We start from the raw sequence: 113,924 nt of genomic DNA on the forward strand, positions 1-113,924 counted from the left end.
CGATGACTTTCCCGGCGCCCGGCGGTCCTACCCGGATGACCACCTTCACGATCCGCTTCGCCGTCGGTGCCACGGTGACCCGCGCGGACCTGCCCGTCCTCTGCACCGACCTGGCCGACGAGCTGCGCGGGCGTGAGCGTGGCGTGGTGGTCTGCGACGTGACCGGCCTGACCGGCCCCGACCTGGTAGCGATCGAGGCGCTGGCCCGGCTGCGGCTGACCGCGCGACGGCACGGTTGGCGGCTCGTGGTCAGCGGCGCCGGCCCCGGCCTGCGCGAGCTCGCCGGCCTGCTCGGCCTGAGCGACGTGCTATTCGAGCCGGTCGGGCAGGCCGAACAGCGGGAACAGGCGGGCGGTGTCGAGGAAGTTGTTGACCGCGGCGATCCGGCCGGCTGACAACTCGAGCACGATCAGCGCCCAGGGGTCGTGCCCCGCGCCGTCCAGGCTGGGCCGGTACTGCCCGAACGCCGGCATGCCGTTGGCCACCACCGGCACCAGGCGGGACCCGCGGCAGCCGCACCCGGTGCCGGCCATCCAGGCGAGGATGTCGGCGTGGCCGCGCAGCCACAGCGGCAGCGGCGGCATCGACAGCGTCGCGTCCTCGTGCAGCAGCGTGGTGAGGGCTTCCAGGTCGTAGGCCTCGAAGGCGCGCACGTACCGGGCGAGCAGCGCCCGCTGCTCGCCGTCCATCGGCCGGTAGACCTCGGCGGTGACGTCGGCGGCCGCGAGCGTGGCCCGGGCCCGTTGCAGGGCGCTGTTGACACTCGCCACCGAGGTGTCGAGCAGGGTGGCCACCTCCTGGGCCGACCAGGCCAGCACCTCGCGCAGGATCAGCACGGCCCGCTGCCGCGGCGGCAGGTGCTGCAACGCCGCGACGAACGCCAACCGGACCGACTCGCGCCCGGCGACCACCTCGGCCGGGTCGCTGCCCTCCGGCAGGACCCGGCTGTCCGGCACCGGGCCCACCCAGATCTCCTCGGGGCGCGGCTCCCCGGGATGGGTGGCGTCGCCGGACCCGGCGGGGCCGAGATCCATCGGCCGGACCCGGCGCTGGGCGCTGGAGAGCATGTTCAGGCAGACGTTCGTCGCGATGCGGTACAGCCAGGTGCGCAGGGCCGCCCGCCCCTCGAAGCGGTCGAAACCGCGCCAGGCCCGCACGAACGTGTCCTGCACGGCATCCTCGGCCTCGAAGGCGGAGCCCAGCATCCGGTAGCAGTAGCCGGTCAGCTCCGACCGGTACGCCTCCAGGTGCGACTCGATCGGTGCGCTCGTCGCCACATCACCCACTCCGACAACGTAGCCGCCCGGTGGAAAATTCGTCGCCCCCGCGCCGATGAGTCCGTGCTCCCGGCCCGGTCTACCGGTTGTCAGCACACGACACCAGACGAGGAGCACGTCATGACCACCACCCAGTGGAGCGCCGAGACCACGACCGCCGGGCAGTACGCCGACGTCAACGGCATCAACCTGTACTACGAGACGCACGGGACGGGCCGCCCGATGATCCTGCTGCACGGCGGCCTCGGCTCGGGTGAGATGTTCGGGCCCGTCCTGCCCACGCTGGCCGAGCAGCACCAGGTCATCGCCGTCGACCTCCAGGGGCACGGCCGCACCGCCGACATCGACCGGCCGATCGACGTGGCCCTGATGGCCGACGACGTGGCCGCCCTGATCGACCACCTCGGGCTGGAGAAGCCGGACGTCGTCGGCTACTCGCTCGGCGGCGGCGTGGCGCTCCAGGTCGCGATCCGGCACCCGGAGAAGGTGGGCCGCCTGGTCGCGGCGTCGGCGAACATCCGCCGCAACGCCATCTACCCGGAAATGCTCCAGCAGCAGGGCCAGGTCACCGGGGCGGCCGCCGAGTTCATGAAGGACACCCCGATGTACGAGCTCTACCAGCGGGTCGCGCCGCGCCCCGAGGACTTCCCCCGCCTGCTGGACAAGATCGGCGAGGCGATGGCGAAGGACTTCGACCTCACCGAGGAGGTGCGCGGCCTGCGGGTGCCGACCCTGGTGGTCGCCGCCGACGCCGATATGGCGCCGCCGAGCCACTACGTCGAGGTCTTCAACCTGCTCGACGGCGGGCTGCGCGACGGCGGCTGGGCGGGCGAGGGCCGGCCGGCGGGCGGCCACGCCCTGGCCATCCTGCCCGGGCTGACGCACTACGACATCTTCCGCTCCCCGCTCTTCGCCGCTGTCACGCTCGCCTTCCTGGACCAGGCGAACTGAGGCACCGACGCAGTCGCCCCTCCCGGCGGTCGCCTGGTCGACCGCCGGGGCCGTCGGCGTCACCGAGGAGTCAGGGGTCGGGAAAGGACCCGTCGCCGAAGAGGATGCGGCTGGCCGCGGCCCGCCCGGGGGGCGTGCGCAGCAGCGTGAACGCCGCCGCCGCGAGGGCGGGCGTCCGCACCTGGGCAAGCCCTCGGCGCAGCATCAGCCGGCCACGGAAGCGGGCCCGCAGCGCGGCCCCGTCGTAGCGGGTCAACACGTCCGGCCGGCCGGTGCGCAGGGCCTCGTCGAGGACGGCGGCCGCGAGTTCGGACAGCCGCAGGCACGGATCCAGACCGCCGGCGGTGAGTGGCGAGACGGCACCCGCGGCGTCCCCCACGAGCAGCCCGTCCGGGCAGCTGATCCGGCGCAGCACGCCGCCGACCGGGATCGGGCCGCCGCGCCGCTCGACCTGCTCGGGGCGGTCGACGCCGGGCAGTCCGGGCGCCACGGCCCGGAACCGCTGCAGGGCCCCCCGGAGACCGTCCGGGAAGCGGTCGGGGTAGCCGGCCACGCCGGCGTGGGCGTGCCGGCCGTCGTTGACGACCCACGCCAGGTAGCCGGGCGCGAGCGACGGGTCGAGCACGCAGTGGAACGCCGGTGGCTCCGCCCCGGCGGGGATCGGGAACACCTCCTCGGCGCCGACCAGCAGGTGGCGGTTGCGGTCCAGGGCGAGCTCCCGGGCGACCCGGGAGCGGGCGCCGTCGGCGCCGACGACGAACCGGGCCCGGACCCGGGTCGGCCCGTCATCCCCGGCCAGCAGGTGGGAGCCGGCTCGCCGCCCGGCGTAGCGGGTGCCGAGCGCGATCCGTACGCCGGCCTCGGCAGCGGTGCGGGCGGCCGCCACGTACAGCGCGGCCATGTCGCCCACCCGGTACTCGTCACGCGCGCTGACCAGGGTGACCTGCCGGCGCAGCCCCGGCGGGTAGAGCACCACCCGCCGGATGGGTGGCCCGAGGCACCCGGGCGGCAGCGCGAAGTCGTCGAGCGTACGCCGGACGAAGATCCCCGTGGTGCGGATCGCGCCGGTGAGCGTGGGCCGCCGTTCGACCAGCAGCACCTGGTGACCGGCCCGGGCGAGCAGCGTGGCGGTATGCAGGCCGGCCAGCCCGGCCCCGACCACCAGCACGTCCACGCTCATCGGTTCGCGTCGTCGCGGATCAGGCGCAGCCCGCCGAGCAGCAGCGCGCCGGCGGCCCAGGCCAGCAGGACGAGCACCGACGACGCCGTCGTCATCCCCGGCACCTCGCCGAGCAGGAGGAACGCGGCCCCCGTCCCGGGCAGGACGTCGGCCAGCGCGGACATCCACCGGTAGCCGAACTGCGGCAGCAGCAGCGGCAGCACCAGCATCAGCAGGAACACCGCGACCAGGGCGCCGGCCGTGTTGCGCAGCAGGAAGCCGAGCCCCACGGCGAGGACGGTGCCGGCCGCGAGCACGAACGCGACGGTGGCCAGCACCTCGACGCCTTCGCCCACCGGCAGGCGCAGTCCCGGCCGGGCCGCGGCGAAGGCGGCCAGCGCGGAGGCGAGCCCGAGCAGCACCCCGGCGACCGTGGCGGCGCCGGCCGTGACCACGGTCCGGGCGAGGAAGAGGACGCCGCGGCGTGGCGTCCACTGCAGGGTCGGCACGATCCCGCCGGTGGCGTACTCGGAGGTGACAGCGGTCAGGGTGAGCGCGAGCAGGGCGAACTGCGCCGGCATGGCGGTGATCGCCGAGATGGCCCAGGCCGGTTCCCCCTGTGGCGGGTCGGGGCTCGCGGCGGCCTCGAAGCCGGCGACAGCGCCGATCCCCACCATCGCCGCGGCGGCCGCGGCCAGGAACCACCAGGTGGCCTTGACCGTCCAGAGCCGGGTCCACTCGGCGGCGCAGGTACGCGCGAACAGGCGTCCGGTGGCGGGCTCGGCGGCCGCACCGCGCTGGACCGGAATGGTCGACGAAGCGGTCACCGCTCCCCCTCCGGGCTCACCCGGGCCGCCGTCGGCTGGCGGCCGTGGTACTCGACGTGGTTGCTGGTCAGTTCGAGGTACGCGTGCTCCAGCGACTGCTGGACCTCGGAGAGGTGGTGCAGCGGGATGTGGCAGGAGTTGGCGACCTCACCGACCTGCACGGCGGTGCCGCCCTCGACCCGCAACTCGTCCGGGTCGACCCGCCGGACGGTGAGGCCGCGTTCCCGGAGCCGGGCGAGCAGCGCGTCCGCCTGCGTGCTGAGGACGCGTACCTCGACGTGTCCCAGCCCCCGCAGGATGTCTTCGGTCGTCGCGTCGGCGATCAGCCGGCCCCGACCGATGACGATCAGGCGGTCGGCGGTCTGCTGCATCTCGCTGAGCAGGTGGCTGGAGACCAGCACGGTGCGCTGCTGGTCGGCGAGTTCGCGCAGCAGCCCGCGGACCCAGCGGATGCCGTCCAGGTCCAGCCCGTTCATCGGCTCGTCGAACAGCAGCACCCGGGGGTCGGCGAGGAGTGCCGCGGCGATCCCGAGGCGCTGGCGCATGCCCAGCGAGTAGCCCTTGATCCGGCGGCGGGCCGCGCCGCCGAGGCCGACCTGCTCGATCACCTCCGCCACCCGGCGTTCCGGGATGCCGTTGGCTCGCGCGGCGACCCGCAGGTGGCTGCGTCCGGTGCGGCCGGGGTGCACGGCGCCGGGATCCAGCAGCGCACCGACCTCCCGGAGCGGTTCGCCGAGGGTGGCGAACGCCCGGCCGTTCACCAGGGCCCGGCCGGCGGTGGGCCGGTCGAGGCCGAGCACCATCCGCATCGTCGTGGACTTCCCCGCCCCGTTCGGCCCGAGGAACCCGGTGACCTTTCCCGGCTCGACGACGAAGCTCAGGTCGTCGACGGCCAGGACGTCCCCGTAGCGCTTCGTGAGCCCGCGCACTTCGATCATGCATCGACTATCACTCGGTTCCTATCGAAAGTCAATCGATTCGCCGTGCCGACACCCCGGCGGCGGCCTCCCGCACGGCCGGTACCCGCTGCTGGACCAGGCGGCCACGACCCGCCGCCGCGCCGCGCGTCGGCTGCCGGAGTTCCGGCGCGTCCGGGCGGCGGGCGACGAGGGGTTCCGGTGCGGTGGCTCCGGTCAGCGGGATTCCGCGGTCAGGGCCGCGAGGAGCGCGGTCGGCTCGACCGTGACCGGCCGGTCACTGACCTGCCCGTCCCCGACCTCGACGACCCGCCACACCCCGTCGGCGCGCAGCGCCAGGTCCACCGTGACGAACGGCAGCCGCAATCCGGCGACCAGCGGCGCGAGCCACCCGAGGTCGACCTCGCCCGCCGGGTGGTCGTGCGGGGTGTCCGGGTGCGGCCCGACCAGGGCGCACCGGCCCCGCACCCACCAGGTCCGCACCTCGGCCGAGCCGAGCGGCTCGAACGCGCGCAGCACGAACCCGCCGACGAAGTCGTCCGCCCGCAGTTGCCGCAGCCGGCGGGCGACCGCCCACGCGGCGTCCCGATCGCCGAGGTCCGGGATGAAGGTGGCCTCGTGCCAGTGGTGCTTCATGGACTTGACGTGGTCGCGCACGATCGCCGGGCCCGCACCGAGCGCCCGCCGGGCCCGGTCGAAGTCGGCCCGTTCCGCGCCGGTGGTCCACGCCGAGCGGGGCGTGACAGCGGCCAGCGCCGGATACCAGCCCGGTAGCTCGTGCGCGCGCCGGTACTGCTCGGCGGTCGTGCGGACGCTCACCCCACGCCGGGCCAGCGCCTCGGTCAGCTCGGCGTACCGTTCGCCGCGCAGCATCCAGCCGCGGTAGACGGCCGGGCCGCCGGCGGGTACGGACGCCACCGCCCGATCCGGGTCGTCGCCGCGCGCCAGCGCGTCGTGGTCGACCACCGCGACGGTCAGGCCCGCCTCCCGGGCCGCCCGCGCCTCCGGCGCAAAGTGCTCGTCGGGGCGGCGCGGCCGCAGCGGGTCGGCGGGAACGAGGAGCATCACCCGCGCGATGCTGCCCGATCCGGCCGCACGAACTCCGACCCTTTCGGGACCGCTCCGTCACCGCCTTTAGCACCAGTCCGAGCCCGAAGTGTGGACGCCAAAAAGTTTTGTTCGGTTCCTACAAACGGTGCCGCACAGGGTTCGGTGGTTACGACATGGCGCGGCCCGCCGGCAGGCGGAAAGGTGACCAATGCCGGGGGGCGGAATCTCGCGGCGCGTACATCGTGGGTCAACCGGAGGGGTCGGTCGGGTGTTCAGCCGTGTCGCCATCGTCAACCGTGGTGAGGCCGCCATGCGGCTCATCCACGCGGTCCGGGAGCTGGCTGCGGAGACCGGGGTCCGGATCGAGACCGTCGCCCTGTACACCGACGTCGACCGCACCGCCACGTTCGTGCGCGAGGCGGACGCGGCCTACGACCTCGGTCCCGCGTCCGCCCGTCCGTACCTGGACCTGACGGCGCTGGAACGCGCGCTGGTGGAGACCGGGGCCGACGCCGCCTGGGTCGGTTGGGGCTTCGTCGCCGAGGACCCGGCGTTCGCGGAGCTGTGCGAGAAGATCGGGGTCACCTTCGTCGGGCCGAGCCCGGAGGCGATGCGCAAGCTCGGCGACAAGATCGGCGCGAAGCTGATCGCCGAGGAGGTCGGCGTGCCGGTCGCGCCGTGGAGCCGCGGCGCGGTCGAGACCCTGGACGCCGCGCTGGCGGCGGCCGACGAGATCGGCTACCCGCTGATGCTGAAGGCGACCGCCGGCGGCGGCGGGCGCGGCATCCGCGTGGTCACCAACTCCGCCGAGCTCGCCGACGCGTACGAGCGCACCAGCCAGGAGGCGGCGCGGGCGTTCGGCAGCGGCGTCGTGTTCCTGGAGCGCCTGGTCACCGGGGCCCGGCACGTCGAGGTGCAGATCATCGCCGACGGCCAGGGCACGGCGTGGGCGCTCGGGGTCCGCGACTGTTCGGTGCAGCGGCGCAACCAGAAGGTCATCGAGGAGTCGGCGTCGCCGGTGCTCAGCCCGGCGCAGGCGGCCGAGCTCAAGGCGTCGGCCGAGCGGCTGGCCGTCGCGGTCGGCTACCGGGGCGCGGCGACCGTCGAGTTCCTCTACCACCCGGGCGACCGGCTGTTCGCGTTCCTCGAGGTCAACACCCGGCTCCAGGTCGAGCACCCGATCACCGAGGCGACCACCGGGTTCGACCTGGTCAAGGCGCAGCTGCACGTCGCCGCGGGCGGGCGGCTCGACGGCGAGCCGCCGGTGGAGGGCGGGCACGCCATCGAGGCCCGGCTGAACGCCGAGGACCCGGACCGCGACTTCGCGCCCGCCCCCGGCCGGATCGCCCGGCTGGACCTGCCCGCCGGGCCGGGCATCCGGGTGGACACCGGCGTCAGCGAGGGCGACACCATCCCCGCCGACTTCGACTCGATGATCGCGAAGATCATCGCCTACGGGCGGAACCGCGACGAGGCGCTCGGCCGGCTGCGCCGGGCGATGGCGAACACCACGGTGGTCATCGAGGGCGGCGCGACCAACAAGAGCTTCGTGCTCGACCTGCTGGACCAGCCCGAGGTCATCGACGCGAGCGCGGACACCGGCTGGATCGACCGGGTCCGTGGCGCGGGCCGGCTCGTCGCGCACCGGCACTCCGCCGTCGCGCTGGCGGCCGCCGCCATCGAGGCGTACGAGGAGGAGGAGCGCGTCGAGCGGCAGCGGCTGCTCGCCACGGCGGCCGGCGGGCGCCCGCAGGTGCGGCACGCCAGTGGCCGACCGCTGGACCTCAAGCTGCGCGGCGTCAGCTACCGGATGCGGGTGGCGCGGGTCGGCGCGCACCGGTTCCGGGTCGGCATCGAGGTGGGCACGGCGGTGCGCACCGCCGACGTCGAGCTGGACCGCTTCGACCGGCACACCGGGCAGATCGCCGTCAACGGCGCGCGGTACCGCCTGCTCACCGGGACGCACGGGCCGATCCACCTGGTCGAGGTGGACGGCGTGACGCACCGGATCAGCCGCGACGAGGGCGGGGTGGTCCGCTCGCCCATGCCGGCGCTGGTGGTGGCCACGCCGCTGGAGGTGGGCGCGGAGGTCGAGGCCGGCGCACCGGTACTGGTGCTGGAGGCCATGAAGATGGAGACGGTGCTGCGGGCGCCGTTCCGGGCGCGGCTGAAGGAGTGCGCCGTCTCCGTGGGCAGCCAGGTGGCGGCCGGCGCGCCGTTGCTGCGGCTGGAGCCGCTGGCCGAGGCGGCCGAGGAGGTGGCGGACGGTCCGGCCGCCGTGGCCGTCGAGCTGGACCTGCCCGCCGCGAACGGCGGGGCGCCGGCGCGGCAGCGCGCCGCCCGCGGCCGGGAGGACCTGCGCGGGCTGCTGCTCGGCTTCGACGTCGACCCGCACGACGACCGCCGGGTGATCGACGACTACCTCGCCGCGCGGCGGGCGATGATCGAGGACGGCCACCGGCCGCTGGCCGAGGAACTCGACCTGGTCACCGTCTTCGTCGACCTCGCCGAGCTGAGCCGCAACCGGCCCACCGGCGAGGACGGCGGCGGCGAGGCCCACGTGCACAGCGCCCGCGAGTACTTCCACACCTACCTGCAGAGCCTCGACGTCGAGCGGGCCGGACTGCCCACCTCGTTCCAGGCCAAGCTCGCCAAGGCGCTCGGGCACTACGGCGTCACGGAGCTGGAGCGCTCCCCCGAGCTGGAAGCCGCCGTGTTCCGGATCTTCCTCGCCCAGCAGCGCGCCGCCGCCGACGCCACTGTCGTCGCGACGCTGCTGCGCGCGTGGCTGCGGGAGTCACCGCCGGACGAGTCGTTGCGCGAACCGGCGGGCCTCGCGCTGGAGCGGCTGGTGGCCGCGACGCAGGTCCGCTTCCCCGTGGTCGCCGACCTCGCCCGCGGCGTGGTGTTCGCCTGGTTCGCCCAGCCGCTGCTGCGCCGCAACCGGGCCCGGGTCTACGCCGAGGTGCGCCGGCACCTGCGCCACCTGGACGCGCACCCGGACGCGCCGGACCGGGCCGAGCGGGTCGCCGAGATGGTCCGCAGCACCGAGCCGCTGGTGCGGCTGCTCGGCCAGCGGCTCGTGCGCGACCACCTCGACAACGCGGTGATGCTGGAGGTGCTGACCCGGCGCTACTACGGCAACAAGGGGCTGACCGCCGTCGGCACCCGTCGGGTCGCCGGCTGCACGTTCGTGGTCGCCGAGCGCGCCGACTCGTGCGTGGTCTCCGCCGCGGTCCGCTTCGACGCGCTGGACGGCGCCCTGCGCGGGCTGGCCGAGCTGGCCAGCGGCGAGGACGCCGTGGACGCCGACATCTACCTCGCCTGGGAGAGCCAGCCGGAGGATTTCGACGCGACGGTGGCTGCGCTGCTCGAGGTCATCAACGCCCACCCGCTGCCGCCGCGGGTCCGCCGGGTCACCACCACCGTCGCGGGCCGGGCCGGAGCGGTGATGCACCACCACTTCACCTTCCGCCCGTCCGGCGCCGGGATGGCCGAGGAGCGGCTGATCCGCGGCCTGCACCCCTACATCGCGCAGCGGATGCAGCTGGAGCGGCTGCACAAGTTCGACCTGACCCGGTTGCCGTCGGCGGACGAGGAGGTCTACCTCTTCCGCTGCGTGGCGCGACAGAACCCGTCGGACGAGCGACTGATCGCGTTCGCTCAGGTGCGCGACCTGACCGAGCTGCGCGATCACGACGGCCGGCTGGTCGCGCTGCCGACGACCGAGGACACCGTGGCCGCCTGCCTCGACTCGATCCGCCGCGCCCAGGCGCGGCGCTCGTCGAAGGCGCGGTTCAACACCAACCGGATCGTGATCTACGTCTGGCCGCCGAGCGAGCTCACCCGGGAGGAGATGGAGATGATCGCCGGGCGCGTGCGCCCGACGACCGGCGGTGCCCGCCTGGAGGAGATCCTGTTCATCGCGCGCCAGCGCGACCGGACGACCGGCGAGCTGACCAAGATGGCGGTACGGATCTCCTTCGACGCCACCGGCGGCGCCAAGCTGACCATCGGCGAGCCGCCGGTCGACCCGGTCGAGCCGCTCGACGACTACCGACTGAAGGTGCTGCGGGCGGCCAGCCGCAACACGGTGTACCCGTACGAGCTGACCGGCCTGCTCGGCGACTTCGTCGAGCACGACCTCGACGACGACCACGCGCTGGTGCCGGTCGACCGGCCCAGGGGACGCAACACCGCGGCGATCGTCGCCGGCGTGGTGACCACGCCGACCGTACGGCACCCGGAGGGGGTCACCCGGGTGGTGCTGCTCGGCGACCCGACGAAGTCGCTGGGTGCGCTGTCGGAGCCGGAGTGCCGGCGGGTGATCGCCGCGCTGGACCTGGCTGAGCGGATGCGGGTGCCGCTGGAGTGGTACGCGCTCTCCGCCGGCGCCCGCATCTCGATGACCTCGGGCACCGAGAACATGGACTGGGTGGCCGCGGCGCTCAAGCGGATCGTCGAGTTCACCCAGGGCGGCGGTGAGATCAACATCGTGGTCGCGGGCATCAACGTCGGCGCGCAGCCGTACTGGAACGCCGAGGCGACGATGCTGATGCACACCAAGGGCGTCCTGGTGATGACGCCGGACTCGGCGATGGTGCTCACCGGCAAGCAGTCGCTGGACTTCTCCGGTGGCGTGTCCGCCGAGGACAACTTCGGCATCGGCGGCTACGACCGGGTGATGGGCCCCAACGGGCAGGCGCAGTACTGGGCGCCGAGCCTGCCCGCCGCGCGGGACGTGCTGATGGCGCACTACGACCACACGTACGTCGCGCCGGGCGAGGACGCGCCGCGGCGGGCGACCACCACCGACCCCACCGACCGGGACATCTCCGACTTCCCGCACGTGGTGGCCGGCAGCGACTTCACCACCGTGGGCGAGATCTTCTCCGCCACGGCCAACCCGGACCGCAAGAAGCCGTTCGACATCCGGACCGTGATGCGGGCGCTCGCCGACCAGGACCACCCGGTGCTGGAACGCTGGGCCGGCATGGCCGACGCGGAGACCGCCGTGGTGCAGGACGTCCACCTCGGCGGCATCCCGGTGTGCCTGCTCGGCATCGAGTCGCGCTCGGTGCCCCGGCGCGGCTTCCCGCCCACCGACGGCCCGGACACCTACACCGCCGGCACGCTCTTCCCACGCTCGTCGAAGAAGGCCGCGCGGGCGATCAACGCGGCCAGCGGCAACCGGCCGCTGGTGGTGCTGGCCAACCTGTCGGGCTTCGACGGCTCGCCCGAGTCGATGCGCAAGCTGCAACTGGAGTACGGCGCCGAGATCGGCCGGGCGATCGTGAACTTCCGCGGGCCCATCGTGTTCTGCGTGATCTCGCGGTACCACGGCGGCGCGTTCGTGGTGTTCTCGAAGGCGCTGAACCCGAACATGACCGTGCTGGCGCTGGAGGGCTCGTTCGCGTCGGTGCTCGGTGGCGCGCCCGCCGCCGCTGTGGTGTTCTCCGGCGACGTCGACGCCCGTACCGCTGCCGACCCCCGGGTGCGGGACCTGGAGGCCCGCGTCGCGGCCGCCGCCGGCGCGGACCGGGCCGCGCTGACCGCGGAACTCGACGAGCTGCGCGCGTCGGTCCGCGCCGAGAAGCTCGGCGAGGTGGCCACCGAGTTCGACCGGGTGCACAGCATCCAGCGAGCGGTCGAGGTCGGCTCGGTCGACGCGGTCATCCGGGCGGCCGAACTCCGTCCGCGGGTCATCGAGGCCATCGAGGCGCACCTGCGGTAACCCGCCGGGCGGGGGTCATCGGGCCCGCTCCCCCGGCCTCCGGCGGAGCGGGCCGGGCCGCTGGACGACGGTTGGGCCCGGCCGGGTGGGGTAGACCGCCGCGACTGTGCGGGGCGGTCCCCGGCCGGGTTCGCCCGGTTCCGGACCGCCAGGACGGCTCGGGGGGCCGATGTCGGATGCGTCAGCGCGGTGGGGCGGGCCGGGGCTGCCCGACGAGGTGGTGGAGCTGCGGGTGCACGGGGCCGCCAGCGCGAGCGCCGGCCAGGTGCTGGACCTGCCGCGGATCGAGCAGGTCGCGGGCGACCGCAGCGGGGGCTTCTACCGGGCCCGCACGCCGTCGGGCACGGACGACGGCGGCCGGGTGACGCTGGAGGCGTACCGCTGGGGTGACCTGCCCGCGGGGACCATGGCCCGCACCCTGTCGCTGGTGTTCCTGCTGCCGTTCATGCTGGTCAACGTGGCGATCTGGATGCGCCCGGCGCGTCCCGGCTCCGACCCGGTGGTCCGGTCGCTGTGCCGGCTGCTGGCGCTCTCCCTCACCGCGCTGTACGTGCTGGCCGTCGCCGGCGTCGCGCTGGACCTGATCGCGTGGAAGTGCCTGGCCTCGGCGCCCTGCGTGGCCGGGCGCGGGTGGCTGTCCTGGCTGGGTGGGCGGCCGGCCGGGTTGCGGCTGGCGGTGTCCGCGCTGGTGCCGGCCGCCGCCATCGGCCTGCTCTGGCGGGCCAGCACCCGCCCGGGTCGGGTGTTCGAGGCGTTCCGCGCTCCCGAGGCGCAGGTCTCCCGGCACCGGCTCAGCGCGGTCGGCCAGTGGGACGCCGAGCCGCTGGTGGGTCGGCTGCGCGCCATCCACGTCGCGGCGGCGTTCGCGACGCTGGACCTCACCCTGCTCGCCGCCCGGCTCTCCGCCAGCGCCTCGGCCGGCACCATCACGCTGGCGGTCGCCGCCGGGGCCGTGCTGGCCGCGTGTACGGTGCTGCTCTGCACGCCCGCGCTGATCGACCGGGCCGCCACGCACCGGCGGCGGGACCGGATCACCCGCACGCTGCGCACGACCGCACTCGTCCTCACCGCCGTGGTGACGGCGCACGTCCTGACCAGCCCGGCGCCCTGGCCCGCGGGGGGCGGCCTGCCCGGCTACGACCCGATCCTCACCGGGCTGTTCGTCACCCAGACGGCCCTGCTGGTCGCGCTGGGCGCCGTACTGCTCTGGGGCCGGGACCGCCGGCCGGACGCCATGCCGCTGTTCGGGCTGGGGTCGCTGGTGATCGTGGCCGTGGCGATCAGCCTGGCGGTGGCGTACTCCGCCGAACTGGTCTACCGGGTGGCGGACTTCCTGGACCGCGACACCCCGACCGGGGTGGGCATCGCCAGCGGCCCGCCGCGGGCGTACAGCTGGGCGATCTACGGCTTCTTCCGGGCGGTGCTGATCACGGCGGTGGTCGCGGCCCTGGTCGCGCTGCTCTCCCGGCGCGGCCGGGGCCGCGCCGCCGCGGCGATCGTCGCGCACGACTACCCGGACCCGCCACCGGAGGCGGCGACCCGCCTGCGCCAGGTGCGGAAGGCGATAGCCCAGGCCCGGTTCACCGAGAAACTGATCCCGCTGGCCGTGGTCTACGCCTGCCTCGCCGGAATCGGCACGGCCACCACCACCATCGGCCTGCTCGACCTGTTGCCGGGCGACGCCCTGGAACGGTACGCGGGGGTCCCCGGCGACCTGGTCACCTTCGCCATCGCGTTCGGCAGCTGGGTGACCGCCGCGGCCATCCTGGCCCTGGTCGCCGGCGGGATCTTCGCCTACCGGACCGCCGAGTTCCGGCGCCATGTCGGCGTGCTGTGGGACCTGGGCACGTTCTGGCCCCGGGCCGCCCATCCGTTCGCGCCGCCCTGCTACGCCGAGCGGGCCGTGCCGGAGCTGACCCGGCGGATCACGTACCTGGTCGGACGCGGCAACGCGGTGCTGCTCACCGGGCACAGCTACGGTTCGGTCCTGGCCGCCGCGACGGTGCTCCAACTGCCGCCCCGGGTCAGCAGCCGGGTCGCCCTGCTCACCCACGCGTCACCCCTGCGCCGGGTCTACGGCCGGATCTTCCCGGCCTACATCGACGACGACGTGCTGCACGAGGTCGGCGCCCGGGTCGGCTGGCGGTGGGTGAACCTGTGGCGCGACACCGACCCGATCGGCGGCTGGATCTTCTCCGCCCACCGGCCGGCCGCGCAGGTCACCGTCGACCGCCCCGCCGCGACGGTGGACCGCCGGCTCCGGGATCCCACCGGCGTGGTGACCCCGCCCGGCGACAGCGTCCCGCCGCCGATCCAGGGGCACCGGGCCTGCGAGTCGGACCAGCGGTTCGTCGAGGCGGCGCGCGAGCTGGTCGAGCGGCTCCGCACGCCCACGGATCCGCGGCGGCCCCCGGCCGCCTGAAACCAGGCGCGCGCAGATCGAGCGGGCCGCCATGGCTGCCGGTCCCACCATCGCCTGAGGCCGCCGCAAGCCGACACGAGCAAGACCGCGGCAGCGCGTCCTGCCGGCGGAGAGCCGGCGCGACGCAGGGGGATACCCTCGCCGTCGTGACGCACGAGAAGGAGATCACCGAGCCGGTCGACCTGTGCCTGCCGAACGGGCGGCTGCACCCGGCGGCGGTGGGTTGGAGCCGCCGGCCGGTGCACCGGGCGAACCTGCGTGGCTGGGGCCGCACCAAGCGCTGGGAGTACTGGGGCATCGTCACCCCGGGCCACATCGTCGGCCTGGTCGCCTCGTCGCTGGACTACGCGGGCGTGCACGGTCTCTACGTGCTCGACCGGGCGACGAAGGTGGAGATCGACCGCAACGCGGTGGTCCCCTTCGCCCGGGGCACGCACTTCCCGCCGGTCAGCGGGGCCGGCGCGGTGCGGGCCCGCGGCGGCGGGCTGGCCATCGACATCGACCAGGATCCGTCGGGCACCACGATCCGCGCCACCGCCCCGGGTCTGGAGGTCGACCTGGTGGTGCCGCTGCCGGCGGGGCACGAGTCGCTCGCCGTGGTGGTGCCCTGGAGCACCCGCCGGTTCCAGTACACCGTCAAGGACGTCGGCCGCCCGGTGCGCGGCACGCTGCGGGTGAACGGGGTGGAGCACCCGGTCGCCGAGACGGACTCCTTCGCCGTGCTCGACCACGGTCGCGGCCGGTGGCCGTACGCGATCCGCTGGAACTGGGCCGCCGGCAGCGGCCCGGGCCGGGCGATCCAGCTCGGTGGCACGTGGACCGACGGCACCGGCTCGACCGAGAACGCCCTCTTTGTCGACGGCCGGCTGCACAAGATCGGCGACGAGCTGCGCTGGGAGTACGACCGCACCGACTGGCTGCGGCCGTGGCGGATCAGCGGCGAGCGGGTGGCGGTGGAGTTCCACCCCTTCCACGAGAAGATCGCCCGGACCAACTTCGGGGTGCTCGCCAACGAGACCCACCAGTGTTTCGGGCACTTCACCGGCTGGGCGGCGACCGACGACGGCGAGCGGGTCGACCTGGCCGGCCTGGTCGGGTGGGCCGAGGAGGCGCGCAACCGCTGGTAGCGCCGGCGTGGCCGGCGGTGGCGGCTCAGGGCCGGGGCAGGCGCAGCCGGTCGTTGACCCGCCGGATGACCTCCTCGGGCAGTTTGAGCACCCGCCGGTCGTAGCTGAGCAGGCCGTTCAGCTCGTCCTCCACGTCGGAGAGCTGGGTGTAGACGGTGGCCGCGAGCCCGTCCGGGATGGCCGGCACGATCTGCTCGTCGTGCAGCCGGGTGAACGCCTCGGCCAGCCCGTCCGCGCCCCGGTACCGCTTGTAGCCGAACTCGGCCGGCCCGAAGCTGTGCCCGTCGACCCGCAGCGTGTAACCCCCGTACTCGGAGAGCACCAGGGCCCGGGCGTCGCGTCCCGGTCGCCGCCGGGGCACCCGGAAGCGGCGGAAGTAGACGTGCAGGCTGCGCAGGTCGCCGCCGCCCTGGTCGTGCCAGCCGCTGGCGTGGTCGACGATCCGGGTCGGGTCGAGGGCGGCCACCTCCCGGGCCACCTCGGCGGCGTCGAACTGCCCCCAGCCCTCGTTGAACGGCACCCAGACGGCGACGCTCACCACGTTGCGCAGGTGCTCGACGGTCTCCCGCAGCTCGGCGCGGAACTCCGCGCGCCCGGCCGCGTCGGCCCGGCCGAACCAGCGCCGCCACCGGCCCCGGTCGGGCAGCCGCAGCGGGGTCAGCACCGGCGCGGTGACCACCAGCGGGCGGTACCCGGTGCCGCCGTTGACCATGTCCTGCCAGACCAGCATGCCGAGCCGGTCGCAGTGGTGGTACCAGCGCAGTGGCTCGATCTTGATGTGTTTGCGCAGCATGGTGAAGCCGAGCCGCTTCATCGCGACGATGTCGGCGACCAGCGCGGCGTCGGACGGCGCGGTGTAGAGGCCGTCCGGCCAGTAGCCCTGGTCGAGCACCCCGGCGTGGAAGTACGGCTCGCCGTTGAGCAGCAGCCGCGGCACCCCGTCGGCGTCCGGCCCGACGCCGAACGAGCGCATCCCGACGTAGCCGCGGACCCGGTCGTCGCCGTAGTCGACGGTCACGTCGTACAGGAAGGGGTCCTCGGGGGTCCAGGGCCGCACCGCGGGCAGCGGCAACCGCACGGCGGTCCCGGCGACCGCGCTCGCCTCGGCCACCACCGCGCCGTCGGCCAGGATCCGGATTTCGGCGGCACCGGCCTCCGCGCTGGCGTGCACTGTCACCTCGACGCAGCCCTGCGCCAGGTGCGGCGTGAGGGTGAGCCGCTCGACGTGGGCCGCCGGGACGCACTCGGCCCAGACGGTCTGCCAGATCCCGGACTGCGCGGTGTACCAGATGCCACCCCGGCGCAGCTTCTGCTTGCCGCGCGCGTGCCAGCTCGTGTCGCTGTCGTCGCGCACCTCGACGACCAGCACGTTCTCGCCCTCGCACAGCGCGTCGGTGACGTCGCAGCGCACCGGCAGGTAGCCGCCGGTGCGCCCGCCCACCGGCACCCCGTTGAGCCGGACCGCGCAGGTCTGGTCCACCGCGCCGAAGTGCAGCAGCACCCGGTGGCCGGGCCGGTGGAAACCGTCGGGCAGGCGCACCGTGCGGCGGTACCAGAGGGTCTGGCCGGGCAGCAGCTGCCGCCCCACGCCGGACAGCGGCGCCTCCGGGGAGAACGGCACCAGGATCTCGCCGTCGTAGCGCTGCGGCTCCCGCGCGTCGTCGGTGATGGCGTACGCCCACCGGCCGTTGAGGTTGAGGTAGCTGTCCCGGACCAGTTGCGGGCGCGGGTACTCGGGCAGCACCTGGTCGGGGTCGAGGGCCTCGCCCCACCGGGTCGTCAGCGTCACGCGTCGGCCCTCCCGTCCCGCCGGCGCAGCGCCAGCACCGGTACGACGATGAACGCCAGCACGGCCAGCGCCATCAGGAAGATGCCCGGCGTCGGCACCTGCCGGACCACGCCGAGGTCCTGGTACGTCTCGCCGGCGTTGCTGATCACCGCCGCGCCCAGGTACGGGCCGACCAGCATCGGCACCAGGATGGCGAAGACCATCCGCAGTCCCTGCACGTGACCGGCCCGGCCCGGCGGCGTGTGGTCGCGCACCAGCGCGCCCAGCGGCGCCAGCACCAGCATGAAACCGGACATCATCACGATCCCGGCGCCGATCACCGGCAGCGTGCCCCGGGCCAGGAACATCAGCAGCAGGCCGGTGCCGTAGACCGCCGCGGCCGGGAGCACGAACCGGACCTTGCCCACCCGGTCGATCACCCGGCCGCAGGCCACGCTGACCACCGAGGCGGTCACCAGCACGGTGGCGAGCACCAGGGCGTACCCCTCGACCTCCAGGTAGCGCTGGAGGTAGATGACCAGGTACGGCAGGAAGACCTGGGTCGAGACGCCCCACACCGACCAGGCGGCCAGGGCCAGGTAGAGGCGCGGGTTGGCGCGCATCGCGGACGGCAGCAGGCCGTGGACCACCGCGCGCAGGTAACCGGCGTCGTTGCGGACCAGGGCGGGGCTCTCCCGCACCAGGAACCAGGCGGCGACGCCGGCCACTGCCATCACCGCGCCGATGACCAGGAAGAAGGTCCGCCAGTCACCGGCACGGGCCAGCCCGTCGAAGCCGCCGAAGATCACCAGCATGGCGAGCAGCGGCATGATCGCCAGCACCGCCTCGACCCGGCCACGGTTGGCCGGCCGGGTCACGTCGGTGACCCACGCCTGGAACGCCGCGTCGTTGGCGCCCGAGCCGAGGAACGACATCAGGCAGTCCAGCGCGATCACCGCGATCACGGTGAGCAGGACGGCGTTCGCCACCGGCGCGACGCCGTCCAGCGCGCCCACGGTGAGGAACCCGAACGCGGCGGTGCAGACACCCCAGAGCAGATAGCCGCCGGCGATGAACGCCCGGCGCCGCCCGAGGCGGTCGGAGAGCGCGCCCAGCAGCAGGGTGGCCAGCGTCGCGGTGGCGGCGCTGGCGGCCACCATCGTGGCGATCACCGTCGGGTCGTCGGTGACGGTGTCGTAGACGAAGAGGTTCAGGTAGATGTTCTCGACCGTCCAGGCCATCTGGCCGACCAGGCCGAGCAGCACCACCGCGACCCAGGCCCGCGCGCGCAGCCGGGCGGGATCGCCGGTGGGCGCGGGCCCGGCGCGGCGGACCTCGGCGCTCGGCGGAGCCGGGGGCGGCACCCGGTGCGGGACGGACATGGCGACCTCCTCGGCGGTCAGCACATGATGGACCACCCCGCGCCGGCCGCGAGCACGCGGTCCACCGATCACGGCGGGCCCGGACCGGGGTCGTGCCCGCCCCGGTCCCGGCCGCCCACCGGCCGCCGCCGGGCATCCTCAGGCGTTGTCGGGCGGACCGGAGACCACCCCGGCCGCGGAGACACCCGACCCGGTCGGTGCGGCAGGCGCCCCACCCGCGTCGTACGCCACGCGGGCCGCCAGCAGGTCGGGCAGGTGTTCCCTGGTCCACACCCGGGCCGCCTCGATGAGCGTCAACAGGCTCCGGCCGAGCGGGGTGAGCGCGTACTCGACCCGCGGCGGGTTCTCCTCGTAGGCGGTGCGGGTGACCAGACCGTCGCGTTCCATCGCCCGCAGCGTCTCGGTCAGCACCTTGGGCGTGACCGTCCGCAGCGGCGCCCGCAGCTCGCCGAACCGGCGCGGTCCGTGCTCCAGGCACCGCACCACCATCCCGGTCCACTTGTCGCCGACCTGGAACGGCAGCGCACTCGACGGGCACATCGGATCGAACATGTCCGCGTCCAGCCGCATCGTCACCGCCCGAACCTCCCCCAGTTCCGTTGCGGTAACCGGCCCCCCGCCGGTTAGCGTCCCGCCATGTCCAGCATCGCAATCTTCGGAGCGGGCGGCCGGGCGGGTCGCGCCGTGGCCGCCGAGGCACGCCGGCGGGGGCACCGTGTCACCTCGGTGGTCCGGGACCCGGACCGGCACCCCGACCTCACCGGCGCGGTCCGCGGCGACGTCACCGACCCACGCTCGGTCTCCGCGATCGTGCCCGACCACGACGCCGTGGTCCACGCGGTCAGTCCGGCCTCCGGGCCGGCCGCGCTCGCCACCCTCGACCTCGACCCGGACTTCTTCGCCAAGGCCGCCGATGCCCTCCTGCACGGCCTCGCCCGGGGCGGAGTGCCCCGACTGGTCGTGATCGGCCTGTTCGCCAACCTCACCGACGCGCACGGCCGGCTCCTGCTCGACGACCCCGCCGTCTTCCCCGTCGAGCTGCGACCCTTCGCCCTCGCCCACACCGCCGGCCTGGACCGGCTCCGGGCGGCGGGCACCACTGTCGACTGGCTCATGCTCACCCCACCGGTGCAGTTGCGGGTGGACGGTCCGCGTACCGGCCGCTACCGGATCGGTGGGGAGGTGGCTCCCGACCCGGAGTCCGGGCAGCTGTCGTACGCCGACCTGGCGGTGGCGGTGGTCGACGAGATCGAGACCCCGCGCCACCATCGGTCCCGTGTCTCCGTCTTCGGCGACGGGCGGTCGGCCGGGGGCGACGGGTCATGAATTCGATCACGCCCGGGCAGCGGCGGCGCGCCACGGCCTAGGGTTGGCGGCATGGCAGGCCCCACCGCCGACGGCTCCCCGGCACAGAATCCGCTCACCCTGCTGACGCTGGACGACCTCCGGCAGCGCACCAGCGTGAAGTGGCGGATGCACCCGCCCGACGTCCTCCCGCTCTGGGTGGCGGAGATGGACGTACCGCTGGCTCCCGCGGTGGCCGGCGCGCTGCGCCGGGCGATCGACCTCGGCGACACCGGCTACCCGCACGGGACCGCGTACGCCGAGGCGCTCGGCGGGTTCGCCGCCGAGCGCTGGGGCTGGCACGACTTCCGGGTCGACCGCACCACCGTCGTCCCGGACGTGATGATGGGCGTGGTCGAGGTGCTCCGGCTGGTGACCGACCCCGGCGACGCGGTGGTGGTCTGCTCCCCCGTCTACCCGCCCTTCTACGCGTTCGTCAGCCACGCCGACCGGCGGGTGATCGAGGCCCCGCTCGGCGGTGACCTGCGCATCGACCTCGCCGCCCTCGACGAGGCGTTCCGCCGCGCCCGGCAGTACGGTCGCCGGCCGGCGTTCCTGCTCTGCAACCCGCACAACCCGACCGGTGTGGTGCACCGCCGGGACGAACTCGAGGCGGTCGCCGAACTCGCCGACCGGCACGGCGTACGGGTGGTCTCCGACGAGATCCACGCTCCCCTGGCGCTGCCCGGGGCGCGGTTCACCCCGTACCTGACGGTGCCCGGCGCCGAGAACGCGTTCGCCCTGACCTCCGCGTCGAAGGCGTGGAACCTCGCCGGGCTCAAGGCGGCGCTCGCGATCGCCGGGCCACGGGCCGCCGCCGACCTCGCCCGGATGCCGGAGGAGGTCGGCCACGGCCCCAGCCACCTCGGCATCCTCGCGCACACCGCCGCGTTCCGCGGCGGCGGAGGATGGCTCGACCTGCTGCTGGACGGCCTCGACGCCAACCGCACGCTGCTGGAGACGCTGCTGGCCAAGCACCTGCCGTCGGTCGGCTACCGCCGCCCCGAGGGCACCTACCTCGCCTGGCTGGACTGCACCGGGCTCGGCGTCGACACCGAGCCGCCGGCCGGGGAACCCGGCGTGGCCAGCGACCTCGCCGGGCCGGCGAGGATGTTCCTCGACCGGGCGCGGGTCGCGCTCAGCTCCGGGCACGTCTTCGGCACCGGCGGCACCGGCTTCGTACGGCTCAACTTCGCCACCACCCCCGCGGTGCTCACCGAGGCCGTCACCCGCATGGGCCGGGCGGTCGGCGCCCAGCAGGCGCCGTAGCGCACCGCCGGCTCCGACGCTGGACCCGCTGGTCCAACGGGCGCCCCGGCAGCTCGGGCACTCAGGGCAGGTCGTCGGCCCCGGGGCCGGACGGGTGGGTCCAGTACGCGACGGTGGCGTCGTCCGGGGCCGGCGCGTCGGGGCCCGGGCCGGCTTCGGCCTCCCGCACCCGGCGGACGACCTCGGCCGGCCCGGCGACGCGGAGCAGATCCAGCACGCCCGGCCAGTCGGTCAGGCGGTACGGGCTGACGATGCGGCTCGCGCCGTTGCTGAGCAGCGCCACGCCGGCCAGGTCGGCGAGGGGCTGACTGCCGGTCACCGCCTCCTCGGCCGCGCGCGGGTCGTCCTTGGCGATCCAGTAGCCGCCCGGCTGGTTCCGCCGGGCCCGCAACGCCCGGCGGCAGGAGTCCAGGACGCGGTCGTACTCCGGGGTTTCCCGGGGGACGCCGTCCAGGGGCGCCGCGCAGATCCGCCGCGCGGCGACCTCACGCTCGTCGGTGACGACCCGCGGGCCACCGCCGACCGGGTCGAGGACGAGGAAGGAGTCCGCGAGCAGGAGATGCTCCAGCCGGCCCCGGTGGGCGCGGACGATCGCCACGGTGGCCTGCGGGCTGCTCGGGTCGGCGAGGTCGCAGGTGTCCCGGTGGTCGTCGGCCGTCTCCGCGATCGCGGCCGCGAGGACGGCCGCGAGGTCCCGCCCGTCGTCGCGCGACAGCCGGCCGAGCAGCGCGCCGCCGAGCCGGTGGGTGTACCAGGCGACACCGTGGCGGCAGGTCGACCCGGCGTCCGGGATGCCGGCACCGTCCAGCAGCACGACGGCCCCGGGGACGGCGCCGACGAAGTCCTCGTTCGGTTGGCCGGCCCTACCGGCGCTGGTCGCCATGCTGACGCGCACTGGTCGCTCCCACGGGTCGGGTCACCGGCGGCGGGGCGAGATCAGCCCCGACTCGTACGCCCACACGACCAGTTGGGCCCGGTCGCGGCAGTGCAGCTTCATCATCGCCCGGTTGACGTGGGTCTTGACGGTCAACGGACTGATCACCATGCGCTCGGCGATCTCGTCGTTGCTCAGCCCCCGGGCGACCAGCTCGACGATCTCCTGTTCCCGGGCGGTCAGTACGTCGCGCCCGGCCGCCGGGTCGGCCGGCGGCGGTCCCGCGACGAACTCGCTGATCAGCGTGCGGGTGACCGTCGGGGCGAGCAGCGCGTCGCCGCGCGCCACCACGGCGATCGCCTGCAACAGGTCGGCCGGGTCGGCGTCCTTGAGGAGGAACCCGCTGGCGCCGGCGCGGAGCGCGGCGAAGACGTAGGAGTCGAGCCCGTAGTTGGTGAGGATGAGGACGCGGACCGCCGCCAGGTCCCCGGCCGCGGCGATCCGCCGGGTGGCCTCGATGCCGTCGAGTCCCGGCATCTGCACGTCCATCAGCACCACGTCCGGCCGCAGCCGCCGCGCCAGCTCCACGGCCGCGGCGCCGTCGGCGGCCTCGCCGACGACCTCCAGGTCGTCCTCGGCGTCGAGCAGCGCCCGGAATCCGGCCCGCATCAGCGCCTGGTCGTCGACGAGCAGCACCCGGATCATGGAAGACCGTCCAGCGGAAAAGTGGCGTGTACCGCGAACCCGCCGCCGTCGCGGGGGGCGGTCCGCAACGTCCCGCCCAGCCCGGTGACCCGTTCCCGCATGCCGCGCAGGCCCACCCCCGGGGTCACCGGCCGGTCCGGCGACGCCCGGCCGTCGTCGTCCACCGCGACGGCCAGCCGTTCCGGGGCGTACTCGATGCGGACCTGCGCGGTGGCCGGGCCGGCGTGGCGGGCGACGTTGGTCAGCGCCTCCTGGATCACCCGATAGCCGGCCTGGTCGACCTCGGCGGGCAGGTCCCGCGGCGTACCGGTGACGGTCACCCGCACCGGTACGCCGGCCGCCCGGGTCCGCTCGGCGAGTTCGTCCACCCGGGCCAGCCCGATCCGGTCCCCGTCGGACGGTGCGCGCAGGACGTCCAGCGTCGCCCGCAGTTCCCGCATCGCGGCGCCGCTGGCCTCCTGGATCGCCAGCAGCGCGGCCGAGGGTTCCTCGTTGTGCTTGCGGGCCAGGTGCACGGCAATCCCGGCCTGCACCTTGATCACGGAGATGCTGTGGGTCAGCGAGTCGTGCAGGTCGCGGGCGATGCGCAGCCGCTCCTCCCCGGCGCGGCGCAACGCCATCTCCTCGCGGGTGCGCTCGGCCTCGATCGCCCGCTGCTCGACCTGTTCCAGGTACGCCCGGCGCTGCCGCGCGACGAGCCCGGCGACGTTGGCCGCGAAGAACCAGCCGAGCAACAGGGCGCTCCGCTCGGCGATCTGCTGGCTGGGCCGGTCGGCGGGCGCGACCGAGAAGTCGCGGGCCAGGAAGCCGCCGAGGAAGACGACGCTGGCCAGGGCGGCGGCCGCCCGGTGCCCGCGCCAGGCGGCGAGGTAGACCGTGCCGAGGACGGGGAACGCGGCGGACACCCCGGCGTGTACCCGGAGGTGCAGGGCCAGCATGGTGGCGGTCACCACGCTCAGCGCCAGCACCGGGTAGCGCCGGCACACCGCCAGGGCCGCCGCCATGACCAGGACCAGGGCGACGTCGAGCGCCCCGACCGGTGCGGCGTCCGGCGCCAGCGCGGCGTTGCCGAGCAGGAGGCCGCCGAGGGCGAGGCCGCTGAGGGCGTACGGCAGATCGCGGCGCATGATCGAACTGTAGAGCGGCCGTCAGCGGGGAGCATCCCCCGTCCGCGGTAGCCGAGGCGTACCGCGGACGCGGTATCGGTGGCGGGCAGGTGCCTGCGGCGGCACGACGCCTTCCCCGCCCCCGGCGACGAGCATCGACGCCATGACATACCGCTTCTTCACCCCCGCTCCGGTCAAGGCCGCGACCGGTCTCAGCGCGGCGGTCTACCGGCAGCTGCGCGACGAGTTCCTCGGCCCGGTGCCCACCTTCCAGGCGCTCTCGGCCGTGCCGGCGGTGCAGGCCGCGACCTGGGCGCTGATGCGCGAGGCCCTGCTCGCCGGGGACGCGTCCCGGGTCGACCGCGAGGTCGTGGCGTCGGCGGTGTCCCGGGCCAACCGCTGCCGGTTCTGTGTCGACGCGCACGTGCTGCTGCTGCACGCCCTGGGCGAGCACGAGCTGGCCGAGGTGATCGCCCGGGGTGGGATGCCATCGGAGCCGAGGCACGTCGAGCTGGTCACCTGGGCCGAGGCCAGCCGGAACCCCCGGGCCGCCGACTGGACCAGCGAGTACCGCCCCGAGGTCACCGGCACCCTGCTCGCCTTCCACTTCATCAACCGGATCGTCTCGGCGCTGCTCGATCCGGACCTGCTGCCGGGCGGCCTGCAGCGCTCCCCGCTGGTGCGGTCGGTCGGGGGCCGGCTCTACGCCCGGGCGGCCCGGGAGCCGAAGGAGCCCGGCGGCAGCCTCCCGCTCCTGGACGCCGGCACCCCGGCGCCGGCCTGGGCCGGCGACAGCCCGGTCGGCGTCGCGTACGCGGCGTTGACGGACGCCGCCACACGGGGCGGGGAACTCCTGGGCGACGTGGCCCGCCAGACCGTCACCGCCACCGTGCGGTGGGAGGACGGACGGTACCCGACCCGGCCCGCGGACTGGGCCGTCGACCTGGTCCGGGACGTGCCCGGCACCGACCGGGTCGGCACGCGGATCGCGCTGCTGGCGGCGTTCGCGCCCAGCGCGATCAGCCCCGGCGACGTCGCGCTCTGGCGCTACTCCCATCCGGACGACGCCGATCTGGTGCGGCTGGTCGCGTACGGCGCGATCACCGCCACCGAGCACGTCGCCCAGGCACTGTCCCCCGCTCACCGCTAGGAGTCCACCATGCGCAAGGCCTTCGTCATCGCCAGCACCGGGTCGCTCGTCGCGTTCGCCCTGCAGTTCATCTTCGCCGCCGTGGGCGCGTTCACGAAGCCAGCGGGCGACGACGCGTACACGTTGCACAGCGTCACCGGAATGGCGGTCATCCCCGTCCTCACCCTGCTCACCATCCTGTTCGCGGCGCTGGCGAAGGCGCCGGGCCGGGTCGTCGCACTGGCGGCCCTGCCGCTGGGCCTGGTCGTGCTCCAGGCGCTCATCGCCGGGCTCGCCAACGGGTTGACCGACGCCGCGGGCGCCAGCACGCCGTTCGGCCTGACCGTCGCCGGGCTGCACGCGCTCAACGGCATCATCGCCGTACACGTGGTGGTCGCCGTCCTCCAGGCCGCGCGGAAGCTGGCCCAGCCGGCGCCGGCCGACGCCACCGCGGTGGCCGTACCGGAAGGGGAGCCGGCATGACCACCGGCTCGCTGCTCGCGGCCGACCTGGTGATCGCGGTCCTCGCGGCCGCTGGCTGGCTGGGCGGCGGCGCCGCCGCGGCCACCCGGCGCCGACCGCTCGCCCTGTGCCTGGCCGCCCTGGCGCTGCTCGCCACGCTCGCCCGCGCGGCCACGGTCACCGCGCTCGCCCGGGCCGGTTGGTGGTTCGCCGCGGAGAAGGTGCTCATCGCCGCGCCGCTGTCGCTCGCGGGGGTGGTGGTCGCCGGGCCGCGGCTGGTGCGGGCCCCGGCCGACATCCGGTCCGTCGCGGTCCCGCTCCTCTTCGCCGGGTACGCCGCGAGCGGCGGCCTGCTCGTGACGGTCCTGCACGGCTATCCGGCGTCGCCGGGTGTCGGGTTGCTGGCGGTCGCCGGGGTCGTCGCGGCGACCGCGGCCACCTGGCGTCTGCTCGGTTCCCGCCCGTCCCCGACGGTGTCCCGCGCGGCCCTCGCGGTGGCGGCCGCGGCACTGGTGACCGGGACCGGGCTGGCCGTCACCCCGAGCGCCGCTCCGGCCGTACCGCACGACCACCGGTATCCGGACGCGCCGCCGGTCGGCGAACCGACCAGGCGGTTCACCCTGACGGCCGGGACCGCCACGGTGAAGGCCGGCGGCCGGGACGTCGCGGCGTGGGCGTTCAACGGGCAGGTGCCCGGGCCGGAGCTGACCGCCACCGTCGGCGACGTCCTCGAGGTGACCCTGCGCAACCGGGACATCGCGCGTGGGGTCACCCTGCACTGGCACGGGTACGACGTGCCGAACAGCCAGGACGGGGTGCCCGGGGTGACCCAGGCGGCGGTGCTGCCCGGCCAGGAGTTCGTCTACCGGTTCCGGGCCGACCAGGTCGGGACGTACTGGTACCACACGCACTCGGCGTCCGACGTCGGCGTGCGGAAGGGGCTCTACGGTGTGCTGGTGGTGCGCCCGGCGCCGGTGACCGGGGTCGACGTCACGGTGCCGGTGCACACCCTGTCCGGCGTTCCGCTGCCCGCGCCGAGAACGGAGCCGGTCGGGGCCGGGGTGCCGGTGCGGCTGCGGCTGATCAACACCGACAGCACGACGCACCGGTACGCCCTGGCCGGCACGCCGTTCCGGGTCGCCGCGATCGACGGCTCCGACCTGCGCGGCCCCACCCCGCTGGTGGACACCGCCGTGCTGATCCCGGCCGGGGGCCGCTACGACCTGGTGTTCACCGCGCCCGCCACGCCGGTGGCGCTGTTCGTCGACGGGCGCGAGGTCTACTCCACCGGGCCGGTGTCGACGGCGACCGACGCCTGGCCGGTGCTGGATCCGCTCGGCTACGGCGCGGCCGCCCCGGCGCCGTGGTCGCGCACCGACAAGGAGTTCACCCTCGTCCTCGACCGCGGCCTCGACCTGCGCGGACTGCTCCCCCGGTACGCCCACACCGTCAACGGTGCCGCCGACCCGGACATCCCGTCCCAGGTCGTCCGTCGCGGCGACGTCGTCGCGTTCACCATCGTGAACCGGTCCCAGATCGTGCACCCGTGGCACCTGCACGGGCACCACGTCCTGGTGCTGACCCGCAACGGGAGGCCGGCGACCGGCAGTCCCCTGTGGCTGGACTCCTTCGACGTACGCGCCGGCGACGTCTGGGAGGTGGCGTTCCGGGCCGACAACCCGGGGATGTGGGCCAACCACTGCCACAACCTCGCGCACGCCGACGCCGGGATGACGCTGCACCTGATGTACTCGTGATCCGCGGGCCGGCGGCGGTGGCCACCAGGGCCGGATGTCCGCGCATATCGATGTCTTGACGATCCGCACGGGGCGGCTTAGCGTCATGACGTCAGACATCCGACGTCTTATCCTCGCCCTCGTTCCTTCGCCCCACCCCCGGAAGGAAGTCCCGTGTCTGCTGTCCGAGCGATACCGCGCAGGGCGGTGGCCGTCGTGGCCGCCGCCCTGTGCCTGGCCGGGATGCTGCCCGGCACGCCCGCCCACGCCGCCCCCGCCGGAGTCACCGCGACGGTCAGCGCCGACTGCCCGGCCAGCCGGCTGCTCCTGCTGCTCGACAACCGCGGCACCACGGCACAGACCTTCACCGTCACCTGGCCGGGGCGTCCCGGCTCGCCCTGGACCCGGACGGTCCCCGCCGGCGGCAGCACCCAGCTGTACTGGACCCTGGCGGCCGGCACCGCCTACACCCTGCGGACGACCACCCCGACCGGGCTGGACGACACCTCCGCCGGCATCTTCCACTGCGGCACCGGCATGTCCGCGCTGACCAGCTTCGACTGCACGGCCAGCCGGCTGCAACTGGTGCTGGAGAACCGCACCACGACCGCCCGGGACTTCACCGTCACGTGGCCCGGCCGCACCGGCTCACCGTGGACCCGCACGGTCGCCGCCGGGGGCAACGTCCTGCACTACTGGACGGTCGCCGCCGGCACCCCCTACAGCCTGCGGGTCACCGCGGCGGGCTTCGACACCACGCAGCGGGGTGTGGCCGCCTGCGGCATGGCGGCCGGCACCCCGCAGATGACCACCACCACCCTGCTCACCACGCAGACCGTCATCCGCAACCTGAACGGCGCCAACGGCCGCTACGACGGCACCGCCGCCTCGGTCCGCATCCCGGGCATGGCGGTCACCAACAACGGCACGGTCATCGCCGTCGCCGACGCGCGCGTCGACGGCTCGTACGACCTGGGCGGCGGCACCAACAACATCCAGATCGCCATGGTCCGCAGCACCGACGGCGGCCGTACCTTCGACCAGCCGCGCGTCATCCACGCCCCCGCCACCACGCGGGAGGGAGCGGGCGATCCCAGCCTGCTGGTGGACCGCGGCACCGGCGTCGTCTTCTGCTTCTTCACCTACTCCCCCCGGCCGGGTGTCAGCTTCTGGTCGGGCGGGTCCGGGGTCAACACCGCGGACGACCCGAACAGCCTGCACCTGCGGTACATCACCAGCAGGGACGACGGCGCCACCTGGAGCGCGCCGGTGGAGCTGAACCCGGTGCTCAAGGACCCGGCGTGGCAGCAGGTGTTCTTCTCCTCCGGCCACGGCATCCAGACCAGCACCGGACGGCTGATCCAGCCGATCGTCTACCGGGACGCGGCGGGCACCAGCCATGCCGGCAACATCTACAGCGACGACCACGGCGTGACCTGGCGGCGCGGCGGGTCAGCCGGCGGGACCGTCAACGAGAGCAAGGCGATCGAGCGCGGCACCGGAGCGGTCGTGCAGAACATGCGCCACAACTCGACCCGCAGCCGCTTCTACGCCACCTCCACCGACGGCGGCGCGACGTTCGGCCCCCCGTCGGCCAGCCCGGTGCTCACCGATCCGCTGTGCAACGCCGACGAGCTGTCCTACCTGCGCCCGTCGGAGGTGGGCGCGAACGGGGCGCCGGTGCGCACCCGTACCGCGCTGTTCAGCAACAACGCGCACCCGACGGCACGCAACGACCTCACCGTACGGATGTCCACCGACGACGGCGCCACCTGGCCGGCCCGCGCGCTGCTCAAGCCGGGCGGCGCCGGCTACTCGACGATGGCCGTGCTCTCCGACGGGACGGTCGGCAACCTCTACGAGGTCGGCAACAGCGGAGGCATCTACTTCGCCCGGTTCAGCCTCGACTGGGTCAAGGGAGCCTGACGCGGCGGCTCGCACCTTCCCCGCCCGCAGCCGTGCCCGGATCCGGCGGTCGCCCGTCAGCGGTGGCGGACGACCGCCGGGGGCGCGATCCGGCGCGGGCTCAGGACGTCCGCAGCGGCCCGAAGGCGGCCCGCATCTCGGCCGCGAACAGCTCGGGCTCCTCCCAGGCGGCGAAGTGGCCGCCCCTGTCGACCTCGTTGAAGTACGCGAGGCCGGGGTAGACCGTCTCCACCCAGCTGCGCGGCGAAGCCCAGATCTCACCGGGGAACACGGTGAAGCCGACCGGAACCTTGACCGGCGGCGGAGCCTGGCCGCCCATCGCGGCCCGGAACCGCCCGAACTCCCAGTACCACCGGGCGGACGAGGCGCCGGTGCCGGTCAGCCAGTACAGCGTGATGTTGTCGACGATGCTGTCCCGGGTGAGGCCACCCGTCGGCTGCTTGTCGACCAGGGCCCGGGACATCTTGTAGTAGCTGTCCGTGTCGTGGTCCAGCATCCAGGCCGCCAGCCCGACGGGTGAGTCCAGCAGCGAGTAGCCGATCGTCTGCGGTCGGGTGGACTGCTCCAGGAAGTAGCCGAAGCCGTCCGTCGTGAACATGTTGAGCGCGTCGTGCGCCGCACGTTCCTGATCGGAGTTCGCCGGCAGCCGGTCCTTGAGACCGATCGCCCCGGCGAGCAGGTTGACGTGGATGCCGAGCAGCCCCTCGGGTGCCATGCGGCCCATCGCGTCCGTCACGGCGGCGCCCACGTCGCCCCCCTGGGCGACGTAGCGCGAGTAGCCGAGGCGGGCCATCAGCTCCGCCCACGCGCCGGCGATCCGGCCGTTCTCCCAGCCGAGTTCGGTCGGCTCGCCGGAGAAGCCGTAGCCGGGCAGGGACGGCAGCACCAGGTGGAAGGCGTCCTCGGCCCGTCCGCCGTGCGCGGTCGGATCGGTGAGCGGGCCGACGACCCCGAGCAGCTCGGCGACCGAGCCCGGCCAGCCGTGCGTCATGATCAGCGGCAGCGCGTCCTCGTGCGGCGACCGCACGTGGATGAAGTGGATCTCGACGCCGTCGATCAGGGTCGTGTACTGCGGCAGGGCGTTCAGCCTCGCCTCGAAGGCACGCCAGTCGTGATCGGTCGACCAGTAGCGGGCCAGCTCCTGGACCGTCGCCAACTGCACGCCCTGGGAACGGTCGTCGACCAGCTCCCGGGTGGGCCAGCGGGTGGCCGCGATCCGGCGGCGCAGGTCGGTGATCGCCTCGTCCGGCGTGTCGAGCCGGAAGGGACGAATTTCCTTGTCGTTGGGCATGCTCTCCACCTGCCGGTTCAGGTCGACCGGCGCCGAGGCGCCGGCGGGGCTGGCACGCGCCCATCGTCGCACCGGTCCGACGACCGGCGGACCGGAACGCGATTTCGCGCTCCGGCCCGGCCGGCTGGTCCCCGGAGAACCCGCGCGGTCAGGTCGGCAGGGCGTTTCGGACCGGATCGCGCAGTGAGGTCGGCGAGAGCAACGGTTGGAGCGGGCCGTCGTCGACGATCCCCGGCAGCCGCCGGGCCACCCCGGCGAGCAGGTCGGCGACCTGGACCCGCGGGTCGTCCCGCGAGTCGACCATCACCAGCCCGGCCAGCGGCGACCCCCCGCCCGGCGACAGCCCGGCCCCCTCGGCCAGCACCTGCTGGAGGCGGCGCAAGCGGTCGGCGGTCAGCGCGCTCTGCTCGTCGTGGATCACCAGCACCCGCCGCACCCCGCCGCTCCAGAACAGGACGGTCTCGGCCAGCGCCGGCAGCATCGGCTCCAGCGGTGGCGGGATCGACCGGTCCTCGTCGCTCAGCCTGCCGAGGAGGCTGCGCACCCGGGTGCGGCTGAGGCGGTGGAGGACGGCCTCGGCCGGCGCGCCCAACCCGGGTCGTACCAGCGCGTCCCGGGCCTGGAAGAACCGGTCGACGGTCCGCTGATCCGGCCGGTGCCGCCCCTTGGTCCGGAGCATCTCGACGAAGGCCGCGAGGAAGGCCGCCCAGTCGGAACCGGCCGAGCGTCCGGCCCGGTACAGGGCGAGGGCGGCCGGCCGGTGCTCCTGGGTCAGGCGGGTCCCGGCCGCGTAGGACGGCTCGGTCAGCAGCAGGTCGACGATGCGGGTGACGAGGAAGTACTGCTTGTCGACCAGGTGGACGTGTGCCCGGCCGCGCAGCGCCACCAGGAACCACTCCAGTGCCTCGCCCGCCTGTGGCCGGCGGAGGAACTGCCGGGACTTCACCTCGTCCGGCGAGAACCGGAAGCCGGAGCGCAGTGTCGCGATCAGCTCGGCCGCCTCCCCGCCGCTCAGGTCGACACTCGCGTGGGTGATCACGGGGGTGGCGGGATCGAGCAGGTTGGTGCCGGAGAACCCTGATTCGTCACAGGCGATCTCCACCGCCGTGCCGGCGACGGTCTCCACCGGAGGCAGGCCGCCCTGGAGCGGCAACCTCATGCCCGGTCCCCTGCCATGCCGACCATGGTCGCCGACCCACCCCGACGGGACCACCCAGTTAGGCGCCACCGGTCGCGCCGACCACGGCGAGGGCCGGCGTGATCGCCGCGGTGACCGCTGCGGCCGGTCCTCGACCGCGTGGCCGTCACCACCTCGGGGGCGTGTGCCGGCGGCGGCCTACGGTCCGAGCGGCGGCCGGACGACACCGCCCGTCCCGCCCGCCTCCCGGTCCGCGCGGTGTGCCAGTGCCGCCCCGGCCAGCTGGCGGATCGCGATGATCGCGGCCGCGCCGAGCAGGTGCTCCCACTCCGGCGGCATGGTCAGCCGCAGCAGGCCCGCGGCCACCCACAGGTCGAGGGCGGCCTGGAGGGCCAGCCGGCCGCTGCGGGACACCAGCAGCACCACCGCGGCCGAGACGAGGCCCGCCGCGACACAGGCGAGGGAGGCGTACCCGAGGAGTGTCGTCACGCCGGGTGACCGCCGGGGTGGGCCGGGTCGACGTGGCGGGGGTGGCCGGCCTCGGTGAGTTCGCGGCGCTCCTGCCGGATCTCCCGGGCGAGGAAGAAGTTCAACGCGGTCCGGATCGCCGCGACGGCGGCCAGTTCGGCGATCTCGCGCAGCGTGGGCGCGATGGCCGTGCGGAGGATGTCGGAGGCGAGCTGGAACTCCAGGCCCAGGGCCAGGAACCGGCCCAGGCCGAGTCGTACCGGCACGAACGCGCGGCTGCGCCGATCCCGGAGCCCGACGACGACGAAACGCACCAGCGCCACCATGGCGCCGACGAAGATGACCAGGGCGCCGGCGGCCTCCACCACCCGCACCAGCAGGTCCACCGCCTCCGACAGCCACCGTTCGCCCAGCACGCCACCCATACCAGTGGGTCCTGCCCGCCCCGACCGCCGACATGCCCGCACCCCACCCGATCGCGTCACCCGGGACGGAGACGGATCGGGGGCGCCGGGGCGCCGGCCGGACCGGTCCCGGCGGGCGGTTCACCGCCCGCCCTCGATGGGCGGCGCGAGCCAGGTTCCGACAGCGCGTCGCAACCGCCCCGGATCGACGGGTACGACCGGGGCGGACTTCCGTCGTAGGCTGCATCTCGCGGATGACGGACAGGAGGCTGAGGTGGCCGAGACGACGCTGAGCGGGACGACGGTCGCCGACGTGCTGGCCGAGCTGGCCGAGCTGGAGGACCCGAAGGCACGCGCGGTGAACGAGAAGCACGGTGACGATCACGGTGTGAACCTCGGCAAGCTGCGCGCGCTCGCCAAGCGGCTGAAGACCCAGCAGGAACTCGCGCGCCAGCTCTGGGCAACCGACGACACCGCGGCGAAACTCCTGGCGATCCTGATCTGCCGCCCGAAGGCGTTCGCGCGTGACGAGTTGGACGTCATGCTGCGCGGGGCCCGCACACCCAAGGTGCACGACTGGCTCGTGAACTACGTGGTGAAGAAGAACCCGCACGCCGAGGAGCTGCGCCTGGACTGGTCCGCGGATCCGGATCCGGTGGTGCGGAGCGCGGGTTGGGCGCTGACCACCGAACGGGTGTCGAGGAAGCCCGAAGGCCTCGATCTCGCCGGCCTGCTCGACGTCATCGAGGCGGAGATGAAGGACGCCCCGGATCGCCTCCAGTGGGCGATGAACCACTGCCTGGCCCAGATCGGGATCGACCACGCCGAGCACCGCGCCCGGGCGATCGCCATCGGTGAGCGCCTGGAGGTGCTCAAGGACTACCCGACTCCCCCGGGCTGCACGTCCCCGTTCGCGCCCATCTGGATCAGCGAGATGGTGCGCCGGCAGCACGACACGTAGGTCGCTGTCCCGTCAGGCGGTCCCGAGGGCTACCCGAGCGCCTGCCGGGCGCCCTCGCCCATGGGGTCCTCCCGGGTGGGCAGTCGCTGGATGGTCGGGAACACCTCCTCCCGGAAGACGCCGTACAGCCGGCGCAGTTCCCGGGCCGGATGCTCGGCGTCGTCGACCCGCATGTCCCAGAGCGGGTACGGCTGATCGCAGCTCACCGTCACGGTCGCCGACCGGGCGCCGTGCCGGTCACCGCCGGCCTCCTCGCCGGCCTCGATGGCCAGCACCAGCCGCTCCGCCAGGTCGAGCTCGCGACTCTCCTCGAACACCCGGACGATCTCCGCGAGGGTCTCCGGGCCCACCAGGCGGTTGCCCTGTACCGCGTAACCCGGCCCGGTGTGGTGCCCCGCCCACTCGACGGTGCGCGAGCCGGTGAAGGCGTGCGAGCGACCCTGGTGGTCGACCATGCCGACCTGCCGCACCTCCCGCCCCGGGTCCCGGGCCAGCAGCTCGGTCAGCACGTCCCGCGGCGCGCGGCCCTCGCGGAGCAGCGGTAGGCCGTCGTAGGCCAGGAACGGGTTGGGGGTGGCCTGCGTCGCCACCGCGCCACCCCCGGACTGGACGTGTGCGACCAGCTTGCCCACCGCGGGCCTGGCCGTCAGGGCGCCCACCCCGAGCTGGCCGGTACGCGGACACCGCGCGGCGATCGAGAAGGTCACCATCGGCGGATACCCGGACGAACTCCCGGCATGCCCCGCCCGATCACCGCCAACGGCGCGGCGACGCCGGCCGCCGACGCCAGGAAGCTCGGAGCGGGGCCAGCCGGCGCGGCCGTCCCCGCCGGCGCCCACCCACGCCCAGCCGGGACGAACGGGAGCCGGGGCCCGGGCGCGGTCCAACCGCCCCAGCCCGAACCGGGAGGAACAGCCGCGGCGGCGGCTCGGGCCCGTCGCACGGCGGGTCGCCGACCCCGGTGCCGCCGTGCCCGAGCAGCAGCGTCACCCGGCGCTGCGGACAGCTGTGTCGCGGTCAGGTCCGGGCGTAGTGCTGCACGTACTCCTGACAGGTGAGGGACTGGATGGTGGCCATCAGGGTGTCGGTGAGCCGGCGGATGTCCGCCGGCGCCTCGACGCGCACCGGGATGGCTGGGGCAGCCTCACCCTCGCGACCGGCGCCACCGATCCGGACGCGCTGCTCGACGCCGCCATGCGCATCATCGAGCCGGTCGCACAGCGGATCGGGGCGACGACGGCGGTCGTCGCCCGCGACGTCACCGAATCGGGCAACACCTCGGCGGCGAGCATCCCGATCGCGCTGTCGAAACTGCTCCGGCGCGGAGAACTCCAGCCCGGTGCACCGGTGCTGCTGCTGGGCTTCGGCGGAGGGCTGTCGTACGCCGGGCAGATCGTCCGCTGCCCATGACCATCCGGCCGGACGGCATCGTGCGGGGGCGGCATTCCACGCAGTCTTGACATTGTCACTGTGACAAGGTCTTGACTGGCGGTCGGAGGTGGTCCTCATCGACCCGACAGACCGGAACAACCAGCACAGCCGCCTGCTCGACGCCCTGGCCGCGGGGAGCGCGTCGACGCGACTGAAGGCGGCCCTGGCCATCGGTACGCATCCCGAGCCCGGTTTCGTGGATGTGCTCGTGACCCGGTGCGCGGTCGAGCCGAACTTCTTCGTGCGCGACATGCTCACCTGGGCGCTGACCCGTCTCCCGCCGGAGGTCACGGTGCCGAGGTTGCGCGCGGAACTCCGCTCCGCACGTGCCCAGGCCCGTAGCCAGGCGTTGCACACCCTGTCCAAGATCGGGGACCGGACCGCGTGGCCCGCGATCACGCCGTCGTTGCTGCACGACCCCGATGACGAGGTCGCGCGGACCGCGTGGCGCGCCGCGGTCGTCCTCGTGCCCGAGGAGGAGAAGGAGGCGCTGGCCGCCGCACTCGCGACGCACTTCGGTCGCGGCGACCGGGAGGTACGGCTGAGCTTGAGCCGCGCCCTGGTCGCACTCGGCGACGTGGTCGAGCCGATCCTGCGACGGGCGATGACCCATCACGACCCGACTGTGCGCGCCCATGCCAGCGCCACCGAGCGGCTCCTCCGCGACCCGGATGCCGGGTTCGACCTCGCCGTCGACGAAGCGGTACGGGTCGTCGCGCTCGGTCCCCGGCCGGAGGAGACACCGGGTGCTGATCGGTGAGGTGGCGCGCCGCTCGGGGGTGAGCGCCCGGATGCTGCGACACTACGACTCCCTCGGGCTGGTCCGGCCGACGGGCCGCACGGTGGGCGGCTACCGGGAGTACACCCCGGAGGACATCCGGCGGATCTTCTACGTGGAGGGCCTGCGGTCGCTGGGACTGTCGCTGCGGGAGGTCGCCCGCACCCTCGACGATCCCGGATTCACCCCGTCCGCACTGGTCGGCGACCTCGTCCGGAAGACCGAGGAACGGCTGAACCGGGAGCGCGAACTGCTCGATCGGCTCCGTACCGTCGATGCGGCCGAGCCCGCCGGCTGGCAGGACGTCGCGCGGATCGTCGCTCTCCTGCACGGACTGGGTTCGCGGAGTGCCGCGCGGCGCCAGCAGGCCGTCCTGGCCCCGGGCGAACCCGCGTCGGTTCCCGCCGAGCTGTTGGCCAGGGCGGTCCTCACCGAATCCGATCCGAACGTCGCCGGGGCCCTGCGATGGGCCCTCGCGCGGGCCGGCGGTGACCGGGTGACGGCCCTGGCGTCCGGCATGCGCTCCGCCGACGTCGACGTCCGGCGGCGCGCGGTCCTGGCGCTCACCGAGCTACCCGGGGACGAGGCGACAGCGGTGCTCACCGACGCCCTCGGTGACACCGACCCGACGATCCGCCGACAGGCCGCTCTCGCCGTGGGCGCACGCGGCGTGACCCGAGCCGTCCCGACGCTCGTCGGCATGGTCGTCGAGGGCCCGAACGATGTCGAGGCGGCCGAGGTCCTGGGTACGTTGGCGCGGGACACGGCGTGGGCGGACCGGATCGTGGGCGCGCTGCTCGACGAACTCGCCGGCCCCACCGCGGACCGGGCGGTACGGATGCGACTGACCCAGGCCCTCGCCGAGATGCCGGGAACCGTCGCGCTGGACGTCCTGCGGCAACTGACGCGAGACGACGACCCGCTGGTGGCACTCATCGCCTCGGCCATCGTGCAACTGCGCGAAGGCCGGCCGGACGAGTAGACCCCCGGCGGCGCAGGTCGGTAGCACGGTGCCGGTCCACCCGGCGTCGTGCCCCGTGGATCGCCGGCCGGCAGTCCTCCCGAGGCACGATTGCGGGTCGTCCTGGCGCCGGATACTCCTGGAGCCGCATGCGCCCCGGCGGTGCCGGGTGCCGCCGGGCGGTGGTGCCCGTTGCAGGGGCGCGGCTTTCCCGCCGTGGTCGCTGGTGGAAGGTCGGTTCTTCATCGTTTCGGTGTCCCTGGTGTCGCGCCGACGAGGCGTGTTCGCCGAGCGGTTCGGGTCCGGGGCGGCGGGCTCCTTACGGGAACAACGGGCGGGTCCGACGTCCTGGACCACCGTCGGGACAGGCAGGGCGTGTCACCGCGACGCCGGGGGTGGACCGGCACCGCGACGACGTTGATCAAGGCTTCGGGCATGGGACCAACGATCGCTCCGACCGCCGGCGGGAACAACGCCAAAAATCGAACCGCCGGATAAGCCACCGGTTATCGGTCGACGTCCCGCGCGGCCACCACGGGTCGGGCCGCCGCGGGCCCGCTCACGAGGTGGCGATGAGCTTGTCGACGTCGGGGGCGTAGACGGTCATCCAGTGCGGGTGCAGCCGGTAGTAGACCACGTCGTTGTCCCAGTCGAAGGCGTCGGCGCCGTAGAAGTCCTTGAAGTACGCGAGCAGATCCGGCCAGTCCGCGGCCGGCTCGCCGTCGCGGGGGTTGAGGATCTCCACCGTCCCGTGCGTGAACACACCCAGGTCCTCGCCGCGCAGGTGGGCGACGCTGGCGGCGGGGCGGGCGGCGAGGTGCCGGGCCTTGGCGGCGTCACGCGCCGTACCGAAGTGCCACCTGCCGTGCAGGAAATGCCCGTCCGCCCCGCTGATCCGTGGCTCGCCCTTCGCCGTCACGGTCGACAGGGCGAGCGTGCACATTCCGGTCAGGACCCGGGTGAGTTGCTCCGCGGTCATGGTGCGCTCGACGACGATGGAGCGAAGGTGAGCGGTGGAACGCGACAGCGACGCGTCGAGCAGCGCCTGCAGCGTGGTGAGCTCTTCCGGGGTTTCGCGCATTGAGATCCTCATCCATCCGGGGCCGCGTCACGCTCGTCGTCGACGCCGGCCGGTGAGGGCATTCTCCGCCGAAAACCTGACACCCTGTGTCGCATCTGCGGGACGGCCAGTCCGCTCAGACGGTGTGCACCAGCCGGAACCGCTGGGCCACCACGAGGGTGTCGTCGTCGACGGTGAAACCCGGGTCGCCCAACTCCGCGCGCACCTCCGGGCTGCGCCAGAACGCCTCGTGCCCGGCCCGCCACTGTGCCACCGACTCGTCTCCCTCGCCCTCGTCCACGGCGTGCCGCAGGTCGACGTCGGCGAGTCGGATCACCCGCACCTCGGTCACCTCGATCACCGCGACCGGCCGGTCCGCGGAGTCCACCACCGCCGACCGCTGGCCGACCTCGGGCAGCGGCTCGTTCGCGCGTTCGTACCCGACCAGCAGCCCGGTGGTAGAGGTCTTCGCGCCGGACAGGATCGCGCTCACCAGTTTGTCCCGCAACGGCCCGGGAAACGCGAACTCAGCGCGTGGAAGATCATCGAAATCCATGCCGGGAAGGGTAGAGGCCGGCCTCGGATTTGTCTGGGCAATTCGGCGGCCTGCGGTGAGGATGGGTGCCGTGACCGTCGTTCGTGGCCTCGCCTTCGACGTATCCCGGGCCCTCGGGGCCATCGCGGCGCTCCTGACCGGGCCGATCCCGTCCGCGGGCCACCCCACCCTGGTCGACTCCGACCCGCACACCGGCGAGTGGCTGGCCACCCGTGCCGCCGGCTTCGTCCTCGCTCCGCTGTGGGAGGGACCGGACCTCACCGGCCTGCGGGACCCGGAGTGGACCGAGCAACTGGAAGCCGGCGATCGACACCTGGCCACCGTGACCGCGACGTTGGACGAGCGGTGGGGCCGGCACCGCGTCCTCACCATCGACCACCTCATCCGGAACCCGCTGGCCGACCGTCCGCCGGTCTACGACGCGCTGCTCCGACAGGATCTCTACGGCGACCTGCACGTCTGGACGCCCGACCAGGCACCGGACCGGCGCCTCGCCGTCGTCCTCGGGCACAGCGACGGCGACCAGCCCCGCACCCTCGCCGCGCTGGTCGCCGCCGGTCCTCTCCCCGAACTGCCCGCCTGACCGGCAGCTGGATCGTCCGACGGCGCCGTAGCGGATCGGCGGGCCGCCGATCCGGCCCGCCGTGCCCGAGAGGGTGATCGATGGTCACCAGCAGCATGCCCGAGCGAGCTGTCTTGTCGGTCCGGCCGCGTACCGTCTGGAAGGTGTCCGCGACGGAGGGAAGCCAGATGACCGACCGTAACGACAGGGTGGATTTCGAGCCCGCGGCGCGCGCGTTGGAGGCGCTGCTGCCCGGGGTCACCGACGACCAGCTCACCTCCCCCACTCCGTGCGCGAGATGGATGGTCGGCGATCTGCTCGACCACCTGATGGGGCTGACGGTCGCGTTCCGCACAGCCGCCGAGAAGGGCTCCGACGCCGCGCCGGGCGGCCCGGGCGATCCCTCGGTCGCCAACCTCGACCCGCGGTGGCGCAGCCGACTGCCGGTGCGGCTCGACGAGTTGGTCGCCGCGTGGCGCGCGCCGGGCGCCTGGACGGGCGAGACGGCGGCCGGCGGGGTGGTCCTGCCGGCCGAGATCATGGGCATCGTCGCGCTGAACGAACTGGTCGTCCACGGGTGGGATCTCGCCAGCGCGACCGGGCAGTCCTACGACGTCGACCACCGGACGGTCGAGACGGTCCACCGCCTGGTGTCCCAGCAGGCGAGCAGCGACGGCACCCCCGGCCTGTTCGGGCCGTCGATCACCCGGCCCGCCGGCGCTTCCCTGCTCGACCAGGTCCTCGGGCTCACCGGCCGCGACCCCGGATGGAAGCCCTAGCGACCGGCGTACGTCCCGGTCGACCCGACTACGGCAGTGCGGTCCACGGGTCCTCTCGCCGCCAGACGGTGGGCATCCGCAGCGCCACGCCCTGCGCTTCCGCCAGTTGCCGGAGGATCCCGATGGTGACGTCGAGGTTGTCACCCAGGTAGGGCAGCGCCCGTAGTGGCTGATCCAGCGAGCGGAAGAAGTCGTCCCAGTGGATGAGGATCACCCGCCGGGCTCCGACCGCCTCGACGGTGTGCCGCCAGTAGGCCCTGACGTACGCCTCGTCCAGCACGCCCAACTGACCGACTCCCAGGTATGCGACGTCGGCGCGTTGGCCGTCCAGCGCGCCGGGAACGAACCCGGCGCTGCCCTGGACGAGAGCCGTCCGTCCGCTGGTGTGCTCGACCAGGACCGACCAGGCCTCACCACACCTGTAGGCGGCTGCCCGGACGGGTGGGACGACGGGCGCCGTGATGGTCCCCGGGAACCGGTCGGGAGGGCAGTGCGCCGAGGCGACGAAGGTCAGCGTGAAGCTGCCGTACGTGACGGGTCTGGACGTTCTCACCACGTGGATCCGGTCCGCGGCGAGGCCGGCGCCACGTCCGACGTTTGCCGCCGACTCGCTGCCGACCAGCACCGCCCCGGTTCGCTGTGCGACCACCGCCGAGTCCATGACGTGGTCGAAGTGGGTGTGTACCGGGATCACGGCGGCGAGTCGGCAACCAGCCGGCGGTGGGCCGAGCCGCAGCCGGGTCAGCGCAGCGTCGATCCGGCTGTCGTTCGGACCGATCCGGCCGAGGCCGACCTTGAGCAGGGAGGGTCTGGAGAAGAAGCCGTCGGTCATGATCGCCGTCCGGCCGTCGTCCAGCAGAAGCGTCGCGACCCCGAGGAAGGTCACCCCGAGCTCGTGCGCGGCGGCCGGCGGGACGCCGAACAGCCCGGCGTGCGCGGCGATGTCGGGGCGACCGAGGCGCCTCCGTCGAGACCGTCCGCTCCGCGACGCGGTGGCCGCACCGGTGCCCGCGGGTTCGTCGTGGCGGCGCTCGGCTCGTCGGGTCATGGCCGTTCGCTCCCTCCTGGCGCGGACGGTTCCGGCTTGGCGGCACGGACGCAGCGTCGCCGGTGTGCAGCGAGTCTCGCAGGTCGTGCCGCCGAGCCGGTGGTGGGCGTAGTCCCCCGCGCGGCCCGGTAGCGCGACCGGCCCTCGACGGCGGTCGCGCTACCCGGGCAGGGTTCCGCTGGGTCGCTCGGCGCTCTCGGCGGCACACCCGTGGGGCGCCGAGCCGCCGGGGTTACCCGAGCCGGCTGTCCGCGCGGACGGCGGCGACGGCGGCCGCCATGCGGGCCAGGCGTGCGCCCTGGAAGCGGGCCGCTTCGAGGACGGCCTTGGCGTACTCCGGATCCCGGCTGGCGCGGCTCTCCACCTGGCTGACGCCGTACGGGTTCCCGCCCGCGGCGTGCGCGATGTCGTAGTTCAGGTAGCCGGTGGGCAGGATGATCGACCCCCAGTGGTGGAAGGTCTGGTAGAGGCTGAGCAGGGTCGCCTCCTGGCCACCGTGTTCCTCGTAGGTGGCCGTGAAGCCGGTCGCCGGCTTGTCGGCCAGCTCCTCCGCCTGCCACGGGGCGGTGGTGGTGTCGAGGAACTGGCGCAGCTGGGAGCAGACGTTGCCGAAACGGGTCGGCGTGCCGAAGGCGTACCCGTTGGCCCACCGGAGGTCGTCCAGGGTGGCGAGCGGGATGTCGGCGGTGGCGTCGAGGTGGGCCCGCCACTCCGGCTTGGCATCGACGACCTGCTCCGGGGCCAGCTCCGCCACCCGGCGCAGGCGCACCTCCGCGCCGGCGTCGGCGGCGCCGTCGACGAATGCCCGCGCGAGTCGGTGCACGGTGCCGGTGGCGGAGTAGTAGATGACGGCGATTCTGGCGTCCGCCTGCATGGTTGCCTCCTTGGTCGGCTCGGTTCCCGATCAACCGTGCCGAGGCGGCTTACCGGCTGCTGACCGTCGGCTTACCGACGCCGTCGAGCCCAGGTTCGTCGAGGTCCAGCCGCAGGCCGCGGCTCATCTCGGCAGCGAGTTCCTCGCCGCCGAGCGCCTCGCGGACGCGGGCGGTGATGCGCCGTACGTCATGCTGCTCGCCGGCCGGCAGTGGCGCTCCGGCTGCCTCGCGCAGCGCCCCGGCCGCGCCCAGCAGCCGCGCGGCCCGGCGGTGGTCACCGTCGAGGCTGGCGGCGCCGGCCAGGCCCTCGAGGGCCAGGGCCACGGCCCGCTGGTCTCCGGTGGCGCGCGCCGCGTCGAGCGACTCACGGTGCCGGCGCTCAGCGAGGGCGGCATCACCGCGGTGTTCGGCGATGAACCCCAACTCGGCCAGCGCGAGCGCACAGCCCGGCAGGTAGCCGGCGTGGCGGTTCCACTGGAGCAGGTCCCGCTGCCGGGCCTCGGCGGCGTCCAGGTCGCCGCGCCGCCGCGCCGCCAACGCCAGCCCGGTGCCGGCGAACGCGGCCGCGGACCGGCTCGACTGCTCCTGCGCCACCCGTAGCGCGCGCTCATGCCAGGCGACGGCTTCGTCGTGGTCGCCCCGCAGCAGCGCCAGCCGACCGAGGTGCGCCAACTGCCGGGACACCAACGTCCACAGCCGCAGGTGTTCGGCGATGCGCAGCGCCTCGCGGTGCCACGCCTCGGCGCGGTCGTAGTCGCCGCGGATCTCCGCCAGGCTCCCCAACAGGCTCGTCGGATGCACCTGACCCCAGCGGTCGCCCAACTGCCCGAACAGCGACCGGCTGACCTCGCAGTCCCGCTCGGCGGCGGACAGGTCGCTGCGGAGGACGAGCGCGAGGTCGGCGCGGGTGGCGCAGGCGGCGGCGATGCCCCACCGGTCGCCGTGGGCACGGAACGCCGCCAACGCCGCGTTGACCAGTACGGCGGCCTCGCCCGGATCCCCGGAGCCGAGCATCATCGAGGCGAACAGCCACTGCGCGAACGCGCGGTCCGGCCCGTCGGCATCCGGGTAGCTCTCCAGGACCCGCTGGCGGGGAGCGGTCGGGTCACCGTCGCGGGTGGCGAGGGCGACCAGCCACATGTCCGCATGGCGGCGAAGGGCGTCCGGCGCGACCTCCTCCTCGCTCGTCGGGACGATGTCCAGCGCCGTCCGCAGGGACCGGCCCAGCTCGCCGAAACGGCCTCGGAGCAGCCGGTACCAGGTCAACGAGGTGGCGAGCGTCAATCCGGCGCGGGCGTAACCGTCGGTGGCGGCGACGTCGAGCGCCGCCCGGAGGTTGCCGTTCTCGGCGTCGAGCTCGCCCAGCACGCGGCTCTGGTCGTGGCCCCGGAGCCGTCCGGCGGTCCGCTCGGCGAGCCGTGCGAAGCAGGCGGCGTAACGGCGCCGGGTGATGGCGAGTTCACCGGCACTGTCGAGCTGTTCGAGACCGTAGGCCGCCACCGTCTCCGGCAGCCGGTAGCGTCGCGGACTCTCCCCGTGCCGCACCATGACCAGTGACCGGTCGATCAGGCGGGCCAGCACGTCGAGCAGGTCGTCCGGGGCCACCTGCCCGCCCGAGCAGACCTGCTCGGCCGTCGCCAGGGTGGCGCCGTCGGCGAAGACCGCCAGCCGGCGCAGCACCGCGCGTTCGGGGGGCGGCAGCAGCTCCCAACTCCAGTCGATCATGGCCCGGAGCCCCTGCTGACGCGGGGGCGCGGTGCGCCGGCCGGAGGAGAGCAGCCGGAAGCGGTCGTCGAGCCGCGCGGCCAGCTCGCTCGGGTCGACCACCGGCAGCCGGGACGCGGCCAGTTCCAGCGCCAGCGGCACGCCGTCGAGACGCCGGCAGATGGTGGCGATGACGTCCGTGTCTTCCCGGTCGACGGCGAACCCGGGCTCGATGGCACGGGCGCGGGCCACGAAGAGCCGGACCGCCGGGGCCTCGACGATCTGCTCAGCGGTGGCGCCGGGCTCCGGCAGGGCCAGCGGCGGCACCGGGAAGACCACCTCGCCGGCGATCCCGAGCGGTTCGCGGCTCGTCGCCAGGATGCGCAGGTCGGCGGCGGCGCCGAGCAGCATCTCGGTCAGCTGGGCGATCGGCTCCACCACGTGCTCGCAGTTGTCGAGGAGCAACAGCATCTTCCGATCGCGCAGCGCGGCGACCAGCCGGTCCATCGGCTCGCGCGGTCGGTCGCCGGGCGGGCTGTCGTCCCGGATCTCCAGCGTCGCCGCCACCAGGTCGACGATCTCGGTGCAGGTCGCCGGGTCGCCGCAGTGCGGCTGGCCGGCCAGCTCGACGAGCCACACGCCGGCGGGGAAGGTGTCGGCCAGCATCCGCGCGGCCTCGAGCGCCAGTCTGGTCTTGCCGACCCCGCCCAGACCGGTCAGGGTGACCAGCCGCCCGTTCGTCAGGCGCTCCCGTACCGCTTCGACGGCCTCGTCGCGGCCGATCAGCCCGCCGTACGGACCGGGCGACAGGGGCGCCGGCAGGTTGGTTCGGGCCGGATTCGGCGGTGGCGCCGCCGGCTGGAGCGCCGGGTCCTGGCGCAGGATCGCCCGGTGCAGCTCGGCCAGTTCCTGCCCGGGGTCGATGCCCAGTTCGTCGCGCAGTTGCCGGCGGAACTGCTCGTAGGCGGCCAGGGCGTCACGCTGGCGTCCCGAGCCGTACAGGGCGCGCAGGTGCGCGGCCCGTAGCCGCTCGCGCCACGGGTGGCGGGCGACCAGGTCGGCCAGCTCGCCGGCGAGCAGGTGGTGCTCGCCAAGCTCCAGCCGCGCCTCGGCCAGCTCCTCCAGCGCGGCCAGGTACTGGTCGTTGAGCCGCTCGGCCGCCTGGCGGACGAACCGCTCGTCGCCGAAGTCGGCGTACGGGGAACCCCGCCAGAGCGACAGCGCCTCGGTCAGCGTCGCCGCCCGCCGCGCCGGCTCCCGCTGCGCCCGCGAGCGCCCCAACAGCGCGGTGAAGCGTACGGCGTCGATCGATTCCGCCGACGTCCGCAGCCGGTAGCCGGCGTCACCGGACTCGACCAGGGCACGGCCACCGGGCTCGGCCGCCTCCAGCGCGCGGCGCAACTGCGACACCTTGGTCTGCAGGGCCCCGAGCGCGTTGCCCGGCGGCTCGTCACCCCAGAGATCCTCGATCAGGCGGTCGGCGGACACCGGACGCCCCTCGTGAACCAGCAGGTCAGCCAGGAGACCACGAACCTTCAGGCCGGGCACGGTGACGGGTTCGCCGTCCGACGTCCATACGGCGATCTCACCCAGCACCCCGAAGCGCACCGCCTCAGCCTAGCCAGCCGGCGTCCCGGCCAGCGGGTCCGCCGACCGTGGGCAGGACCGGCGCCGACGGGCGCGGTCGCGCACGGAACGGCGCAGCCGGCTACGCCTGACCAGCGCCGACTGTCCGCGGACGCGCCCGCCCACCCGCCCCGACCGGCCAGACGGGCGGCGGCGCTTTCCCGGCCCGCCCGACCCGTACGTCAGGCGACCGTCAGTCGGCGGTAAGGGCGCTGGGCAGGCTCGATCCAGCCGATTGACACCGGAGGAGTGCGATGGATCACCTACAGCACAGCGCGGCCGCTCGCCGCGGCGGCCAGCCCGCACCGGAACGGGTGGCCACACCCTGGCTCGCCCTGCTGGCCGGCCCGCTGTCCTACGGGATCGCCGGGCCGGCCCTGGTCCTCGACGACGTGGCGCGGGCGATGGGTACCGGGGAACAGACGGCGGCCTCCGCCGTGACCGCCTTCGGCTGGGGGATCGCGTTGGGTACGCCCCTGTTGGCGGCGCTGCTGGCCCGCCGCGGCGTCCGGGCGGTCCTGACCGTCGCGACCGCGCTGGTGGTCGCGGGGACGGTCCTGCTCGTGCTGAGCCCGAACGTGCCGGTGCTGGTGGTCGGCGCGGGGGTGCAGGCCCTGGGGTCCGCCGGGCTCACCGTGACGGCCATGAAACTGGCCGACTCGGCTCGGCGGATGGGGGTGGTCACCGCCTCGCTCGCGGTCGTCGGCAGCACCGGCCCGCTGACCGGCGCGCTGGTGGCCGACTATCTCTCCTGGCCGGCGGTGCTGGCGTTGCCGCTGCTGGCGGTGCTCGCCGTGCCCGCGGCGCGGCGCGGCGCGGCACCGCGGGAAGCGGCGCCGGCGTCGTTCGATCCGCTCGGCATGGCGCTCCTCGCCCTGCTGGTCACCGCGGCAGTTCTCACCCCGCACCGGCCGCTGGTGGCCGGCCCGGCCACCGTCGCGCTGCTGCTGGTGCTCGCGGCCCGCACGAAGGCGCGGCCCGACGGCTTCCTGCCCGCCGCGGTGGCCCGCAACGGCCGGTTCCTCGCGGCGAGCGCGCTGGCCTTCACGCTGGGTGTGGTGAACTTCGGCCTGCTCTACACCGCGCCGGAGCTGCTGCGGGAGCACGCGGGATGGGACGGCACCCGCAGCGGGATCTGGCTACTGGCGCCGTACCTGCTCGGCGGCTTCGGCTCGGCATTCCTGGTCGCGGCGTCCGCGCGGGCGCCGCACCGGGTGGTGGCCGTCGCACTACTCGCCGCCGGCGCCGCCGCGCCGCTGCTGGCGGCGGCCACCACCGTCGTACCGCTGCTGCTCGCGGCGATGGCGCTCGGCTCCCTGGCCGCCTCGACCGGCCAGGGCGTGCTCGCCCTGCGCGCGGCGGGCGTCGTGCCCGCCTCGCACGAGGCCGAGGCCCTGGGTCTGTTCAACCTCGCCTACCTGCTCAGCGTCGCGTTCGGACCAGCGATCGCCGTGATGCTGTCGCAGTGACCGGTGCCGAGCCGGCGGCGCCGCGGCCGCCTGGCGCCGATCGGCGGCAGGCTCTCAGCGGACCAGCGCGACCAGCCGCGGCACCAGCTCGGCCGGGTCCGGCATGGCGGCGATCTCCCGGCCGACCTGGGCCGCGGCGTCGCGCAGCGCGGCGTCGGTGAGCAGCCGGGTCAGCACGTCGGGGCTGATGGCACGGGGGGCGGCGGCGATGCCGGCGCCGCGGGCCGCCACCAGCTCGGCGTTGTGCCGGCGGTCACCCGCGCCGACCGTGACCAGCTGCGGCACTCCGGCGGCGAAGGCGCCGTAGACGCTGCCGGCGCCACCGTGGTGCACCAGCGCCGCGGCCGCCGGCAGCGCCGCCGCCAGCGGGATCCAGCCCACGGTCCGGACGTTGCCGGGCAGCGTCCCCCGGGCCAGCCGCTCCTCCGGCCGGACCAGGACGAACTCCGCGTCCACCCGCTCCGCCGCGGCCACCACGGCGCGCATCGGGCCACCCGAGCCGGGACCGGCCACGGTGCTGCGGCTGACCAGCACCCGGGGGCGCTCACCCGGCTCGCGCAGCCACTCCGGCAGCTCACCACCGCCCACGTACGCGCCGTAGCGCATCGGCCAGCCGTCCTGTCGCAGCACGCTCGGCGGCGCCACCGCGACGGCGGCCGCCGGCGGCGGCAGCTCGGCCAGGCCGTGCCGGCGCAGCGCCGCGTCGAGCCGGGCCACCGTCGCCCGGACCAGCTCCCGCCCGTCGAACAGGGTGTTCTCCTGGCGGACCGCCGGCACGCCGAGCCGGGCCGCGGCAACCGCCCCGGCCACCGCGAACGGCTCGTGCAGCACCAGGTCCGGCCGCCACTCCTCGGCCAGCGCGACCACCCCGTCGGCGAGCTGGTCGTTCACCGTGCCGAAGAGTGCCCCGGCGCCCCGGGTGCCGCCCCGGCCGGCCAGTTCGGCGCGGGCCAGCAGCGGATGGCGCAGCATCACCCCCCGCGCGATGCGCCCGAAGTCGAACGCCGGCGCCACGTCGCGCACCGGCAGCCCCGAGCGGGCCACGTCCAGCCCGTCGGCGGCCGTGGCCACCAGCACGTCGTGCCCGGCGTCGCGCAGCGCGACGGCCAGCGGGACGAGCGGGAAGACGTGACCGATCAGAGGCGCGGAGACGATCAGGACGCGCATGAGTTGATCCTAACGGTCGAATTGTTCTCTATGGACGGACTCAGCTCCGGGTGCCCGTTGGGGCGGATCCGGTCGCCGCTGCCGATGCCCCGGCCACGGGCCTGTCCGCAACGGCGGAGGGGACGGCTAGGACGCAAGACCGAGCGCTTCGCTGATGAAGGCGATCTGATCCGACGCGACGGTCTGCCGGGTCCGCGGGTCGGTGTAGAACGAGAAGTGTGTACCCGGATAGAGCTTGAGCGTCCCGTGCGGGGCGCGCTCGGCGAGCTGGCTGCTCAACTCCACGGGCGTCTCCGCGTCGTCGGTGGCGAGGCAGACCAGCAGTGGCACGGCCAGCCGTGCGGCGGCGTCCGCGGGGTGGTAGCGCATCATCCGCAGGGTCGCGCGGGGTGCCACCTGGTTGCGCCACAGCGAGTCCTCGCCGGACAGGGTGCGGATGTGCTCCTTGGCCGCCGCCGCGTTGGTGATCGCGATCTCACCCGGTTCACCGACCAGTGGAATGTAGTGCGGTGTCAGGCCGAGCCTGCCCCGGAGTGCGTCCCGCAGGATGGCCGCCATGAGCCGCAGGCTCTGCGCCGTCGACCGGCCCTCGGCGCGGCGCGGGAACCCGTTGAACGGGATCTGCGCCACCACGGCGGCGATCCGCGGGTCGTCCGCCGCCACGGTGATCGCGTGGGCGCCGCCGAGGGAGTTGCCCCACAGGACGACCCGGTGGGCGTCGACGCCCCGGTCGGCCCGGGCACAGGCCACCGCCGCCCGCACGTCGGCGAGCTGACCGTCGACGTCGACGACCTGGCGCGGATCGCCGTCGCTGCGCCCGAAGCTGCCGTAGTCGAACACCAATGCCGCCAGCCCGGCGGCGGCGAAGACCTCGGCCCACGTGTAAAGGCGGTCCATGGTGCTGCCGAAGCCGGAGCACATCACCACGCACGGCACCGGGTGCGACCCCTCCGGCCGGTACAGGCGACCGCCTCGCCGGCCACCGTCGCTCGGGAAGGACACGTCGACCGCAGTAAACTGACCCATGGTCAGTATGATAGCAACCGTACTTACCTGCGGTAGGGAGCAGTGGCATGACGAGGCAGCGCATCCTGACGGTCGCGGCGGCGCTGTTCGCCGAACGCGGATACCGGGCCACCTCCATGCAGGAGATCGCCGACCGGGTCGGCATCACGAAGGCCGCGCTCTACTACCACTTCGCCGCCAAAGAGGACGTGCTCCACGAGCTGACCGGTCCGGTGCTCGACGAACTGGAGCAGGCGTTGAACGAGGCGGAGGCCGCCGGTGATGCGGAGACGGTGCGCTGGCGCGCGATCGAGGCGTTCCTCGACGTGCACCTGCGCCACCGCGACACGCTGCTCATGCTGGTCCGCGACATGACCCTGCTCGTGCAGGCGCCGGTCGCCGACCGCTTCCGGGCCGCCATCGCCCTGGCGAACACCCTCGTCAGCGGCCCCCGCCCCGGGCTCGCCCAGCGGGTGCGCGCGGCCCAGGTGGTCGCCGGGCTGGCCGATCCCGTGGTGATCTTCCGGGACGTGCCACCCGCCAAGCTCCGGCGACTGATCCTCGACGGCACGCGCACGCTGCTGGCGGTGGACGGCCCGGTCGCCGACGGTCCGCGGCCGTCCGACGCGGGCGTCGCACCCGAGCCGCGCACCCGCCGGGCCGGTGGGCGACCGGCGGCATTGACCGCCGCGGACGCGGAGGAGGTCCGCCGACTGCGGGAGACCGACCGGCTCGGCGTCGACGAGTTGGCCGAACGGTACGGCGTCTCGCGGGCCACCATCTATCGCATTCTCAAAACCGGGTAAGGTTTTAAAACACGCACCAGGTTTTGAGACAGCGGCGTCGGGCGCACGCTGGGCCCCGTCACGGCCGGGCTGCGCCGGCACCCGGCTCGACACCGACGGCATTCCGTCAGATGCCCGTTCCGCCGCAACCCCACCCGCCGGGCGGGCGTGTAGCCGGTTGTCGCAGTCCACGCCGGAACCGGAGGAACGATGAACCTGTCAGCTCTACGCGCCCTCGCACCGATCACCGTCCTGGTGGGCCTCGCGGCCTGCACCGCCACCTCGCCCGCTCCCGTAGCCGGGTCCGGCACACCGTCTGCCGCAACCAGCACCGCGCCCGCCCCCGGTGCCGCGCCGTCCGCCTCCAGCCACGCGCCGCCGACCGGCAACGCGGCGTCCGCCGCGCCGGCCACCGCCGGGGCCGCCTGCCCGGTCAGCGCCGCCACGTTGCAGCGGGTGTCGGGGCTGAAGGACACCCACCGGATCGACGCGGCGCAGATCAGGTGCGCGCGCCGGTGGGCCACGGCCGGCGTGATCGCTGTCGACCCGCGGATGCAGGGCGACGGTGTGCTGCTGTTCGAGCACTCGGCCGGCCGGTGGAAGAAGGTGGGCGAGGGCAGCGCGCTCGAGTGCCGCCCGTTCGGCATCCCCCCGGAGATCGGCGACGAGGTCGGCTGCCGCGACCACTGAGCGCACCCGACGGGGGCACCGGCGACAGGCCGGTCAGTCGGGCCTCGATCCGAGATTGCCGTGCCAGCCCGAGAATCGCGGCTGCCGTCGAGACGGGGCTCTTCGCGACAGCCGTTGCATCGTCGTGAAGCCCCGTCCCGGCGGCTCAGCGGCGCGGCCGGCCGACGCTGCGACGGGAGATGAGGGTCGGTGCGATGGTCCGCCGCAGCGGGCCTGCCACGTCCGACTCGATCTGGGCCAGCAGCAGTTCCAGGCTCGCCCGGCCGACCGCGGCGAAGTCGGGCCGCACCGTCGTCAGCGGCGGGATGAAGTAGGCCGCCTCGGGTACGTCGTCGAAGCCGACCACGCTGATGTCGTCCGGCACCCGCCGGCCGTGCTCGTGCAGGGCCCGCAGCACACCGAGGGCCAGGTGGTCGTTGGCGGTGAAGACGGCGGTCACCTCCGGCATCCGGGCCAGCATCTGCCCGCACCGGTATCCGGCCGCGGCCGACCAGTCCGCCGGCACCAGGGGCGGCACCTCGGCTCCGGCCGCCCGCAACGCCTCCTGCCATCCTTCGATCCGCCCGGCGCTGTCGAACCAGTCCGGCGGCCCGGAGACGTGCCAGACCGTCCGGTGCCCGGCGTCGAGGAGATGCTGCGTCGCGGCTCGGGCACCGGCGACCTGGTCGACCGTCACCAGGGGGACCGGCCGGCGGGGATCGCCGTCGACGGTCACCAGGGGCACGTCGTGGGGCAGCCGCTCGAGGGCCTCCCCGGCCGACTCGACCGGGGCGATCACCACGATGCCGGCGACCCGGTGCGCCAGGTGCCGCTCCACCGCGGCCGAGATCGACCGATGGTCGAGGTCGCGCACGCTGCCGACGCTGACCGCGAAGCCGACCTCGGCCGCGGCCTGTTCGAGGGCGGCCAGCAGCGAGGCCGGGCCGTAGAGGGTGGTGTTCTGCGCCACCACGCCGATCACCTGGGACTTACCGGTGACCAGCGCGCGGGCGGCGCGGTTGGGGCGGTAGCCGAGTTCGGCGATCGCCGCCTGGACCCGCAGCCGGGTCTGCTCGCGCACGTTCGGGTGGCCGTTGAGGACCCGGGACACCGTCTGGTGGGAGACGCCGGCGAGGCGAGCCACGTCCGTCATCGCAGGACCGCGCACGGCCACCTCGCCTTCCCCCCACGTGCCCGTGGCGACCGCGCCCGGTCGGGTGCGACGGGGACCGGCCGGTGGCACGAATCGCTCACGCGGCCGCCGCGGCGGTTCTTCCGAAGCGACCGATAATGGATCGCCGACAGTCTACGCCAGCTGTCCCGCCGGACCGGGCGCGGCCGAACCCGCCGGCTCGCATTCCGTATCCGGGTGCGCGGAATTGGCGCCGACATTCGTCGTTTCGACACCGGCGGCGCACGTCACCCGGCTCTCGTGCCGCACCCCAGGCCTTTTCCCGTGCCACCCTCAGCAAAGCGGTGCCGTTGCCGGTGAATGTCGCGCTGCCGTCGGGGAGAACCGACATATTGTCACCGCGCCCAATGGCAGATGCCGTCGTCGGAAATGGGGATTCGATATCCCAGGAAGAACTCCCGGTCATTGTCGAAGCTCGGCGCGGTGCAGCGGACGACGTTCGAGGCCGGTGAGGCTGGCGGGCCGGCGCCCCCACCCTCCCGGTGGGGGCGCCGGCGCTGTCAGCAGGTCGAGTTGGTCTGCGTCAGCAGACCCATCCGCCAGGGCAGCGAGATGTACTCGCCACCGGCGCCCGGGTCCTGTCCCTGGTAGAGGAACTGCAACCGGCAGGGGTTGACCGGCACTGTCTGGTCGTTGCCGGACCGGATCAGCTCACCGTGGCTGAAGTCCTGCGTCCACGCGGTCCCGGCGAACGTCACGTTGTTGCGGTGTGCGAACGGGTTGGACTCGGTGGCCAGGTGCGGCGTCCAGGAGCCGTTGAGGCTGCCGGAGGTGAAGGACCGGTACCAGCGGCGGCCGTTGCTGCCAATCGCCTCCTGGAGCAGCAGGTACTGGTCGGCGCCCGCCACCTTGTACACCGCGGTGCCCTCGAACAGGTTGAACGCGTTCGCGTCGCGCAGCGCGAACTGGGTGTTGCCGAACCCGTTCGGGAAGTTCGCCAACGTCGTCTGCGACCGGTAGATGTTGCCGTTGTCGTCGCTGGAGAACAGGTAGCAGTTGGCGGTGTCGCAGATCATCCAGAAGTCGAGCCAGGCGCCGTTGCCCTTGTTCTGGGTGACGATCGCCGGCTCGCTGCTCATGAAGTTGCGGGGCGTCGTCCAGGACCGCGGGTTGCTCGGGTCGGTGCTGGTCGAGTACGTCGGCAGCCCGGTCTGGTAGACCATGTACCACAGGTTGTGCGGGGCGAAGTAGAAGATGTGCGGCGCCGCCCGGTAGCCCCGCCCGATCGGGGTCGCGGTGTCGAGGTAGGTGTGCGTCGCGGCATTCGCCTGCGGCCAGTCCGGGAACGAGAAGTGCACCAGGTTCCAGCCCTGCGACGGGCTGGCCGTGGTCGCGTACACCTGCCACGCGTTGTTGTGGCGTACCACCGTGTAGTCCTTGATCGCCCGGATGTCGGGGTGGGCCGCGTCCGGCTTCGGACCGGCGAGGACGCCGCTGGAACTCCACCGGATCGACGACGGCAGGCTGCCACCGGGGTTTCCGGAGTCACCGACGCGGACGAGTTGCCACTGCTGGTTGGCCCCACCCCAGTCGTCGTACTGCACCACGTTCGCGCCGTCGGCCGTCGAGGCGCCCTGCACCTCCAGCGCCTTGTTCGAGTTCCGGTTGACCAACCGCACGTAGCCCCCGGCCGAGTCCGCCAACCGGAACTGCTGGTTGGTGCCGTTGTGATCCGACCACTGCACGACGCTCGCACCGTTGGCCGTCGAGAAGTTGTACACGTCCAGCACCTTGCCGGAGTGCCGCGACTTCAACCGGTAGTAACCACCACCGGAATCCACGAACTGCCACTGCTGCCAGTTCCCGTCGTTGCGCGACCACTGCGTGATCCGCGCCCCGTCGTTCGTGGCCAGGTTGTACACGTCCAACGCCTTACCACTGTTGCGGTTCACCAACACGTACCACGCGTTGGTGTCCACCGTCGCCGCCGACGCCGGCGAGGCGGACACCGCGACGAGCGTGCCGCCGAGCACCACCACCGCCGCGGTGGCGGCGGCGAGCCGGGACAGCCGTCCGGGGCGAGGCGGCACAGCGGGGCTGGGCCCACCGATGGCAACCATGCTTCTCCTTCGGGATCAGGAACGGGAAACGAGTCCGCTGGCCGGCATCCCGGGCACCCGGCACACACCGGACCTGTCCCGCAAGCCCGCTGTGATCGTTAACAAGCCTGCCTCTGCCCGACGAGGCGCTCGATTCCCAACGAACCACGGGGGACGATTTCAGGCCCGGACTACCCGGATGCACGACCGTCTATACGTTCGACTGTGAGCGATAACAACACGTTAGTCAAGACGTATCCTCGACCGGCCGGACCGCCGGGCGGAGACACGCGGGTGGCACTCCCCGACCGGGGCGGCCACCCACGCTTGTCGGTGTGTCCGGGGTTGTCGCGGAGCAGCCCGTGGACTCAGAACCCCCGGGCGAGCCGGTAGTACGCCTGACTCCAGCGGATCTCGTCGGCGAAGCGCCGCGGGTCGGTGTCGGCGTCGATGACGACCAGCTCGGTGCGAGTCATCTCGGCGAGGTCGTGCAGCTCCTCCACGCCGACGGCCTGCGACAGCACGGTGTGGTGCGGGGCGCCGGCGGTGATCCAGGCCTCCGCCGAGCCGGCGAGGTGCGGACGGGGCCGCCAGACGGCCCGGGCCACCGGCAGCCGGCGCAGCGGGCGCGGTGGCGTCACCACGTCGACCTCGTTGGCGACCAGGCGGAAGCGCTCCCCCATGTCCGCCAGGCCCAGCACGACCGCCGGCCCCGGGGCGGCGTCGAAGACCAACCGGACCGGATCCTCCCGGCCACCGATGCTCAACGGGTGGATCTCGACGCTCGGGGTGTCCGCGGCGATGCTCGGGCACACCTCGAGCATGTGGGCACCGAGCACCACTTCGTCGCCCGGAGTGAGGTCGTAGGTGTAGTCCTCCATGAACGACGTCCCGCCCTCGACGCCGACCGCCATCGCCTTGAGCGTGTGCACCAGCACCGAGGTCTTCCAGTCGCCCTCGCCGCCGAAGCCGAAGCCGTCGCTCATCAGCCGCTGCACGGCGATGCCGGGCAGTTGGCGCAGGCCGCCGAGGTCCTCGAAGTTGGTGGTGAAGGCCCGGAAGCCGCCCTCGTCGAGGAAGGCGCGCAGGCCCAGTTCCAGCCGTGCGGCGTAGCGCAGCGAGTCGTGGCGGGCCCCGCCCGGACGCAGCCGGGGGTCGACCCGGAACGTGTCGTCGTACTCCTTGACCAGGTCGTCGATCTCCGCCTCGGCCACCTCGTCGACGACCGCGACGAGGTCGTTGACGCCGTAGGTGTTCACCGACACACCGAAGCGCAACTCGGCCTCGACCTTGTCGCCCTCGGTCACGGCGACATCGCGCATGTTGTCCCCGAAGCGGGCCAGCCGCAGTGAGCGCATCGCCGACCAGCCCAGCGCCGCCCGGGACCAGGCGCCGACCCGCGCGATCACCCGCGGATCGCTCACGTGGCCGGCGACGGTCTTGCGGGCGACGCCCAACCGGGTCTGGATGAAACCGAACTCGCGGTCGCCGTGGGCCGCCTGGTTCAGATTCATGAAGTCCATGTCGATCTCGTCCCACGGCAGCAGGACGTTGGCCTGGGTGTGCAGGTGCAGCAGTGGTGTCTGCAGCGCGTCCAGGCCGGCGATCCACATCTTGGCCGGCGAGAAGGTGTGCATCCAGGCGATCACCCCGACCGCTCCCTGCACGGCCGCGTCCCGACAGGCCTTGAGGATGTCGGTGCTGGAGGTCAGCACCGGCTTCCAGACCACCCGGACCGGGATGCCCGGCGCGGCGTCGAGCTGCGCGGCGATCTGCCGGGACTGGTCGGCGACCTGCCGCAGGGTGTCCTCGCCGTACAGGCCCTGGCTGCCGGTGAGGAACCAGACCTCGGGTTCAGGATGCGTTGCCATGGAGTTGCCTTCCGCGAGAGGGGCGGTCACTTGAAGCGGATGCCGATGAGGCGCTGCAGGAGGATGAAGGCGAAGAGCAGGCCACCGATCACGATCCGGGTCCACCAGGAGTTGAGACTCCCGTCGAACGTGATCAGGGTCTGGATGACGCCCAGCACCAGCACGCCCAGGACGGTGCCGAAGACGTAGCCGGACCCGCCGGTGAGCACGGTGCCGCCGATGACGACGGCGGCGATCACGTCCAGCTCCATGCCGACGGCGATCAGCGGGGCGCCGGACAGCGTGTAGAACGACAGCAGGATGCCGCCGATCGCCGAGCAGAGCCCGCTGACCGTGTAGACGGCGATCCGGGTACGGCCCACCGGCAGGCCCATCAGCAGCGCCGACTGGGAACTGCCACCGATCGCGTACACGGTGCGGCCGAATCGGGTGTACGCCAGCACGTACGCGGCGACGAGGACGACCGCGAACGCGATGAGCACGCTGACCGACACGAAGTTCCCCCGCGGGTCACCGATGCGCTCCTGCGACACCGCCGTCCAGAAGCCATCGGTGATCGGGATGGACGAGTCGCTGATGAACGTGCACATGCCGCGGGCGAAGAACATTCCCGCGAGGGTCACGATGAACGGCTGGATGTCGAAGAAGTGGATCGCGCAGCCCATCAGGAACCCGAGCACCGGGCCGATCAGCAGGGCGACGACGAGCACCAGGGCCGCGGGCACGCCGTCCTGGAGCAGGGCGGCCGACACCATCGCGGTCATCGCGACCACCGAGCCGACCGACAGGTCGATGCCGCCGGTGAGGATCACGAACGTCATGCCGACCGCGACCACGAGGAGGAAGCCGTTGTCGATGAAGACGTTGAAGACGACCTGGATGCCGGAGAACGCCCGGTACTGGGACACCCCGATGCCGTACATGACCAGCAGCAGGGCGAGGGTGGCCAGGACCGGTACGTGCCGGCGGGCCAGCGTGGGCCGCCAGGCACGACCGGTGGTCAACGAGGTGCTGCTCATGCCGGCACCTGCTCCTTCTCGCGCTGCCGCAACTCCGGCCGGGGCGCGCCGCCGCGCCGACGCCGGGTGAGCGTGGCGCGGAAGGCCGGCGACTGGATGAGGCAGACGGCGATGACGACGACCGCCTTGAACAGCAGGGACGTCTGCGGCGAGATGTTCATGGCGTACACCGTGGTGGTGAGGGTCTGGATGAGCAGCGCGCCGAGGATGGTGCCGCCGAGCGAGAACCGGCCGCCGGCCAGCGACGTGCCGCCGATGACCACCGCGAGGATCGCGTCGAGTTCCACCCAGAGGCCGGCCGCGTTGCCGTCGGCGCTGGAGACGTTGGCGGTCATCATGAAGCCGGCGAGCGCGGCACAGGCGGCGCTGACGACGTAGACCAGGAAGACGGTACGGCTGGAGCGGATGCCGGCCAGCCGGCTGGCCTCGGCGTTGCCGCCGACCGACTCGACGATCAGGCCGAGAGCCGTGCGGCGGGTGAACGCGGCGACCAGCAGGGCCGCCGCGAGGGCGATGACGATGGCCAGCGGCAGGGTCAGGACGTGCCCGAGCCCGATCGCCCGGTAGGGGCCCGAGTTGACGGTGATGATCTGGCCCTCGGTGACGAGCTGGGCAAGGCCCCGGCCCGCCACCATCAGGATCAGCGTGGCGATGATGGGCTGGATGCCGATCACGGCGACCAGTACGCCGTTCCAGGCGCCGAGCACGAGCGCGGCGCCGACGGCCAGCGCGAGCGCGGTGAACACGCTGGCGAGGCTGTTCTGGTCGGGCGCCTCGCTGATGTAGAGACAGGCGATGGCGCCGCTGATGGCGCAGAGCGAGCCGACGGACAGGTCTATTCCGCCGGTCGCGATGACCAGGGTCATGCCCAGCGCGACCAGGATCAGCGGCGCGCTCAGCCGCAGGATGTCGATCGGGGTGCCGTAGAGGTGCCCGTTCTTGACCTCGATGGACAGGAAGCCGGGTCGGTGGATCGCGTTCGCCGCGATCATGGCCACCAGCACCAGCGCGGGCCAGAACAGGCGATGGCCGGTCAGCCGGCGGAAACGGTCGGCGACGCCGTTCATCGGATCGCCTCCCCACTGCCGGCGCCACGCGCGATCGTCCGCATCACGCCGTCGGCGTCGAGGGCGTCGTCGTTGTCGAGCTGGGCCACCATCGTCCGGTCGCGCATGACGGCGACCCGGTGGCTGAGCCGCAGCACCTCCTCCAGCTCGGCGGAGATGAACAGCACCGCCATTCCGCCGTCGGAGAGCTCCAGCACCAGCTTCTGGATCTCGGCCTTCGCGCCGACGTCGATGCCGCGGGTGGGCTCGTCGAGGATCAGCAGGCGCGGCTCCGTGATGAGCCAGCGGGCCAATAGCACCTTCTGCTGGTTGCCACCGGAGAGGTTGCGCACCGGCAGTTCCGGATCGGCCGGCCGGATGCTGAGCGCCTTGACGTACCTCTCCACCAGCTCGTCCTGCCGGCGCCGGGGGATCGGCCGCAGCCAGCCGCGGGCCGCCTGCATCGCGAGGATCATGTTCTCGCGGACCGACAGCTCGGGGATGACGCCCTCCGCCCGGCGGTTCTCCGAGCAGAAGCCGACCCCGCGGTCGATGGCCTGGACCGGGCTGCGCAACGACACCCTCCCGCCGTCCAGCGTGACCTGCCCGTGGTCGGCGCGGTCGGCGCCGAAGAGCAGCCGCGCCACCTCGGTGCGGCCGGAGCCGAGCAGGCCGGCCAGTCCGACCACCTCGCCGGCGTGGATGCGCAGGCTGAACGGGGCGACCGCTCCCCTGCGGCCCAGCTCGGCGGCGTCCACCAGCGGTGCCGCGGCGGACCGCACGGCGACCGTCCGCTTCTGCTGCTCGTCGAGGCGCTCCAGGACGTCGAGTTCCTTGCCGAGCATCTTCTCGACGAGGCTGAATTGCGGCAGCTCGCCGGTCCGGTACTCCCCCACCAGGGTGCCGTTGCGCAGCACCGTGATCCGGTCGGCCACCGCGTACACCTGGTCGAGGAAGTGGGTGACGAACAGGATCGCGATGCCCTGGTCACGGAGCTGTCGCATGATCCGGAACAGCTGTGCCACCTCGCCGGCGTCCAGGCTGGAGGTCGGCTCGTCGAGGATCAGCACCCGGGCCCGCACGTCGATCGCCCGGGCGATGGCGACCATCTGCTGCACGGCCAACGAGTACGTGCCGAGCTGCGCGGTGACGTCGAGATCGAGGTCGAGCCGGGCCAGCAGTTCCCGCGCCCGCCGGCGCATCTCGCCCCACCTGATGGCACCCAGGCGACGCGGCTCCCGGCCGATGAAGATGTTCTCCGCCACCGACAGGTTGGTGCAGAGATTCACCTCCTGGTAGACGGTGCTGACGCCGGCGGCGGCCGCCCGCATCGGACCGGTGAAGGCGACCTGCTCGCCGGCGAGGGTGATGGTGCCCGCGTCGATCTCGTAGACGCCGGTCAACACCTTGATCAGGGTCGACTTGCCGGCGCCGTTCTCGCCCATCAGGGCGTGGACCTCGCCGGGAAACAGCCGGAAGTCGACGTCGTGCAGCGCGCGGACCCCCGGAAAGGTCTTGCTGATCCCGGTCATGGTCAGGACCGGAGGGCTACCCGTCATCCCATCAGACCTCTTCTGGATGGTGTCGGTATGGAATCGAGCGACGGGGCGGGGCCGCCGCCGGTCGGACGGCGACCCCGGCGTCGGTCAGTACTTGCGGTTGGGCAGCGCCTCCTTGGCCTGCTCCTGCGTGAAGGTGGTCTCCTCGGTCTCGATCCGGGGCGGCACCGCCTCGCCGGCGTGGACCTTCTTCACCAGGTCCATCAGCTGCGGCCCGAGCAGCGGGCTGCACTCGGCGATGAAGTTGAACTTGCCGTCCGCGAGGGCCTGCATGCCGTCCTTCACCGCGTCGATGGTGATGATGACGATGTCCTTGCCCGGCGTCTTGCCGGCCGCGGTGATGGCCTCCAGCGCGCCCAGCCCCATGTCGTCGTTGTGCGCGAACAGCACGTCGATGTCCGGGTTGGCCTTGAGGAACTGCTCCATCACCTGCTTGCCCCCGGCCCGGGTGAAGTCACCCGACTGGGAGGCGACGATCTTGAGGTTCGGGTTCGCGGCGATCGCGTCGGCGAAGCCCTTCTTGCGGTCGTTGGCCGGCGCCGAACCGGTGGTGCCCTGCAGCTCGACGATGTTCACCGGCCCGGTCGCCGACTTGGTGTGCTCGATGAGCCACTCGCCGGACAGCCGGCCCTCCTTGATGAAGTCCGAGCCGAGGAACGTCTTGTAGAGGGTCTTGTCCGCCGAGTCGACGGCGCGGTCGGTGAGGATGACGGGGATGCCGGCGTCCTTGGCCTCCTTCAACACCGTGTCCCATCCGGACTCCACCACCGGCGAGAAGGCGATCACGTCGACCTTCTGCTGGATGAAGTTGCGGATCGCCTTGATCTGGTTCTCCTGCTTCTGCTGGGCGTCGTCGAACTTCAGCTCGATCCCCGCCTGGGCGGCGGCCTCCTTGATCGAGGTGGTGTTCGCCGTCCGCCAGCCGCTTTCCGCGCCGACCTGGGAGAAGCCCAGAACGATCTTGTCGCCGGCGCCGGAACCGCCGCCGGTGTCACTGTTGCCGCAGGCCGCCAGGCTGCCCGCGAGCAGCACCGTGGCGACGGTCGCGATGATGGCGCGTGCTGTTCCCGTGGTTCTCATCGGTTCTCCTCGGGGTTGGGTCGACCGGATCGCGGCTCGGCGGCGTGCGGCCCGGCTGTGGTGGTGGGGGCGGGTGCGAGAAGGGCGGCGGATGAGCGCGCCGGCCAGTGGTACGGCGGTGGTCGCTCAGCCCGTCGCCGGGCGTTGGCCGTAGACGTTCTGGTAGCGGTCGTGGAGCGAGTCGATGTCGGCCGGCGCGATCGGCAGCGGCTGCCCGAGGGCGCGGGCCAGGTGCGCGGTGCGGGCGACGTCCTCGCACATCACCGCGGCCTTGACCGCCGCGCGGGCGTCCCGGCCGATCGTGAAGACCCCGTGGTTGCGCATGAGCACCGCGGGTGAGCGGTGCCCGGACAGGGTGCTGACGATCCCCTTGCCGATGTCGTCCCCGCCGATCAGCGCGAACGGCCCGACCGGGATCTCCCCGCCGAACTCGTCGGCCTGCGCGGTCAGCCAGCACGGGATCGCCTCGCCCCGGGCCGCCCAGGCGGTGGCGTAGCCGCTGTGCGTGTGCACGACGCCGCCGACCTCCGGCATCGCCCGGTAGACGTACGCGTGGGCGGCGGTGTCGCTGGACGGTGACCGGGCCCCGTCGACGACCCTGCCGTCGAGGTCGCAGACCACCATGGCGTCCGCGGTCAGGTCGTCGTAGTCGACGCCGCTGGGCTTGATGACCATCAGCTCCTGGCCGGGGACCCGGGCCGACACGTTGCCGGCGGTCCACGCCACGAGGTCGTACCGGGTGAGTTCGCGGTGCAGCCCGGCGACGGTCTCCCGCAGCGCGGCCACCTGCCGGGTCAGGTCGGCGTTCATCGGACCACCTCCAGAACGGTGTCGGCCGGCGCCGCGGACGCGTCGAGGGCCGCGTTCCGGATCGCCCGCAGGCGGAGCATGACGTCGTCGCCGCCGCGGCCGAAGTGGTCGTGCAGCGCGCGGTACTCGGTGAAGAGGGCGTCGTAGGCGCGCACGTTGTCCGGGTCGGGCCGGTAGGCGCCCTCGTGCACCCGGCCCATCGCCGCCGACGCCTGGTGGATCGACGGGTACGCCCCGGCGGCGACCGCCGCGTGGATGGCCGACCCGAGCGCCGGCCCCTGAGCGGAGCCGATGATGCCCAGCGGGCGGTTGGTGACGTCGGCGTAGATCTGCATCAGCAGCCGGTTCGAGGTGAGACCGCCGGCCACCACGAGGTCGGTGACCGGCACCCCGGCGTCGACGAACGCCTCGATGATCATTCGCGTGCCGTACGCGGTGGACTCCAGCAGCGCCCGGTAGACGTCCTGCGGTCGGGTGGCCAGCGTCATCCCGACGATCAGCCCGCTCAGGTCGTGGTTGACCAGCAGCGAGCGGTTGCCGTTCCACCAGTCGAGCGCCATCAGGCCGTGCGCCCCGACCGGCTGGGCGGCGGCCAGTTCGGTCAGCCGGTCGTGCGAGTCCGCGCCGGCCGGAGCGGCGTGCCTGACGAACCAACCGAAGATGTCGCCGACGCCGCTCTGCCCGGCCTCGTAGCCCCAGGCACCGGGGCTGATGCCGCCGTCGACGACACCGCACATGCCGGGCACCTCGGCGGGACGCTCGCCGTTGAGGACGTGGCAGGTCGACGTACCCATGATCGCCACCAGCCGGCCGGGCGCCAGGGCGCGGGCGGCGGCGGCCGTGACGTGCGCGTCGACGTTGCCGACCGCGACCGCGATGCCCTCCGGCAGCCCGGTCCAGGCCGCCGCCCGGGCGGTGAGGGTGCCGGCGCGAGCGCCGAGCGGCAGCAGCGGACCGTCCAGCTTGGTCACGAAGTCGGCGAAACCCGGGTCGAGGGCGCTCAGGTAGTCGCTCGACGGATACCGGCCGTCCTGACGGATGCCCTTGTAGCCGGCGGTGCAGACGTTACGGGTCTCGGTGCCGCACAGCTGCCACACGATCCAGTCGGCCGCCTCGATGAAGCGCTCGGCGCGCCGGTAGACCTCCGGGTCCTCCGCGAGGATCTGGAGGCCCTTGGCGAACTGCCACTCGGCGGAGATCTTGCCGCCGTAGCGGCCGATCCACGGCTCGCGCTGCTCGTGGGCCAGCGCGTTGATCCGGTCGGCGTACGGCTGGGCGGCGTGGTGCTTCCAGAGCTTGACCCAGGCGTGCGGCCGGCGGCGCAGCTCCGGGATCTCGCAGAGCGGGGTGCCGTCGGCGAGGGTCGGCAGGACCGTACAGGCGGTGAAGTCGGTACCTATCCCGATCACCTGGGAGGGGCGTACGCCGGCGGCGGCCAGCGCGGCGGGAACGGCATGGCGCAGGACGTCCCGGTAGTCCTCCGGGTCCTGGAGCGCCCAGTCGGGAGGCAGCGCCGGCCCCCCGTCGGGGAGCCCGGACTCGATCACACCGTGGCGGTACTCGTGCACCGCCGTTCCGACCTCGGCACCGTCGCGTACCCGGACCACCAGGGCCCGCCCGGAGAGCGTGCCGTAGTCGACCCCGACCACGTACCGCTCGCCGGCTCCGTGCACCTCGCCCATGACCACCTCCGATCCGTCACCGCAAGTGTTAACGCTCACATCCAGGCCCGTCAAGATACGTCTCGGCAACAGCTCAGTAACGCACGGCGCTACGGCTGTGTCCGCATTGAACGGTTAAGCACGGATGATGCGGCGCGCGGGCGGGCAGTTCGTTGGCTCCCGGTCCGGGTCAGGGCGTGTTAACGAAAACAGGGATCGGTCGGCGGGGTTCCGCTCAGGCTCCGGCAACCGGCGGTGCGGGCGGCGGTAGCGGCAGTTCGACGGCGGCCGTCTCCCCGACCCGCGTGCTCGAGTGCGCCGGCGGCAGCTTCTCCACTCGTGGCAGGCGGCTGTGCAGCCGTCCCCGGTCGGTCGGGTCCGGCCGACCGTCCACCTGGCAGGTCACCATCCGGATCGGCGCGGGTGGCGCGGTGAACCGGCCGGCGCCCCAACGCACCCAGAGCGGGATCCGCCCCGCGTCGGCTTCGGCGAGCAGCTTCTCCCAGGTCCGGCGGCGCGTACCGTGGTCGACCTCGATGACGACCGGTGGTCCGTCCGGGCGCGCGCAGGCCACGTCGAGCACCGACCGCTGTGCGGACATCGGCGGCGGCAGCGGCAGCACGCTGGGCGCCCGCCGGTAGACCCGCCAACCCTGCTCCGCCGCCCAGCCGACCACCACGTCGATGAGTCGGGCGGTGACCTGGTCGGTGATCAGGTCGGTGAACGTGACGGCGTCGAGCCGCTCCCCCAGCGACGCCGCCAGGCGCTCCCCGTCCGCATCGACCGCCACCGCCGCAGGGTAACCGCGCGACCGCTGTCGTCGCCGGCAGGGCAGCCGGGAACCCCGGGTCAGCCGGGGCGGACCCAGCCGCCGATGCGCGATGATTCCGAGAACGGAAAGCCCCCGTCTTTAAGCAGAGGGAGAAGCGTGATGAGCGAACCCGACGTCCTGATGCGAGGCATCGTGTTCGGCGAGTCGCCGCGCTGGCATGACGGGCGGGTCTGGTTCTCGGACTGGGGCGCGAACCAGGTGATCGCGCTCGACGCTGACGGCGGTCACGAGGTGGTGGCAACCGTCCCGTCGTTCCCGATGTGCATCGACTTCCTGCCCGACGGGCGGCTGCTCGTCGTGGACTCGGCCCGGCGACGGCTGCTGCGCCGGGAGCCGGACGGGTCGCTGGTCCGGCATGCCGACCTCTCCGGCGTCTCGGAGAAGCCGTGGAACGACATCGTGGTCGACGACAGGGGCAACGCCTACGTCAACACCATAGGTTTCGACTTCCCCGGCGGTGAGTTCGCACCGGGCCTGGTCGTGCTCGTCACCCCGGAGGGCGACGTCGAGCGGGTGGCCGACGACCTCGCGTTCCCCAACGGCATGGCGATCAGCCCGGACGGGGCGACCCTGGTGGTCGCCGAGTCGTACGCGAACCGGCTCACCGCCTTCGACATCGGCAGCGACGGCGCCCTCGGCAACCGGCACGTGTGGGCGGAGACGCCCGACGACCATCCCGACGGCATCTGCTTCGACGCCGAGGGCGCCCTCTGGTATGCCGACGTCGGCAACCAGCGCTGCGTTCGGATCCGTGCCGGTGGTGAGGTGTTGGCCACCGTCGGCCTCGACCGCGGCGCCTTCGCCTGCGTGCTCAGCCGCGAGCCGGAGCCGCGCTTGTTCGTCGTCGGCCAGACCTGGGGCGGACCGGAGCCGTCGGCACCCAGCGGGGTGTTGGTGGCGTTCCCGGCGCCCGCACCGGGAGCCGGGAGGCCGTGACCCGGGCACGGCGTCCACCGCCGATGTCCCGCCGATCGATGACGCGCGTGAGCGGCAGCCTGCGGTGGCTAGCCGGCGGGATGGGTGCCGGGGGTGTGCCCGAAGGTGCGTCGGAACACGTCGATGAACGCGCTCGCCGAGGACCAGCCACACCGGTGCGCCACGGCGGTCACCGGCGTGCTGGCCGCCAGGAGGACGAGAGCGTGATGCAGGCGTAGCTGGGTGCGCCACTGCGGGAAGGTCATCCCGAGGTCGCTGCGGAACAGCCGGGACAGGGTGCGATCGCTGGCGCCCACCGCACGACCGAGTTCGGCGAGCGTACGGGTGTCGCCCGGGTCGGCCTGCAACATGGCGCACAGGGCCTGCAACAGCGGCGTGCGGGGTGCTGGAACGTGCAGCCGCTGCTGAGGAGCGGCCCGCACCTGGTCGAGCAGCACGGCGCGCATCCGGGCGCGCTCCGGGCTGCCGTCGTCCGTGCCGCGGGTGTACGCGACGATCAGTTCGCGCAGCAGTGGGCCGACGGACAGCACCGTCGGGGTGTCCACACCGAGCGGATTGTCCTCGGCGGGCAATCCGACCAGGTGCAGGTCGAGGTCGCCGTAGGCACGGTGGGCGTGCACCGTTCCCGCCGGCACCCAGATCGCGCGCGTGGCCGGAGCGATCCACGATCCCTCGCTGGTCGTCACGGCCAGCACCCCCCGACCGGCATAGACGATCTGGTGGTCGTCGTGCCGGTGAGCGTCGATCTCCCCTCCGGACGCGAGCCGCTGGGTGCGGGTGGGCGCAACCGGGTTGTGGCGTATTTCCGTCATTAGTTGGCAGTTTATCGGAAGCCAGACAGGGCGCGGCCGGGAACCATCGAGGGGGTGCGAAGGAGAACCTCGATCACCCTGCTCTCCGTCGGCCATGCCTGCGTCGACGTCTATCAGGGCGCCGTCGCGGCGCTGGTGCCGCTCTTCGTCGCCGAGCGGGCCTACACCTACGCGGCGGCGTCCGGGATCGTGCTCGCCGCGTCCCTGCTGTCGTCGGTCGCGCAGCCCGCCTTCGGCGCGCTCACCGACCGCTGGGCGCTGCCGTGGTTGCTGCCGGTCAGCACCCTGGTGGGCGGGGTCGGCATCGCGCTGAGCGGACTGAGCGGCGACTACCCCCTCACCCTGCTGTTCGTGGCGCTCTCCGGGATCGGCGTGGCCGCCTACCATCCCGAGTCCGCGCGCCTCGCTCGGGCGGCCAGCGCGGGCAGTCACACCGCCATGGCCTACTTCGCCACCGGCGGCAACGTCGGCTTCGCCCTGGCCCCGCTCCTGGTCGCCGCGGTCACGGCCGCCGGTGGCCTGAGCTGGACCCCGCTGATGGTCGTGCCGGCCCTCGCCGGCACCGCGATGGCGTTGCCCGTGCTGCACGCCCTTGCCCGACGCCAGCGCACCGGAAGCGGAGAGCCGGCGCCGGTCGGGCGGGACGACACCGCCTCGTTCACCCGGCTGAGCCTGGCCGTGGTGTTCCGGTCGATCGCGTTCATCGGCCTCAGCACGTTCGTGTCCCTCTACGCCCAGCAGCGCACGAGCGGCGGCACGGCGGCCGGCACGGCGGCGTTGTTCGTGCTCTACCTCGGTGGCGTCGTCGGCTCGGTCCTCGGTGGCGCCGCGGCACATCGGTGGGGCCGGGTGGCGGTGTCCCGCCGGTCCTACGCGATCACCGCGATCGCGGTCGCCGGGGTGGTGCTGGTGCCCGGACCCGCCCTCTACCTGTTCGTGGCGTTGACATCGGTCGGCCTCTACCTCCCCTTCTCCCTGCAGGTCACCCTCGCGCAGGACTACCTGCCCACCAGCGTCGGCACGGCAAGTGGGATCACCCTGGGCCTGACCGTCAGCGTCGGGGGCATGGCCAGCCCGCTCCTCGGCCGCCTGGCCGACGCCACCTCGCTCCAGGTCGGACTGATGCCACTCATCGTCATGCCGGCACTGAGCTGGCTGATGTTCCGCAGCCTGCGCGATCCCGAGCCGGCCCGGTGATCCTGGGCCGTGGGCCGTGGGCCGTGGGCCGTGGGCCGTGGGACGTGGGACGTGGGCCGTCGCGGCGGCGCGGCGAGGCCGCCCCTCGCGGTCGTCCGCCTAGGGATGGTCGGGGCGTGGGTGCCGCCACATCGGCCACAGCACCGGACCTCCGGCGGGTAGTGCCAGGGGCCGGCCGCGGTCGCGGAAGTCGTGGCGTAGGTAGAGCCGGCGGCTCTGTTCGGTGGAGGCTTCGAGATACACCGGTAGGGCGGCGGCGTCCGCGACGCGCAGGCCCTCGGCGAGGATCGCGGCGCCGGCGCCGCGCCCTCTCAGGGGCGGCCGAACGGCGATCGAGGCGAGGTAGACGTGCGGTTCGCGGGGACGGTGCCCGAGCACCGTCTCGTTCACCACCGCCAGCCGCCGCGCGACGGCGTCGTCTCCGATCGTGGCCGTCGCGAGCCGCTCGGCTTGCCTCTCCAACTCCTGGGCGCGATGGTGGAGCCACACCGATATCCCGGCGAGGGTGCCGTCGGGAAGTTCGGCGAGGATGACCTGCTCGGTGCGGACCGCGCCGGCCAGTAGCTCACGGAACATCGACCGCGCGCACGCGGCCCGCTGTACCGGGTCCGGGATCACCCAGCACAACACGGCTTCGTCGGCGAACGCGGCCGAGTAGGCGGCGACCACGGCGTCCAGCTCGGCGGGCCGGGCGCGACGGGCGGTGACGACGGGATGAGACACGGGCGCTCCTTGCTGGATCCGGGAATGGCTCCTCCCACCGTGGCCGGCCGAGCCACCCGGGCGGGAGTAGTTTCGTCACGACAACCGTTGTGACGAAAGGGATCCGGATGGAACGGTGGTGCGTCGAGTGCCGGGCCGAGCTGCCACCGGCCGCCGGCCGGGGACGAGCGCGCCGTTACTGCTCGCGTAGCTGCCAGGCCCGGGCCTACCGCCGCCGCCGGGACCGTGGACGGGTCACGCCCGCCCCCCGCCCGCTCGGCGCTCCCACTCAAAGCGGGGGTTCTGCCTCCCGGGAAGACCTGGTTCGCGTCGCCGTACGCCTGGCCGACGCCCGCGGCCTCGACGCGGTGTCGGTTCGTGCCGTGGCGCACCGGGCCGGCGTCACGCCGGAGGCGGTCTACCGCTGGGTACGCAACCGGGACGACCTGCTCAGCGCGATGGCCGAGCACGTGCTCGGCACCCCTCGGCACCGCGACAACGGCCACGGCACGCCGCGCGAACGCCTCGAACGACTGGGCCGCGCCGAATGGGCTCTGTACCGCCGCCACCCGTGGCTGCTGACCGTCCTCGCGAGTACGCGACCACCCACCGGACCGCGGGTGCTGGCGATGGTCGACCGCGCCGTGAACGCCCTCGTCGACGCCGGACACGACCCACCGGACGCGTTCGCGGGCTATCTCGCGCTCAGCGGCTACGTGCAGGGTATGGCGCTGCTCCCCCTGGCCGAGCAGGCGGAATGCGACGCCGGCGGCACCGCGTGGTCGACCTGGTCGTCCACCACCTTCGGGCGCCTGGAACGCGCCGGCCGCACCGGCGGCCGTCCCTGGCTCGCCGCGGCACGTCCGGTCGGCCGGACCGACCCGGACCAGGACCTGGACCGCTGGTTCGAGTTCGGCCTCCACCGCCTTCTCGACGGCCTCGTCCCGCCCTCACCAACCGGCGACCCCAGCTCGTGAACCAGCCGTTCACCAGGCAGTGCGGACGGACGGCACGCGTCCGCCTACCAGCGGGGCCGTCCGGGCGGTAGCCGGCATCCCGGGCCTTCTATATGGTGGCACGGTTGCGGGCGGTTGCTTCCCCGATGGCCGGCCCGCGACCGAATTTCCGCGATGGCAGTCGAAACCCCAAAGGTGCTCATTGTGACCGTGGACTCACCGGCAAGCGACCGGCCCGAGCCGGGCAACCCCGACGTGCGGCAGAAGATCGACACGTCGGTGCCGCATTCGGCACGGATCTGGAACTACTGGCTCGGCGGCAAGGACAACTTCGCCGTCGACCGCGCGGCCGGCGACCAGTATCGCCAGGTCTTCCCCGGCGTCGTCGACGTCGCCCGCGCTTCCCGGCAGTTCCTCGTCCGCACGATCACGTTCCTCGCCGGTGAGGCGGGTATCCGCCAGTTCCTCGACGTCGGTACCGGGCTGCCGACGGCGAACAACACCCACGAGGTGGCGCAGCGGATCGCGCCGGACGCCCGGATCGTCTACGTCGACAACGACCCGCTGGTCCTGGTGCACGCCCGTGCGCTGCTGGTCGGCACGCCCGAGGGCAGGACCGCCTACATCGACGCCAACCTCCACGACCCCGCCGCGGTCATCGCCGAGGCCGGCAAGACGCTCGACTTCCAGCAGCCGATCGGGCTCATCCTCAGTGGCGTCATGGGCCACGTACCCGACTACGAGACCGCCCGGTCACTCACCCGTCAGCTGCTGGCGCCCCTGCCCTCCGGCAGCTACCTGTCCCTCAACGACGGCACCAGCCTGATCAGCCCGGAGATGCAGAAGGCGCAGGACGACTACAACGACACCGGGGCGACGCCGTACACGCTGCGCTCACCCGACCAGATCGCCGGATTCTTCGAGGGCCTGGAGCTGGTGGAGCCGGGCGTTGTGCCGTGCCCGCAGTGGCGACCCGACGACAAGGTCGACACGCCCGCCGACATCGACGCCTTCGGCGGGGTGGGGCGCAAGCCCTGAGCCGCGCGGGTTGACGACGTGCCCGCCCGGCATGCGGTCGCATGCCGGGCGGCCGCTCAGGAGCCGGTCGGCCGTCAGCCGGGACCGGGTTCCCGCGGTCGACGACGCCGGCCGCACCGAGCGTCGGGCGCCGCCGGCCTGTCGGCTACCGCCACCTGGTCAGGTTGAGCATGTTGCCGTCGGGGTCGAGCACGTGCGCGACCCGCTGGCCCCACGGCATGTCGTTGGGCTGTCCCGGCACGGTGCCGCCGGCTGACTCGACCGTGGGCAGCAAGGCGTCGACGTCCGGGACGTCGGCGCTGAGGATGATCCGTACCGGTGCGCCGATCCGGGTGTCGTCCTTCTGCACGAGGCCGAGCACCGTCTCGCCGATCCGCAGCTCGACGTAGAACTCCGGGCCCTCCTCGGGTACACGCAGCGTCTGCGTAGCGCCGAGCACCTTCTCGTAGAAGGTGCGCAGGCGGGGCAGGTCGGGCGTGCTGACGACGGGTTGGATCGAGGTCATCGGAAGTCTCCTGAGGTTGGTTGTCAGGAAGGAAGACCAACCAGCCTCCCGGAACTCATCGGTGCCGCAGAGCCCCGGTTACGGATCACGTCGAGGACGCTCGCGGTCACCGGACCGCGACCGCAGCCGCTACTCTGCTCCCGTGGGACTGCGGTTCACGACGCGCGCGTCCGACTCGCCCTGGATCGACACCGTGTGGACCTGCACGAGCGAGCGGGTGACGCAGATGACCTCCGTCGCGACCGTGCACTGGGGCCTGGTGTTCTGGAACCAGGAGGGCAAGGCGTACGCGGCCGTTTCCGGCCCCGAGTCCGGCGCCGGCGTCGCGCCCGTGCCGGAGGGTGCGACCTTCGTCGGCATCGAGTTCTCGCTGGGCACGTCGCTGCGGGCGGTGCCCACGCCGGCCCTGGTCGACGCGGGCGTCGAACTGCCCGGCGCCACCCGCCGCACCTTCCAGTTGGACGGTGCGCGCTGGGAGACGCCCGGCCCGGACGACGCCGAGGCCCTGGTCGGCCGTCTGGTCCGGGCTGGCGCCGTGGTCCGGGATCCGCTCGTCACCGAGGTCCACTGGGGCGGCCGTACCGAGGTGTCGGCACGCACCGTGGAACGCCGGTTCCGCGCCGCGACCGGGCTGACCCAGGGCGCCGTACGGCAGATCGAACGCGCCCGCGAGGCCGCGCTGCTGCTGGCCGGCGGCCTCGCGGCCGCCGACGTCGTCGGCCGGCTCGCGTACTACGACGAGCCGCACCTGGCCCGGGCGTTGCAGCGGTACGTGGGACGCACGGCACGGCAACTGCGGGAAGGTGGCGGCGGCGCCATCGCCCTGGACCTGGTTCAGCCGGTGACGTCGTAGATCAGCTTCAGCACGCCGTTCGGGTAGGCGGCGAAGTCCCGCAGGCGCAGCACCTGCTTGTCCTTGTCTTCGGCGCTGAACAGGCTCTTTCCGGCGCCGAGCAGCGTCGGGAAGACGAGCAGGTTGTAGCGGTCGATCAGGCGTGCGTTCGACAGGCGTCGGGCCAGCTCGGCGCTGCCGTGGATGAAGATCGCACCGCCCTCGCTCTTCTTGAGATCGAGAACGTGGTCGGTGGAACGCAGGATCGTCGTCGGGCCCCAGCCCTCGACGAGCGCGTCCTCGGGCAGCGTGCTCGACACGACGTACTTCGGCAGGTCCTTGTAGGCGGCGTGGTCCTCCGAGTCCCGCCATACCGGCGCGAACATCTCGTAGCTACGGCGGCCGAACAGCAGCGCGGTGGTCTCGGCGAGCTCCTCCCCCTTGAGAGCGAAGGCCTCGGGCAGGACCTCGACGTCCTTGAACACCCAGCCACCGCTGCGGTGCTCCTCGCCCGGCCCGCCGCCGGGCGAGTCCACCACGCCATCGAGCGACATGAACCCGGTGTAGACCAGCTCACGCATGTGTCTTCTCCTCGTAATCGGAACGCCGGCGCCCATGATAGGAGCGGCCATGGCCGCCGTCTTGTACAGAAACGACGGCCGAGGTTCCCGGTGGCGCGGGGCCCCACGACCGCCGCCAGCTCGCCGACCCGGTGCTGCTCAGCCGGTTGCCCAGGACCGGTTCACCACCTGGTACATGGCGTGGTCCTGCCACCGGCCGGCGATGTTGAGGTACTCCGGCGCCATGCCGAACCGCACGAACCCGTTGCGTTCCAGCACCCGCTGCGATCTGACGTTGTGCAGCAGGGTCTCCGCCTGCACCCGGTGCAGCCCCAACTCCTCGAAGGCCACCCGCACGATCTCACGTACCGCCTTCGTCGCGAACCCTCGGCCGTTGTGACTGGCGCTCACCCAGTAGCCCATCGCGCAGGACTGGAAGGGGCCGCGCACTATGCCGTTGAGCGTGATGCGGCCGATCACCCGCCCGGAGTCGTCGAGGATGACGTGGGGCAGCTTCGATCCCTGCTCGTACTGCTGGAGATCGGCTGCGATGACGGCGCGCTGGCCGTCTGCCGTGAAGTAGTCCTCACTCCGGAGCGGGTCCCACGGCGCGAGAAAATCACGGTTGACGCGGAGCAGATCGGCCAGGGCCGGCGCATCCTCCGGGGTGATGAGTCGGGTGATCGTCACCCGTCCATCGTCCCAGGCGGGATGTGCCCCTCCTCGCCAGGCCGCACCGGCAGCGAAGTGGTTCCGGGTGACTGGGGCCACCGGCGGGCGGGCTTCCCGTCCGAGCTCCCGGCTGCCAGGGTGACGTCATGGTCGACAGCGAGGTGACGCGCCGCGTCGTCGGTGACTTCCTCCGGTACGTCCGCTCCGGCCGGGAGCCGCAGCGGGCGGCGGAGTTCATGGCGCCCGCGGTGCGTGCCCACCAGGTGCAGTCCGGGGACCTCGCCACCGTCGAGCGGACGCCGGCCGACTACGCCGAGCACGTTCGGGAGATGACCGCCACCTGGGGCGCGTTCGACCTCACGGTCGAGGAATTCCTCGTGGATGGCGCGCGGGCGTACGTCCGGCTGGTCCAGGTGGGGCGGCACCTCCAGCCGGTGGCTGGGATCGCGCCGACTGGTCGGACCGTCCGCCAGATCAACTCGGTCGTCTACCACGTCGAGGATGGCCTGATCAGGGAGTACTGGATGCAGATCGACCGGGCCGGGCTGCTGGCCCAACTCCGCGACGATTGCTGACCCCTTCGGTTCGACGAGTTCGTCGTCCCGCAGTTGACGCAGCAGGAACCGAAAAGGCTCCGATCACCGTGGGATCGTGGGCGGGTGTAGCGGCCTACCCACGTCCAGGCGCCGTCTCCTATTCGCCGGGGACGATCACCCGCGCGTGGTCGGGCAGCGAGGTCAGCACCCGACGCCGGCCGGTGGCCGGGTCGGCGGCGACCAGCTCACCGCCGTCGGCGGCCCAGCGTTGCAGGAGGACCTCGGTGCCGGCGAGGCCGAGGAAGCTCTCACCGTCGCCACCGCCGGGCGCCAGGAGGTCGATCCGGCCGGCCGGTCGACCGGAGCGCAGATCGACCCCGACCAACGTCATGGGCGGCACCGCCCGCGCCCCCTCCGGCTGGCCGGTCGGGAGGTCCTCCGCCGGGGTGACCAGAGCCCACACCGCCGGCGGATCGCCGCCGCCGCGCACGAGCGGGACGAGCGCGTTGCGGACGTCGTCGGGACCCACCTGGTGGGTGGTGGCGAGCGACACCGAGCGAGCCGCCCGGCCGTTGACGTCCTGAATTGCGATGGTGAGCTGGCGGTGCGGCCGGGCGTTCGGGCCGACGTCGAACTCCGCGGTGGCCAGTTCACGCCCGTCCAGGAACGCCAGCATCCGGCGGGCCGGTGTCCCGCGTAACGCCAGCGGGCGCAGTTCCCCGCCCGGCAGGGTGAAAGCCGCGTACGCCTCGCCGTCGCCGGAGGGTTGCCTGAGCAGCAACGCCCGTCCGTCTGTCGACCACTGCCCTAACTCGTATCCGGGCGGGATGGCCCGCTCGGTGATCCCGGTGAGGTCGCGGATCCACCACTGCCCGTCTCGCCGCTGGGCGAACCACCGCCCGTCCGGGGAGAGCGCCTGACTGAACGCGCCCCTGGTGGCCACCAGCCCGACGCCGAATTGTTCACCGGCGGCGGTCACCAGGTACATCGGCCGCCGAGGCCAGGCGCCGGTCGCCACGTCGAAGCCATCGGGGTCGTCGATCTGGTAGAGCAGGGCTCCCCGTCCCACGGCCCGGTCGATGGGAAGGTTGGCCGGGGCGGCCGGCGGCAGCAGCCGGCCGGGCAGCCCGGCGAGAAGTTCCCGGGCCGTGACCGGGGCGGCGACCTCGGCGGAGGCCGGCGACCGGGTGGCGCTCGTCCGCCAGACCGTTACCCCGGCGGCCCCGCCGACCAGCGCCCCGGCCAGCGCGACCGCCAACCATCCCCGAAGCCGGTGCGCTCCCGGCGGCGTAACGGGTGCCGGTCCCGGTGCCGTGGATTCCATCGTCGTGCCCCCGATCTTGGCGTCCTGCCCGCGCACAGCAGACGGGAGTTGTACCGGACCGTCAACGGCCCGGTCGAACCCGGCTCCCGATCGAGGCCCAATCGTGATCTTCGGGGATCTCAGGCTCAGTGGCGACCAGCTCGGCGGTAGACGCGTTGACCACGTCAGCGTCGCTGCTGGCCTGCTCAGTCCCAGTCCGCTGGCGCCGCTTCGGCGGCCCAAGAATCCGGCGGCGGAGGCGTCAGGAACAGCCGGACCCGCTCAGCCTGCTCGACAACAGCAGCGTGACTCAGCCGTCGGTCGGGATCCACGCGGCGATGTCGACGTCACGTGGGTGTACGGGTTCGGAGAGGACGACGCCGGTGGTGGTGTCGCCCAGTTCGGTGAGGCGCTCGATGACCTGCTCCAGGTGCTCCGCGTCCCGCACCGCGATGGTCAGCTCGTAGCAGTTGTGCCCGGTGACGTGGACGCAGGAGAGCACGTGCCCGATGGCGAGCAGCTGCTCACGCACCCCCCGGGAATTGCGGACGGAACGGTGCCGGGGACGCAGGGACACGTGGGCGCGCAGGCCCAGCCCGAGCCGGGCGAGGTCGAGGTGGACCCCGTAGCCCTTGATGACGCCGGAGTCCTCGAGGCGCCGCATCCGCTCGGCGACCGCCGGGCGGCTCAGCGACACGCGGCGGCCCAGCTCGGCGACGCTGATCCGGGCGTCACGGGAGAGTTCACGGATGATCGCGAGATCCGCGGCGTCCCACGATGACGATCTGTCGGCAGCCAAGGGGGATCAGCTCCTTATCGACGGTCGATGCGCGCTGATGCCGTCGAAGTGGCATGGGCGAAGGGTCCGCTGCAGCCTACTGTCATCCACCATGAAGGCGACGGTCCTGCGCGAGGCTGGCTGGGTGGACGTCATCGACGTCCCCGACCCGATGATCGAGCATCGTGGTGACGCCGTGGTGAGGGTGTCCCTGGCGGCCGTGTGCGGATCCGATCTCTGGCCCTACCGGGGCCAGGAGTCGTTCACGCCCGGCGATCGCATGGGGCACGAATGGATCGGGGTTGTCGAGGAGGTCGGCGCGGACGTCGCTCGGGTCCGGCCGGGCGATCTCGTTCTGGCCCCGTTCGCCTTCGCGGACGGAACCTGCCCCGCATGCCGTGACGGCTGGTTCACCTCCTGCCCTGCCGGCGGCTTCTGGGGTGGTGGCAACGGCGGGGGTCAGGCCGAGGCCGTCCGCGTGCCGTTCGCCGACGCGACGCTGGTCCCGGTGCGTACGGATGCTGACGCGGAGCTGGTGCGCCGACTGCTGCCGCTGACCGACGTGATGGCGACCGGCACGCACGCCATCGCGCTGGCCGGCGTCCGGCCGGGTGTGACCGCCGTCGTCCTGGGCGACGGTGCCGTCGGGCTCTGCGCAGCGCTCGCCGCGCGCCGTGCAGGAGCGGCACGGATCATCCTCGTCGGCCGTCACCCCGACCGGAGCGCTCTCGCCACACGGATGGGGGCGACTGATGTCCTCGCCGCCGACGACCCGGCGACCGTCGGCCTCATCCGGGAGGCGACCGAGGGTGGCGTACCGGGCGTCGCCGAATGCGCAGGGACGCAGTCCGCCCTCGACCTCGCGATCGACCTCGTCCGGCCGGGCGGCACGATCGGCTCCGTCGGCGTACCCAACGGCGTGGACCGGGTCGACCTCTACCGGCTGTTCCGCCACAACATCACCCTGAGGGCCGGGGTCGCCCCGGCCCGCCGTTACCTGGAGCCCCTCCTTGCCGACGTCCTCGCCGAGCGGCTGGACCCGTCACCCGTCTTCTCGGCCGAGGTCCCCCTCGATGCCGTCGCCACCGCCTACCAGGCCATGGCCACCCGCCAGGCAGTCAAGATCGCCATCCGGCCTTGACCCGATACGACCCGAGGAGTCGCACGATGCACCAGGAACTCGAGCCCGACTACCCGATCCTGACGCCACGGCTGGCGCTGCGGCCGCACCGTACCGACGACCTCGACGACCTGCTCGAATTCCACGGCGATCCCGAGGTGGTGCGATTCCTTCCGTGGCCCCTCCGCGACCGGGCGGCGACGAACGCCGCGCTCACCGCCAAGCTGGATCAGGCGACCCTCACCGAGCCGGGCCAGTGGCTGGTGCTCGCCGTGGAGCTGCGCGAAACGAAGACCGTGATCGGCGAGATCCTCCTGAAGTGGGCCAGCGCCGAGCACCGGCAAGGAGAACTCGGCTTCGTCCTCGCGCGCGCCCACCAGGGCAAGGGGTACGCCGCGGAAGCCGCCGCCGCGATGCTGCGCCTGGGCTTCGAGGACCTGGGCCTGCACCGCATCACCGCGGTGTGCGTCGAGGGCAACATTTCCTCGGCCCGCCTCCTGCGACGCCTGGGCTTCAGCCAGGAAGCGCGGCTGGTCGACGACATCTGGTTCAAGGGCGGCTGGGCCACCCGGCTCCTCTTCGCGTTGACCGAGGACGCCTGGCGGACGCCTGCGACGACCGGCAGGGACCGGGAGGAGATCGACGCCCTCATCCGCTGCTACTTCGACGCCTTCACCTCCGGTTCCGGAGTCGACGAACGCATGGCGGCACTGCGCGACGCGATGCTGCCTGGAGCCATCATCGTCCGAACGTGCGGGATGGCTCCCGCGGTGTACGACGTCGACGCGTTCATCGAGCCGCGGCAAGCCATGCTCACCGACGGCACGCTGACCGACTTCAAGGAAGAAGCCCGGTCGGGCCGGCTGGACCTGTTCGGCGACATCGCGCAGTGGTTCGGCAGGTACGCCAAACAGGGCCGCATGAACGGTGCCCCCCACACCGGCGGCGGGATGAAGTCGATCCAGTTCGTGCGCACCGACGCCGGCTGGCGCATCAGCGCGGCCGCATGGGACGACGACCGCCCGCAGCGATAGGCAAATGGTCGACAGCTTCGTGGCGGGCGGCATCGCTCCTGACGAGACAGCGAGATGTCTCGCAACTCGCTCGTGACCGCCCTGCCCCGGGGATTTCCCGGGGCAGGGCGGCGATCAGCACGAGGCCGGCTGGGTGGAGGGATGCGCGATTGGCGTCGCGACTGCCCGACGAGGAGGTCCGCCACGGAGCCGCTCGCGGCGCGCCGCACCCGTGATCGTTTGGCTACGATGCCCAGGATGGCGGGGATGGGAACACGCGGGGAAGGTAGCTGAGGCGGTGTTTCCGCCTGGGCGTGTGGCCGGACGGGGACGCGGATGGTACCGGGGCGACTGTCACGTGCATTCGCGGCGCTCGCACGGGGGTGAGCTCACGCCCGAGCAGCTCGCAACCGCCGCTCGTGAGATCGGGCTGGATTTCATCGCCGTCACCGAGCACAACACCGTGGACACCCATGGCGCCTGGGGCGATCTCGCTGACGACCTGTTGGTGGTCCTCGGCCAGGAGGTCGTCACCCATACCGGACATTGGCTGGCGCTCGGTCTGGCGCCCGGTCAGGTGGTCGACTGGCGCTACGGCGTTCGTGACGGCCTGGTCGACCGAGCTGTGGACCAGGTCCATCAGGCCGGCGGTCTCTGCGTCGCCGCCCACCCACACGCTCCGTACCCGTCCGGCTCTTTCATGTATCCGTTCGAAGGATTCGATGCGGTCGAGGTGTGGAACGGGCTCTGGAGTTCGGACCTGCCCTGGAACGCCGACAACGAGGCGGCGGTAGCCGAGTGGGGTCGCGCTCTGGCGGCCGGGATACACCAGGGGCGTTGGCGTCCCGCGGTGGGTAACAGTGACGTACATCTGCGAGGTCAGCTCGGAGTTCCGCAGCTGGTCGTGCGGGCCGAGGACCTCGGCACCCGCGCCGTGCTCGCCGGGATCGCGGCCGGACACAGCTGGATTGCCGAATCGGCAGCGGTTCGGTTGACGTTCACGGCCTGCGCGGGCGACCGCACGGTCGGGATCGGTGAGCAGCTGGACACCTGCGGGGCGCCGGTCGTGGCACGGGTACGGGTGACGGGTGTGCCAGACGGCACGATGAGCTTCCACACCGATCGCGGCGTGGTGCACCGCGACGTGTTGCCCCGTGCGGGCGCAGGCAGGGTGGAGTGGTCCACGAGCGCCAGCGAGTCGATGTTCATTCGTGTCGAGGTACGCCATCCCACCGGGCACATGGCGGCAATGACCAACCCGATCATCTTGATGTGAGAGCACGTCGGCGTGCCTCCGCGGCGGAAGCCCTTGAGGCCGTCGTCAGCCAACGGTCGTCGATCGGGGGCGAGCGCCTCGGCGATCGACGCCATCAGGCGGAGGTTCGCAGTCCGGCCGCCGTACCGACCACGACCATCTGCCCCAGCGCCAGGCGGTGTGGACGGCGCAGGCGGGGGGCTGTCAGTCGATGACGGCGGTGGCCTCCACCTCGACCAGCAGGTCCGGCTCGCCGAGCGCGGCAACACCGATCAGCGTGATCGGCTTGACCGGGTCGATCCCCAGCCTCGCGGCCGCCCGGGACACACCCTCGCCCAGTGCCGGCATCTTGTCCGGCGACCAGTCCACGACGTAGATGGTCAGCTTCGCCACGTCGTCGAAGGAGCTGCCGATCCCAGCGAGGGCGGTACCGACATTGAGGTACGCCTGCTCGACCTGGGCGGCCAGATCTCCCTCGCCGACGGGGTTTCCGTCGGCGTCGCGGGCGACCTGCCCGGCCAGGAACACCAGCCGGGATCCGGTGGCGATCGACAACTGCCGGTACACCTCTGGCTTCGGCAGTCCGTCGGGGTTGACCAGCTCCACGGCCATGACCACTCCATCCGTCAGACACAAGATCGATGGCTAAACATAGCATCGCTATGTAATGTGCCACCATGGCCAGGACCAAAGACCCTGCGATCTGTACGCTGTTGATCGAGCGGGCCGCGCAGATGCTCCGAGCCCGCGAGCCGGTCACGCTGCGCTCGATCGTCGCGGGTACCGGCGTGTCGACCATGGCCGTCTACACCTACTTCGGCGGGATGGACGGCTTGTGGCGAGCGACGCGTCAGGAAGGATTCACTCGATTGGCCGCCAGGCTGCGAGCTGTCCCGCTATCCGCAGACCCGGTACGAGACCTCGCCGCCCTCGGGGCGGCGTACCTCTCCAACGCCCTGGTCAACCCCGACCTCTACCGCGTGATGTTCGACGCCGGGTTCGAGCTGGAAGACCCCGCAGCCGCGGACGCAACGCTGCATTGTCTCGTGACCACCATCCAGCGCGCCAAGGAGCTCGGGCGGTTCCGCCCCGACGCGGACCCGTTGGCCCTGGCCACGCAGAGCTGGGTGATCGGCCACGGCCTGGTGTCCCTGGTGACCACCGGTCCACTGGAGCGCCAGGCGCTCGACCACGGCGCGCCCATGCTCACCGCGTTGTTCATCAGCTACGGCGATGAACCAGACGCCTGCCGTCGCTCGGTCGAACTCGGCTGGCACCCGTACCCTCACCCCAGCGACCCTTGACATCCCCTCACCGGGCGGCCAGCAGCTCGAGAACCCCGATGGTCTCAACAGGGTTGGTCGACGTGCCGTTTCATCGGCGCTGAGCAGCGGAGCCGTCCACTGACGTCCGCGCCGAGCGTCGCCCGCGATCGGGTTGCCACGGCCTGCTGGGGGCGTAGCCGCGGAGAAAGGCGCCCTGCCCCGGACGCTCCACCCGAGCCGTCCTGAACCTCGTGACAAAGCTCAACGCCGACGACGGTCTTCGGCCATCGTGACCGGACAGACATCGAGGTGATGCTCGACCGACCATCCACGAAGCACCCACAAGGAGGTGTCACGCGGGTGACCCCATGCGGCTACATCTGTTCGGCAGCGGCACTGGCGGTAAGGAGATCGGCGAGGGCGGCCCTGGAGTTCTGGAGCGTGGAGATCTTACCGTCCAGCCGGCGGAGCTGTTCTTGCAGCGTCGGCGCCGCACAGTGCTCCAGTTCCGGGCCGGGTCCCTCGACGCAGGGCAGCACCTCGCGGATGACATTGGTGGGCAAGCCGGCGGCGAGCAGGGCCCTGATGTGACCGACCACGACCGGGGCGTCATCGTCATAACGACGGTGACCACCGCCGGCCCGGTGGGACGTGAGCAGTCCCTGCTCCTCGTAGTAGCGCAGCAGGCGTGGGCTGACCCCGGTCGCGCGCGCCAAGTCCCCGATCCTCATCGTCATGTGATCCCCGCCATCCACGCTTGAAACTCACATGGGTGTCAGATTCTACGTTGCTGGTATGTCCTCCTTCGTTGTGCAACGTAATGGTCAGGCGGCGACCGCCGAGGAGCTTGCGCCGCTCGCCTTCGCGGGCTATGCCCACTTCACCGCCATGCAGGTGCGTGGGGGCCGGGTCCGCGGTCTCGACCTGCATCTGGAGCGGCTGCGGCTCGCCTCGGTGGAGCTGTTCGGTCACGCCCTGCCGGACGATCAGGTGCGCTCCTACCTGCGGGCGGCGCTTGCAGCGGGCCCGGCCGACATGTCGCTGCTCGCCACGGTCTACTCGCCGTCGGGCGAGTTCACCGTGGCCGGGCGTGAGGTCCAGGCCGAGGTCCTGGTCCGCACGGGACCGGCCGCGTCCGGCCCGCAGGGCCCGCTGACGCTGGCGACCGTCGAGTACGAACGGGTCCTTCCGGCCGTGAAGCATGTCGGCGAAGTCGCCAAGACGTACTTCCTCCGGCAGGCCGTCGGGCAGGGCTTCGACGATGCCGCCTTCGTCGACCGCCAGGGTCGGCTCAGCGAGGCCTCGATCTGGAACCTGGCGTTCTGGGACGGGTCTGCAGTGGTGTGGCCCGAAGCCGACATGCTGGGCGGGACCACGATGGGTATCGTCCGCCGGCAGCTGGACCGTCTCGGTGTCCCGCAGCGCGTGCAGGAGATCACGCTCGCCGATCTGCCGGCACTTGCCGGGGCGGTGGTCATGAACTCGTGGACGCCCGGAGTGGCGGTCCACCGGATCGGCGCCGTGCCCTTGCCCGAGGCGCCGTCCTTCGTCGAGCTGCTTCACCGCGCCTACCAGTCCGAGCCGCTCCTCGCACCGTGAGAGCCGGCATCACCTGATATCGGGACCACCCCGGCACCCGCCCGCCGGGAGCCGCTTGCCAGTGGAGGCGGGTCCAGCGTCGCGACCCGCCTCCACCAGCCTCGCCCGCATGCGACGCTCCCCCGCAACCGGTACGACGGGACGGGTCAGCGCTCGACGGCGAGGATGCCGATCAGGCTGGCGCCGCCTGACGGCGTCCCACCCCGCGCGTGGTGGCACGGGGTGGGACGCCGACATGGCTCGCGCGGTCCGTCTACCCCACGCCCTGGTCGTGCGGGACGGTGACGGTGACGGTGCAGCCGACCGGCCGGCCGATCTCGTCGTGGCCGCCGTACGTCAGCGTGTAGACCCGGTCCCCGCCGTTGCCGGCCCGTTCCGCCCGCAGCTTGCCGGCGGTGTCGGGCGTGCCGGCGGTGAAGTCGCTGACGTCCGCGGCGTCGCCGCCGGTCACGCTGGTGAGGGCGAACGCGTTCGGGCCGAGCACCCCGTCGCGCAGGTCCACGGTCACGGCCACGTCGACCAGTTCGTGGTTCGGCGGCCACAGGACCGGGCGGTCCACGGAACAGTCCAGCTGCCGCTGCGGCACCGGCTCGGGCAGCGTGGCGACCGCGTGGCCGATCGTCGCGGTGAGCCGCCCGCCGGCCTCGTAGTACATGTGCATCGTGCGGCCGTCGAGGTAGAACGTCGGTGCGGCCGACCGGCCCAGGTCGGGTGCGGTGCTCATCGAGTCGTGCACGATGCCGAGGTGGATCTCCTGGTCGAAGTTCTCGCCCACGTCGACGGCGTGCATGTTGCCGTCGGCGGCATGGAAGATCACCAGGTTGCGGTCGTTCCAGCGCAGGAAGAACGGTCCGGAGGCGTTGGGCCCCTCGACACCCTGCGGCGTCACGATCGGTTCGGGCTGGATGGCCCAGGTCCGCGCGTCGTTGGAGACCGCCCAGCGGATCCGGCGGGACACCGGCCCGGTCGGTCCGGGCGGCGCCGCCGTGGGGTTGTCCATGAAGACCATCAGGTAGCGGGTTCCCAGGCGCGGCACGGACTGCTCGAACACCCGGGCGTACGAGGTCTCGCCACCGGTCGTCTCGTCCCGGGCGACCGCCGTCCCGCCGTAGCTGAAGTGGATGCCGTCGTCGGAGGTGGCGTAGCGGGTTATCGAGTTCTCGCCGTGGTAGTAGAGGAACAGCTTGCGCTCGCCCTCCACCCACACCGCGTGCGGGGAGGACACGTGGCTGACGGTCGGGTAGTGCGGCAGCCAGGTGTTGCTGACCAGGGGGTTGGCCCGGTACTCGGTCCACGGGCCGTCGATCGAGTCGGCGTACGCGAGGGCGATGCCGCCGGGCCGTTCGTGCGGGGCGTAGTACATGTAGTAGGTCCCGAGCGGGTCGGCGAAGTAGTCGGCGGCCCGGATGACGCTCGGGAAGATGAACTCGTTCGTCGGGTTGTAGTCGAGGTTGCTCTTGTCGAAGGCGGTTCCCGCGTAGCTGAACCGCGGGAAGTCGAAGGCCGGGTCGGCGGTGGCCGGCGCGGCGCCGGCCAGGGTGGCGACGAGCAGGCCGGCGCCGGCCGCCGCCGTGACGGCGCGCCGGGGTGAGGGGACAGGTGCTCTCGTCATGCGTCTTCCTCTTCGGTCGGATCGGTCGAACGCGGGCTGTCCTGATCGGATGGCCGGAGCCGGTCCCGGGCGCACGACGCCGACGGTCGGCACCGTGGAGGCTCACCCCGCCTCGCCGCTCAGCAGGTGGTGACACGGAGTAAGGATGCGCGAGGACCCGACCGTCGACCGTCCGACCGGTCCACGGTGCTAATACGTATTAGCATCTATGTTTCTCGAATGTTGCGCGGTCGAGCGGCGTCCTGTCAAGAGGCGGCACCGTCCGCCGTGACGGCCACCCGCCAGCCGGCCGGACCGACCCGCCAAGGAGCCGGCACCTTCCGCTAATGCGCATTACTTCAGGGACTTCACCTCCACGAAATCTCGCGTCACCCTCTTGACACCGACGGGAGGGCACGCCAGGCTCCTTGCCAACGCCGAGCGCTAATACGCATTAGCCACACCGGAAGGACCCGTCGTGGCCACTCCCCCCAGACGCGTCACCCAGCGTGACATCGCCCGCTTGGCGGGCGTCAGTCAGGCGACGGTGTCCCTGGTGCTCAACAACCGGGCCGACGCGGAGGTCCGGATCGCTCCGGAGACCCGTGACCGGGTGCTGCGGACGATCGCCGAGACCGGGTACGCCGCGGACCCGGTGGCCCGCCGGCTCGCCGCGCGGTTCAACCGGATCATCGGCGTCTTCACCTACGAGCCCGCCTTCCCCAGCGGCAGCCGGGACTTCTTCCACCCCTTCCTGCTCGGCATCGAGGAGTACGCCGAGCGGGTCGGCTGCGACCTGCTGCTGTTCACCAGCGCACCCGTGGTCGACGGCCGGCGGCGCATCTTCCACCAGGACAACCGGTTGCGCCTGGCCGACGGGTGCATCCTGCTCGGGCGCGAGATCGACGGCGCGGAGCTCCAGCGGCTCAACCGCGACGGGTACCCGTACGTCGCCGTGGGGCGCCGCGACGACGCCGGTGGGCCGGTCCCCTACGTCGGCGCGGACTACGCCACGGCGGTGAGCCGGCTCGTCGAGCAGGCGCTGCACCGCGGCCACCGGCGCCTGGCGTACCTGAGCATGGGCGGCACCGCCGAGTCCTCCGCGGACCGCCGCCGTGGGTTCGACGCCTCCACCGCGGCCGCGGAGCACGCCCGCCAGCGGACCGCGACGGCCCGGGACGCCGACACCGTCCTCGACGACCTGCTCGCCGAGGGGACGACGGTCGCCCTCGTGGAGGACTTCGCCACCGCCGTGGCGCTCGAGTCGGCCGCCCGCCGGCGCGGGCTGACCGTGCCGGGCGGCCTGTCGATCATCACCCTCGGCGACCCGACGGCGCCGGTCCCCACCGACATCGCGTTCACCGGGTTCCGCATCCCCCGCGAGGAGATGGGCCGGCAGGCCGTCGAGGTGTTGCGGGGTGTCATCGACGGCAGCGCGGCCGGCGTGCAGCAACGACTCCTCCCCTGCGAACTCGTCGAGGGCGACACCCTCGGCACCCCCGAACCGGCGGCCGACCGCCGCTGAGGCGGTGCGGCCGCTCAACTGGAAGGAAGCAAGTGGTACAGATGCGTGCGGACGTCCTCGTCGTCGGGGGCGGACTGGGTGGCGTGGCCGCCGCGCTCGCCGCGGCCCGGGCCGGCCGGTCCGTCATCCTGACCGAGGAGTTCGACTGGCTCGGCGGGCAGCTCACCAGCCAGGCCGTCCCGCCGGACGAGCACTCCTGGATCGAGCAGTTCGGCGCCACCGCCAGCTACCGCGCCCTGCGCAACGGCATCCGCGACTACTACCGCCGCTACTACCCGCTGACCGAGCGCTCCCGCGGCTGGACCGACCTCAACCCGGGTGCCGGCTGGGTGAGCCGGATCTGCCACGAGCCCCGGGTGGCCGTCGCCGTTCTCGAGCAGATGCTCGCCCCGTACCGCGGCGCCGGCCGGTTGACGGTGCTCCAGCCGTACCGGCCGGTGGCCGCGGAGACCGACGGGGACCGGGTCACCGGGGTCACCCTGGCCCACCGGGACCGCGACGACCGGATCGACGTCACCGCGCCGTACGTCCTGGACGCCACCGAGACCGGTGAGCTGCTGCCGCTGACCGGCACCGAGTACGTCACCGGGTTCGAGTCGCAGGCGCAGACCGGGGAACCGAGCGCGCCCGCCGAGGCGCAGCCGATGAACATGCAGGCCGTCTCGGTCTGCTTCGCCATCGACCACGTCGACGGCGACCACACCATCGACCGCCCGGCCGGCTACGACTTCTGGCGGGACTACAAGCCGGACTTCTGGGGTGACCGGCTGCTGTCCTGGCGGTCGCCGCATCCGCGCACCCTGGAGATCGTCGAGCGCAGCTTCACCCCCAACCCGGACGACGACCCGTTGAGTGTCAATGCCGACCAGCGCCTCAACCCCGGCGACGGCAACCTGTGGACGTTCCGGCGGATCGCCGCCCGGCGCAACTTCACCGACGGCTCGTACGGCAGCGACATCACGCTGGTGAACTGGCCGATGATCGACTACTTCGAGGGCCCGGTCATCGACGTGCCGAACGCGTCGTGGCACCTGGCCAAGGCCCGGGAGCTGTCGTACTCGGTGCTGTACTGGCTGCAGACGGAGGCCCCCCGGCCGGACGGCGGCACCGGTTTTCCCGGACTGCGGCTGCGCGGGGACGTGACCGGCAGCCGGGACGGCCTGGCACAGGCCCCGTACATCCGGGAGTCCCGCCGGATCCGGGCCGAGTACACGGTGGTGGAGCAGGATCTCTCGCTGGCGGTGCGGGGCGACCACGGCGCGGTGCGGTACCCCGACTCGATCGGGGTGGGGATGTACCGCATCGACCTGCACCCGTCGACCGGTGGCGACAACTACATCGACGTCGGCTCCTGCCCGTTCGAGATCCCGCTCGGCGCGCTGATCCCGGAGCGGATGGAGAACCTGCTGCCGGCCGGCAAGAACATCGGCACCACGCACATCACCAACGGCAGCTACCGACTGCACCCGGTCGAGTGGAACGTCGGCGAGGTCGCCGGTCTGCTCGCCGACTTCTGTCTGGCGCGGGGCGAGTCCCCGCGCGCGGTCCGCGGCACCCCCCGCCTGCTGGCCGAATTCACCGACCGTGTCTCGGCTGCCGGCGTCGAACGGCGCTGGCCGCGGATCGCGGGCTACTGAAACCCCCGGTGAGGAGAAGGATATGAGAACAGGAAAGGGCCTACGCGTTGTCGCCGCGGCGCTGACCGGCGCCCTCGCCCTGTCCGCCTGCGGCGGCGGCGGCGAGGCCGAGGACAAGGGCCCGGCCAACCTCCGGGTGACCGTCTGGTCGGCCAACGAGGCGCACCTGAAGCTGTTCAACGAGATCGCCGACGAGTACCGCAAGAGCCACCCCGACGTCGCCGGGATCACGTTCGACCCGCTGCCGTTCGAGAACTACACCACCACGCTGACCACCCAGATCGCCGGCGGCAACGCCCCCGACCTGGCGTGGGTGTTCGAGAACTCCGCGCCCGACTTCGTCGCCTCGGGTGCGCTGCTGCCACTGGACGAGACCCTCAAGAAGGCCGAGGGCTACCAGTACGACGACATCTCCCCGGCCACCCTGAAGCTCTGGCAGAACGGCGGGAAGCTGTACGCGTACCCGTTCTCCACCTCGCCGTTCGGTGTCTTCGTCAACACCGACCTGCTCAAGCAGGCCGGCCAGAAGACCCCGGCCGAACTCATCGCCGCCGGCCAGTGGACCTGGGACGCCGCGCTGGCCGCCGCCGGCGCCACCCAGGCCGCCACCGGCAAGGCCGGCCTGGTCATCCGCGACTTCGACTACAAGGGCTGGGACAACCTGTCCACCTTCTGGACCGGCTGGGGCGCGCAGGCGTGGAGCGAGGACGGCAAGTCCTGTGGCTTCGCCAGCCCGGAGATGGTCGACGCGATGACCACCCTGCACAAGGCGATCTTCACCACGAAGGCGCTGCCCGGCCCGGGCACGACCGCCGACTTCTTCGCCGGTGACGCCGCCATGACGGTCACCCAGATCTCCCGCGCCTCGCTGCTGAAGGACGACGGCTTCGCCTGGGACCTGGTGCCCCTGCCCGCCGGGCCGAAGGGGCCGTACGCGGTGGTCGGGCAGGCCGGCATCGGGGTGATGAAGCGGAGCCCGCACGCCGACGTCGCCGCCGACTTCCTCGCGTTCCTGACCAACCCCACCAACTCGGCCAAGCTGGCCCAGTTCTTCCCGCCGCCGCGCCAGTCCCAGCTGACCGCGGAGACGCTGGCCAAGACGAACCCGAAGCTCAAGCCGGAGCAGTTGCAGAAGGTCGTCATCGACGGCATCACCAGCGGCGTCGTCAAGCCGAGCCACGCCGGGCAGGCCGAGATCAGCCAGCAGGTCCGCGCCGGGCTGGACCCGCTGTGGAAGCCGGACGCGGACGTCAAGGCCGTCCTGGACGGGGTCTGCGCCAAGATCCAGCCGATGCTGGCGAAGTAAGGAACCCGATGACCCGTACGGACACCAGGGTGGGCCCGGTCGAGGCCCGGCCCGCCCTGGTCCCGGCGCGGCCGTTCTGGACCAGCCGCCGCCGCGACCACCTCACCGGATACCTCTTCATCGCGCCGCAACTGATCGGCAGCGCGGTGTTCGTGATCCTGCCGCTGATCCTCGTCGTCTGGTACAGCCTGCACGAGTGGAACGTGCTCGCCGGCACGTTCGAGTTCGTCGGCACCGACAACTACGCGGCCCTGGCGGAGGACCCCAACCTCGGGTCGGTGCTGCGGGCCACCGGCCTGTTCTCCGTCGGCCTGGTGGTGTTCAACCTCGCCCTGGCGTTGCTGCTGGCGGTCCTGCTCCACCAGAAACTGCGCGGGACGATCGTGTTCCGCACCCTGTTCTTCTCCCCCGTCGTCGTGTCGCTGGTGGCCTGGACCATCGTGTGGGGCTTCCTGCTACAGGACAACGGCGGCGTCAACGGCCTGCTGGACACGGTCGGGGTGGACGGCCCGAACTGGCTGCGCGGCGACGGCACCGCGATGCTGTCGGTCATCGTCGTGCAGGTCTTCAAGAACGTCGGCCTGAACATGGTGCTGTTCCTCGCCGCCCTGCAGGGCGTGCCGGGCGAGCTGTACGAGGCCGCCGAGGTGGACGGGGCCAGCCGGCTGCGCCAGTTCTGGCGGATCACCGTGCCGCTGATCAGCCCGACGATCCTGCTCACCTCGATCATCACAGTGGTCGGCTCGCTCCAGGTCTTCGCGCAGATCGCGGTGCTCACCCAGGGTGGGCCGGGCACCTCGACCACGGTGCTCGTCTACTACCTCTACCAGCAGGCCTTCCAGTTCCATCACTTCGGCTACGGCGCCACGCTGTCGATCGTGCTGTTCGCCATCGTGCTCGCGCTCACCGTGCTGCAGTGGCAGATGCGCAAGAGGTGGGTCTTCCATGAGTCGTGACCTGTCGCCGCGGACCAAGCTGGTGCTCTACGGGGTGCTGCTGGTCCTGGCGATCCCGTTCGTCTTCCCGACCTGGTGGATGGTCACCTCGTCGCTGAAGCCGGTGTCGGACATCTTCGCCTTCCCACCGCAACTGCTGCCGGTCAACCCGCGGCTGGACGCGTACCAGCGGGTGTTCGAGTTGCAGCCGTTCGGCCAGCAGTACCTCAACAGCCTCTACATCGCCCTGGTGGTCACCGTCGGCACGCTGGCCGTGTCGGCCCTGGCCGGGTACGCCTTCGCGCGGATCCGGTTCCGCGGGCAGAACGTGCTGTTCCTGGTCGTCCTCGCCGGACTGCTCATCCCGAGCGAGGTGACGATCGTGCCGCTGTTCCAGATGTTCTTCAAGCTCGGCCTGGTCAACACCCACTGGCCGCTGATCCTGGTGCCGATCCTCGGCGCGCCGAGCGTGCTGGCGACCTTCATCATGCGGCAGTTCTTCATCAGCCTCCCCGGGGAGCTGGAGGAGGCGGCCCGGGTCGACGGGCTCGGCCGGTTCGCCACCTTCTGGAAGATCGCCCTGCCGCTGTCGCGGCCCGCGCTGGGCGCGGTCGCCATCTTCACCTTCCTGCACAGCTGGAACCTCTACCTGGAACCGATCGTCTTCCTCTCCTCGCCGGAGAAGTTCACCCTGCCGCAGGCGCTCACCCAGTTCGTCGACGCCTACGGCGGCCCGATGTGGGACGTCCAGCTCGCCGCGGCGTCGATGACCGCGCTGCCGGTGCTGGTGGTCTTCGTCATCGCGCAGAAGCAGTTCGTCGAGGGCCTCGCACACACCGGCCTCAAGGGGTGAGCGAAGCCGTGGTCGGCGTCGACATCGGCGGCACGAAGACCGCCGCAGCGTTGGTCGGACCGGGCGGTGCGGTGCTCGCGCGCCGCCAGGCGGCCACCCCCGCCCGGTCCGGGCCCGCGGCCGTCCTGGAAACCGCCGCGCGGCTGGCCGCCGACCTCCTCGACGCCGCCGGCCCCGGACCGGTCGGGGTGGGCACCGCCGGCACCGTCGACCCGGCGACCGGCAGCATCCGGTACGCCACCGACAGCCTGCCCGGCTGGACCGGCACCCCGGTCGTCGACGCGCTGGCCGGGCGGCTGGGTCGGCCCGTGCGGGTCACCAACGACGTGAACGCCGCCGCGCTGGGCGAGTGCTGGGCCGGGGCCGCGCGGGGCCGCCGCGACGTCCTGCTGGTCGCCGTCGGCACCGGGCTGGGCGGGGCGATCGTCCGGGACGGCCGGATCGAGACCGGCGCCCGCGGCGCCGCCGGCGAGGTCGCGCACCTGCCGGCTCCGGGCGCCGAACGGCTGCGCTGCGGGTGCGGGCGGTACGGGCACCTGGAGGCGATCGCCTCGGGCACCGGCCTGGCCGCCGCGTACGCCGAGAAGACCGGCTCGCCCGTCACCGGGCGGGCCGTGGCGGACCGGGCGGCCGCCGGGGACGCCGCCGCCCGGCAGGTGCTGGAGCGGGCCGGCGCCGCCCTGGGTGCCGCCCTGGCCGGGCTGGTGACCCTGCTCGATCCCCAGGCGGTCCTGGTCGCCGGCGGCGCGGCCGAAGCCCTGCTGCCCGCGGCGTCGAGCGCCTACGCGGCCGAACTGCCGGCGGGCTGGGCCGACGTGCCGCTGCGGCCCGCCGCGCTCGGGGCCGACGCGGTGGTGGTCGGGGCGGCCCGGCTGGCCCTGGACGAAGCGTGACGAAGGGAAGGACCAGACAGGTGAACGCCCTCGACGAGCTGGCCGGCGGGCTGGTGGTGTCCTGCCAGCCCCTGCCCGACGAGCCGGACGACCCGATGCGGGATCCGTACGTCCAGGCCCGGGTCGCGGCCTCGGTGGTACGCGGCGGCGCGGTGGCGGTCCGGGTCAACGGACCGGACGACGTCCGCGCCGTCCGCGCCGCCGTCGACGTGCCGGTGATCGGGCTGTACAAGCACGGCTCGGACGACGTCTTCATCACCCCGACGGCCGGCCACGCGGTCGAGGTGGCGCTGGCCGGGGCGCGGATCGTCGCGGTCGACGCCACGGACCGGCCACGCCCGGACGGGCGCACCTTCGCCGACACCGTCCGGGCGGTCCGGGAGCGGACCGACGCGCTGGTGCTCGCCGACGTCTCCACCGCGGCGGAGGGCGTCGCCGCCGTCGAGGCGGGCGCGGACGCCGTCGCCACCACGCTGTCCGGCTACACCGCCGCCAGTCCCCGGTCCGACCAGCCCGACCTCGACCTCCTGGCGCGGCTGGTCGCACAACTGCCGGTGCCGGTGCTCGCCGAAGGGCGGTACCGCAGCACCGAGCAGATCCGGCGGGCGTTCGAGGTCGGCGCCCACGCGGTGGTGACGGGCAACGCCGTCACCTCGCCGCTGTGGATCACCCGCCGGCTGGTACCGGCGACCCCCCGCGCGGGGGCCGCCCCGGAAAACAGGGAGAGCAGATGAAGAGACGGACCCTCCTGGCCACCGGCGTCGCCGGCGTCGCCGGCCTGACTGCCGTGACGATCGGCCGACCGGCGTCCGCCGCGGGCCGCGACCGACAGCCGACGGTGGCGCTGGTGCCGCTGGACGACCGGCCGGTCAACACCTACTGCCCGCGGCTGACCGCGGCGAGCGCCGGCGCCGTGGTGCGGCTGCCGCCCCGGGACCTGCTGGGCCGCTTCCTCACCCCGGGCGACGGCGCCGCCGTCGCCCGCTGGCTCGGCGCCACCGGCGACGTCGACGGGTACGTGATCTCGGTCAGCATGCTCGCCTACGGCGGCCTGATCGCCTCCCGCACGGCCGCCCCGACGCTGGCCGCCGCGCTGGCGAACCTGGCGGCGATCCGGGACCTGCGGGCGACCCGGCCCGGCGCGGTGATCGAGGTGCACGACACCATCCAGCGGCTCGCCATCACCAGCACCGGCACCGACCTGGACACCTACCGGGACCTGCTGGTGGAGTGGGCGAAGCTCCACGACCAGGTGGTCAACCTCGGGCAGGAGGAACTGCGGGCCCGGCTCGACACCGTCCGGGCGCAGATCCCGGACCGGGTGGTCGAGGACTACCTCGCCGCGCGGGCCCGCAACCACCAGGTCAACCGGCTGATGGTCGAGTGGGTCGCCGACGGCACCATCGACCACCTGGTGCTCTCCGAGGACGACACCGCGCCGGTCGGCCTGGCCCGGGCGGAGCGGGTCGAACTGGAGGCGCTGGTGGCCCGGCTCGGCGTCGGCGACCGGGTGGAGATCTTCCCCGGCGCGGACGAGGTCGACGCGCTGCTGGTCGCGCGGGTGCTCGCCGCCGGCGCGGCGCCGACCTACCGGGTCGAGTACGCCGGGATCTCCGGCGAGGAGTGGACCGCCCAGCTGGAGGGCATCCCGTTCGCGGAGAACATCCGCCGGCACGTGCGCGCGGTCGGTGGACGGGTGGTGGACGGCGACGCGGACATCGTGCTCGCCGTGAACACCCCCTCGGCGGCGCCCGCGCGACGGGCCACCGACCTGGACGCCTTCGTCGGGCGGATCGGCGCGCTGCTGGCCGCCGGCACCCCGGTGATCGTGGTGGACCCGCTGATCGTGAACAGGGCGGACCACGACCTGGTCGCGCGGATGGAGGCCCGGCTGGACCTGGTGTCCCTGCTGTCGTACTCGGGGTGGAACACCGGGGGCAACGCGCTCGGGTTGGCGCTGGGTCACGGCACCGCGCGCTGGGCCCACCTGCGCTCCTCCGGCAGCGGGTACGGGGTGCCCGAGCTGCGCGCGCCCGCCCAGGCGCACGCCGAGTACCTGCTCTACCGGTTCGTCAAGGACGACGTGTGGAAGAACGTGCTGCAGGTCGAGGCGTACGCGCACGCCCGCGCCCAGGGCTGGAACCCGCTCGCGCTCTCCCCCGAGCAGAAGAGCTACTTCGACGGCTGGGTGCGCGACCGCCTGGTGCCGCTGACCGAGCGCTACTTCGCCGACCACTTCGCCGGGCACCGCGTCCTGCTGGGCCGGCGGGGTGCGAAGACGTTCACGGCGACCGTGGCGCGCTTCGAGTCGGCCCGGGTCGAGCTGCCGTGGGACCGACTCTTCGAGGTGACGTTGGAGCCCCGGCTCCGGCTGTCCTGATCCGGACGGCCGCCCGCCGCCGTCCGCCTCCTCGTCCGAGCCAGCGGAGGCGAGACGTACCGGTGATCGAATCCCCACCCCGGCGGGCCGCCGTCAACCTCATGGTTCGGGGCACTCGCGCCACCTGCTGCGCGCTCGACCGCGCAGCAGGTCGGCCGGGTGGGTCGGATCCGCGCGGACGGCGACAGCGTGCCAGGACAGCTCACCGAGATCCTCGGCCCGATCGGGGTTGGAGACTGGGCGCGGATCCTGGACGTCCCCGTCTCACTACCGCCGCCCGCCGAACTGCCAGTTGTGCACCTCGATGTCGGCGTACCGGTCCGGGGTGAGGATGGCGCGTGCCGTGTCCGGGTCCGGCGCCCGGACCAGCGCCGCGGTACCCAGCCAGATGGCGCCGTTGTCGGACAGCAGCGGCCCGTACGCGATCAGCTCGTCCGAGTTGGGCGGCACGTCGAGGTCGGCGGCTTGCCCCGTACCGAGGCCCAGCACCAGGTACCGGTTGCCGCCGGCCCGGCCGCCGGCGAACTCCCACATGGTGCGTCCCAGGGTGTTGCGCCACCGGCGCAGCAGCACGTCACGGTACACGCCGGCCTGATAGTTGGGCTCGTCGAAGGCGAACGCGCGGGCGGCCGCCGGATCGGGCAGGTCGACGATGTGCAGGCTGCCGGTGGGCGTGTCGCCGTCGTCGGTGAGGGTGGGCCCCCGGGCGATCATCTCTGCCGTGTAGCGGTCCATGTAGGACCAGTGCTCTTCCAGCAGCTCCTCGCGCAGGGCGACGGAGCCGGGTCGGTCACGGTGGTAGCACAGGAACTCCATGCCCCACAGTCTCGACCGGTGGCGGACGCCGACGCGGACCGGGGCACCACCCGGCCACAACACCACCACGACGGACAACTCCCTCGCAGGCCGAGAGCGGCTCTTTCGTACGTGCCGGCGCGGAGCGCGGTGGGCCGGGAGGTTTTCGCCGATATCGCTTGGTGCGCTGCTGCGACTGATACCACTGTGGACACCGCGACGCCAACTATGGTTCGCTGATCTCGGTTGATCAAGTGTCTCTGGTCGCCTCGGCCGTACCGGAGCGCTACCGGGTGGAGGAATTGCGGATGAGCTGGTTACGGCGGGTGAGCCTGCTGGCGGCCATGACGGCGGCCGTGATATTTGGTGCCGCATCCCAGGCAAGCGCCGCAGCGGAGCCACACAACGTGGGCTGGCTGTACACCGTTGGTCGCGGTGGCGCGGCGTTCTTCGACGCCGACCTGGCGGGGCACCCGTCAGAGGAGAAACTGACGGTGTGCGATAACGCGTCCAACGGCAGAGGCGTTCGGGCCTATTACAGCGGAACCACCATTATCAACGGCACCGAATACGTACACACCTGGGAGGTCATCGACCCGTCCAACAACGGGATCTGCGGGACGTCCACCGGCAACATCTTCGCCGACGGGTTTACCGTGTACGTCGAGGTTTGTGAATACGCGGGGGATTGGGAAGGCAACTGCGCCCGCAGCAGTGGAGTGGCATAGGCCTGGGTGCCCCGCCGGACTGATCGGCCTGCGCGTCGGAGCCCGAGGCGTGCGGCCAACAGCGAGCCGGACGGAGGCAGAACTCGAGGTGCCCCCGGGCGCGCCTCGGAGGCACCTCCGCCGCATGGGCATCGGTTCAGCTCGCTACTCGGTGAAGTAGGCGGCGCTCTCCGCGTCCGCCGGGTAGTAGGACTCGATCGCCACCTCGTCGAGGGTGATGTCCATCGGGGTGCCGAACGTGGTGATGGTCGAGAACAGCCGCAGCTCTCGTCCGTCGATGCGGAGGATCATCGGGATCACGACGTCGGTGTCGGTCGCCTGGCTCGCCGCGTCGTCGGGTTCGGGCGCCAGCAGTTCCTCGTAGAGTGCGGTGAGCTCGGGGTCGGGAGCAGTGGCGAGCTGGCGTGCGATCCGGGTGCGGAACACCGCGCGCACGTCGGCCAGGTTCACGACCAGCCGGGCGAACCCGCGCGGGTCCAGTCCCAGCCGCACCAGGTTGACCGGCGGCCGCAGCAGCTCGGGAGCCACCTGCGCGAGGAACGGGTCGACAGCGCGATTGGTCATCACGATGTTCCACCGGCGATCGAAGACCAGCGCCGGATACGGCTCGTGCGCGCGGAGCACCCTGCGGATCGCATCGCGGACGGCCGACAGCGCGTTGTGGTCGAGCGGACGTTCGGCGTAGCGGGGTGCGAAACCCCCGGCGAGCAGGAGCCGGTTGCGATCGCGGAGCGGCACGTGGAGCTGATCGGCGAGTCGGAGGATCATGTCGGCGCTCGGCTTGGATTTCCCCGTCTCGACCAGGCTGACGTGACGAGCCGAGACGTCCGCGGCGATCGCCAGGTCCAGTTGGCTGAGTCCCCGGCGTCGCCGCCACTGCCGCAGGAGTTCCCCGACCGTATACACGATCATGCAGCGTACGCATCGTCGCGCCGAACGCCATGACATCCGAGTTCATCGACAACCGGAGCGGCCGCGGAAACACTGCGTCCATGACCATGCGGAACAAGAGCATCGTCCAACGGGCGCTGGCCGGGCTGATCGAGACACGTGACGTCGACGCGCTCGCCCCGTTCCTGAGTGACGACTTCGTCCACCACAGGCCGGGTTCCACCCCGTCGACGAAGGGGGAATGGCTCGCCGCCGTCCGCGCCGCGCTGGTGCCGCTCGTCGACATGCAGGTGGAGATCCATCAGGTGCTGGCCGACGGCGATCACGTCGTGGTGTACTCGCGGCGCTGGCTTCCGGATGCCGGACCAGAGATCGCGGTCGTCGACATCTGGCGGATCGACGACGGGTTGATCGCCGAGGGGTGGGAGATCATCGAGCCGGTGGCCCAGGTGGCCGCCAACCTGGCGTGGTGGGCACCTGCTCGGCGCTGACCATGCGTAGCCACCCACGATGCGCACCTCGCCGACGGCACCTGCCGCCAGGTCAGGTCCGCGTTCCTGCCTGCTCTGGCCGGATTCGCCGACTTGTCGTTGCAGGCGGCGGTGGCCGGGGGTGCGACGCCACCCGCACCGGCGACGTGGCCCGTTCGGGACTGCCCGCACGCCGTTTCCAGACCCTGGTACCGCTTCTCATCGGTGCCGCCGTGCGCCCGTACCCGGACGGAGGCCCCAGACAGGGCAGCGGGACGTCGGCCCGGTGCGGGTTGCGAGGATTTATCCCCGGGACCACGGCACGAAGGATGGCTCCGGTGGGTGCTTACGGAACCCTTAACTCCTGCTTGAGACCGTATGCCGGAAGACGAGGACCACGGCGAGCGGAAGCGTGCGGGTACTGGTGGCGGACGACGATCCGAGGACGCAGCAGTAACCGGCAAGTGAGCGAGGACAGACATGACGCGGGTGGACAAGGCGGAGACCGGGCGGGACGACGCCAGCAGCCGGGATACCGGCGCCGGGACCTGCCGCGCCCGCATCCGCCGGGCGGTACGCGCCGCCTCCCGGCCGGGCCCCTGGAAGCGCGGCCGGGTGCTCGCGGCGCTGGCGCTCCTGCTCGGGCTCCTCATGCTGCTGCACGCGAGGATCCCGAACCGGATCGGAAACCTCGGCAGCCTGGTGGAGACCTTCCTGCCGTGGTTCGGGCTGTTCATCCCCGTACTGCTGGTCGGGGCGCTGTGGCGTCGCTCCGCCTCCGCGGTGGCCGCGCTGCTGCCGGCCCTGGTGTGGCTGAACCTCTTCGGCGGCCTGCTCGGCGACAAGTCCCACCCGGGCAGTGATCTCACCGTGGCCGAGCACAATGTCGGCGCCGGCAATCCCGACCCCGCCGGCACCGCCCGCGAACTGGCGGCCTCCGGGACGGACGTGCTGGCCTTGGTGGAGCTGACCGAGCAGGCCCGGGGAACGTACGAGAAGGAGCTGGCGACGGCGTACCCGTACCACACGGTGCGGGGCACGGTCGGGTTGTGGAGCAAGCTGCCGCTGTCGGACACCCAGCCGGTCGACATCAAGATGGACGCCGGACCGCTGGCGGCCACCAAACCGGCCGATGTCAAGAATGCCTACACCCGGGCGCTGCGCACCACGGTGACCACGGACCAGGGCCCGCTGGCGGTGTATGTGGCCCACCTGGGCTCCGCACGGGTCAATCCCAGGGCGGGATTCTGGACCGCCCACCGGGACAGGAACGCGCAGGCGCTCGGCGAGGCCATCGCCGCCGAGCAGAACGAGCGGGTGGTGCTGCTCGGCGACCTGAACGGCACCATGGACGACCGCGCGTTCGCCGACATCACCTCCCAGCTGCGCTCAGTTCACGACGCGGCCGGGGATTGCTTCGGCTTCACCTGGCCGGCAGAGTTCCCGATGGTGCGGATCGATCAGATCATGGTCCGCGGCGTGGAGCCGGAGAGTTCGTGGGTGCTGCCGGCCACCGGCAGCGACCACCTGCCGGTGGCGGCCGGAATCAGCTGGTGAGCGCCGGGTAAAGGCTGGCGCTCCACCTCCTGCGGCAGGGAGCACCGTCCACGACCGGACCGACCCGTGCAGCTACTCGTGAAGGCCAATGCCGCCGACCGGGCCCACCACCTCTCGGCCGAGCGGGTGCTGCACGACGGCGCTCGCGGCGTCCGCGCCGAGCGGGTGACCGTCCAAGCCAAACCCGCCCGTCGAGATCGCGAATCGCCCCGGTTACCGTCGAGCAGCGCCGAGGATCAGCACAGGCTGTTCCGGATCCGGCGGAGACCGTTCCGGGCCGGACCCGGTGGCGGCGACGGTGGATGCGGGGCCGTTTCAACCCCGCATCCACCCGCCGTCAGCCGATCGGCGTCACCGGCACGTCCCGGCGCACCGTGCCGTACGGCGCGTCGAGGCGGAGCCGCGCGGCGCCGGGGAAGTGACCGGCGGCGTTGACGGCCAGGTCCCACTCACCCAGCGGCAGCCGCAGCGTGAAGGTGCCGCCGGCGTCGGTGACAACCTCCTCCTCGACCTCCTCCAGCCGCAGGAACTCCACCGTCGCCCCGGCCAGCGGCGCGCCGGTCGTCGCGTCGGTGACGACGCCGGTGACGGTGCCGGGCGGCAGGAACCGCACGGACTGCCCGGAACGGAGCCGCTCGTCGTGGTAGCTGTACTCCTGCGCGTGGTAGGAGTCGGCGTCCTCGATGCCGACGGTCGCGCCGTCGCCGCGTCCGGCAGCGGTGTCGGGCAGCAGCCGGTGCTGCACGTCGACGCGGCCGTTCTCGTGCAGCACCGCGTCGACGCTGATCCGCTCGCCGTCGAGCAGCATGTCCTGCCAGGAGACCATGAACCGCCGGTTCGGCGCGGTGCCGGCGGTGCCGTGGGTCACCCGGGACGACGCGTCCATGGCCAGGCCGTCCCAGAACGCGTACACCGCGGCGTCCGGGCTGGACGTGCTGGGCAGGAAATTGTTGGAGCCGCTCTGGTGGTCCGACGGCTCGAACGTCAGGTAGCCGTAGCGGGACACGTACGCGGTGCGGTACGGCTGGCCGTACAGCCGGAACTCGAACGGCAGCGCGACCGCCGTCGGCGGCCCGTACTCGCTGGTCGTCACCGTCGTGCCGGCGAAGCTCGGCTCCACCGAACCCAGCAGGCACTGGTAGCCGAACCCGTCCGCGCCGTCCACCACGCCCATCGGGGCGATCACCGTGACATCGTTGACGGCGTCGCCGCCGATGATCGTCGGCAGGTAGAGCCGCCCCTCGCGCTGGCAGCCGGGGACGCTGGCGTAGACGTAGGTGGCCACGTCGGACTCGGGGACCTTGGTGAACCGGTACGCCCCGTCCGCGCCGGTGGTCATCCGTACGATCGGCAGCTCGCTGTGCGAGAGCCACACCTCCGCCCCGCGCACCGGTTGGCCGAGCGAGTCCCGGATCACGCCGCTCACCGTGCGCTCGTTGAGCGACAGCCGCACGTCGTGGCGCACCCGCTCGCCGCTGGTGTCCAGCACCACGGTGGACCGGTGGATCCCGAACGTGACCAGGGAGACGTCGACGGTGTACGTGCCCAGCGGCAGGTGCAGCACGTACGTGCCGTCGGCCGCGGCGGTGGTGGTCACCGCCGGCGCGTCACCGGTGACCGCCGAGACCAGCGCGTTGGCGGCCGGTGACCCGTCGGGCTTGGTGACCGTGCCGTACAGCGACCCGGCCGCCCGGAACGTGATCGCGCTGTGCGGGCGCAGCGCCGCCACGTCGCGGGAGTACTCCAGCCCGACCGAGCCGGTCTGGTTCTCCACACCCACGCTCGCGCCCGCGCCGCGGGCCACCGCGGCGGAGGTCAGGTCGCCGTAGTGCACGGTGACCGCGCCGGTCTCCGACAGTTCGGCGGCGAAGGTCACCCGCTGGGTCTCGTCCTCCCAGAAGGTCACGTTGCGCCACTCGACCACGAACCGCCGGTCCGGCGCGGTGCCGTAGCTGGCGGTCCGCACCGTGGCCTGGGCGTCGACGACCAGGTCGTCCCAGAACGCGAAGACCGACGCGTTCGGCGTGGACGGGTTGGGCACCTCCCGGTTGATGGAGTTGTCAGCGGCCCGGTCGAAGCTGAGGAACCCGTTGGTGGCCACCCACATGGTGGTGTGGTTGCGGCCGTAGAACGGCACCGGGAACGGCAGGTTCACCTGCACCGACTCGTCGTCACCGGTGAGCGCCAGCGCGGTGGTGCCGGTCGGGAACGGCGCGGTGGTGCCGTTGCACTGGTAGCCGGAGCTGTCCACCTGCGCCGGCGGGTACAGATCCACCGTCTCCGACCCGTCGACCGTGATCTGCCGGCTGCCCGCGCTGAGGCAGCGGCCCGCCCCGAACGTGAGGGTGTACCCGCCGACCGGCACGTTGTCGATCCGGTACGCCCCGTCGGGGCCGGTGACGACCGGGGGCAGCGGCGTGGCCAGCAGCTTCACCGCGATGCCGGCCGCGCCCACGCCGCCCGGGTCGCGGACCACCCCGCTGATCGGGTGCCGGGGCAGCGCGACGAGGGTCAGGTCGGCGGTGGCGGTGCTGTCGGCGGTCACGGTGACCGAGGTGGCGCCGTCGCCGAATCCGAACGCCTTCACCGCCACGGTGTAGCCGCCGGGCGGAACGGTGACGGTGTAGCGGCCGGTGGCGTCGGTGGTGGCCACCCGCTCGGTGCGGTTGGGCCCGGTGAGCCGCACCGACGCGCCGGCGACCGGTCCGTCGGCCCCCCGGACGGTTCCGGTGAGCGTGCCGCGGGGGCCGCGGGGCGCGGCGGCGACCGCGGCGTGCACGTCGAGGCGGCCCTTGCCCCACACCGGGTTGTCGGCCGCGGTGCCGCCGCACTGGGCGTCGGCGACGTCGACCGCGCCGCCGTCGAGCAGGGCCCGGGTCGCCGGGATGTCGCCGATCAGCTCGGGGGCCGCCGACCAGAGCAGCGCGACCGCCCCGGAGACGTGCGGCGCCGCCATCGAGGTGCCGTTGTACGCCTCGTAGCGTCCACCCGGCAGCGAGGAGACCACCGCGACGCCGGGCGCCGCGATGTCGGGCTTGATCTCCGCGGCGGCCGTGCCCCGGCTGGAGAAGTCGGCGATGGCGCCCTCGGCGTCGAACGCCGCCACCGCGTACGCCTGGGTGTAGTCGGCGGGTGATCCGACGGTGTCGCAGCCGGGGCCACTGTTGCCCGCGGAGAAGACCGGCATGATGCCGACCTCGATCCACCGGCTGACCACCTGGCTGTAGAACGGGTCGCTGTTCGGCGACCCCCACGAGTTGTTGACGATGTGCGGGGCGAGGTCGGGACGGCTGGTGAAGGTGTCGTCGAACGGCGCCATCACCCACTCGCCGGCCAGCAGCAGGGCCAGTTCCGTGCAGCCGCTGCCGATGCAGCCGCGGGCGGCCACCCACCGCGCACCGGGTGCGACGCCGATCTGGGTACCGGCGCCGTCGTCGCCGACCATGGTGCCCATGGTGTGCGTGCCGTGGCCGTTGGTGTCGCAGGGCGCGGTGCGGCACTGCCCGTACGGGTCGTACCAGTTGAACCGGTGGTCGAAAACGCCGTCGCCGACGTTGCCCCGGTACTGGCGGACCAGCGCGGGGTGGTCGAACTGCACCCCGCTGTCGATGTTGGCGACCACGATGCCCTCACCGCGCACGCCGTAGCGCGACCACACCTGCGGTGCCTGGATGCGGTCGATGTTCCACTCGACCGCCGCGGCCGCCGCGACCCGCTGCGCCGGGGTCGGCTCGGGCAGCTGGAAGGTGCGCATGGTGCGTACGGTGCGCACCTCGGGCCGGCGGGCCAGTTCGGCGGCGAGCTTCGCGTCGGCGTCCTCGACGTGGACCGCGTTGACGATCCAGAACGGGTGGTGACCCACCTTGCGCTGGGTGAGCAGTTGCCGGATGCCGCGCTGGCTGCGTTCGGCGAGCGCGGCCAGGGTCCGCTGGCCGTAGGCGGTGCGCTGGGCGTGGGTGCGCAGCTCGCGGGCCGGGCGCAGATCGGCGCGCTCGACCAGTTCGACGATCAGGTCGGCGGTGCGCCCGCCGGCCAGCGTCTGGCGCGCCGCGGGCTGGAGCTTGTCGGGCGCGGCACCGGCCACCGGTGCGGGAGCGGTGAGCAGCGCCGCGGCCAGCACGCCGGCCACCGCGGCGGCGAGCCGCCGCACGGCGCGGGACCGCGGGGCGGGAAGGGATGGATGCATGGAGGTCCTCGTCTGGGCGTGCGGTGGTGGCGGGCGCGGGTGCGCCCGCCACCACCGGAGAAAGAATCAGCCGACGTGCGTGTCGAGGTACGACAGCGCCTGGTTGGCGGTCAGCCCGGACAACGCCGGGAAGTTCGCCTTGCCGAGTTCGGTCTCGATGACCGACGCCAGTTCGCCGCCACCGGCCGCCCGGTCGGCGGCCGCGTAGTCGCGCAGCAGGGTCTCCACCTCGGTGAGCATCGCCGCCGTCACCACGGTGGCGTCACCGTCCGGGGTGCCGACGGTCTGCAGCACCGGTTGCAGTGTCTGCATCGCGTGGGCGGTGCGCCGGCGCAGGTCGTCGTCGGCGGTCATCAGCGCGATCGCCCGGTCGCTGCCGTCGGCGTAGATCACCTCGTAGTGCCGCAGGGCCGGGGTGCGCCCGTCGGTGAACAGGTCCCGCACGTGCAGCAGCGCGCCGAGCACCGCGTCCACGCCCGGCCCCTGGGGTTCCAGGCCCTCCGGGCCCACCCCGGTCAGCGAGGTGTCGGCGATGCACAGGCAGTCCTGCCGGTCCTGCTCGTACACGCCGTCGACACCGACCGCGGTCCACGCGGCGGCCGCCTCCTTGGCCTCGGTCGAGCCCTTGCCGTACAGCTTGTTGGCCGACTCGATGAAGCCGACCCGGGAGTCGGTGAACCGGGCCCGCGGGGCCAGGTACGTGGTCAGGGTGCGGTAGGCGATCCGGGCCGCCTTCTCGATGCCGATCTTCTGCGACAGCAGGTAGAACGCCTTGTTCTGGATGCCCGAGTTGGTGTGCACGCCGCCCATGTCCAGGCAGCTGCGCTCGAAGTCGCGGTAGTGGCCGGGATCGCCGTACGACGGCGGGTCGGCCATGCTGCGCAGCGGACCGCCGGGGATGCCGGTGCCGACCAGCCAGTCGTTGCTGCCGGTGGCGAACTTCTCCACCGCCTCGGCGAAGATGTCGGAGAAGCTCTCGTTGAGCGCTCCGGACTGGTACATGTACCACAGGTCGGCGGTCTCGAAGGTGACCCCGTGGGTCAGTTCGTGCGCGACCACGTCCAGCTTGGTCATCTCCTCGCCGAACACCATGGTGTCGATGACGTCCGGTATGAACATCGCGTTGCGCATCGGTCGGTCCGGGTTCTGCCGTACCCGCACCAGCGCCCGCAACTGCCCGCCCTCGTCGTCGAAGCTGTCCCGGCCGAAGGTCTGGTGGAAGTAGTCGTAGGTGTCGCCGAGGTGGTCGTACGCCTCGTCGACGTCCTGGATGCCGCTGGGCCCGTCGCCCTCCGCCCGCTTCGGCGACACCGGCACCTTGTCCTCGGAGAGCTTGTTCAGGTCGTAGATGCGCCGGTTCTTGGCGTGCGCGGCGCGCGGCAGCGCGTACACCAGCCGCCCGGTCGCCGCGTCGACGAAGTACGACGTCGACACGCCCTGGCCGGCGTCGGTGAGCCAGACGTGCCAGGCCAGCACGGTCGGCGTACGCCGGCCCGGATCGGCGCCGGCGGGCAGCAGGTACAGCTTCGCCGGCTCCACCAACGAACCGTCGGGCAGCGCGCGGCGGGCGTTCGCCGTCGCGGCCTCCGCGCTGACCGCTGCGCTGACCCGGTCCACGACCAGGTCCGGCTCCAGCGAGTTGGTCAGGAACTCCACCGTGCGGCCGGTCGCGTCCAGGTGCACGCCGACCCGGGAGCCGTAGACCGGCACCCCGCCCACGTGCTGCTCGAACCACACGTGCCGCTCGCCGGTCGGCTCGCGCTGCTCCCGCAGCGGCCGCAGTTGGGCGCTCGCGTCGGCCACGCCGAACAGGCCCGAGTTGCGCCGCAGCCAGCCCGGCACGTCCCCACCGAGGCGGCTGGACAGGCTCAGCATCGACGGCGTCCCGCGCCACGGCTCGAACGCGGCGAGCGGTGCCTGCCCCTGCTCGGCGGTGACCCGCGCGAGCGCGGCGGACACCCCGGCGCGCCGGTAGCCGGTGGGTGCGGGCGTCGGGTCGCCCACGAACGGCACCACCCGCTCGGCCGGAGGTCGCGCCGGCTGCGCCGCGGCCGGCTGCCCGACCACCAGGCCCGCCGCCACCAGCACCAGGGCGAGCACCCCGGCCCGGGCCGGAGTGGCCAGCGCCCGCGCCCGGCGCCGGGGCAGCGCGGCCGCGACCAGCTGGGCGGTTCCGGCCCAGGCCAGGGCGGCCAGCCCGGCGAGCCAGGCCGGCGAGGCGAGCTGCACCAGCGGGTCCGTCGTCGTGGCCGCGCCCGCGGCGGACAGGCCGCCGATCAGGGCCGCGTAGCCGCCGGCCGCCAGTGCGGCCGCACCGGGCGACCGCGGGCGGCGGCGGGCCCGCCAGGCCAGCAGCACCGCGGCGGCCAGCGGGCCGGCCACCAGCAGGGCCAGCTGGGAACCGCTCAACAGCAGGGAGATCGGATACAGCCGGCCGCCGGTGGCGCCGATGCTCCAGTCCAGCGGCGCGCCGGTGCTCGCGGCGACCGCGGCGGCCAGGCCGGTCAGGTCGCCGGCCAGGTAGGCGCCCACCGGCCCGGCCGCGCCGCCGGCCAGCGACCGCAGCACCAGCCAGCAGACGGCGACGGTCAGCGCCGCGGCGAGCAGGGCGTCGCCCCCGGCGACCAGCCACGGTCGCAGGCGGCGTACGAGTACAGGCACGATGAACCTCCCAGTGGGCGCGATGGGCGGGTGACGTAGGTCCCGAACGGATCGATCCTCGTGAGATCCGGGCGCGCGAAGGATCATCCCGGCCGGTTGCAGAAGGCCTGCAGACGGCTTGCCGCACGGCGGCCATAATGGACGGCCGGAGGTGACCAGGTGGAGTTCCGGGTCCTCGGTGCGGTCGAGGCGTACGCCGCCGGCACGTCGATCGATCTCGGCTCCCGCCAGCAGCGCCTGGTGCTCGGACTGCTCCTGCTGGAACCCGGCCGCCCGGTCACGGTGGACCGGCTCGTCGAGCTCGTCTGGGGGTCCGACCCGCCAGCTTCCGCCCGGGGCACGCTCCAGGCGCTCGTCTCCCGGCTGCGCGCCTGCCTGCGCCGTGCCCGGGACGCGGGGGCCGCCGACCCGCCCGGCGGCTGCGAGATCCTGCACACCGGCGGTGGCTACCTGATGCGGGTGGAGCCGGGCGCGGTCGACGTGCACCGCTTCACCGACCTGGTCGCCCGGGCGCGGCAGGCCGACGACGCGCCAGCGGTCGAGTTGTTCGACCTGGCGCTCGAGCTGTGGCGGGGCGACCCGCTGGCCGACGTGGCGCCGACGGACGTGCGCGACCGCCTCTGCGCCGGCCTGCGCGAGGTGATGTGGACGGCGGTGGAGGACCGGCTGGAGGCACGGATCCGGCTGGGCCGGTCCCGGGAGGCGCTGGACGAGCTGACCAAGCTGGTCGCCGAGCACCCCTTCCGGCAACGCCTGCTCGGTCAGCTCATGCTGGTCCTGCACCGGGAGGGGCGCACCGACGAGGCCCTGCGGACCTACCGCGACCTGCGGGCCCGGCTGGTCGCCGAGTTCGGCCTCGATCCCACTCCGGAACTGCGGCAGCTGGAAGCCGCGATCCTGCGGGCCGACCCGGCGCTGGAGGTCGCGCCGGGGCCGGCCGGCAGCCGGCCGCGCGGCAGCCGCGCCGATCCACCCGTACGGCCGGCCGAGCTGCCGCCCGCCCACGGCGTGTTCGTCGGCCGGCACGCCGAACTCGCCACGCTCGACGGCCGGCTGGACGCCGTGCGGCGCGGCGACGGAGCCGGCGTCGTCGTCATCGACGGCATGGGTGGGATCGGCAAGACGGCCCTCGCTCTGCACTGGGGCCACCTGCGCCGGCGCCACTTCCCGGACGGCCAGGTCTACCTGGACCTGCGCGGGTTCAGCCCCGGTGACACCCCGATGCGGCCGGCGGAGGCGCTGCCCCGGCTGCTGCTCTCGCTCGGCGTGCCGGCGGCGGACATCCCGCCCACGGTGGACGCCCAGAGCGGGCGGATGCGCAGCCTGACCGACGGCCGGCGGCTGCTGCTCGTGCTGGACAACGCCTACGACGCCAGCCAGGTCCGACCGCTGCTGCCGGGGAACCTGGCCGGTCTGGTCGTGGTGACCAGCCGTCGCCGGCTGACCGGGCTCGTGGTGCGCGAGCAGGCGGTGCCGCTCAGCCTGGCGCCGCTGCGGCCGGCCGAGTCGGTGGACCTGGTCGCCGGGTGCCTGCACCGGTCCCGACCCGACGAGCGGGAGGCCCTGGCCGACTACTGCGGGCACGTGCCACTGGCGATCCGGATCGTCGCCGCCCGCGCGCTGGAGCTGCCGGACCGACCCCTCGGCGACCTGCTGCGGGAGCTGCGGCAGGGACGCCGGCTCGACGCCTTCGCCGGGTCGGACGGTCCGGACGTCAACCTCCGTACCGTCTTCTCCTGGTCGTACCGCTGCCTGTCACCGCCGGCCGCGGCGCTGTTCTGGCGGCTGGCCCTGCACCCCGGCGAGAGCGTCGGCGTCCACGCCGCGGCGGCGCTCACCGGTCTCGACCCGCCCCGGGTCCGGGAGTTGGCCGCCGAGCTGCACCGGGCCAGCCTCCTGCAGCTGCCGGCCCCGGACCGCTACCAGTTCCACGACCTGGTGGGCGCGTACGCCAGGGAACTGGCCGAGTCGCCGGACCACGCGGCGGACCGGCGGCTGGCGTTCGACCGGCTGATGGACTGGTACCTGCACACCGTCGACGCGGCGGGCCGGGTGCTGCAGCCGCACCGGCCGCACTTCGCGCCGCCCGCGCCGGCCCTGGTCGAGCCGGTCCGCGTCGACACCTACCAGGCGGCGTTGAGCTGGTGCGAGAGCGAACGGACCAACCTGCTGCCGGTGGTCCGCGCGGCGGCGTCCGGCGGCGCGTCCGGGCACGCCTGGCGGATCGCGCTGGCCGCCTCGGCGTACTGGTACATCGCCAAGCGCCGGGAGGACTGGCGGGCGGCGACCCGCATCGGGGTGGCCGCCACCCGTGCCGCCGGTGACCGGCGGGCCGAGGGAGCGCTGCTGGCCAGCCTGGCGACCGCGCTGTGCGAGAGCCGACGCTACGCCGAGGCCATCGACCTGTACCAGGAGTCGCTGCGCCTGCACGAGGCCAGCGGCGACCGGGACTGGCGGGCCACCAGCCTGAACAGCCTGGCCGTGGCGCACGCCGAGGCGGGCCGCCCGGACGAGGCGCTGGCGACGTTCGCCCTCGCCCGGGTGGAGCACCAGCTGCGGGGCAACCGGCGGGGTGAGGGCGTGGCGCTGCAGAACATGGCCCAGTGCCACGTCCTGCTGGGCCAGCCCGGGGAGGCGATCGCCCGCCACGAGGAGGCGCTGACGGCGATGCGCGACGCGGGCGACCGGTACGCCGAGGCGATCTGCATCGCCAACCTCGGTGAGGCGCACGCCGAACTGGGCGACCACGACCGGGCGATCCTGCGCTTCCGCGAGGCGGTACGGCTGCACCGGTCCACCGGCAACGAACACGGCAGGGCGCGGACCCTGCTGGCGCTGGGTCGGTCGCTGGTCGAGCTGGGTGACGTCCACCGCGCCCGATCCTGCTGGCGTCGGGCGCTCGCCGTCTTCGACGAGCTCGGCGACCCGGAGGCCGACGAGATCCGCGCGTTGCTGGGCGAGCCGGCGGCTGCCTGACCTGCTCCCCGCCCCGTTGCCCCCGGCGAGGTTCCGGCGGCGGCAGGAGTTCGGCCGGCGCCCGGCACCTGCTGCTCAAGCGCTATCGGCCATCCCCACCGGGCCCTCGGCACGTCCGGCCGGCGTGACCGATGGACGGGCTGCAAGACCGGCCATGTCAGCACGGCACCTTCGCGAGGACGACGTGATCCTCGCGGACGTCGCCGACCATGGCGAATCCGGCCCGGTCGACCTCGCGGCAGAAGCGGAGGTCGTCGGAAAGATCAACACGTTCGGACGCGGGTAGCCGGGCATAGCCACGAGCATGTTCGGCGGCGCCGTCCATGATGCCGGCGACCAGGTCTGCCGGTCGCGGCGCTGACCCGTCGAGGAGGCCGCTCAGGTACCTCGCACAGGCCCAGTCCTCGGCGGTCGTTCCGGTGCAGATGAGTGTGTACGGAGTATCGGCGTGGTTGCCCGCGATCCAGCGGGCGGTGGCACCGACATTCCTCGCTGACACCGCGAGCAGCGCCGTCGGGTCCGGACACCGGGCGAGCCCGAGTGTGCCGTTCGATGTCGCCTGGATCAGACGCCGGCCGTCGAGCCGCGCCGCCGACATCTCGAACGGCGAGTTCCCGAAGTCGAAATCCACGGGCTTGAGGCCGTTGGTCTCCCCGACCAGAAGGCGGTCGGGGAGTCGCCGCCGGAGAGCCCGGCCGACCTCGACCGACGGCGCGCAGGCTATCTCTGTCACGCCACGCTCGAAGGCAACCGCAGCCGTGGTGAAGGCCCGAATCACATCGATCACGACGACGACCCGGCCGGTCGGAACTTCGGCATCCATACCTATGATCGACACGGCACCGGATCATTCTGTGCAGAAGTCCGGCCGGCAAGAAGATTCTCAAGCGAGATCCGGCGCACTGTCCTCGGCAGAGCCGCGACTGCCCCGGGCCGCGCCGACACCGGGGAAATCATGCCGGTGGACCGCTGGCGACGCCGGGCGATGCGGCCACGACAGCGGACCGTCGCTTTCGGTACCAGGCGGCGCCGAACATGACGAGCCCGAGCACGATCATGCCGATCACGGTCGGCCAGCGCAGATCCTGCCTCAGGTAGGTGGCCAGGAACCACGTGTGGCGCTCGGCACCGGCGGCGACGAAGAACGCGGCGACGACACCCTGGGGGAACAGCGGGACCGCCGCCAGGGCGAAGCCGACCCATTCGGCGTTCTGCGCGCGGGCGGGCAGGGCGGGCAGTCGCGGCGCTGCGTGGGCCCGGGGCTTGCGGCCGGTACGCATGGCGTGCAGAAGTTCCGGCGCCCGCGCGGCCAGGCGCCGTGCTGCCAGAAGCCCCAGGCCCCAGTAACACAGCAGGCCCGACACGAGGCCGGCGGGCACCGCGGCCCAGCCGTACCGCAGGGCGAGCAGTGCGGCCGGTGCCGCGGCCGCCGCGACGAGGGCGAGCGTGACGTAGGTCAGCCCGGTCAGGCCGCCGTTGTCGTCGCTGAGTCGCAGCGGGTTGGCGCCGCGCTTGTGCGGGTCGATACCCGGGACCAGTCCGTACACCGCCAGCAGGGGCACCAGGCCGGCCGCGGCGCCGAGCAGCGCGGGCAGCAGGGCGAGCATGAGCGGCCACGGTCCGCCCGCGATGGCGGTGCCGGCCAGCGTGACGACGGCCGCGGCCGGTCCGACGGCTGCCAGCCAGGCTCGCTGCCGGCCGCGGACGTCGCTGCCCTCCGGGTTGGTGATGGTGAGCCAGAGGGCGGTGCCGTCGGCGCCGTAGAGGTTCGCGGTCATGCCCGCGGCCATCAGGATGACGATCGGGCCGGCGTAGGGCAGCATGCCGGGCCAGCCGAGCAGGAGCGGTGTCGCGCCGAAACAGACACCGAAGCTGAGCGCGAAGACGATCTGGTAGTTGCGGGCCAGGTCCCGGGACCAGGTGCGCAGTTCCCGGGCCACGATGGCGCCCCGGGCGGTGGTCGCGGTGATGGGTCGGCGGGGCCGGCCCGAGGTCGGTGCGGCGGTGGCCGGCCTGGCCAGCAGAGCGGTCCAGACCGCCAGGAGCAGCAGATCCACCAGGGCCAGGCCGGCCAGGGCGAGGCTGTCACCGCGGATGGCACGCAGGCCCCAACTCGACGGGAGGTGGGCGACGAACCGGGGGACGCCGTGCTGGTCGAACAGTGCGAGGAAGACCCAGATCTGGCACAGCGCAGCCAGGACGGACCCGTTGACGACGCCTGCCGCGACGGCGCCGACGCGCGAGCGCAGGGCCAGGCGCAGCAGTCCCACGGCGACCTTCGACAGCAGGACGAACAGGGCGAGCTGCAGGATGATCGCCGGCACCGCCGTCAGCGCACCGGCCAGGTCCTGTCGGATCCCGGACACGAGCAGGCCGAGCAGCGCCGTCAGGCTCACCAGCGGCGCCAGACCGACGAACGCCGCCGCCAACAGACCTGTCGCCTGGCGGTGGGGTTTCAGGCCGAGCAGCGCGAAGTGCTCGGGCGTGAGGGTTTCGTCGCCGCCGCCCATCGCCACGGGTCCCAGTGCCCAGCCCAGCATCCACAACGCGTAGACGGCGGCCAGCAGCTCGAGATCTCCGGTGGCGGCCAGGTAGAGCGTGCCGCCGGCGAGCAGCAGTCCGAGGGTCAGGCCGGTGAGGGTCATCGGTTGCTGCCGGCCGCGCAGTGAGTGCCGCAGGAGCGTCGCCTTCATCCGGGCCAGGGTCAGCGCGACAGCCACGACAGCTCCTTCCCGGTGGTTCGGTTCGCGCCCACGAGGTCGACGAACACGTCCTCGAGGCTGCGCCCGCCACGGACCTGTGCCAGCGTTCCCGCTGCTGCCACGTGTCCGCGGTCGATGACGGCCACGTGGTCGCACAGCTGCTCGACCAGCGCCATGACGTGGCTGGACAGCACGATCGTGCCGCCGCCGGCGACGAATCCGCGCAGGATCGTCTTGATGGTCGCCGCGGAAACCGGGTCCACCGCTTCGAACGGCTCGTCCAGGACAAGGAGCCGGGGAGCGTGCAGCAGTGCCGCGGCCAGGCCGATCTTCTTGCGCATACCGGTGGAATACTCGATCACCAGGGTCCGCTCGGCTCGGTCGAGCTCCAGGACGCTCAGCAGTTGCCCGGCCCGCTCGTCGGCGACGTCCTTGGGCAGGCCGCGCAGCAGACCCAGATAGGTGAGCAGCTCCCGGCCGGTGAGGCGCTCCGGCAGGGCCAACCCGTCCGGCAGGACTCCCACCAGGGCCTTGGCGCGGGCGGGCTTCGCCCACACGTCCACGCCGAACAGGTGGGCACTGCCGCTGTCGGGCCGCAGCAGCCCGACGGCCATCGACAGCGTGGTGGTCTTGCCGGCGCCGTTCTGCCCGACCAGCCCCAGGAACGCGCCCGCGGGCACGGTCAGGTTCACGCCCGCCACCGCGGGCGTTCTCCCGAACGTCTTGGTCAGCCGGTCCAGCCGCAGAGCGGGTTCGGTGTCTGTGGTGCGCACGTGTGCCGCCTTCTTCCGGTGCTCGCCTGGTCAGCGGCAGCTTTCCGCGCAGCGCGCCCGAAGATCAACGACGGCCTGGATAACATGGCATTAGCTCACACTTATTGATCGAAGGGACCTGATGGAACTGCGTGACATCGAGATCTTCCTGACGCTCGCCGAGGAGCTGCACTTCGGCCGCGCGGCGCAGAAGCTGCATGTCACGCAGGCACGGGTCAGCCAGTCGATCAAGAAGCAGGAACGGCGCGTCGGCGCCCCGCTGTTCGAGCGCACCAGCCGCGTGGTGCGACTGACCCCGGTCGGCCAACGTCTGCGCGAGGACCTTCGGCAGGCGTACGACCTCATCCAGAGCGGCCTGGCCGGCGCCGCCGCCGAAGCCCAGGGTGTCCACGGCACGCTGCGCATCGGCGTGATGGGCGCGCTGGGCAACGAACTGAGACCGCTGATCGAGAAGTTCACCGCCGACCACCCGGCCTGCACCGTCGAGACCGTCGAGTTCCACTTCAGCGACCCGTTCTCGGCCCTGCGCGCCGAGCACGTCGACATGCAGCTGATGTGGCTGCCCGTCCACGAGGACGACCTCACCACCGGACCCGTCGTCCTCACCGAGGGGCGCGTACTGGCCGTGCCGGAGACCTCCGACCTGGCCGTACGCCAGGCGGTGTCGGTGGAGGACCTGGCCGGGCGCACGGTGCTCGACCCCGGAACCGACGCACCGGACTACTGGGTCGAGGCCATGCTGCCCGCCGTCACCCCGAGCGGCCAGCCCATCCCCCGCGGCCCCCGCACGCGCACCTTCCACGAGGTCCTCGCCCTCGTCGCCGCCGGGCAGCTCGTCAGCCCACTCAACGCACACGTCACCCGGTACTACACCTACCCCGGCGTCGTATACCTGCCCATCCACGACGCCCCGCCCACCGAATGGGCCCTCGTCTGGCGCACCGACCGGCAGACGCCGCTCGTCCACTCCTTCGCCAAGCTGGGACAGCACCGCGGGCCACAGCCGATCGAGCCGGCCGGCCAGGACTAGTCCGGCGCACCCCGGCGTCGGAGCCCGGCCCGGGCGCGGCGAGCTGCTCGACGACGGCCCGCGAGAGAAGCAGGCGCTCAGGCGCGCGGGCCGGCGCCGTGCAGCAGAGTGTCGATGATGCGGGCGGCGAGGGCGTCCGGGTCGGCCCCGTCCGGGTTGCCGTGCAGGGATTCTCCGAGCAGCGCGTAGTAGACCCGGCGCACCCAGTCGAGGTCGGCTGCCTCGTCGATGAGCTTGTCGGCCTGGGCTCGCCTCAGCACGGCGGTGCAGCGGCGGGCGATGTCCTGGTGGAGGAGAGCGGCCTCGCTGTCCGGGTCGGCCGGCAGCCCCAGGGCGAACGCCCAGGCGCTCTTGACCTGGAGCACGTTGGCGGTGATCCGGTGCATCGCCACCAGCGGCGGTGCGGTGTCCGGCCTGCCGTCCTCCACCGCCTGGGCGAGCTGGCGGGCCGCGGAGGAGGCGAGCGCGTCGATCAGCGCCTGCCGGTTGGCGAAGCGCCGGTGAATCGTCGTCCGGGCCACTCCCGCGGCCGCGGCGATCTGCTCCATCGAGGCGCCGGGCTCTTCGGCGAGCACCTGCTCGGCCGCCTCCAGGATCGCGCGCACGCTGCGCTCCGCGTCCGCCCGCAACGATCGTGCCGTCGTTCCACCCATCACGCCTCCCGTATGCCACTTGGCTAGGAACACAATACAACCCTGATGCGGCGTCGGCATTACCTGCAACATGGCTGTTGCAGTTCATCGGATTCCTGCTACGCTCCTCTCGCACTTGTCGCAGCTGAGGAGGAACTCATGAACCGCACTGCCCTTGTCACCGGAGCCTCGTCCGGGCTCGGCGCGGAGTTCGCCGCGCAACTCGCCGCCCTCGGGCACGACGTGATCCTGGTGGCGCGCTCCGGCGACCGGCTTGCCACCCTCGCCGAGCGCCTGGTCGCCGAGCACGGCGTCCGCGCCCACGTGCTGGTCCAGGACCTCGCCGAGCCGGACGCCGCCCGCCGCGTCGCCGACCAGCTGGCCACCCGCGGTCTGAGCGTCGACCTGCTGGTCAACAACGCCGGCTTCGGTACCTGCGGCCGCTTCGAGGAGATATCCGGAGCCCGCGACCACGACCAGCTGATGGTCAATGTCGTCGCGCTCGTCGACCTCACCCACGAGCTGGTGCCCGGCATGCTGGCGCGCGGCGGCGGCGCGGTCGTCAACGTCGCGTCCAACGCCGCCTTCCAGCCTTCCCCGTACTTCGCCGTCTACGGCGCGGCCAAGGCCTTCGTGCTGAACTTCGGCCTCGCCCTGCGTCAGGAGTACCGCCGGCGCGGCATCCGCGTGCTCACCCTGTGCCCCGGCCCGGTCGAAACCGCCTTCTTCGACACCATCGGCACCCGGCGGGCGGCCGTCACCGGCTCCATGACCACCCCGGAGCCCGTGGTCCGCGCCGCGCTGCGCGCGCTGGAACGCGATCGCGGCTACGTCGCCCCCGGATTCGGCAACGCGCTGACCGCACACCTGACACCCCGCCGCCCGCGCACCCTGGTCGCCGCCATCGCCGAACGGGTCACCCGCAAGGTCCTGGCCTCCTCGGCCGCCACCTCGACGGTGCCGGAGCACGCCGCATGAGACTCTCGGCCAGCGTCGGCGCGGCCTCGGCGATGCTGCTCGTCGGCACCTCGACAGCGGTCTCCGCCACCATCGCCGGCTACCCCGTCTTCACCGGGCAGGCGCTGCGCTATGCGCTCGCCGCGGCGATCCTGCTCGCCGTCGTACGCCACCAGCGCCTGCCCCGCGTCCGGCTGACCTCACGTGACGTCCTGCTCCTGATCGCGCTGGCCGCCACGGGCCTGGCCGGGTTCAACATCTTCCTCGTCGAAGCCACCCGGCATGCCGGACCCGCCATGATCGGCAGCGTGGTCGGAGCCGTCCCCCTCGTGCTCGCCCTCATCGGGCCGTTGATGCAACGCCGACGCCCTGCCCCCCGTACCGTCGGGGCCGCGCTCGTGGTCGCACTCGGCGCGGCCGTCGCCGCCGGCCTCGGCTCGGGTAGCCTGACCGGCCTCCTGCTGTCCTTGGGCGCACTCGCCGGCGAGGTGGCCTTCTCCCTGCTCGCCGTCCCGCTGCTGCCGAAGCTCGGCCCGCTGCGGGTAGCCGCCTATCCCGCCGCTCTGTCCGTACCCATGCTGCTGGCCGCGGGCCTCGTCCTGGACGGTACGGATTCCCTGCGGTTGCCCACACCCGGCCAGGCGGCCGCCTTCGGCTACCTCGGCGCGATCGTCACCGCGGCCGCCTTCTTCCTCTGGTACGACGCACTGCGCCGCCTCGGCGCCGACCGCGCGGGCCTGTTCGCCGGTCTCGTTCCGGTGGGCGCGCTGCTCACCGCCGTCGCACTCGGCCTCGGCGAGGCCGGCCCCGCCGACGTCACCGGGGCCCTGCTCGTCGCGGCAGGAGTCGTCGTCGGCGTGCGCCGGCCGAAGCGCGCCAGCGAGGAGCACACCATCTCCGAGGGACAACGGGTGAGCCGACCGTCGGTGGGTCACGGCGGCGACCACCACATGCGTGACACGCGACGCGGATACCCGTCAGCAGGGGCCGCACCGGTCGTGCCGGCACGCCCGGCGGAGCACACAGCGGTCCGGCAGGCGCTGGCCTCGGCCGGGCACTGAGTCCGCAGGATCGGCGCGGGCGGCCCCAGCCGGGGCCGCCCTTCGTCGTCTGGTCCAGCGGCTACCCGGCGCGACGGGTGGCGGTATCCGCCGACCGCGACGTGCCGGCTCAGGCTGGTGGCGGGTCGGCAACGATGCGCGCCAGGGTGCGTCGGCCCATCCGACTCATGGTGGGGTTGGTCCGCCGGTAGTACCAAACCAGCCCCATCGCCTGCTGGAAGGCCCACGCTCTGCCGCGTTCCCATTCGAGATCGTCGCAGCCGAGTTGCCGCCGAAGCGCCCGACGGGGCTCGCGTTCCAGCAGGTGCCAGGCACCTACGAGGTCAAGGGCAGGGTCGGCGGGCCCCAGTCCGCCCACGTCGAGAACCCCGGCCAGCCGGCCGTCGGAGACGAGGACGTTCCCCGGAATGAGATCACCGTGGTTCATCCTGTCCGGCGCCGCGCCCCGCGGCAGTTCCCTCAACACCGCCCAGATCCGGCGGAGCAGCGGGACGTCCAGCAGCGTCTCGCTGCGCTGGAAGCAGGTTTCCATCCACCCGTCGTGCGCTGGTAGTCCGCCACCGCGACCCGGGCCGTCGAAGGTGCGTCCCCGGGTGGGGATGCCTCGCACGCCAGTGATGAACTCGGCCAGATCGTGCGCGAACGCGACCGAGTCACCCGGGTCCTCGTCGGTGGCTACGACACCGGGTACCCACGTCTGCACCGACCATGGAAGCGGGTAGCTGGCGCCGGGTTCACCGATGGCGACCGGCTCGGGGGTGGGAAATCGCGTACGACCCATCAGTTCTCGGGCCGCTTCCGCTTCCCGTTCCAGCCAGCCCCGCGCCGCGTCGACCGCGCGAGGCTGGAGGGGGAACCGGGCCGTGAACCGTTCCCCGATCCGGAAGATGGCATTGACCGTTCCCTCGGAGACGACGCGCCTGATCGGCAGGCTCCGCCACTCGGGGAACTGCGCGTCCACCAGCTCACGCACGGTGTCGAGGGAGACCGTGAGCTGGTCGTCGTGCATCGGCACATCCGGCGACAGGGGTGCGCGATCTGTAGGGGCTGGCACGAGGATCATCCTTGCTCACGTGTTCTGGGCGGCGACTGTGGCTCGACGGTGGCCGGTGGCAGGGCTGGACGCCAGGTGGCGGGCGAGAGCGATCGCGGCGAGGAGCGCCAGGACCGCGCACACGCCCAGCCATTCGTAGTGGGCGTACGCGCGGGCTCCGAGCCAGGAGCCGAGGCTGCCGCCGAGGTAGGCACAGGTCATGTAGGCGGTATTGGTTCTGCTGCGCGCTTCGGGCCGCAGG

98 protein-coding genes and 1 pseudogene (1 of these 99 cut by a window edge) are annotated in these 113,924 nt (G+C 72.9%); 46 read left to right on the forward strand and 53 right to left on the reverse strand.

The genetic code is table 11. From position 1 onward, the window contains the following. Nucleotides 1-35: 35 nt before the first annotated feature. Nucleotides 36-395, forward strand: coding sequence for an STAS domain-containing protein (locus Q3W71_RS00475; protein ID WP_302917275.1), 360 nt, complete (start codon nt 36-38; stop codon nt 393-395). Here Q3W71_RS00475 and Q3W71_RS00480 read toward each other — a convergent pair. Further along, nucleotides 309-1,286 carry a sigma-70 family RNA polymerase sigma factor gene (locus Q3W71_RS00480; RefSeq protein WP_302917276.1) on the reverse strand — a complete coding sequence of 326 codons (978 nt, stop codon included), beginning with the start codon at nt 1,284-1,286 and terminating at the stop codon, nt 309-311. The two genes, Q3W71_RS00475 and Q3W71_RS00480, sit on opposite strands and share 87 nt — an antisense overlap. A gap of 111 nt (nt 1,287-1,397) precedes the next feature. Between Q3W71_RS00480 and Q3W71_RS00485 the strand changes: the two genes are divergently transcribed. Continuing rightward, nucleotides 1,398-2,228 (forward strand): alpha/beta fold hydrolase, encoded by an 831-nt coding sequence (locus Q3W71_RS00485; RefSeq protein WP_302917277.1) that lies wholly within the window; start codon nt 1,398-1,400, stop codon nt 2,226-2,228. Between the two features lie 70 nt (nt 2,229-2,298). Here the strand turns inward: Q3W71_RS00485 and Q3W71_RS00490 are convergent, their stop codons facing one another. The 4 genes from Q3W71_RS00490 to Q3W71_RS00505 form a co-directional block, all read right to left on the reverse strand. After that, nucleotides 2,299-3,408, reverse strand: coding sequence for an NAD(P)/FAD-dependent oxidoreductase (locus Q3W71_RS00490; protein WP_302917278.1), 1,110 nt, complete (start codon nt 3,406-3,408; stop codon nt 2,299-2,301). Further along, the gene (locus tag Q3W71_RS00495; RefSeq protein ID WP_302917279.1) at nt 3,405-4,214 is read right to left on the reverse strand and encodes a hypothetical protein; all 810 of its coding nucleotides are present in this window, start codon (nt 4,212-4,214) and stop codon (nt 3,405-3,407) included. The genes Q3W71_RS00490 and Q3W71_RS00495 overlap by 4 nt, the downstream gene beginning before the upstream one ends. Next, complete coding sequence (locus tag Q3W71_RS00500) at nt 4,211-5,152, reverse strand: ABC transporter ATP-binding protein (RefSeq protein ID WP_302917280.1); 942 nt, start codon at nt 5,150-5,152, stop codon at nt 4,211-4,213. Before Q3W71_RS00500 ends, Q3W71_RS00495 begins: the two co-directional genes overlap by 4 nt. Nucleotides 5,153-5,347: 195 nt before the next feature. Then, a complete protein-coding gene (locus Q3W71_RS00505; RefSeq protein ID WP_302918685.1) occupies nt 5,348-6,196 on the reverse strand; it encodes an ATP-grasp domain-containing protein in 849 nt (282 codons plus the stop codon). 253 nt (nt 6,197-6,449) lie between these two features. On the opposite strand from Q3W71_RS00505, the gene Q3W71_RS00510 reads away from it, so the two are divergent. From Q3W71_RS00510 to Q3W71_RS00520, 3 genes are all read left to right on the forward strand, one after another. Next, the gene (locus tag Q3W71_RS00510; RefSeq protein ID WP_302917281.1) at nt 6,450-11,915 is read left to right on the forward strand and encodes a carboxyl transferase domain-containing protein; all 5,466 of its coding nucleotides are present in this window, start codon (nt 6,450-6,452) and stop codon (nt 11,913-11,915) included. Between the two features lie 169 nt (nt 11,916-12,084). Next, complete coding sequence (locus tag Q3W71_RS00515) at nt 12,085-14,337, forward strand: hypothetical protein (RefSeq protein WP_302917282.1); 2,253 nt, start codon at nt 12,085-12,087, stop codon at nt 14,335-14,337. Between the two features lie 146 nt (nt 14,338-14,483). Further along, nucleotides 14,484-15,464, forward strand: coding sequence for a DUF2804 domain-containing protein (locus tag Q3W71_RS00520; protein ID WP_302917283.1), 981 nt, complete (start codon nt 14,484-14,486; stop codon nt 15,462-15,464). Nucleotides 15,465-15,489: 25 nt separating this feature from the next. Here Q3W71_RS00520 and Q3W71_RS00525 read toward each other — a convergent pair whose 3' ends face one another. The 3 genes from Q3W71_RS00525 to Q3W71_RS00535 all read right to left on the reverse strand — a co-directional run bounded on the left by Q3W71_RS00525 (nt 15,490) and on the right by Q3W71_RS00535 (nt 19,184). Next, nucleotides 15,490-17,253: a glycoside hydrolase family 2 protein gene (locus Q3W71_RS00525; RefSeq protein ID WP_302917284.1), complete on the reverse strand. Its 1,764-nt coding sequence runs from the start codon at nt 17,251-17,253 to the stop codon at nt 15,490-15,492. Beyond that, entirely contained in the window at nt 17,250-18,614 is a 1,365-nt protein-coding gene (locus Q3W71_RS00530; RefSeq protein ID WP_302917285.1) for an MFS transporter, read from the reverse strand. The genes Q3W71_RS00525 and Q3W71_RS00530 overlap by 4 nt, the downstream gene beginning before the upstream one ends. Before the next feature lie 138 nt (nt 18,615-18,752). After that, complete coding sequence (locus Q3W71_RS00535; protein ID WP_302918686.1) at nt 18,753-19,184, reverse strand: helix-turn-helix domain-containing protein; 432 nt, start codon at nt 19,182-19,184, stop codon at nt 18,753-18,755. A gap of 66 nt (nt 19,185-19,250) precedes the next feature. Here Q3W71_RS00535 and Q3W71_RS00540 point away from each other — a divergent pair, with 66 nt between their 5' ends. Together Q3W71_RS00540 and Q3W71_RS00545 are read left to right on the forward strand one after the other, a co-directional pair. Next, nucleotides 19,251-19,940 (forward strand): NAD(P)-dependent oxidoreductase, encoded by a 690-nt coding sequence (locus tag Q3W71_RS00540; RefSeq protein ID WP_302917286.1) that lies wholly within the window; start codon nt 19,251-19,253, stop codon nt 19,938-19,940. Nucleotides 19,941-19,991: 51 nt separating this feature from the next. Beyond that, nucleotides 19,992-21,227, forward strand: a complete 1,236-nt coding sequence (locus Q3W71_RS00545; protein ID WP_302917287.1) for a MalY/PatB family protein — start codon at nt 19,992-19,994, stop codon at nt 21,225-21,227. A gap of 61 nt (nt 21,228-21,288) precedes the next feature. On the opposite strand, the gene Q3W71_RS00550 is transcribed toward Q3W71_RS00545, so the two are convergent. From Q3W71_RS00550 to Q3W71_RS00560, 3 genes are read right to left on the reverse strand one after another with little or no spacing between them, the layout of a single operon-like run. Then, nucleotides 21,289-22,122, reverse strand: a complete 834-nt coding sequence (locus Q3W71_RS00550; RefSeq protein WP_302917288.1) for a protein phosphatase 2C domain-containing protein — start codon at nt 22,120-22,122, stop codon at nt 21,289-21,291. 21 nt (nt 22,123-22,143) lie between these two features. Continuing rightward, the gene (locus Q3W71_RS00555) at nt 22,144-22,806 is read right to left on the reverse strand and encodes a response regulator transcription factor (protein ID WP_302917289.1); all 663 of its coding nucleotides are present in this window, start codon (nt 22,804-22,806) and stop codon (nt 22,144-22,146) included. Next, complete coding sequence (locus tag Q3W71_RS00560) at nt 22,803-23,933, reverse strand: sensor histidine kinase (RefSeq protein WP_302917290.1); 1,131 nt, start codon at nt 23,931-23,933, stop codon at nt 22,803-22,805. Before Q3W71_RS00560 ends, Q3W71_RS00555 begins: the two co-directional genes overlap by 4 nt. Before the next feature lie 142 nt (nt 23,934-24,075). Here Q3W71_RS00560 and Q3W71_RS00565 point away from each other — a divergent pair, with 142 nt between their 5' ends. From Q3W71_RS00565 to Q3W71_RS00580, 4 genes are all read left to right on the forward strand, one after another. Next, complete coding sequence (locus Q3W71_RS00565) at nt 24,076-25,062, forward strand: carboxymuconolactone decarboxylase family protein (protein ID WP_302917291.1); 987 nt, start codon at nt 24,076-24,078, stop codon at nt 25,060-25,062. Between the two features lie 9 nt (nt 25,063-25,071). Then, nucleotides 25,072-25,524 (forward strand): DUF6220 domain-containing protein, encoded by a 453-nt coding sequence (locus Q3W71_RS00570; protein WP_302917292.1) that lies wholly within the window; start codon nt 25,072-25,074, stop codon nt 25,522-25,524. Then, on the forward strand, nt 25,521-27,260 hold the full coding sequence (locus Q3W71_RS00575; protein ID WP_302917293.1) for a multicopper oxidase family protein: 1,740 nt from the start codon (nt 25,521-25,523) through the stop codon (nt 27,258-27,260). The genes Q3W71_RS00570 and Q3W71_RS00575 overlap by 4 nt, the downstream gene beginning before the upstream one ends. A 153-nt stretch (nt 27,261-27,413) precedes the next feature. Then, nucleotides 27,414-29,165, forward strand: a complete 1,752-nt coding sequence (locus Q3W71_RS00580) for an exo-alpha-sialidase (RefSeq protein ID WP_302917294.1) — start codon at nt 27,414-27,416, stop codon at nt 29,163-29,165. A gap of 100 nt (nt 29,166-29,265) precedes the next feature. Here Q3W71_RS00580 and Q3W71_RS00585 read toward each other — a convergent pair whose 3' ends face one another. From Q3W71_RS00585 to Q3W71_RS00600, 4 genes are all read right to left on the reverse strand, one after another. Continuing rightward, complete coding sequence (locus Q3W71_RS00585; RefSeq protein WP_302917295.1) at nt 29,266-30,456, reverse strand: epoxide hydrolase family protein; 1,191 nt, start codon at nt 30,454-30,456, stop codon at nt 29,266-29,268. A 148-nt stretch (nt 30,457-30,604) separates the two neighbouring features. Next, nucleotides 30,605-31,615: a hypothetical protein gene (locus Q3W71_RS00590; RefSeq protein WP_302917296.1), complete on the reverse strand. Its 1,011-nt coding sequence runs from the start codon at nt 31,613-31,615 to the stop codon at nt 30,605-30,607. A 177-nt stretch (nt 31,616-31,792) separates the two neighbouring features. Continuing rightward, nucleotides 31,793-32,083 (reverse strand): DUF1622 domain-containing protein, encoded by a 291-nt coding sequence (locus Q3W71_RS00595; protein ID WP_302917297.1) that lies wholly within the window; start codon nt 32,081-32,083, stop codon nt 31,793-31,795. Continuing rightward, a complete protein-coding gene (locus Q3W71_RS00600) occupies nt 32,080-32,487 on the reverse strand; it encodes a DUF1622 domain-containing protein (protein WP_302917298.1) in 408 nt (135 codons plus the stop codon). Before Q3W71_RS00600 ends, Q3W71_RS00595 begins: the two co-directional genes overlap by 4 nt. 253 nt (nt 32,488-32,740) lie before the next feature. On the opposite strand from Q3W71_RS00600, the gene Q3W71_RS00605 reads away from it, so the two are divergent. Further along, nucleotides 32,741-33,427 (forward strand): DNA alkylation repair protein, encoded by a 687-nt coding sequence (locus tag Q3W71_RS00605; RefSeq protein WP_302917299.1) that lies wholly within the window; start codon nt 32,741-32,743, stop codon nt 33,425-33,427. A 29-nt stretch (nt 33,428-33,456) separates the two neighbouring features. Here Q3W71_RS00605 and Q3W71_RS00610 read toward each other — a convergent pair whose 3' ends face one another. Next, entirely contained in the window at nt 33,457-34,134 is a 678-nt protein-coding gene (locus Q3W71_RS00610) for a DUF1028 domain-containing protein (protein ID WP_302917300.1), read from the reverse strand. 490 nt (nt 34,135-34,624) lie between these two features. Between Q3W71_RS00610 and Q3W71_RS00615 the strand changes: the two are divergent. The 3 genes and pseudogenes from Q3W71_RS00615 to Q3W71_RS00625 all read left to right on the forward strand — a co-directional run. Continuing rightward, nucleotides 34,625-34,837 (forward strand): annotated as a pseudogene (locus Q3W71_RS00615) (3-oxoacyl-[acyl-carrier-protein] synthase III C-terminal domain-containing protein); the annotation flags it as partial. 97 nt (nt 34,838-34,934) lie between these two features. After that, nucleotides 34,935-35,618 (forward strand): HEAT repeat domain-containing protein, encoded by a 684-nt coding sequence (locus Q3W71_RS00620; RefSeq protein WP_302918687.1) that lies wholly within the window; start codon nt 34,935-34,937, stop codon nt 35,616-35,618. Continuing rightward, nucleotides 35,605-36,618: a HEAT repeat domain-containing protein gene (locus Q3W71_RS00625; protein WP_302917301.1), complete on the forward strand. Its 1,014-nt coding sequence runs from the start codon at nt 35,605-35,607 to the stop codon at nt 36,616-36,618. The genes Q3W71_RS00620 and Q3W71_RS00625 overlap by 14 nt, the downstream gene beginning before the upstream one ends. A gap of 538 nt (nt 36,619-37,156) precedes the next feature. Here the strand turns inward: Q3W71_RS00625 and Q3W71_RS00630 are convergent. Further along, the gene (locus tag Q3W71_RS00630; RefSeq protein WP_302917302.1) at nt 37,157-37,678 is read right to left on the reverse strand and encodes a pyridoxamine 5'-phosphate oxidase family protein; all 522 of its coding nucleotides are present in this window, start codon (nt 37,676-37,678) and stop codon (nt 37,157-37,159) included. A gap of 115 nt (nt 37,679-37,793) precedes the next feature. Further along, nucleotides 37,794-38,213: an ASCH domain-containing protein gene (locus Q3W71_RS00635; protein ID WP_302917303.1), complete on the reverse strand. Its 420-nt coding sequence runs from the start codon at nt 38,211-38,213 to the stop codon at nt 37,794-37,796. Nucleotides 38,214-38,283: 70 nt separating this feature from the next. On the opposite strand from Q3W71_RS00635, the gene Q3W71_RS00640 reads away from it, so the two are divergent. Both Q3W71_RS00640 and Q3W71_RS00645 read left to right on the forward strand, forming a co-directional pair. Then, on the forward strand, nt 38,284-38,796 hold the full coding sequence (locus Q3W71_RS00640) for a hypothetical protein (protein ID WP_302917304.1): 513 nt from the start codon (nt 38,284-38,286) through the stop codon (nt 38,794-38,796). Between the two features lie 167 nt (nt 38,797-38,963). Then, a complete protein-coding gene (locus Q3W71_RS00645; protein WP_302917305.1) occupies nt 38,964-39,554 on the forward strand; it encodes a TIGR03086 family metal-binding protein in 591 nt (196 codons plus the stop codon). A gap of 28 nt (nt 39,555-39,582) precedes the next feature. Here Q3W71_RS00645 and Q3W71_RS00650 read toward each other — a convergent pair whose 3' ends face one another. From Q3W71_RS00650 to Q3W71_RS00660, 3 genes are all read right to left on the reverse strand, one after another. Further along, nucleotides 39,583-40,602 carry an MBL fold metallo-hydrolase gene (locus tag Q3W71_RS00650; RefSeq protein ID WP_302917306.1) on the reverse strand — a complete coding sequence of 340 codons (1,020 nt, stop codon included), beginning with the start codon at nt 40,600-40,602 and terminating at the stop codon, nt 39,583-39,585. A 232-nt stretch (nt 40,603-40,834) separates the two neighbouring features. Then, complete coding sequence (gene wrbA, locus Q3W71_RS00655; protein ID WP_302917307.1) at nt 40,835-41,476, reverse strand: NAD(P)H:quinone oxidoreductase; 642 nt, start codon at nt 41,474-41,476, stop codon at nt 40,835-40,837. A gap of 49 nt (nt 41,477-41,525) precedes the next feature. Further along, nucleotides 41,526-44,789: a BTAD domain-containing putative transcriptional regulator gene (locus tag Q3W71_RS00660; RefSeq protein WP_302917308.1), complete on the reverse strand. Its 3,264-nt coding sequence runs from the start codon at nt 44,787-44,789 to the stop codon at nt 41,526-41,528. A gap of 272 nt (nt 44,790-45,061) precedes the next feature. Here Q3W71_RS00660 and Q3W71_RS00665 point away from each other — a divergent pair, with 272 nt between their 5' ends. Then, nucleotides 45,062-46,276, forward strand: a complete 1,215-nt coding sequence (locus tag Q3W71_RS00665; protein WP_302917309.1) for an MFS transporter — start codon at nt 45,062-45,064, stop codon at nt 46,274-46,276. A 54-nt stretch (nt 46,277-46,330) separates the two neighbouring features. Here the strand turns inward: Q3W71_RS00665 and Q3W71_RS00670 are convergent, their stop codons facing one another. Continuing rightward, the gene (locus Q3W71_RS00670; RefSeq protein WP_302917310.1) at nt 46,331-47,443 is read right to left on the reverse strand and encodes a nucleotide disphospho-sugar-binding domain-containing protein; all 1,113 of its coding nucleotides are present in this window, start codon (nt 47,441-47,443) and stop codon (nt 46,331-46,333) included. Nucleotides 47,444-47,569: 126 nt separating this feature from the next. After that, complete coding sequence (locus tag Q3W71_RS00675) at nt 47,570-48,469, reverse strand: alpha/beta hydrolase (protein WP_302917311.1); 900 nt, start codon at nt 48,467-48,469, stop codon at nt 47,570-47,572. Nucleotides 48,470-48,516: 47 nt separating this feature from the next. On the opposite strand from Q3W71_RS00675, the gene Q3W71_RS00680 reads away from it, so the two are divergent. Beyond that, on the forward strand, nt 48,517-49,254 hold the full coding sequence (locus Q3W71_RS00680) for a TetR family transcriptional regulator (protein WP_302917312.1): 738 nt from the start codon (nt 48,517-48,519) through the stop codon (nt 49,252-49,254). A gap of 189 nt (nt 49,255-49,443) precedes the next feature. Further along, nucleotides 49,444-49,923: a hypothetical protein gene (locus Q3W71_RS00685; RefSeq protein WP_302917313.1), complete on the forward strand. Its 480-nt coding sequence runs from the start codon at nt 49,444-49,446 to the stop codon at nt 49,921-49,923. 145 nt (nt 49,924-50,068) lie between these two features. On the opposite strand, the gene Q3W71_RS00690 is transcribed toward Q3W71_RS00685, so the two are convergent. The 10 genes from Q3W71_RS00690 to Q3W71_RS00735 all read right to left on the reverse strand — a co-directional run bounded on the left by Q3W71_RS00690 (nt 50,069) and on the right by Q3W71_RS00735 (nt 62,969). After that, entirely contained in the window at nt 50,069-51,055 is a 987-nt protein-coding gene (locus Q3W71_RS00690; protein ID WP_302917314.1) for a LacI family DNA-binding transcriptional regulator, read from the reverse strand. A 539-nt stretch (nt 51,056-51,594) separates the two neighbouring features. Further along, nucleotides 51,595-53,154, reverse strand: a complete 1,560-nt coding sequence (locus tag Q3W71_RS00695) for a non-reducing end alpha-L-arabinofuranosidase family hydrolase (protein WP_302917315.1) — start codon at nt 53,152-53,154, stop codon at nt 51,595-51,597. 347 nt (nt 53,155-53,501) lie between these two features. Continuing rightward, nucleotides 53,502-55,004, reverse strand: coding sequence for an L-arabinose isomerase (gene araA, locus Q3W71_RS00700; protein ID WP_302917316.1), 1,503 nt, complete (start codon nt 55,002-55,004; stop codon nt 53,502-53,504). Nucleotides 55,005-55,030: 26 nt separating this feature from the next. Further along, nucleotides 55,031-56,023, reverse strand: a complete 993-nt coding sequence (yjfF, locus tag Q3W71_RS00705; RefSeq protein ID WP_302917317.1) for a galactofuranose ABC transporter, permease protein YjfF — start codon at nt 56,021-56,023, stop codon at nt 55,031-55,033. Next, nucleotides 56,020-57,090, reverse strand: a complete 1,071-nt coding sequence (locus Q3W71_RS00710; protein WP_302917318.1) for an ABC transporter permease — start codon at nt 57,088-57,090, stop codon at nt 56,020-56,022. Before Q3W71_RS00710 ends, yjfF begins: the two co-directional genes overlap by 4 nt. Further along, nucleotides 57,087-58,628: a sugar ABC transporter ATP-binding protein gene (locus tag Q3W71_RS00715; protein WP_302917319.1), complete on the reverse strand. Its 1,542-nt coding sequence runs from the start codon at nt 58,626-58,628 to the stop codon at nt 57,087-57,089. The genes Q3W71_RS00710 and Q3W71_RS00715 overlap by 4 nt, the downstream gene beginning before the upstream one ends. Nucleotides 58,629-58,715: 87 nt before the next feature. Next, a complete protein-coding gene (locus Q3W71_RS00720; protein ID WP_302917320.1) occupies nt 58,716-59,708 on the reverse strand; it encodes an ABC transporter substrate-binding protein in 993 nt (330 codons plus the stop codon). 126 nt (nt 59,709-59,834) lie between these two features. After that, nucleotides 59,835-60,518, reverse strand: coding sequence for an L-ribulose-5-phosphate 4-epimerase (locus Q3W71_RS00725; protein ID WP_302917322.1), 684 nt, complete (start codon nt 60,516-60,518; stop codon nt 59,835-59,837). Then, the gene (araB, locus tag Q3W71_RS00730) at nt 60,515-62,200 is read right to left on the reverse strand and encodes a ribulokinase (RefSeq protein ID WP_302917323.1); all 1,686 of its coding nucleotides are present in this window, start codon (nt 62,198-62,200) and stop codon (nt 60,515-60,517) included. The genes Q3W71_RS00725 and araB overlap by 4 nt, the downstream gene beginning before the upstream one ends. Before the next feature lie 214 nt (nt 62,201-62,414). After that, nucleotides 62,415-62,969 carry a hypothetical protein gene (locus tag Q3W71_RS00735; protein ID WP_302917324.1) on the reverse strand — a complete coding sequence of 185 codons (555 nt, stop codon included), beginning with the start codon at nt 62,967-62,969 and terminating at the stop codon, nt 62,415-62,417. Between the two features lie 141 nt (nt 62,970-63,110). On the opposite strand from Q3W71_RS00735, the gene Q3W71_RS00740 reads away from it, so the two are divergent. Next, on the forward strand, nt 63,111-63,947 hold the full coding sequence (locus Q3W71_RS00740) for an SMP-30/gluconolactonase/LRE family protein (RefSeq protein WP_302917325.1): 837 nt from the start codon (nt 63,111-63,113) through the stop codon (nt 63,945-63,947). Between the two features lie 68 nt (nt 63,948-64,015). On the opposite strand, the gene Q3W71_RS00745 is transcribed toward Q3W71_RS00740, so the two are convergent. Beyond that, on the reverse strand, nt 64,016-64,759 hold the full coding sequence (locus Q3W71_RS00745; RefSeq protein ID WP_302917326.1) for a helix-turn-helix transcriptional regulator: 744 nt from the start codon (nt 64,757-64,759) through the stop codon (nt 64,016-64,018). A 54-nt stretch (nt 64,760-64,813) separates the two neighbouring features. Between Q3W71_RS00745 and Q3W71_RS00750 the strand changes: the two genes are divergently transcribed. Further along, nucleotides 64,814-65,956, forward strand: a complete 1,143-nt coding sequence (locus tag Q3W71_RS00750) for an MFS transporter (protein ID WP_302917327.1) — start codon at nt 64,814-64,816, stop codon at nt 65,954-65,956. 99 nt (nt 65,957-66,055) lie between these two features. On the opposite strand, the gene Q3W71_RS00755 is transcribed toward Q3W71_RS00750, so the two are convergent. Then, on the reverse strand, nt 66,056-66,625 hold the full coding sequence (locus Q3W71_RS00755; RefSeq protein ID WP_302917328.1) for a GNAT family N-acetyltransferase: 570 nt from the start codon (nt 66,623-66,625) through the stop codon (nt 66,056-66,058). Nucleotides 66,626-66,786: 161 nt separating this feature from the next. Between Q3W71_RS00755 and Q3W71_RS00760 the strand changes: the two genes are divergently transcribed. After that, nucleotides 66,787-67,635: a TetR/AcrR family transcriptional regulator gene (locus tag Q3W71_RS00760; protein ID WP_302917329.1), complete on the forward strand. Its 849-nt coding sequence runs from the start codon at nt 66,787-66,789 to the stop codon at nt 67,633-67,635. A 189-nt stretch (nt 67,636-67,824) separates the two neighbouring features. Further along, on the forward strand, nt 67,825-68,652 hold the full coding sequence (locus Q3W71_RS00765) for an SAM-dependent methyltransferase (RefSeq protein ID WP_302917330.1): 828 nt from the start codon (nt 67,825-67,827) through the stop codon (nt 68,650-68,652). Nucleotides 68,653-68,797: 145 nt separating this feature from the next. On the opposite strand, the gene Q3W71_RS00770 is transcribed toward Q3W71_RS00765, so the two are convergent. Beyond that, nucleotides 68,798-69,157, reverse strand: a complete 360-nt coding sequence (locus Q3W71_RS00770) for a VOC family protein (protein WP_302917331.1) — start codon at nt 69,155-69,157, stop codon at nt 68,798-68,800. A gap of 142 nt (nt 69,158-69,299) precedes the next feature. Here Q3W71_RS00770 and Q3W71_RS00775 point away from each other — a divergent pair, with 142 nt between their 5' ends. Beyond that, nucleotides 69,300-70,010, forward strand: a complete 711-nt coding sequence (locus Q3W71_RS00775) for a helix-turn-helix domain-containing protein (protein ID WP_302917332.1) — start codon at nt 69,300-69,302, stop codon at nt 70,008-70,010. Here the strand turns inward: Q3W71_RS00775 and Q3W71_RS00780 are convergent. Together Q3W71_RS00780 and Q3W71_RS00785 are read right to left on the reverse strand one after the other, a co-directional pair. Further along, the gene (locus tag Q3W71_RS00780; protein WP_302917333.1) at nt 69,992-70,570 is read right to left on the reverse strand and encodes a dihydrofolate reductase family protein; all 579 of its coding nucleotides are present in this window, start codon (nt 70,568-70,570) and stop codon (nt 69,992-69,994) included. The genes Q3W71_RS00775 and Q3W71_RS00780 overlap by 19 nt on opposite strands. 138 nt (nt 70,571-70,708) lie before the next feature. Beyond that, entirely contained in the window at nt 70,709-71,239 is a 531-nt protein-coding gene (locus Q3W71_RS00785) for a GNAT family N-acetyltransferase (protein WP_302917334.1), read from the reverse strand. 128 nt (nt 71,240-71,367) lie between these two features. On the opposite strand from Q3W71_RS00785, the gene Q3W71_RS00790 reads away from it, so the two are divergent. Next, nucleotides 71,368-71,796: an ester cyclase gene (locus Q3W71_RS00790; RefSeq protein ID WP_302917335.1), complete on the forward strand. Its 429-nt coding sequence runs from the start codon at nt 71,368-71,370 to the stop codon at nt 71,794-71,796. Between the two features lie 118 nt (nt 71,797-71,914). Here Q3W71_RS00790 and Q3W71_RS00795 read toward each other — a convergent pair whose 3' ends face one another. Both Q3W71_RS00795 and Q3W71_RS00800 read right to left on the reverse strand, forming a co-directional pair. After that, complete coding sequence (locus Q3W71_RS00795; protein ID WP_302917336.1) at nt 71,915-73,015, reverse strand: hypothetical protein; 1,101 nt, start codon at nt 73,013-73,015, stop codon at nt 71,915-71,917. Nucleotides 73,016-73,370: 355 nt separating this feature from the next. Continuing rightward, a complete protein-coding gene (locus tag Q3W71_RS00800) occupies nt 73,371-73,859 on the reverse strand; it encodes an Lrp/AsnC family transcriptional regulator (RefSeq protein WP_302917337.1) in 489 nt (162 codons plus the stop codon). Between the two features lie 91 nt (nt 73,860-73,950). Here Q3W71_RS00800 and Q3W71_RS00805 point away from each other — a divergent pair, with 91 nt between their 5' ends. The 3 genes from Q3W71_RS00805 (at nt 73,951) to Q3W71_RS00815 (ending at nt 77,247) form a co-directional block, all read left to right on the forward strand. Next, nucleotides 73,951-74,979 (forward strand): alcohol dehydrogenase catalytic domain-containing protein, encoded by a 1,029-nt coding sequence (locus Q3W71_RS00805; RefSeq protein ID WP_302917338.1) that lies wholly within the window; start codon nt 73,951-73,953, stop codon nt 74,977-74,979. A gap of 26 nt (nt 74,980-75,005) precedes the next feature. Continuing rightward, nucleotides 75,006-75,992, forward strand: a complete 987-nt coding sequence (locus Q3W71_RS00810) for a GNAT family N-acetyltransferase (protein ID WP_302917339.1) — start codon at nt 75,006-75,008, stop codon at nt 75,990-75,992. A 295-nt stretch (nt 75,993-76,287) separates the two neighbouring features. Beyond that, nucleotides 76,288-77,247, forward strand: coding sequence for a CehA/McbA family metallohydrolase (locus Q3W71_RS00815; RefSeq protein ID WP_302917340.1), 960 nt, complete (start codon nt 76,288-76,290; stop codon nt 77,245-77,247). 183 nt (nt 77,248-77,430) lie between these two features. On the opposite strand, the gene Q3W71_RS00820 is transcribed toward Q3W71_RS00815, so the two are convergent. Continuing rightward, on the reverse strand, nt 77,431-77,838 hold the full coding sequence (locus Q3W71_RS00820; RefSeq protein WP_302917341.1) for a RidA family protein: 408 nt from the start codon (nt 77,836-77,838) through the stop codon (nt 77,431-77,433). Nucleotides 77,839-77,903: 65 nt separating this feature from the next. Between Q3W71_RS00820 and Q3W71_RS00825 the strand changes: the two genes are divergently transcribed. After that, nucleotides 77,904-78,530, forward strand: a complete 627-nt coding sequence (locus tag Q3W71_RS00825; protein WP_302917342.1) for a TetR/AcrR family transcriptional regulator — start codon at nt 77,904-77,906, stop codon at nt 78,528-78,530. A 335-nt stretch (nt 78,531-78,865) separates the two neighbouring features. Here the strand turns inward: Q3W71_RS00825 and Q3W71_RS00830 are convergent, their stop codons facing one another. After that, nucleotides 78,866-79,228, reverse strand: coding sequence for a MerR family transcriptional regulator (locus Q3W71_RS00830; RefSeq protein ID WP_302917343.1), 363 nt, complete (start codon nt 79,226-79,228; stop codon nt 78,866-78,868). 58 nt (nt 79,229-79,286) lie between these two features. Here Q3W71_RS00830 and Q3W71_RS00835 point away from each other — a divergent pair, with 58 nt between their 5' ends. Further along, entirely contained in the window at nt 79,287-80,090 is an 804-nt protein-coding gene (locus Q3W71_RS00835) for an aminotransferase class IV family protein (RefSeq protein ID WP_302917344.1), read from the forward strand. Nucleotides 80,091-80,343: 253 nt separating this feature from the next. Here Q3W71_RS00835 and Q3W71_RS00840 read toward each other — a convergent pair whose 3' ends face one another. Continuing rightward, on the reverse strand, nt 80,344-81,702 hold the full coding sequence (locus tag Q3W71_RS00840) for a hypothetical protein (RefSeq protein ID WP_302917345.1): 1,359 nt from the start codon (nt 81,700-81,702) through the stop codon (nt 80,344-80,346). A gap of 457 nt (nt 81,703-82,159) precedes the next feature. Here Q3W71_RS00840 and Q3W71_RS00845 point away from each other — a divergent pair, with 457 nt between their 5' ends. From Q3W71_RS00845 to Q3W71_RS00880, 8 genes are read left to right on the forward strand one after another with little or no spacing between them, the layout of a single operon-like run. Next, a complete protein-coding gene (locus Q3W71_RS00845; protein WP_302917346.1) occupies nt 82,160-83,206 on the forward strand; it encodes a LacI family DNA-binding transcriptional regulator in 1,047 nt (348 codons plus the stop codon). Nucleotides 83,207-83,247: 41 nt separating this feature from the next. Then, nucleotides 83,248-84,843, forward strand: coding sequence for an FAD-dependent oxidoreductase (locus Q3W71_RS00850; RefSeq protein WP_302917347.1), 1,596 nt, complete (start codon nt 83,248-83,250; stop codon nt 84,841-84,843). A 22-nt stretch (nt 84,844-84,865) separates the two neighbouring features. Next, nucleotides 84,866-86,149 (forward strand): sugar ABC transporter substrate-binding protein, encoded by a 1,284-nt coding sequence (locus Q3W71_RS00855; RefSeq protein ID WP_302917348.1) that lies wholly within the window; start codon nt 84,866-84,868, stop codon nt 86,147-86,149. A gap of 8 nt (nt 86,150-86,157) precedes the next feature. Further along, nucleotides 86,158-87,105: a carbohydrate ABC transporter permease gene (locus tag Q3W71_RS00860; RefSeq protein WP_302917349.1), complete on the forward strand. Its 948-nt coding sequence runs from the start codon at nt 86,158-86,160 to the stop codon at nt 87,103-87,105. After that, nucleotides 87,095-87,937: a carbohydrate ABC transporter permease gene (locus tag Q3W71_RS00865; RefSeq protein WP_088993179.1), complete on the forward strand. Its 843-nt coding sequence runs from the start codon at nt 87,095-87,097 to the stop codon at nt 87,935-87,937. Before Q3W71_RS00860 ends, Q3W71_RS00865 begins: the two co-directional genes overlap by 11 nt. Next, entirely contained in the window at nt 87,934-88,830 is an 897-nt protein-coding gene (locus Q3W71_RS00870) for an ROK family protein (protein WP_302917350.1), read from the forward strand. Before Q3W71_RS00865 ends, Q3W71_RS00870 begins: the two co-directional genes overlap by 4 nt. Before the next feature lie 20 nt (nt 88,831-88,850). After that, a complete protein-coding gene (locus Q3W71_RS00875; RefSeq protein WP_302917351.1) occupies nt 88,851-89,564 on the forward strand; it encodes an N-acetylmannosamine-6-phosphate 2-epimerase in 714 nt (237 codons plus the stop codon). After that, nucleotides 89,561-91,210, forward strand: coding sequence for a DUF4127 family protein (locus tag Q3W71_RS00880; protein WP_302917352.1), 1,650 nt, complete (start codon nt 89,561-89,563; stop codon nt 91,208-91,210). The genes Q3W71_RS00875 and Q3W71_RS00880 overlap by 4 nt, the downstream gene beginning before the upstream one ends. 267 nt (nt 91,211-91,477) lie before the next feature. Here Q3W71_RS00880 and Q3W71_RS00885 read toward each other — a convergent pair whose 3' ends face one another. Next, complete coding sequence (locus Q3W71_RS00885; RefSeq protein WP_302917353.1) at nt 91,478-92,026, reverse strand: YciI family protein; 549 nt, start codon at nt 92,024-92,026, stop codon at nt 91,478-91,480. Between the two features lie 233 nt (nt 92,027-92,259). On the opposite strand from Q3W71_RS00885, the gene Q3W71_RS00890 reads away from it, so the two are divergent. Continuing rightward, nucleotides 92,260-92,733 (forward strand): hypothetical protein, encoded by a 474-nt coding sequence (locus Q3W71_RS00890; protein WP_302917354.1) that lies wholly within the window; start codon nt 92,260-92,262, stop codon nt 92,731-92,733. 144 nt (nt 92,734-92,877) lie between these two features. On the opposite strand, the gene Q3W71_RS00895 is transcribed toward Q3W71_RS00890, so the two are convergent. Further along, the gene (locus tag Q3W71_RS00895; protein WP_302917355.1) at nt 92,878-93,645 is read right to left on the reverse strand and encodes a helix-turn-helix domain-containing protein; all 768 of its coding nucleotides are present in this window, start codon (nt 93,643-93,645) and stop codon (nt 92,878-92,880) included. Nucleotides 93,646-93,674: 29 nt separating this feature from the next. Here Q3W71_RS00895 and Q3W71_RS00900 point away from each other — a divergent pair, with 29 nt between their 5' ends. Together Q3W71_RS00900 and Q3W71_RS00905 are read left to right on the forward strand one after the other, a co-directional pair. Continuing rightward, complete coding sequence (locus Q3W71_RS00900) at nt 93,675-94,115, forward strand: nuclear transport factor 2 family protein (RefSeq protein ID WP_302917356.1); 441 nt, start codon at nt 93,675-93,677, stop codon at nt 94,113-94,115. Nucleotides 94,116-94,574: 459 nt separating this feature from the next. Then, nucleotides 94,575-95,651: an endonuclease/exonuclease/phosphatase family protein gene (locus Q3W71_RS00905; RefSeq protein WP_302917357.1), complete on the forward strand. Its 1,077-nt coding sequence runs from the start codon at nt 94,575-94,577 to the stop codon at nt 95,649-95,651. 337 nt (nt 95,652-95,988) lie between these two features. Here Q3W71_RS00905 and Q3W71_RS00910 read toward each other — a convergent pair whose 3' ends face one another. Both Q3W71_RS00910 and Q3W71_RS00915 read right to left on the reverse strand, forming a co-directional pair. Next, nucleotides 95,989-99,837 (reverse strand): carboxypeptidase regulatory-like domain-containing protein, encoded by a 3,849-nt coding sequence (locus tag Q3W71_RS00910; protein WP_302917358.1) that lies wholly within the window; start codon nt 99,835-99,837, stop codon nt 95,989-95,991. A 66-nt stretch (nt 99,838-99,903) separates the two neighbouring features. After that, on the reverse strand, nt 99,904-102,498 hold the full coding sequence (locus Q3W71_RS00915; RefSeq protein WP_302917359.1) for a M4 family metallopeptidase: 2,595 nt from the start codon (nt 102,496-102,498) through the stop codon (nt 99,904-99,906). A gap of 159 nt (nt 102,499-102,657) precedes the next feature. On the opposite strand from Q3W71_RS00915, the gene Q3W71_RS00920 reads away from it, so the two are divergent. Beyond that, complete coding sequence (locus Q3W71_RS00920) at nt 102,658-105,474, forward strand: BTAD domain-containing putative transcriptional regulator (protein WP_302917360.1); 2,817 nt, start codon at nt 102,658-102,660, stop codon at nt 105,472-105,474. Between the two features lie 157 nt (nt 105,475-105,631). Here Q3W71_RS00920 and Q3W71_RS00925 read toward each other — a convergent pair whose 3' ends face one another. The 3 genes from Q3W71_RS00925 to Q3W71_RS00935 form a co-directional block, all read right to left on the reverse strand. Continuing rightward, nucleotides 105,632-106,297, reverse strand: coding sequence for a 2-phosphosulfolactate phosphatase (locus tag Q3W71_RS00925; protein WP_302917361.1), 666 nt, complete (start codon nt 106,295-106,297; stop codon nt 105,632-105,634). A gap of 130 nt (nt 106,298-106,427) precedes the next feature. Continuing rightward, on the reverse strand, nt 106,428-108,194 hold the full coding sequence (locus Q3W71_RS00930) for a hypothetical protein (protein ID WP_302917362.1): 1,767 nt from the start codon (nt 108,192-108,194) through the stop codon (nt 106,428-106,430). Beyond that, nucleotides 108,179-108,922 (reverse strand): ABC transporter ATP-binding protein, encoded by a 744-nt coding sequence (locus tag Q3W71_RS00935; RefSeq protein WP_302918688.1) that lies wholly within the window; start codon nt 108,920-108,922, stop codon nt 108,179-108,181. Before Q3W71_RS00935 ends, Q3W71_RS00930 begins: the two co-directional genes overlap by 16 nt. A gap of 148 nt (nt 108,923-109,070) precedes the next feature. Here Q3W71_RS00935 and Q3W71_RS00940 point away from each other — a divergent pair, with 148 nt between their 5' ends. Continuing rightward, a complete protein-coding gene (locus tag Q3W71_RS00940) occupies nt 109,071-109,979 on the forward strand; it encodes a LysR family transcriptional regulator (protein WP_302917363.1) in 909 nt (302 codons plus the stop codon). Nucleotides 109,980-110,056: 77 nt separating this feature from the next. On the opposite strand, the gene Q3W71_RS00945 is transcribed toward Q3W71_RS00940, so the two are convergent. Further along, nucleotides 110,057-110,632: a TetR/AcrR family transcriptional regulator gene (locus Q3W71_RS00945; protein WP_302917364.1), complete on the reverse strand. Its 576-nt coding sequence runs from the start codon at nt 110,630-110,632 to the stop codon at nt 110,057-110,059. A gap of 138 nt (nt 110,633-110,770) precedes the next feature. On the opposite strand from Q3W71_RS00945, the gene Q3W71_RS00950 reads away from it, so the two are divergent. Then, nucleotides 110,771-111,589 carry an SDR family oxidoreductase gene (locus tag Q3W71_RS00950; protein WP_302917365.1) on the forward strand — a complete coding sequence of 273 codons (819 nt, stop codon included), beginning with the start codon at nt 110,771-110,773 and terminating at the stop codon, nt 111,587-111,589. Next, entirely contained in the window at nt 111,586-112,629 is a 1,044-nt protein-coding gene (locus Q3W71_RS00955; protein WP_302917366.1) for a DMT family transporter, read from the forward strand. The genes Q3W71_RS00950 and Q3W71_RS00955 overlap by 4 nt, the downstream gene beginning before the upstream one ends. Before the next feature lie 109 nt (nt 112,630-112,738). On the opposite strand, the gene Q3W71_RS00960 is transcribed toward Q3W71_RS00955, so the two are convergent. Then, nucleotides 112,739-113,638 carry an aminoglycoside phosphotransferase family protein gene (locus tag Q3W71_RS00960; RefSeq protein ID WP_302917367.1) on the reverse strand — a complete coding sequence of 300 codons (900 nt, stop codon included), beginning with the start codon at nt 113,636-113,638 and terminating at the stop codon, nt 112,739-112,741. Between the two features lie 60 nt (nt 113,639-113,698). Next, nucleotides 113,699-113,924: the final stretch of an MFS transporter gene (locus Q3W71_RS00965; protein ID WP_302917368.1), read on the reverse strand. It continues 974 nt past the right edge of the window; only the last 226 of its 1,200 coding nucleotides appear in the window; its start codon lies beyond the right edge, outside the window; it ends in the stop codon at nt 113,699-113,701.

This window comes from Micromonospora sp. C28SCA-DRY-2 (genome assembly GCF_030519475.1).
Classification (GTDB): Bacteria; Actinomycetota; Actinomycetes; order Mycobacteriales; family Micromonosporaceae; genus Micromonospora.

Excerpts from the sequence above, each read along its gene's own strand:
- Q3W71_RS00745 (WP_302917326.1), bottom strand. The coding sequence starts at position 64,759 with ATGACGGAAATACGCCACAACCCGGTTGCGCCCACCCGCACCCAGCGG.
- Q3W71_RS00740 (WP_302917325.1), top strand. The coding sequence starts at position 63,111 with ATGAGCGAACCCGACGTCCTGATGCGAGGCATCGTGTTCGGCGAGTCG.
- Q3W71_RS00770 (WP_302917331.1), bottom strand. The coding sequence starts at position 69,157 with ATGACCTCGATCCAACCCGTCGTCAGCACGCCCGACCTGCCCCGCCTG.
- Q3W71_RS00805 (WP_302917338.1), top strand. The coding sequence starts at position 73,951 with ATGAAGGCGACGGTCCTGCGCGAGGCTGGCTGGGTGGACGTCATCGAC.
- Q3W71_RS00560 (WP_302917290.1), bottom strand. The coding sequence starts at position 23,933 with ATGCGCCGCGATCTGCCGTACGCCCTCAGCGGCCTCGCCCTCGGCGGC.
- Q3W71_RS00690 (WP_302917314.1), bottom strand. The coding sequence starts at position 51,055 with ATGACGGACGTGGCTCGCCTCGCCGGCGTCTCCCACCAGACGGTGTCC.
- Q3W71_RS00895 (WP_302917355.1), bottom strand. The coding sequence starts at position 93,645 with ATGATCGTGTATACGGTCGGGGAACTCCTGCGGCAGTGGCGGCGACGC.
- Q3W71_RS00940 (WP_302917363.1), top strand. The coding sequence starts at position 109,071 with ATGGAACTGCGTGACATCGAGATCTTCCTGACGCTCGCCGAGGAGCTG.
- Q3W71_RS00830 (WP_302917343.1), bottom strand. The coding sequence starts at position 79,228 with ATGACGATGAGGATCGGGGACTTGGCGCGCGCGACCGGGGTCAGCCCA.
- Q3W71_RS00880 (WP_302917352.1), top strand. The coding sequence starts at position 89,561 with ATGAAGAGACGGACCCTCCTGGCCACCGGCGTCGCCGGCGTCGCCGGC.
- Q3W71_RS00810 (WP_302917339.1), top strand. The coding sequence starts at position 75,006 with ATGCACCAGGAACTCGAGCCCGACTACCCGATCCTGACGCCACGGCTG.
- Q3W71_RS00715 (WP_302917319.1), bottom strand. The coding sequence starts at position 58,628 with ATGACGGGTAGCCCTCCGGTCCTGACCATGACCGGGATCAGCAAGACC.
- Q3W71_RS00790 (WP_302917335.1), top strand. The coding sequence starts at position 71,368 with ATGGTCGACAGCGAGGTGACGCGCCGCGTCGTCGGTGACTTCCTCCGG.
- Q3W71_RS00490 (WP_302917278.1), bottom strand. The coding sequence starts at position 3,408 with ATGAGCGTGGACGTGCTGGTGGTCGGGGCCGGGCTGGCCGGCCTGCAT.
- Q3W71_RS00645 (WP_302917305.1), top strand. The coding sequence starts at position 38,964 with ATGACCGACCGTAACGACAGGGTGGATTTCGAGCCCGCGGCGCGCGCG.
- Q3W71_RS00675 (WP_302917311.1), bottom strand. The coding sequence starts at position 48,469 with ATGGGTCAGTTTACTGCGGTCGACGTGTCCTTCCCGAGCGACGGTGGC.
- Q3W71_RS00540 (WP_302917286.1), top strand. The coding sequence starts at position 19,251 with ATGTCCAGCATCGCAATCTTCGGAGCGGGCGGCCGGGCGGGTCGCGCC.
- Q3W71_RS00500 (WP_302917280.1), bottom strand. The coding sequence starts at position 5,152 with ATGATCGAAGTGCGCGGGCTCACGAAGCGCTACGGGGACGTCCTGGCC.
- Q3W71_RS00905 (WP_302917357.1), top strand. The coding sequence starts at position 94,575 with ATGACGCGGGTGGACAAGGCGGAGACCGGGCGGGACGACGCCAGCAGC.
- Q3W71_RS00855 (WP_302917348.1), top strand. The coding sequence starts at position 84,866 with ATGAGAACAGGAAAGGGCCTACGCGTTGTCGCCGCGGCGCTGACCGGC.
- Q3W71_RS00575 (WP_302917293.1), top strand. The coding sequence starts at position 25,521 with ATGACCACCGGCTCGCTGCTCGCGGCCGACCTGGTGATCGCGGTCCTC.
- Q3W71_RS00650 (WP_302917306.1), bottom strand. The coding sequence starts at position 40,602 with ATGACCCGACGAGCCGAGCGCCGCCACGACGAACCCGCGGGCACCGGT.
- Q3W71_RS00485 (WP_302917277.1), top strand. The coding sequence starts at position 1,398 with ATGACCACCACCCAGTGGAGCGCCGAGACCACGACCGCCGGGCAGTAC.
- Q3W71_RS00865 (WP_088993179.1), top strand. The coding sequence starts at position 87,095 with ATGAGTCGTGACCTGTCGCCGCGGACCAAGCTGGTGCTCTACGGGGTG.
- Q3W71_RS00685 (WP_302917313.1), top strand. The coding sequence starts at position 49,444 with ATGAACCTGTCAGCTCTACGCGCCCTCGCACCGATCACCGTCCTGGTG.
- Q3W71_RS00530 (WP_302917285.1), bottom strand. The coding sequence starts at position 18,614 with ATGTCCGTCCCGCACCGGGTGCCGCCCCCGGCTCCGCCGAGCGCCGAG.
- yjfF (WP_302917317.1), bottom strand. The coding sequence starts at position 56,023 with ATGAGCAGCACCTCGTTGACCACCGGTCGTGCCTGGCGGCCCACGCTG.
- Q3W71_RS00585 (WP_302917295.1), bottom strand. The coding sequence starts at position 30,456 with ATGCCCAACGACAAGGAAATTCGTCCCTTCCGGCTCGACACGCCGGAC.
- Q3W71_RS00885 (WP_302917353.1), bottom strand. The coding sequence starts at position 92,026 with ATGGAGTTCCTGTGCTACCACCGTGACCGACCCGGCTCCGTCGCCCTG.
- Q3W71_RS00850 (WP_302917347.1), top strand. The coding sequence starts at position 83,248 with ATGCGTGCGGACGTCCTCGTCGTCGGGGGCGGACTGGGTGGCGTGGCC.
- Q3W71_RS00900 (WP_302917356.1), top strand. The coding sequence starts at position 93,675 with ATGACATCCGAGTTCATCGACAACCGGAGCGGCCGCGGAAACACTGCG.
- Q3W71_RS00840 (WP_302917345.1), bottom strand. The coding sequence starts at position 81,702 with ATGACGAGAGCACCTGTCCCCTCACCCCGGCGCGCCGTCACGGCGGCG.
- Q3W71_RS00825 (WP_302917342.1), top strand. The coding sequence starts at position 77,904 with ATGGCCAGGACCAAAGACCCTGCGATCTGTACGCTGTTGATCGAGCGG.
- Q3W71_RS00565 (WP_302917291.1), top strand. The coding sequence starts at position 24,076 with ATGACATACCGCTTCTTCACCCCCGCTCCGGTCAAGGCCGCGACCGGT.
- Q3W71_RS00950 (WP_302917365.1), top strand. The coding sequence starts at position 110,771 with ATGAACCGCACTGCCCTTGTCACCGGAGCCTCGTCCGGGCTCGGCGCG.
- Q3W71_RS00955 (WP_302917366.1), top strand. The coding sequence starts at position 111,586 with ATGAGACTCTCGGCCAGCGTCGGCGCGGCCTCGGCGATGCTGCTCGTC.
- araB (WP_302917323.1), bottom strand. The coding sequence starts at position 62,200 with ATGGGCGAGGTGCACGGAGCCGGCGAGCGGTACGTGGTCGGGGTCGAC.
- Q3W71_RS00835 (WP_302917344.1), top strand. The coding sequence starts at position 79,287 with ATGTCCTCCTTCGTTGTGCAACGTAATGGTCAGGCGGCGACCGCCGAG.
- Q3W71_RS00670 (WP_302917310.1), bottom strand. The coding sequence starts at position 47,443 with ATGCGCGTCCTGATCGTCTCCGCGCCTCTGATCGGTCACGTCTTCCCG.
- Q3W71_RS00720 (WP_302917320.1), bottom strand. The coding sequence starts at position 59,708 with ATGAGAACCACGGGAACAGCACGCGCCATCATCGCGACCGTCGCCACG.
- Q3W71_RS00600 (WP_302917298.1), bottom strand. The coding sequence starts at position 32,487 with ATGGGTGGCGTGCTGGGCGAACGGTGGCTGTCGGAGGCGGTGGACCTG.
- Q3W71_RS00505 (WP_302918685.1), bottom strand. The coding sequence starts at position 6,196 with ATGCTCCTCGTTCCCGCCGACCCGCTGCGGCCGCGCCGCCCCGACGAG.
- wrbA (WP_302917307.1), bottom strand. The coding sequence starts at position 41,476 with ATGCAGGCGGACGCCAGAATCGCCGTCATCTACTACTCCGCCACCGGC.
- Q3W71_RS00570 (WP_302917292.1), top strand. The coding sequence starts at position 25,072 with ATGCGCAAGGCCTTCGTCATCGCCAGCACCGGGTCGCTCGTCGCGTTC.
- Q3W71_RS00725 (WP_302917322.1), bottom strand. The coding sequence starts at position 60,518 with ATGAACGCCGACCTGACCCGGCAGGTGGCCGCGCTGCGGGAGACCGTC.
- Q3W71_RS00925 (WP_302917361.1), bottom strand. The coding sequence starts at position 106,297 with ATGGATGCCGAAGTTCCGACCGGCCGGGTCGTCGTCGTGATCGATGTG.
- Q3W71_RS00545 (WP_302917287.1), top strand. The coding sequence starts at position 19,992 with ATGGCAGGCCCCACCGCCGACGGCTCCCCGGCACAGAATCCGCTCACC.
- Q3W71_RS00860 (WP_302917349.1), top strand. The coding sequence starts at position 86,158 with ATGACCCGTACGGACACCAGGGTGGGCCCGGTCGAGGCCCGGCCCGCC.
- Q3W71_RS00590 (WP_302917296.1), bottom strand. The coding sequence starts at position 31,615 with ATGAGGTTGCCGCTCCAGGGCGGCCTGCCTCCGGTGGAGACCGTCGCC.
- Q3W71_RS00555 (WP_302917289.1), bottom strand. The coding sequence starts at position 22,806 with ATGATCCGGGTGCTGCTCGTCGACGACCAGGCGCTGATGCGGGCCGGA.
- Q3W71_RS00515 (WP_302917282.1), top strand. The coding sequence starts at position 12,085 with ATGTCGGATGCGTCAGCGCGGTGGGGCGGGCCGGGGCTGCCCGACGAG.
- Q3W71_RS00945 (WP_302917364.1), bottom strand. The coding sequence starts at position 110,632 with ATGGGTGGAACGACGGCACGATCGTTGCGGGCGGACGCGGAGCGCAGC.
- Q3W71_RS00710 (WP_302917318.1), bottom strand. The coding sequence starts at position 57,090 with ATGAACGGCGTCGCCGACCGTTTCCGCCGGCTGACCGGCCATCGCCTG.
- Q3W71_RS00630 (WP_302917302.1), bottom strand. The coding sequence starts at position 37,678 with ATGCGCGAAACCCCGGAAGAGCTCACCACGCTGCAGGCGCTGCTCGAC.
- Q3W71_RS00635 (WP_302917303.1), bottom strand. The coding sequence starts at position 38,213 with ATGGATTTCGATGATCTTCCACGCGCTGAGTTCGCGTTTCCCGGGCCG.
- Q3W71_RS00680 (WP_302917312.1), top strand. The coding sequence starts at position 48,517 with ATGACGAGGCAGCGCATCCTGACGGTCGCGGCGGCGCTGTTCGCCGAA.
- Q3W71_RS00910 (WP_302917358.1), bottom strand. The coding sequence starts at position 99,837 with ATGCATCCATCCCTTCCCGCCCCGCGGTCCCGCGCCGTGCGGCGGCTC.
- Q3W71_RS00475 (WP_302917275.1), top strand. The coding sequence starts at position 36 with ATGACCACCTTCACGATCCGCTTCGCCGTCGGTGCCACGGTGACCCGC.
- Q3W71_RS00695 (WP_302917315.1), bottom strand. The coding sequence starts at position 53,154 with ATGGTTGCCATCGGTGGGCCCAGCCCCGCTGTGCCGCCTCGCCCCGGA.
- Q3W71_RS00960 (WP_302917367.1), bottom strand. The coding sequence starts at position 113,638 with ATGCACGACGACCAGCTCACGGTCTCCCTCGACACCGTGCGTGAGCTG.
- Q3W71_RS00820 (WP_302917341.1), bottom strand. The coding sequence starts at position 77,838 with ATGGCCGTGGAGCTGGTCAACCCCGACGGACTGCCGAAGCCAGAGGTG.
- Q3W71_RS00665 (WP_302917309.1), top strand. The coding sequence starts at position 45,062 with ATGGATCACCTACAGCACAGCGCGGCCGCTCGCCGCGGCGGCCAGCCC.
- araA (WP_302917316.1), bottom strand. The coding sequence starts at position 55,004 with ATGGCAACGCATCCTGAACCCGAGGTCTGGTTCCTCACCGGCAGCCAG.
- Q3W71_RS00760 (WP_302917329.1), top strand. The coding sequence starts at position 66,787 with ATGGAACGGTGGTGCGTCGAGTGCCGGGCCGAGCTGCCACCGGCCGCC.
- Q3W71_RS00780 (WP_302917333.1), bottom strand. The coding sequence starts at position 70,570 with ATGCGTGAGCTGGTCTACACCGGGTTCATGTCGCTCGATGGCGTGGTG.
- Q3W71_RS00535 (WP_302918686.1), bottom strand. The coding sequence starts at position 19,184 with ATGCGGCTGGACGCGGACATGTTCGATCCGATGTGCCCGTCGAGTGCG.